Genomic DNA, 113,583 nt, shown 5'->3' with positions numbered 1-113,583 from the left:
TCTGCGGCAGCAGGATCAGAAACTCCTCGCCGCCGCTGCGCACGAACAGATCCTCTCCCCGCAGCTGGGCAGAGACGCAATCGCAGACGCGGCACAGCACCCTGTCCCCGGTTTGGTGACCGTAGCGATCGTTGATCTGCTTGAAGTGATCGAGATCCAGCATGATGAGGCCGGTGAGCGGCTGGCCCTGCACCCTCTGGTGATATTGATCGAAGAAGAAGTGGCGATTGTAGAGGCCGGTCAGCTGATCCGTCTCGCCGAGCCGCTTGAGCCGCAGTTGCAGCTCGTGCTGGCGGGTGATGTTGCGGGTCATCCAGGCCACGGCTCGCTTGCCGTCGTAGAGGGAGGGCAGCGGCGCTATCTTGCCCTCGAAGCGCTGCATCCCCTGGGGCCCCGCCTCGGCATCTATGCCCTCCACCTCGGCGGGGGAGAGATCGTACTCCACCACCTGCACCTGGCCGCCGGCCAGGGCGCGCGCCACCTGCTCCATCACCCAGAACGCCTTGTCTGCCGGCAGCACATCGAACAACCGCTTGCCGATCAGGGGGTTGCCATCCTGATATGACTGCTGCTCCACCCCGCCTATGTACTCGATGTAGTGACCATCTTCACTGAGGATGAAGACTGGGTCGGGCAACTGGGTCATCACTTCATAGAGTTGTGCCACTGAGAGAGCCATAGGTGCTCCTTTTTATCTGCGGGGAGGGCCCTGTGTCGTCTGTTATACACGACCCGTTCAGTATCGCATACGGCCAGAATGCCGTGGCAGACCGCCACCAGCCTTGACCTAGTGGATGCCGTTTGGATATTAATGGGATTTGCCTGCCCCAGGAGGCCCCTAGATGAAACTCACCCCACCCCTGCCCCCGATTGAGCGGGATCTCGACGCCCTGCGCATCGGCCTGTCAGGCTACAACCAGGCGGTTGCCGGCAGCCATCTGCGCGAGCAGGTAGCCAGCTTTATCAAGGATGAACAGGGGCTTGTGCTGGGCGGCATACTCGCCGACATCAAGTGGGGCTGGCTGCACATCGACTGGCTCTGGATAGACGAGCGCATTCGCAAGGAGGGCTGGGGCGGCCACCTGCTCGCCACCATGGAGCAGTATGCCGGGAGCAAGGGCATCATCAATGTCCACCTGGAAACCACCAGCTTCCAGGCGCTGCCCTTCTACCAGAAGCAGGGCTACGCCGTCTTCGGCGAGCTGCCGGACATGCCGCCCGGGCATATCACCTACTTCCTGAAGAAGCGGCGGGACTAGGGCACTAGGGGACGCCGAGCGCCAAGGCGCGCGCCTTGCCCTCCCCCAGCTCCCCGGTGCCTTGATACGAAAACGCCATCGAGAGAGGCTCGATGGCGTTTTCGGTGGCCGGGATGGCGGGATCAGCGGCTGGCGGAGCGGCTCCCGCTCCAGAGCAGCTCGCCGCTCTTCAGATCCATCAGGCTCATGGCGAGGCGGTAGCGACTCCCCTCGGAGAGGAGATCCCCGTAGAGCATGTAGCCGGCCCCGGTCTGGCGACCCAGGCGCACCAAAGAGGCCGGATTCATGCCCCCCTGCTGGTACTCGAGCTGACCCGTGATGGCCGCCACCTGGCCCGGATCGGCGAAGCGAAAGCCGCTGTTTGCCTGAATGCGCTGGCTCATGGCCACCGCCATGGGCTGGGTACTGAAGGGCTCCCCCGTGCCGTTCTGGGGCGCCATCAGCAGCAGCACAGGGCTGCCATCCTGGCTCAGCGCCTGCACCTCGGGGGCCTTCAGAAAGGCATCCGCCATGGCGAGCGCCAGCCCGGTCGGGGCCACGGGTTCGGGCGCAGGCACAGGCTCTGCCTTGTCGGGCTCGGCCACAGGTTTCTCTGGCTGACTCACCGGCTTGTCCGGCTCGCCGACCGGCGCCGGGGTGCCTCCATAGGGATTGACCGCACAGCCGCCCAGCAAGAGGGCACCCACCATCAACAAGGAACGCAGCTTCATCTTTTTTCTCCACCAGAAGTCCGCAGGACGGACTTCGCCAAAAGCCCGTGGGGGCGGAGCACCAGCCCCGCATCCCTCCCATGCTAGAGACAAACCGGCCCCGGGTCGATGCGCACATGGGCCGGGGGCGACAAAGGCTGGCGAACCGGGGCGTACAAAAAGGTGGCAAGGGTCCTTCCGGTTCCGTTAGGGTAGCTTGAGCCCAGACCCCAGAGGAGCACCCCATGCACGGACCCGACCCCGCCAACCCCCACCCCATGAAGGGCTTTCCCCAGGTGTGCTTTATCAAGAACACCATCAAGGGGCCCAATATCGAGGTGGGCGACTACAGCTACTACGACGACCCGGAGGATTCCGCAGGCTTTGAGCGCAACGTCCTCTACCACTTCCCCTTCATCGGCGACAAGCTCATCATCGGCAAGTTCTGTGCCATCGCCCGCGGGGTCAAGTTCATCATGAACGGTGCCAACCACCAGAACTCCGGCTTCTCCACCTACCCCTTCTTTATCTTCGGCAACGGCTGGGAGAGCGCAGCCCCCAAACCTGGCAGCCTCCCCTACAAGGGGGATACGGTGATTGGCAACGACGTCTGGATTGGCTATGAAGCGCTGATCATGCCAGGCGTGAATGTCGGCAACGGCGCCATCATAGCCGCCCACTCAGTGGTCACCACGGATGTGCCCGACTACGCCGTGGTCGGCGGCAACCCCGCCAAAGTGATCCGCCACCGCTTCGACGACGACACCATAGCCCGCCTCAACGCCCTCGCCTGGTGGGACTGGCCGGTGGAGCAGATCAGCCAGAATTTGCAACTGATTGGCGGCGGGGAGATAGCCGCGCTGGAAGCGGCGGCCCAATAGAAACAATCAATATCAAGCAGGAAGCACTATGCAAATCCCCCCCCCTGGCCAATGCCAATATAGTGATTCGCCCCTTCCAACCGGCTGATGCCGATGAGTTTGTTCGCGCAGCGCACGAATCCATCGAGACGGACGGCACCTGGATGAGCTGGTGCACCCACTCATTCAATCGGGACAAGGCGCTAGGGTGTGTTCCTAAAGTGGTTGAAAAATGGCCTCCTCACTTTATTGAGCCCAATTCTTCCAAAAATACCGCCTTCATTTACTTCAAAACCACCTAAATGAGCCTCTTTAGAGGCCCGGTTGATGGCCGAGAATTGCTCCGCATGAAATGTGAACACTTTGAGAACACAGCCTAGGGTGGTTTGCCACCTGCGATCAGGATCGTGAGGCGGGACGGGCCTATGATATGGGCCTCTTCTGCGCCGCCACCGGCCAGCTCCTGGGTGGCGCCGGCATCAATCAGCTGGCAGCTCATCATCGCTACGGCAACATCGGCTATTGGGTGCGCCAATCCCGCCAAGGCCAAGGCATAGCCTGGCAAGCAGTCGCCCTGCTGCGTGACTTTGGTTTTCAGCGGTTGGGACTATTCCGGCTGGAGATCGTGATGGGGGTTGGCAACACAGCCAGCGAAGCCGTCGCCATCGCCGCTGGAGCCACCTTTGAATGCCGGGCCAAAAATCGTATCTTCCTCCATGGCCAACCTCTGGATGCTCATGTGTACTCCCTCATCCCCGCCAAGAAAAAGATCCAAACAGAGCCGCTGCGTTGCAGTACCATAACCTTCTCTGAAAAAGGCGGCACGTTGTCCATGAAGTGATTCATTGGCTGCCGGGCCATGCCACATCCCTCACAAGTCACCTTCCCCTATGGCCAGTGATGTCACCTATTGAATCGTCCTCTCAGTGTCTGCCAGACATTAACAACATCACTGCTAGCATGATAAATATTGCACCAAATATTAAATTCAAACGTTTTAAATGAGATGGCTCGGAGAAATATCGCAATAAAACATGCGAGAAAGATGCATATGACAACATTGCGATGCAGTCCACCAAAACAATGAAAAAACCGAGTTTAGTGTATTGATGACCACTAGCTGAACCGTCGACAAACTGTGGAAGAAATGCGACCAAAAACACAATGGATTTTGGGTTTGTTAGATTGACAACAAAACCATTAACCAAGCTATTTAACTTGCCGCCTTGCGTCTCAGTATTACGCAACACGATATTCCCTGAGTTTTTTATTTTCATCACACCCAAGTAAATAAGATAGCCTCCACCTATATATTTTATGAAATCAAACGCAACTTCTGATGATGCCACAAAGGATCCTAGCCCGACACTTACAATGGTGAGGTGAACCAGCAGTGCCAGTTGCAAACCAATAATATTGTACCTGGCTTGAACTATGCCTCCCTCTATCGATCTTGACATAGTCGCAATTGCCCCCGCCCCTGGAGAAAAACTAAAGGCGACACAGCTTAAAACAAATGCCAGCATGATGCTAGATGTCATAATACCTCCTTTTAATGGCTATTTATCGACTGCCACTCCGACAAATAGCACATCGATTTAACCCATTAAGGCTAGTTTAGATGGTCAGCATATCTGCGGAGCCGAATCCAAACCGTCGATTAACAGATGATGCTATTGCATTGCGGTAAGAACATAGCATGTGGTAGCATGTTTCTCATATTTAGCATTTTGTTAATCCTCACTTAATGGCGATGTTAATGCTGGCTATAAATGATATAAAATTTTTTATTACCATTGCTGCCTGCAAAAACTTTTCCACCGCAGCAAAACAACTCAATGTTTCGGCACCTTATGTTACTCAGAAGCTCAGGTCCCTCGAGGAAAAGCTTGGACTTACTCTGATTGAACGACAGGGTCGCCAGCTAAAAGTCACCGAGCATGGCCAGATATTGATCGACATGGGGTCAGGAATTATCAGACAAATGGCCTCAATTGAAGAATCGCTAAGAGCGGCCAAGGATGACCTGTGCGGCCATATCAATATAATTGCACCTATTGGTTTCGGTGAGAAAAAACTGTCTCCCATTATTGGCCAATTCAAGCAGCAATACCCGGCAGTATCCATCGATCTTACCCTGTCTGATCGCCCTTCTTGGACAGACGCCCCTCTCCAACCTGACATCATGTTTTATATTGGTGAATTAACCCAGGCACATCTCTATAGAATGGTAATCTCGCCCACTCGTCGTGTCCTCTGTGCATCACCAGACTATATTTCCACCATGCCAGACCTGACAACACCAGAACAACTGATGACTAATCAGCATGATTGCATCGTATTGAGGGAAAATAATGAAGATGTTTCCCTCTGGCGTTTCCAGCATATCGAATCAGGCAGAGAATGTCGTCTCAGGGTGACGCCTTCACTTACCAGCAATATTGCCGACGTGGTGAAGCAGTGGGCTCTAGATGGATTGGGTATAATCAATCGTTCGGAATGGGATCTTATTACTGAGCTCAACACTGGCACTTTGGTAGAGCTACTCCCAGAATATGCTTTACCACAAGTTGACATTGTCGCACTTATGGCCACAGGTGAGAGTGCCCGCTCCCATAAAATAAGTAGGTTTCTGGAATTCGCCAAAGACAGGCTCAAAGAGATACTTTAAACCACTAATTCAATAATGAGTGGTCGCACCTGTCATTTAAACATTCCTTGTAGATAACACAGAATAACAGGATGCAATGAACAAAGTTAAATGCATCCTGTTATATCCAGCCAGAAACCTATATACGCTTGTGGTCCAGCTAACTGGCTTTATTACCTCCCCAAAAACGCCTCCCAGTCCTTGAACACCGGCTGCAACCCTGCCTGCCGCACGGCGGCGGCCACGTCTCCCAGGGCCCGGTCGTCGTGGATGGCGAACTGCTCCAGCTCCTCCTTGTCTCCCTCCGCATAGCCGCCGGGCTGGGTGCGGGATTCCGCCGACATCTGGGTGATGCCAAGGCGCAGGGCGCCGTTGCGAAACGCAGGGGATTCCCGGGTGGAGAGCGACAAGTCCAGGGTTGGCGAGAAGAGGCGCCAGGCGCAGATCAGCTGCACCAGCTGGCGATCCGACATGGTCACTTCAGGCTCCAGCCCTCCGGTGCAGGGGCGCAGGCGCGGGAAGGAGAGGGAGTAGCGGCTCTGCCAGTGATGACGCTCCAACCAGCTCAGGTGCTCGGCGACAAAATAGCTGTCGGCGCGCCAGTCCGGCGACAGGCCGATCAGCGCGCCGAGGCCAATCTTGTCGATGCCGGCGCGCCCCAGCCGATCCGGGGTGGCGAGACGCCACCCGATATCCTGCTTGTTGCCGCGCAGGTGGTGGCGAGCGTAGGCGGGGGCGTGGTAGGTCTCCTGGTAGACCATGACGGCATCCAGGCCCAGGGTTTTCAGCTCGGCGTATTCGGCCTCGGACAGCGGCTGCACCTCCATCGCCAGGGTGCTGAAGTGGCGGCGGATCCGCGGCAGGTGCTCACGAAAGTAGTCCATGCCCACCTTGGTCTCGTGCTCGCCGGTCACCAGCAGCACGCTGTCGAAGCCGCGCGCCTTGAGGGCCAGGCACTCGCGCTCAATCTCCTCGGCATTCAGGGTCTTGCGCTTCAAGCGGTTGCTCATGGAGAAGCCGCAGTAGGAGCAGTCGTTGGCGCACAGGTTCGACAGATAGAGGGGCACGTAGAAACCCACCGTATTGCCGAAACGTTGGCGGGTGAGGCGCTCCGCCAGCTCCGCCATCCGGGGCAGGAAGGGCTCGGCGGCCGGGGAGATCAGCGCCATAAAATCGCTCAGGGTGCGGCGTGGATTGGCCAGCGCCCGCTCCACGTCCAGGGCCGTCTTGGCGCGGATCTGCATGCCTACGTCGTCCCACTCCAGCTCGCGCCAGCGGTCGGCAAAATCCAACCCCCTCCCGGCCTCCCCCTTGGGAGGGGGAGGAGCGCAGGGCTCGCCCCATTCAAGAGCCGAGTCAGCCTCGCCCCTCACCCCCAGCCCCTCTCCCAAAGGAAGAGGGGGGCACAGTGCGGCAGAATCGGGGGACGCGTCGAAAGAGGGCATTGCCATTGGCTCTCGCCCTAAGCCCGTATCATGACTCATAACGCCCCCAGGAAATCGGTCAGGGGGCTGGAGGCCTGGGCCTGGCTGCCGCGCGCCCCGAGGCCCGCCTCATAGCCGCTGCGACCGGCCTCGCAGGCGAGCGCGAAGGCGCGGCCCATGGCGACCGGATCCCCACTCACGGCAATGGCCGTGTTCACCAGCACCGCATCGGCGCCGAGCTCGAAGGCCGCTGCCGCGTGGCTGGGGGCACCTATCCCTGCGTCCACCACCACGGGCACCCTGGACTGCTCGACGATGATGGAAAGGAACTCCCGGGTCACCAGCCCCTGATTGGAGCCGATGGGAGCGCCGAGCGGCATGACGGCGGCGCAGCCCACCTCTTCGAGCCGCTTGCAGAGCACGGGATCGGCGCCGCAGTAAGGCAGCACCACGAAGCCCTCTTTCACCAGCTGTTCGGCGGCTTTCAGCGTTTCTATGGGATCCGGCAGCAGGTACTTGGGATCGGGGTGGATCTCGAGCTTGAGCCAGTTGGTGCCGAGCGCCTCCCGGGCCAGGTGGGCGGCAAACACCGCCTCGGCGGCCGTCTTGGCACCGGAGGTGTTGGGCAGCAGCTTGACTCCGAGGGCCAGCAAGGGGCTCAGGATGTCATCGTGGCGCTTGCCAGGTTCGAGGCGCTTGATGGCCATGGTCACCAGCTGGGAACCGCTCGCCGCTATGGCGGCCGCCATCAGCTCGGGGTGGGCAAACTTGCCGGTGCCGGTAAAGAGGCGCGATGAGAAGGTGTGATTGGCAATGGTCAGCATCTCAGCCTCCGGCGATGGCAGTGAAAAGGTGGATCTCGTCCCCGTCATTGAGGCGGGTCTCTGGCCAGCGACTGCGGGGCAGCACGGCGCCGTTGAGGGCCACCGCCACCCCCTGGGGGGCAATCTCCTGCGCCGCCAGCAGCTCGGTCAGGCGCTGGCCGGTGGGCAGCGTCAGCTCGATATCGTTCAATCGAATTTTCATTGGTCATCCTTATGGCTGCCACACACCGGGCAAGCGGGATCGGGGGGCAGCTGCAGGCACTGCCACTCATGGGTCAGGGCATCGAAGCGGCGCAATGTGCCCGCCACCGGGCTGGGGCGCCCGAGCAGCAGTTTGAGCGCCTCCAGCGCCTGTAGGGAACCCATCACTCCTACCAGGGGGCCAGTGACGCCGCTGCTCTGGCAGCTCTCCTTTATCTCGGTGTCCGCCGGGTAGAGACAGGCGTAGCAGGCATGTTCAGGCGCGCTTCGCACCATCAGTTGCCCTTGCCAGCCGACGGCGGCGGCGGAGATCCAGGGCTTGCCCTGCCCTACGCAGGCGGCGTTGATGGCATGGCGGCTGGCCAGGTTGTCGCAGCAGTCGACAACCAGGTCCACCTCGGCCACGAAGGCTGGCAGGCTATGGGTGTCGAGACGCTGGTTGATGGCGATCAGCTCGACGTGGGGGTTGTGAGCCGCCAACCGCTCCCGGGCCAGTTCAGCCTTGGAGCGGCGCAGCCCCTCCCCGTCGAACAGGATCTGGCGCGGCAGGTTGCTGGAATCCACCACGTCACCGTCGGCCAGCCACAGGGTGCCGACCCCGGCCCCTGCGAGATAGAGGGCGAGCGGCGAGCCGAGGCCACCCAGACCGACGATCAGTACCGACTTGCCCTTGAGCCGCGCCTGCCCGGCTTCCCCTATCTCGGCCAGCATCAGTTGCCTGCCGTAGCGCAGATACTCTTCGTCACGAAGAGACGCCTCGTCAGAGCGCATGTGCCACCTCCTGCACCGCTATGGCGGAGCGCGCCGGATCCCCGGCCCCCACTGCCGTCAGCAATCGGGCCGTGGCCCCCTGCCAGTCGTCACTTCCTGTGATGGCGGAGACCAGGGCGATACTGCCTACCCCGCTCTCCTTCACCGCAGCCACACGATCCTCGCCTATGCCGCCGATGGCGACAGTGGGCCAGTCCTGCATCAGGGCGCGGTAGTGGTGCAGCCGCACCAGCCCCTGGGGGCGGGACGGCATCTGCTTGGTGTTGGTGGGGAAGATATGACCCATGGCTATATAGGAAGGCGCCAGCTCCCGGGCCCGCATCAGCTCGAAGTAGCCGTGGGTGGAGATGCCAAGACGCAGGCCGGCGGCCTGAATGGCGGCGAGATCGGCTGATCCCATATCCTCCTGCCCCAGATGCACCCCATAGGCACCGGCGGCTATGGCCTGCTGCCAATAATCGTTGATAAAGAGCCGCGCCCCGAAGCGGCGACCCAGGGCCACCGCCTCGGCAATGGCTGGTGCTACCTCGTCGGCGGACAGATCCTTGATACGCAGTTGCAGTGTCTTGACCCCGGCTTCCAGCAGCCGCTTGAGCCACGGCACCGAATCCACCACAGGATAGAGACCCAGATGCTGTTCGGTCGCGGCAAAGGGGCCCCCGGGCAGGCGAGCCTCGCTGGCAGGATAGAGACCAAAGCGGCGATCCAGGCTTGACCCTGCCAGCACGGCGCGGGGGAAGTGGGCAAGATCCGCTGGCCAGCCGAGATGGGCTATGGGGCCGGGACCTGCCCCCACCCCCTGCGCCCCTGCCAGCCCTTGCTGCAAATAAGCACGAGCCAGGGTGATGGCGTCTTCCACCGGGTAATCCAGCGCCTGGACGGCGGCGATGGCGCTGGCGTAACAGCAGCCGGTGCCGTGGCCGTGGCGGGTCGCCAGGCGCGGCGCGGCCAGCCAGAACTCCTGATACGCATCCTGGTAGTAGTCGAGGCAGTGATCCCCGCTCCACTCAAGGTGCCCCCCCTTGACCAGCACGGCGCGGGCGCCGAGTTCACGCAGTCGCACCGCTCCCGCCCGCACCAGCGCAGGGCTGGTCGCCGGAATGCCGGTCAGGGCTTCCAGCTCGGGGCCGTTGGGGGTGATGAGGGAGAGGCGCGGCAGCAGGTGCTCGCGCACCGCCGCCAGCATGTTGGGTTCGGCCATGGGGGTGCCTGTGCTGGCGATGGCCACGGGGTCATAGATCACGAAGGGGGCGCTTAACGTATCGAGCCGCCGGGCCAGCACCTCCACATGGAGCCGGGTCGGCAGCAGACCGATCTTGATGGCGGCCGGGGGCAGATCGACGCCGAGGGCGTCGATCTGGGCGCAGAAGGTCTGCATCAGCACGGGATCCACCATCTTCACCGCCACCGAATTCTGGGCCGTGATGGCGGAGATGACGGAGCAGCCGTGCACGCCGAGGGCGTGCAAGGTGTGCAGATCGGCCTGAATGCCGGCACCGCCCCCCGAGTCGGAACCGGCTATGGTCCAGACGATGGGCTTGGTGCTCATGCTTCTTCCCGCTCCTCTTTGAGGGCCGCCGCCTGATGGTAGAGCTCGCCCCCCTTCTCCTTGAAGGTCTCGGCCATACGGTTCATACCGCTTTCCACCTCGGCCACCACTCGCTCCTGCTGGCCATCCATGCCCACCAGCTTGATCTCCACCGCCTCGAGCTTGGCGGCGTAGTCGCGCACATCCTGGGTGATCTTCATTGAGCAGAACTTGGGGCCGCACATGGAGCAGAAGTGGGCCACCTTGCCGGACTCCTGGGGCAGGGTCTCGTCGTGGTAGGCACGGGCGGTTTCGGGATCCAGCGCCAGATTGAACTGATCCTCCCAGCGGAACTCGAAGCGCGCCTTGGACATGGCATTGTCGCGGATCTGGGCGCCCGGATGACCCTTGGCGAGATCCGCGGCATGGGCGGCGATCTTGTAGGTGATGAGGCCCTGCTTCACGTCCTCCTTGTTCGGCAGCCCCAGGTGCTCCTTGGGGGTGACGTAGCAGAGCATGGCGCAGCCATACCAGCCGATCATGGCGGCGCCTATGCCGGAGGTGAAGTGATCGTAGCCTGGGGCTATGTCTGTGGTGAGCGGGCCAAGCGTGTAGAAGGGCGCCTCGTGGCAGTGTTCCAGCTGCTCGGTCATGTTGCGCTCTATCATGTGCATGGGCACGTGACCCGGCCCCTCGATCATCACCTGGACGTCGTACTCCCAGGCGATCTTGGTGAGCTCCCCCAGGGTATGCAGCTCGGCGAACTGGGCCTCGTCGTTGGCGTCATAGACGGAGCCCGGACGCAGGCCGTCGCCAAGCGACAAGGCCACGTCATAGGCGGCACAGATCTCGCAGATCTCGCGGAAATGCTGGTAGAGGAAGTTCTCCTTGTGGTGCGACAGGCACCACTTGGCCATGATGCTGCCACCACGGGAGACGATGCCGGTGAGGCGCTTGGCGGTCATGGGCACATAGCGCAGCAGCACGCCGGCGTGGATGGTGAAGTAATCCACCCCCTGCTCGGCCTGCTCCAGCAGGGTGTCGCGGAACAGCTCCCAGGTGAGATCCTCGGCGATGCCGTTGGTCTTCTCCAGCGCCTGATAGATGGGCACTGTGCCTATGGGCACAGGGCTGTTGCGCAGTATCCACTCCCGGGTCTCGTGGATGTAGCGGCCGGTGGAGAGATCCATGACGGTGTCGGCGCCCCAGCGGGTGGACCAGACCAGCTTCTCCACCTCCTCCTCGATGCTGGAGGTGACCGCCGAGTTGCCTATGTTGGCGTTGATCTTCACCAGGAAGTTGCGGCCGATGATCATGGGCTCGGCTTCCGGGTGGTTGATGTTGCTCGGGATGATGGCGCGGCCGGCGGCCACCTCATCGCGCACGAATTCGGGGGTGATGCTTTCCGGCAGGCGGGCGCCGAAGCCCTGACCCGGATGCTGGCGTAGCAGCAGCTCGGAGCGCACCCGTTCGCGGCCCATGTTCTCGCGAATGGCGATGAACTCCATCTCCGGGGTGACCATCCCCTGACGGGCATAGTGCAGCTGGGTCACCCGGCGGCCCGGCTTGGCACGCAGTGGCTTGGGCAAATTATCGAAACGCAGGTGATCCAGCCCCTCGTCGGCGAGGCGCTCCTGGGTGAAGGCGGAGCTCAGACCCTCGAGCGCTTCGGTGTCGCCACGCTCCAATACCCAGTTTTCACGCAGGCGCGGCAGGCCGCGGCGCACGTCTATCTCGGCACTCTCGTCCCCATAGGCACCCGAGGTGTCGTAGACGGGCACGGGATCGTTGGGCTCGAACTGGGGGTCTTCCTTGCTGCCCCCGACCAGGGTGTCGGCCAGGACGATCTCCCGCAGCCCCACCCGGATGTCGGGACGGGAACCTTGGATGAAGATGCGTCTGGAGTTGGGATGGGCCATGCCCTTGAGGTTGTCGATAAAGGCCTGGGCACTGGAGCGCTGCTCCCGGCGGCTGGCGGGCACGGACTTGCTGTTTTCAGAAGAGGTAGACATAGCAAAACTCACATTAACTGGTTGAAGTTATGGGTGTTTGCTTGTCTGGAGTTCGAGGAGAAGTGATGAACTTGCGGTCTGGGTGCGCTCTCAGGAGGGAGCGAGCGCGGGATGGATCATCCCTGCTCTGCCGTCCCGTCCCCCTTGTCGGGGACATTCGCCGCCCTGACGGGCAAGCGGCGGGACGACCTCCCTCCTGTGCGCCAGCCCTTGCCCGGGGCTCCCCCTCAAGGCAAGGGGGAAGTGGCTACTCCCCCGGCGCGGCAACTCGCAAGTTACCCTTGTTTCCCTTCGCAGGTCTTAACCTGATCAGGTTCCACGGATCCCGAATTAACGGTCTCAGCTTTGCGTCGTTCGACGGTCAGCACTCCGACAAGATGTGCGCCAGTATATACGGCCTATCTTTTAACTCAACCATGATTTTTTCACTACAATGAACCTTGTTCATTAACATAGGGATGATGTTTATTATGAACCACAAAAAGACACTTATTCTTGGCATGTGCTGCTTCGGCTTATATGGATGTGACAGTAACAATGACAGCAGGACTCTGGCCGAGCAATCTGCTTATGACCCTGCGACACAGGTTATTGAAAATGATCAACATACGTCAGTGTTTATTTCGGCATTAAATATGAGTGGACTGGATACTGGTAAGATAAAAAGCATCTCCTTCCATATAAAAACAAAAGATGGCAATTTTGCCAAGCCTGTCTCTGCCACATATGATTGGAGCTATCTATCCAACAATGGACTATTTAACACTACAAGTAACAGTGTCCAAGTTCCGATATTTGGCCTCTACAACAACTACCTGAATGAGCTCACGATAGACATTCAGTATATTGATGACAGCATCTACTCATTTCAGAAGATGATCCCCACGGCCACCTATGTTGATAGTGCGGGTATTTATGACAACGTTGGCATCAGTATCAAGCCAACCGCCACACCAAGTTATAGTTATTTTTATCTAAAAGGGCAGCTCAAGACCCCTATTATTATGGATATAGATGGTGAAGTACGCTGGGATGCAGGTGTAAAAAGGAATTCCAACCCATCAATTTTCATCAACAATACTTTTTGGACAGGGAATTTTAAGGGGGCGGCTACCGCTATCGATACTCTTTCTCTATATGGGAAAACTGGTGTTTTGAATGTCAGTGGCACAAGGATGGGTAGCGATGCTTATTTTCATCACAATATAGATCCAGGCAAGAATGGGGTACTGATTGAACTGGACGGCACTACCGACGGGGTATTAAAAATAGAGTCATTCTTGAGTGAAATAGATAGAAATGGTACTGTAATCAAGGAATGGGATATCGGTAAAATATTCTCTGAATATATGCTGCAAGAGGGCGATGACCCCAGCAATTTTGTCAGAGATGGTGTGGACTGGTTTCACATGAATGCCGCTACCTATGACCCTGCCGATGACACCTTACTGATCTCCAGCCGCGAAAACTTCGTGGTAAAGCTGGATTACAACACGGGTAAAATCATCTGGTTGCTGGGGGATGAGACCAAGCACTGGCACTCCTATCCATCGCTACAGAAGCTGGCCTTGTCTCTCTCTACAGGTCAGACACCCATTGGACAGCACGCCCTATCGATAACCCAGAATGGGCAACTGATGCTGTTCAATAATGGGCTGAGAAGCCTCAACAACCCACTTGGTACCCCTGCCGGTATAGATCTCGCTACCAGCCAGGCCGCCATCTTCGACATTAACAGTCAGAACAGAACTGGTCAGATGGCATGGAGCTTTGATGATGGCCTCTACTCGGATATATGCTCCAGCATTTACGAGGACAAGCTGTCTACCCAAGGGGATTATTTGATCAACTATGCAGCCGTCGACAATAGAACTCGTGTCGTCATTCAGGGGATCAACAAGGATAAACAGAAACTCTTCGAGTTTAGCTATCCTAGTCCAAGGCCCTGTGACACTTCATGGAATGCGACCCAGATTCCTCTTGAGAATATCCACTTCCAATAAGTGACAAGGTAGCGCCACCCCGTGGCGCTACCTCCTTAGTCATCCTCCGGATTGGGGATCAGGATCTCGGTCAGACGGCCCTCATCCTCCCGGCTCAGCACCAGCCTGCGGCCCGGTTGCAGATCGGCGGGGCTGCCGTTCACCCAGCGGGTGCCTGCATCAAACACCAGCACACCCAGCTGCTGCATCAGCAGGCTCTCTCCTGCGGTGGCGACCAGCCTGTCATCCGCCCGCAACCACTGGCTGCTCTGGGCCGGATCCGGCCCAGTTGCGAGTACCTGGATCTGCTCTGCCACGCCGTACCGGCTCTGGATGGCGAGGTGCATGCCGGGCCTGAGATCGTCATACTGCGCCGCTCCGACCAGGGCGGCGCTGCCGAGCTCGAGCTCGGCCCCCTGAAATTGCAGGCGGATGCCGTCGTTGTGCTCCAGCTCCACCAGCCAGAGCTCGGGCTCGTCGGCAAGGGCGTGAAAGGAGAGCAGCAGGAACAATGCGGTTCTGGTCATAGCAAGCAGGCCCATGGTCAACCCAGCGAGGAGGTTTAACTATGGGCCTGGACGGGCAATTTTTCCGGTTCACTGGTGCGGCGGCTCAGTCGTCCTCCCGACACCGGCTCAGACGCATGCCGTCGAAGCGGCACTCCAGCTCCAGCCAGCGCCCCTCGAAGGGGGCCAGGCTGTCGTCCGAGGTGACATAACCCCAGATCCGCCCCTGCTCCACAGGCCCTTCCAGCTCCATCTCATGCTTTTCTTCCAACGGCTCCACCTCACGGACCAGCCGTCTGTCTCCCTCTATCACCCCTTCCAGATCGACCCAGGTGCCGCCGAGATCGTCTTCGTCCAGACCGTCCTTGAAGCGGGTCTGCTCATCGATCACGAAGGGAATGCCGTTGACCATCAACTGGCCCAGTTGCCAGCTGGTGCGGCCGGTCAGCTTGAACTCGGCCGCCTGCACCAGACCAAAGGGCAATAAAATCAATAGCCAGAGGGCGCAGAGAGACTTCTTCATCGGGGATCCTCGGGGTTACACTGGCACACAGGATGTCTCATCCGGTGTGAAATGGCCGTGAAATCTCGGCCCAAACCAGGAGATCAGAGCATGAAAATACTGGTGGTGGAAGACAGTCCCCAGGTGGCCGAGACCGTCATGGATTATCTGGAGCTGGCCGGGCACAGGGTAGACTGCGCCTATCACGGCCAGGCCGCCCTGCAGTTGCTGGCGGAGCAGCGCTTCGACGTCATCATCATGGACGTCATGATGCCGCGCCTCGACGGCCTGCGCACCGTCGAGCGGCTGCGCTCGGACGGCATCGCCACCCCTGTGCTCTTTCTCACCGCCCGCGACAGCCTGGACGACAAGCTGGCAGGTTTCAAGGCGGGGGGCGACGACTACCTGGTCAAGCCGTTCGCCATGGAGGAGCTGGAGGTGAGGTTGCAGGCCCTGGCCCTGCGCGGCCCCCGCAGCGACATGGGGGCGCTGGCATTTGGCGAGCTGGCGGTGGATCCCGGCGCGGGCCGCGCCACCCGCGCCGGGGTCGAGCTCAAACTCGGCAAGATCCCCTTCCAGATCCTCACCCTGCTGGTCAGGCGTGCCCCCCAGCTGGTAACGCGCCAGGAGGTGCTCGACACCGTCTGGGGGGATGAGGAGCCCGACTCGGACGCCCTGCGCAGCCACATCTACGCCCTGCGCAATGCCCTGGACAAGCCCTTCCCCAGCCCCATGCTGGAGACAGTGCACGGCCAGGGTTACCGGCTGGTCAAACCATGAGCACCCCGGCCTCCCCGAGCCAGCCTGCCTTGAACCTGCCAAGCCTGCGCAAGCGCCTGATCCTGGCGCTGGGCGGGGCCGGCTTGCTGCTGCTGCTGATCCTGAGCCTGCTGATGGTGGTGGCCGAGAACAAGATGGAGGAGCTCAGCCTGCGCCACTGGCTGGAGGCCGAGGTCACCCGCTACAACGATGACTGGCTGCGGCTCGGCCAGGCGGCCCCCGCCCCCAGCCCGCGCCAGTTCTCCAGCTACTGGACCCAGGCGGGACGCCTGCCGACCTGGCTGAAACCCTACCAGACCCCCGGCTTCTTCGAGCACCAGCTGGGGGAGGAGGACAAACACTTTCTGGTACGCGCCCATCCCTCGGGCCAGGGCCTGCTCTACCTGGTGTTCAACGACGACGCCGACGACTACCTGGATCCTTACGAAGACAGGCTGCACCTGGTCACCCGGCTTATCGGGCTGGCCCTGTTGCTCGGCTGCATAGCGTTCGGCATCTGGCTGGTGCGCCACATCACCCGGCCCCTGGACAGGCTGCGTCAGCGCGTCGCCCACCTCACCCCGGATCAGGTCGACTTCGTGCCGGACGCCCCCTGGCAGGAGCTGCGGGAGATCGAGCTGGCGCTGCTGGCGGGCAAGCACGAAGTGGCCGCCGTGTTCGCCCGGGAGCAGGAGTTCAGCCGCTTCGCCAGCCATGAGCTGCGCACCCCCAACATGGTGATCCAGGGCTCGGCCGCCCTGCTCGGCAAGGTGAGCGACCTGCCCGCCCCCGCCGCCCGGGCCGCCAGCCGCATTCGGGCCGCCAGCGACGAGATGGCCCTGCTCACCGAGACCTTCCTGCTGCTGGGCCGCAAGGAGGAAGTCGAGCGCCCCCCGCAATGGGTGGCACCGCTGATCCAGCGGGAGCTGGCGCGCCTAGCCCCCTTGCTGCAACGCGAGAACCTGGATATCCGCCTCAATCTGGACGAGCAGAGCGAGGTGCAGGCCCCTCTCTCCCTGCTCGCCATCGCCCTGGGCAACCTGCTGAAGAATGCCCTGAGCTACGCCGAGGGTCATATCGAGATCGCGCTTCAGGGGCAGGTGCTCACCATCAGCAATCCCACCGCGGCGGCGCCGGACCAGATCCTGGGCTACGGCTGCGGCCTCACCATCATACAGCGCATCTGCGAGAAGCTAGGCTGGCAGATAGAGACCCGGCTGGAGGATGGTGTTTTCAGCGCCAGGCTGGCGATGAACGCCCCCGACCTCACGCAGGCATAGTTTCCCCCTCATCCCCGACCCTTCTCCCGCGCGGGGAGAAGGGAGACAACAGGCACTCCCCGGCAAGCCCACAAGCCAGATAACAACAAGGCGCCCGAGGGCGCCTTGCTGTCAGAGGATAGGAGGACAGCTTATTCCGCCGGCTTGTGCTTGCGACTCGCCTTGAGCTCCAGAAAATCGATGATCTTGCCCGCCACATCCTTGCCGGAGGCGGCTTCGACCCCCTGCAGACCGGGGGAGGAGTTCACCTCCAATACCAGGGGGCCGCGGGCACTGCGCAAGATATCCACCCCGGCCACGTCCAGCCCCATGATCTTGGCGGCCTGCACCGCTGTCGCCCGCTCTTCCGGGGTGATCTTGATGGCCGACGCCTCGCCGCCACGGTGCAGGTTGGAGCGAAACTCCCCCGGCTGGGCCTGACGACGCATGGCCGCCACCACCTTGCCACCCACCACCACGCAGCGAATGTCGGCGCCGTTGGCCTCGCGGATGTACTCCTGCACCAGTATGTTGTTGTTGGTCTGGATGAAGGCCTCGATCACGCTCTCCGCCGCCTTCTGGGTCTCGCACAGCACCACGCCTATCCCCTGGGTCCCCTCCAGCAGCTTCACCACCAGCGGCGCCCCGCCGACCATGGTGATGAGGTCGGGCACGTCGTGGGTGCTGTGGGCATAGCCGGTGATGGGCAGGCCAATGCCGTGGCGGGAGAGCAGTTGCATGGCGCGCAGCTTGTCCCGGGAGCGACTGATGGCCACCGAGCTGTTGAGGGCCATGGTATTCATCATCTCGAACTGGCGCAGCACGGCGGTGCCATAGAAGGTGATGCTGGCACCGATGCGCGGGATCACGGCGTCATAGCTCTCCAGTTCCCGTCCTTCGTAGTGGATGGAGGGGCTGTGGGAGGCGATGTTCATGTAGCAGCGCAGGGTGTCGAGCACCTCGACCTGATGCCCGCGCGCCTGCGCCACCTCGACCAGACGGCGGGTGGAGTAGTTGTTGGGCTCGCGGGATAAAATGGCAATATTCATGGAAATGACAGACCTGATAATCGGACTGGAGAGTATAAGGTGCCATGAACGACTGGCAACGCCAATCCTTTCCCCTCACCATTCGGCGTTCTGCAAGAACCGCTGAATACCAGATTCAATGAGGACCACGCAACGCCTGCTGCAGGCTCAGCAGCAGCGCTACCTCCTGCAACCGGCGCGCCGTGGTCCTGGCCCAGCCGCCCACCGGCACAGGGGCCAGCAGGGTTTGGGCTATGCAGTCGCGATAGAGGGGCCCCTCATGTTGCCAGCCCCGCATACCATCGACGCCGTGAAAATGCAGCCACTCCAGATTGCCGCTGCGAAGCAGCTCTATGCGCCGCCCATCCTTGAGATGCAGGCATAACCCCTTCTTCTCGACTCCGGATCCTGCGTACTTGTCGAGCCAGAGCCTCAGGGGCACCCCGGCCGCCTCGCCGCGCAGACAGGCCCGCCCCTCGGCGGTTTCGAGATCACCACGGGGGATGGGCTGGCCCAGCCTGTCGGCCACCCCGTCAGCCACCAGCGTCAAGCTGTCATCCCCGCCGAGGGCCACCAGCAGCTCGCGGATCATCGCCAGCAGATGGGTGCCGATGTCGAGGATCACCCCGTCGGGATGACGCAGGACCCGCCGATCCGGCTCGCCGGTGGCGAAGTTGAGGGCATAGGGGTGCCCCTGCTCGTCAAGGCCGCAGGGTTCCAGCAGGAAGCCCTCCACCGAGGCCACATCGGCCAGGGTGAGGGGCGAAATGGGGCCGGTCTGCCCGGCTTGCGGCCGCCAATCATCCCCCAGCTCGCCACTCAGCAGCCGCTGGACGGCGTTGCGGGCCATCCAGTGATCCAGCGCCAGCACCCGGGGGGCGACTTCGGGATCCACCAGCAGGGCCTGCAGGCGAGCCTGCTGGGCCAGGGTAGCCACCACAGGTTTCTCCACCAGAATCAAGGGGATGGAGCTTGCCAGCGCCTGCTCCAGCACCGGCAGGTGCAGCAGGGAGGGGGTGGCGATGACCAGCCGATCCAGGGGCTGCGCCAGCAGGGCTTCCAGGGTCGGCAGCGAGCTTACTCCCGGCAGGCTGCGAGCGGGGTCGAATCCCCAGATCGCCATCTCTGGCGCCAGGGCCCGCAATGCCGGCAGATAGGCGGTCTCCACCACTGCCCCCAGGCCAACGAATCCAATCTTCATAACACCTCAGCTTGCGTGGGCCAGTTCAGCGGGATCAATTCAGGTTCGGCCCCAGCCAGCGCTCGGCCTCCACCAGCGTCATGCCTTTGCGCTGGGCATAGTCTTCCACCTGATCGGGCTGGATCTGCGCCACCGCGAAATACTTGCTCTCGGGGTGGGAGAAGTACCAGCCGGACACCGCCGCCCCCGGCCACATGGCGTAGGACTCGGTGAGCTTCATGCCGATGGCCTGCTCCACACCCAGCAGCTCCCAGATGCTGCCCTTCTCGGTGTGCTCCGGGCAGGCCGGGTAGCCGGGCGCCGGCCGTATGCCCTGATAGTTCTCGCGAATGAGCTCCTCGTTGGAGAGCGCTTCATCGGGGGCATAGCCCCAGTGCACTTTGCGCACCTGCTCGTGCAGGTACTCGGCGAAGGCCTCGGCGAGACGGTCGCACACCGCCTGGATGAGGATGGCGTTGTAGTCGTCGTGATCCGCCTTGTAGGCTTGCGCTATGGCCTCCTCGCCGATACCGCCGGTCACCGCGAAGGCGCCGATCCAGTCCGGCTTGCCGCTCTCCTTGGGGGCCACATAGTCCGCCAGACAGTAGTTCGGGAAGCCCTGCTTCTCGCTCTGCTGGCGCAGGTGGTGCAGCACCTTGATGACCTCGGTGCGGGACTCGTCGCTGTAGACCTCTATGCTGTCCCCCACCCCGTTGGCGGGGAACAGGCCTATGATGCCGGCGCAGCGCACGCTCTTGTCCTGCTCCAGCTGGTCGAGCATGGCGTTGGCATCGGCAAACAGCTTGGTCGCCTCCTCACCTATGATCTCGTCCTCCAGGATGCGCGGATACTTGCCCGCCAGCTCCCAGCTCAGGAAGAAGGGCGTCCAGTCGATGTAGGGGCGCAGCACAGAGACGGGCACGTCCTCGAAGGTCTGCACGCCCAACTCGCGGGGCTTGGGCGGCTCATAGCCGACCCAGTCCAGCTGCTGGCGGTTGGCGCGGGCGTGAGCCAGGGAAACCGGCTTGGATCTAGGCTGTTTGCGGGCATGCTGATCCCGCGCTATCTCGTACTCCTTGTCGATGCGGGCGACGAAGGCGGGCTTGAGCTCGGGGTTCAGCAGGCTCTGGGCCACCCCCACCGCGCGGGAGGCGTTCGACACATAGACCACGGGTTCGGAGTAGTTCTGCTCTATCTTCACCGCTGTGTGGGCCTTGGAGGTGGTGGCGCCGCCGATCAGCAGGGGCAGCTTGAAGCCCTGGCGCTCCATCTCTTTCGCCACGTGCACCATCTCGTCCAGGGACGGAGTGATGAGGCCGGACAGGCCTATGATGTCGGCCCCCACTTCCCGCGCCGTCTTGAGGATGGTCTCGCAGGAGACCATGACCCCGAGATCGACGATCTCGTAGTTGTTGCACTGCAGCACCACGCCGACGATGTTCTTGCCGATGTCGTGCACGTCCCCCTTGACGGTGGCCATCACTATCTTGCCGTTGCTGGAGCCGCCGGACTTCTCCGCCTCTATGTAGGGTTGCAGGTAGGCGACCGCCCGCTTCATCACCCGCGCCGACTTCACCACCTGGGGCAGGAACATCTTGCCCGCGCCGAACAGGTCGCCCACCACGTTCATGCCATCCATCAGCGGCCCCTCGATCACGTGCAGCGGCTTCTCGGCCCCGGCCCGCGCCTCTTCGGTGTCCTCTTCGATGAAGTCGGTGATCCCCTTGACCAGGGCATGCTCCAGCCGCTTGCCCACGGGCCAGCTGCGCCACTCCTGATCCCGGGGGTCTTCGGCCTGGGCGCCAGCGCCGCGATACTTCTCGGCGATGGCCAGCAGATCCTCGGTGGCGCTGTCACTCAAGTTGAGCACCACGGCCTCGACCTTGGCCTTCAGCTCCGCCGGAATGTCTTCATAGATGGCGAGCTGACCGGCGTTGACGATCCCCATGTCCATGCCGCTGCGGATGGCATGGTAGAGGAAGACGGCGTGAATGGCTTCCCGCACCGGCTCGTTGCCCCGGAAGGAGAAGGAGACGTTGGAGACGCCGCCGGAAATCATGGCGTGGGGCAGGTGCTCCTTGATGTCCTTCACCGCCTCGATGAAGTCCACCGCGTAGTTGTTGTGCTCGTCGATGCCGGTCGCCACCGCGAAGATGTTGGGGTCGAAGATGATGTCTTCCGGCGGGAAACCCACCTGATCTACCAGGATCCAGTAGGCACGCTGGCAGATCTCGAACTTGCGGGCGCGGGTATCGGCCTGGCCCACCTCGTCGAACGCCATCACGATGACGGCGGCGCCATAGCGACGCAGCAGTTTGGCCTGTTCGATGAACTTGGCCTCCCCCTCCTTCATGGAGATGGAGTTGACCACAGGCTTGCCCTGCACGCACTTGAGACCCGCCTCCAGCACCTCCCACTTGGAGGAGTCGATCATCACCGGCACCCGGGCGATATCCGGCTCGCCGGCGATGAGGTTCAAGAAGCGCACCATGGCCGCCTCGGCGTCCAGCATCCCCTCGTCCATGTTGATGTCGATGATCTGGGCGCCGCTCTCCACCTGCTGCTTGGCCACATCCAGGGCTTCGTCGTAGAGCCCCTCCTTGATGAGGCGCTTGAACTTGGCCGAGCCGGTGACGTTGGTGCGCTCCCCCACGTTCACGAACATGGACTCCGCCGTGATGATGAGGGGCTCGAGGCCGGACAGCCGGCAGGCCACCGGCAGCTCGGGCAGGGGGCGGGGCTTGATACCCGCCACGGCATCCGCCATGGCGCGAATATGGGTCGGGGTGGTGCCGCAGCAGCCCCCCACCAGGTTGAGGAAGCCGCTTTGGGCCCACTCGCGGATATGCTCTGCCATCTCACCCGCATCGAGATCGTACTCGCCGAAGGCGTTGGGCAGGCCGGCGTTGGGGTGGGCGCTCACAAAGGTCTCGCTGATGCGAGACAGCTCCTCCACATACTGGCGCAGCTCGTCCGGGCCGAGCGCACAGTTGAGGCCGAACGACACGGGTTTGACGTGACGCAGGGAGTGATAGAAGGCTTCCGTGGTCTGGCCGGAGAGGGTGCGGCCCGAGGCATCCGTGATGGTGCCTGAGATCATCACCGGCAGGCTGTAGCCCAGCTCCTCGAACACCAGATCCACCGCGAAGGCGGCCGCCTTGGCGTTGAGGGTATCGAAGATGGTCTCGATGAGGATGAGGTCGGCGCCCCCCTCGATCAGGGCGTGAGTCGATTCGGTGTAGGCGGCCACCAGCTGGTCATAGGTGACGTTGCGCTTGCCGGGGTCGTTCACATCAGGCGAGATGGAGCAGGTGCGGTTGGTGGGGCCCAGGACGCCTGCCACGAAGCGCGGCCTGGCGGGATCTTTTGCCGTCCATTCGTCCGCCACGGCGCGGGCCAGACGGGCCGCCTCACGGTTGATCTCGGCGGAGAAGGCTTCCATCTCGTAATCGGCCATGGCGATGCGAGTGGCGTTGAAGGTGTTGGTCTCGAGGATGTCGGCCCCGGCGGCACAGTATTGATCGTGGATCTCTCGGATCACCGCAGGCCGGGTCAGCACCAGCAGATCGTTGTTGCCCTTGATGTCGGTATGCCAGTCGGCGAAGCGCTCGCCGCGGTAATCCGATTCACCGAGCCTGTAACCCTGGATCATGGTGCCCATGGCACCGTCGATGATCAGGATCCGCTCCCTGAGACAGGCTTCCAGTTTCTTTGTTACGTCCGACTTCTTGCTCGACTCTATGCTCGACACCGCTTCTACCCCTTACATCCATGCAACTGCGTGAGCTCCATCCTAGCAGCAAAAAAATCAAATGGAAATCTAGCCGTCTATCTGTCCGAAATCTCGAGCATATACTCACAAATGGGTAATGAGTAAGATGTGGCCCGAGAGTACCCTATGCCCGTCCTCAACGGGGATACGTGCTTGCTGTTTACTAAAGAGAAAAATAACTATGAGCGTCTACTACACACTCTGTTTCTTGGCAGCCTTGGCGATCTTCATCGCCTTTGCCAACCAGTATGTCGTGAAGATCCAGACCACCATCGCCATCACAGCCGGATCCATGCTGATCTCCGCCCTGATGGTGCTGTTTGGTAAGTTGGGTTGGTTCAATCTGGAACCTCTGGCCGTCGAGACCATGGAAAGCATCGACTTCCAGAACTTCCTGCTGAAGGGGATCCTCGGATTCCTGCTGTTTGCCGGCGGTCTCGGCATCAATCTGAAGGCATTGCGCAGCCAGAAGTGGGAGATCACCATTCTCTCCATAGCGGCGACCCTGCTCTCCACCTTCATCATCGGCTACGGCTTCTGGTTCATCGCCAAGCTGCTGGGCTGGGAACTGCCGCTGGTCTATTGCATGCTGTTCGGTGCCCTGATCTCCCCCACAGACCCCATTGCCGTGCTCGCCATAGTCAAGAAGATGAAGGCGCCGCCCCAGATCGCCATCCAGATCGAAGGGGAGTCCCTGTTCAACGACGGGGTCGGCCTGGTGATCTTCGCCACCGTCTTCGCCGTGGCCTTCGGCGGTGTCGAGCCCACCTTCACCAGCGTGGCCGGCCTGTTCCTGCATGAAGCCCTCGGCGGCATACTGTTCGGCGCCGTGCTGGGCCTCATCGCCCACGTGATGATCAGCGCCACAGACGACGGCTCCCTGGAGCTGCTGCTGACCCTCTGCATCCCGACCGCAGGCTTCGCCTTTGCCAACATGATAGGCGTCTCCGGCGCCCTGGCCATGGTGGTCACCGGCATCATGATAGGCAACTGGACCCGCCAGTCCGGCTTCTCCGAGCAGAGCCGCCACCATCTGGATCACTTCTGGGAGTTGATGGATCAGTTCCTCAACGCCCTGCTGTTCCTGCTGATCGGCCTGGCCCTGGTGCTGCTGGATCTGGCCTGGCAAGACTGGATCCTGCTGGTCATAGCGGTGCCGCTCTGCCTGGCCGCCCGCTTCATCAGCGTCTCCCTGCCCTATGTGGCCTTCCGCAAGTTCCGCAGCTACAACCGCTTCTCGGTGCGCATCCTCACCTGGGGCGGCCTGCGGGGCGGTCTGGCCATGGCCATGGCACTGGCGCTGCCCTCGGGCGTCATGGTGCTGCCGGAGCACGGCGTCGATCTGCGGGAGGTGATCCTGGTGATGACCTACTCTGTGGTGATGTTCTCCATAGTGGTACAGGGCATGACCATCACCCCCATGATCACCGCCGCCAAGAAGGCCAGCGGCGACTACTGAGTCAGTCGCAGACCGTGACGAGCAACAGCAGAAGGGCTCCCTCGGGAGCCCTTTTCGTTGGCGGCGCGGCAGTGAAAAATGTGCCACCGTCACGACACCTCACAATTAGTGTTTGCTTTTTATTCATTTCGAGGAGAGAATGCGCGCCGGCTAGTTAATCAGCCCTGTTTATGTTCGCAATGCTTCAACGTTAGATGAATCCTGCCAGTACCCACATAACCTTCCTCTGATTTACTCGCCTTGAGAACCGTCAGGCTGTCTGCCTGCGTTGCCCGGCTCTCACGGTGCAGACCCGATCTGCCCACCCAATTTGAACTATGCATCCGCATATTCCTTGATAGTGCAGACGCCCGTGATTCGGGCTGGGTATTCCTGCGCGGATTCTGACCGCGTCTATTGACCTAACATTTGCCAAACAAGGAGCAACTATTTAATTTATATAGAGAAATACCATGATGAAAGCCGTACAGACACACAAACCCCTGCGTCGCAGCAAACCCATCAACCTGCCCGTGCAAGAGCATGACTATGATGCGTTTCTGATCCAGTTCAGCACCCGCTCCAGCGGTGGCTTCGCCATCTCCTGTGATGGTATCCCTGGCGAGTTCTCCATCGAAGAGCTCAACTGATCCTGCCCACCGGCAGCCTCAGATGCAGACAGGCCGCAACTCACGGCGGCCCCTTTGTCTCCCTCGCCTCCAGCCTTGTGATCCCCTCTTCTGATTGACGGCCCTGCCATCCCTCAGACAGTGCAGGCCTGGGTATCGGCCGCTTCCAGCAACAGACACTCGTCGGCATCCTCGCTCAGCCTGACCAGACGGCTGCGCACCAGACCCAGCTTGCCCAGCAGCGCCACAGATCGCTCGTTGCCCGGGGTGACGATGGCGATGACCCGCTCGATACCGAGCCGCTCCCGCCCATCCTGCAACGCCGCCCGTGCCGCCTCTATGCCGTAACCCTGACCGCGATAGGCAGGCAGGAAGGCGTAGCCTATGTCTTCGCACGGCAGGGTATCGCGCTTGATGAGCCCGCAGATGCCGATCCTGGCCTCGTCTTCCCGTCGCATCACCAGATAGAGACCATGCCCATGACGGGCATAGCTGACCGCCGGCCCCTGTTGTATGTACTCTTCGGCGTCACTCAGGGTGCGCACCCCGCGATCGCCTATGTAGCGGTGGAAGTCGCCGTCGTTGAGCAGTTCGAGGATAAAGGGGGCATCAGCAGTGGTTAATTCGCGCAGGGCGAGGCGCTCGGAGAGGATCATGGCAAAGGCTCGTGTGATGGGAACAACAGCCATCAAGACTGCCCCCATGACGGGCGCTTGGCAAGATCCCCGGCCAAAAGGAGGCCGTCATGGACCGCAAGCCGGCCGACCGCAGCCGACATTTAGTCCCTGCCACATGAGTCGCGCGGCGGTTCCGGCTATACTGCCCGCCCTATCCCACAGAACAACAAGCAGGACACTCCCCATGACGGACACCACCGAATTCTTTGACGAACAGACGCTGCTGGAAATGGTTGAAAACCAGCTCGCCGACGGCCATCCCCTGCAGGTGAAAGCCACCCTGATGCGGCTGGTGATGAAGGGCACCCCGCGGGACGAGGCGCTGCAATACATCGCCTGCGCCCTGGGTGCCGAGCTGATGGCCATGGAGGCGGATCAGGGCCCCTTCAACCTGACCCGCTACGCCGAGTTTCTCGACAGCCTGCCCGAGATGCCCTGGGCCGAATAACGCCCCTCATCAGGCAAGGCGGACGACCAGCCATTATCATTACTGCCACCACCAATGACGGGAGTAGGCAGATATGCGCTGGCAAAATCGCCGTGAGAGCAGCAACGTGGAAGACAGGCGCCAGGAAGGCGGTGGCAGCGGGGGCGGCGGCCTGCCCATAGGTGGCAAGGGGCGCCTCATCCTGATCGTGGTGGTGATGGTGGCGGGTTACTACGGCGTGGATCTCAGCCCCTTGCTCGACGAGCCGTCCCGGCAGAGCCAGGCGCCGCGCCAGAACCTGTCAGAGCCAGCCAAGGATCCCCTGGCCAGATTCACCTCAGTGATGCTCGCCTCCACCGAAGATACCTGGGGCGAGATCTTCTCCCAAAGCGGCAGCCAGTATCAGCCTCCCAGGCTGGTGCTCTATCGCGGCGCCACCCAGACCGGCTGCGGCCAGGGCCAGTCTGTCATGGGCCCCTTCTACTGCCCGGCGGACAGCACTGTTTATATCGATCTCTCCTTCTATCAGGACATGCGCGACAAGCTGGGGGCCGATGGCGACTTCGCCCAGGGCTATGTGGTCGCCCACGAGGTGGGCCACCACGTGCAGCACCTGCTCGGCATCTCGACCAAGGTGCGTCAGCAACAGCAAGGGCTGAGCCAGGCCGCGCAGAACAAGCTGTCGGTCAAACTCGAATTGCAGGCCGACTGCTTCGCCGGGGTCTGGGGCTACCATATGGAGCGGGAGCAGGTGCTGGAGCACGGCGATCTGGAGGAGGCGCTAAACGCCGCCCAGGCCATAGGCGACGACCGCCTGCAGCAGCGGGGTCAGGGCCGGGTGGTGCCGGACAGCTTCACCCACGGCAGCTCGGCCCAGCGCCTCGCCTGGTTCAAGCGGGGCTTTGACAGCGGCAAGCCCGCCAGCTGCGACACCTTCGCCGCCCGCTGAGCCGGGCCAGACGACAAGGCCGGATCCCCAGGGATCCGGCCTTGTCGCATTCAGCAGACGGGAGATGGGCCTGCCGCCCTCCCGGGCAACTAGCCCTAAGGGGTCTCATCCGGCAGCAGATCGGTAAAGACGAAGCCGTCCCGCACCACTGTCTCCCCCACCCGGATGGCCAGGGGCCGCTGGAACATGGGACCATCAAAGGCCAGGGTGTGGAACTCGCCGTTCTCGCCGCAGGGGTCCACCCCGGCGGGCAGGGCCGCCAGCAGGGCCGAATCGAACTCGTGCCCACCCAGGCTGGCATCCAGCTTGCCGGGATCCAGGGTGCAGACCCTGGCCTTGAGGCCGGCGGCCATCATCTGCTGCGCCAGCTCCCTCGTGTCGCTGCCCCAGAGCGGGAACAGCGGCGCTATGCCCGTGCCCGCCAGCTGTTTCTCCCTATAGGCGCGCACATCCTCGAGGAAGAGATCGCCGAATGCCATGTGGCGGATCCCCATGGCCAGCACATCCTCGATGAAGCCGGCCATGACCCGGCCATAGTCCTCGTTGCTGCAGGGCCAGGGCAGATCGATGCAGTGCAGTGGCAGCCCCACGCACGCGGCCTGCTCCGTCAGCAACTGCTTGCGCACCCCGTGCATGGCCACCCGCTCGAACGCCTGATTCAGGGTGGTGAAGAGCCCCACCACCTCGATCGCCGGATCCTGGCGCAAGCGATGCAGGGCCCAGGCGCTGTCTTTTCCGCTGCTCCAGGAGAGCAGTACCTTTTTCTTCGTCATGACCTCTCCAATCCCTTGCCGCAAGGTGCTGCAAGACAGTGTTGCGAATTGTGCGATTTACTTCCTGGGATACAAAAGCATACCCTCGTGGGTGAGCGTATCCCCGCAGAGCATGGGGGAGAATAACTAAAAAAACGATGGGAAACATAAGGATATGACTAAAGTCAGCACACATCATGACCACAATCGCCCCCTCAACCGACAGGATTACAAGACCTTAAGCCTGGCGGCGCTGGGCGGTGCCCTCGAATTCTACGACTTCATCATCTTCGTCTTCTTCGCCGTGGTGATAGGCGAGCTCTTCTTCCCGGCCGACATTCCCGAGTGGCTGCGCCAGTTCCAGACCTTCGGCATCTTCGCCGCCGGTTACCTGGCCCGCCCGCTGGGGGGCATCATCATGGCCCACTTCGGCGATCTCATCGGCCGCAAGCGGATGTTCACCCTCAGCATCATCCTGATGGCGCTGCCGACCCTGCTGATCGGCCTGCTGCCCACCTATGCCACCCTCGGCATCGCCGCCCCGCTGCTGTTGCTGCTGCTACGGATCCTGCAAGGGGCCGCCATCGGGGGTGAGGTCCCGGGGGCCTGGGTCTTCGTGGCCGAACACGTGCCCGCCCGCCGGGTCGGCGTCGCCTGCGGCACCCTCACGGCAGGGCTGACCGCCGGCATACTGCTCGGCTCCCTGGTGGCCACCGCCATCAACCGCGGCATGAGCCCGGTGGAGGTGAGCGAGTGGGGCTGGCGTCTGGCCTTCGTGCTCGGCGGTGTGTTCGGCATAGTCGCCATGTACCTGCGCCGCTGGCTGCACGAGACCCCTGTCTTCGCCGAGATGCAGGCCAACAAGGCCCTGGCCGAGGAGCTGCCCCTCAAGACGGTGCTCCGCGAGCACAAGGGCAGCGTCATCGTCTCCATGCTGCTGACCTGGCTGCTCTCCGCCGGCATAGTGGTGGTGATCCTGATGACCCCGACCTATCTGCAGAAGGTCCATGGCATCAGCCCGGCCGATGCCCTGACCGCCAACTCCCTGGCCATAGTGGCCCTCACCCTGGGCTGCATCTTCTACGGCCGCCTGATAGACAGCCTCGGCAGCGGCCCCACCTTCGTCCTGGGCTCATTGCTGCTGGCCGGTGCCACCTATGCCTTCTACCACGGCCTGGCGGCGGGCATGGATCAGCTGGTGCCGCTCTACATGCTGGCAGGCTTTGCGGTGGGGATAGTCGGCGCCGTGCCCTATGTCATGGTCAACGCCTTCCCGCCCGTGGTGCGCTTCTCCGGGCTGTCGTTCTCCTACAATGTGGCCTACGCCATCTTCGGCGGGCTCACTCCCATGCTGGTGACGCTGTGGATGAAGAACGACGTGCTGGCGCCCTCCCATTATGTGGTCAGTCTGGCCGCTCTCGGCTTCGTGCTGGGTCTCTGGCTCTGGCTGCGCCAGCGCACTCAGCGTCAGGTCACGCCACAAACCGCCTGATCAATGGGGGCCCCGGACTGTCGGGGCCCCTTCGTTCCGGCTATATTCAGCCTGGCTGCCGTAGAGTAGCCCCCCCCTTAAGGCCAGACCCGCGTCTGGCCCTGTTGTTTTCCAACCACCCCGAGGTGCAAGATGTTTTTCCAGGTCGTATTCATCGCCTTGCTCGCGCTGCTGCCCATGGTCAATCCCCCCACCACGGCTACCCTGCTGCTGGGATTGAGCAAGGGCATGTCCCGTGAGCACGTACGCCGCCAGATCAACCTGGCCGCCATCTATCTGTTCGCCACCCTCTGCGTCAGCTTCTTCATCGGCTCCTCCATCCTGGATCTGTTCGGGATCTCCATTCCCGGCCTGCGGCTGGCTGGTGGCCTCATCATCGCCTTCATCGGTTTTCGCATGCTGTTCCCCGCCCCCAGCCAGTCCGCCGGGGTCGACATCAACCAGAGCATCGCCTTCGTGCCGCTCACCATGCCCAGCATGTGCGGGCCGGGCACCATGGCCCTGGTGATCAGTGGCGCCGCCCAGATTGCCGAGCTGCCCGACGAGTACAACCGTTTCGTCATCTATGCCGCCATGGTCACCGCCTTCGCCCTGATGAGCCTGCTCAGCTGGGGCGTGCTCAAGCTGGCGGATCCGGTCTGCAAGATCCTCGGCGCCACCGGCATAGACGCCATGACCCGCATCATGGGCTTCCTGCTGGTCTGCATGGGCATGCAGTTCTGCATCAACGGCATCAAGGAGGTGGCGCAGGATCCCGTGTTCCACGGCGCGCCCGTCGTGCAGACGGCCCCGGCGCAGTCACACGCATCCGCCGCCCTCGATCATCTGCCCGCCGCGCGCCAGCCCTGACCGAAAGCGTTGTCATCTCGGATCGGGGATCGTCGCCGAACTTGCGCCTGATCATGTTGCCTGCCCACGGACGGAGTAGTGTGTTTTTTGTACAGGCAAGGTTCAGAGGGTCGCTGCTAACGTGACCCGCGCAGACCCAATCACTTGAGGAGACATGCAAATGGAAAAGATGCTGACCGAGATTGGAAGCTCCAGCCTGTTCCACGAATATCTGAACGTGGTCGGGGCCGTCAGCCCCGCCCTGACCCGGATCAAGAGCAGGTGGGAATACAAGCGAAGCGATCGGCTGGTCGCCCAGATCAGGATAGATCCCCAGGGCAACGCGCGATTCTATATCGACGCCCGTGCCATATCGGCCAACTGAGCCCCATCAACCCCCTTCACCCACCCCGGTCCACTGACCGGGGTTTTTATTTGTGCGCCCCAGAGAAAACAAAACCCCGGCTGCGGCCGGGGTTTGGTGGTGTAGGGTCATGCCGCTGCGCGGCCAAGCCAACCTAGGAAGTGCCGCCCACGGTGAGCTGATCCAGCTTGAGAGTGGGCTGACCGACGCCGACCGGCACGCTCTGCCCCTCCTTGCCACAGACCCCGACCCCGCGATCCAGCGCAAGATCGCTGCCCACCATGGAGACCTGGCTCATGGCCTCTGGGCCGTTTCCGATAAGCGTTGCGCCCTTGATGGGGGCGGTGATCTTGCCATCCTCGATGAGGTAGGCCTCGGAGGCGGAGAAGACGAACTTGCCGGAGGTGATGTCCACCTGGCCGCCACCGAAGTTGGGGGCATAGATGCCCTTCTTCACCGAGGCGATGATCTCCGCCGGATCGTGCTGACCCGCCAGCATGTAGGTGTTGGTCATGCGCGGCATCGGCAGGGCGGCGTAGGATTCGCGGCGGCCGTTGCCGGTGAGTGGCACCCCCATCAGGCGGGCGTTCTGCTTGTCCTGCAGATAGCCCTTGAGGATGCCGTTCTCGATCAGCACGTTGTAGCCCCCCGGGGTGCCCTCGTCATCTATGGAGACGGAGCCGCGTCGGCCCACCAGGGTACCGTCATCGACTATGGTGCAGTGCCTGGAGGCGACCTGCTCGCCGATGCGACCGGCGAAGGCGGACGAGCCCTTGCGGTTGAAGTCCCCCTCCAGGCCGTGGCCCACCGCCTCGTGCAGCAGCACGCCGGGCCAGCCGGCCCCCAGCACCACCGGCATGGTGCCGGCCGGCGCATCTATGGCCTCGAGGTTCACCAAGGCCTGGCGCACCGCCTCGCGCACATAGCCAAACGCCCGGCTCTCCAGCCCGTCCAGCTCCAGGAAATAGTCGTAACCGAAGCGGCCACCGCCGCCGGCGCTGCCACGCTCCCGGCGATCCCCCTTCTCGGCGATGACGGTCACCGAGAGGCGCACCAGGGGACGCACATCGGCGGCGAGGGTGCCATCGGTGGCGGCCACCAGTATCTCTTCATAGACGCCGCTTATGGAGGCCATCACCTGATTGATGGCGGGATCCAGGCTCCTGGCGAACTTGTCCATCTGCTCCAGCAGGGCAATCTTCTGCTGCTTGTCGAGGGTCTGCAGCGGGTCCATGGCCGGATAGAGCAGGTTGGCGGAGGTTCTGGCCCAGGCCTTCACCTTGCCCTGGGCGCCGGCGGCGGCTATGCCGCGGGCGGCGGTCACCGACTGTTGCAGGGCCAGCAGGCTCAGCTCGTCCGAGTAGGCGAAGCCGGTCTTCTCGCCGCTGACGGCGCGCACCCCGACCCCTTGGTCGATGTTGTAGCTGCCATCCTTGACGATGCCGTCTTCCAGCATCCAGGACTCGTGCCAGCTGCGCTGGAAATAGAGGTCGCCGAACTCCACCTGATGGCTCATCAGGCTGCCGAGCAACTGCTGCAGGCGCCCTTCGTCGAGATCGTTCGGGGCCAACAAGGAGGCACTAACCTGGCTCAATAGACTCAATCTTTCTCTCCACTCTCGCTGTGAGACGTCGTAACGGTGAATTCATCCGGTGTGGCCCGGTGACAAGTTCGTATTCGTCGGGTGCAATGAACGAAGTGAATTGCATCGCCAACCCAAAGATAGACACAGGTGCAATGCGCTTCGCTTGTTGCACCCTAGGTCAATCAATACCCCGGAAGTTCGTATTCGTAGGGTGCAATGAACAAAGTGAATTGCACCGCCAACCCCAAGATCGACACCGGTGCAATGCGCTTCGCTTGTTGCACCCGACGTCAATCAACACCCCAGCATCACAGCAAACGGGCGTGTTGCAGCACCGGCATGGTGCGTTTCAATTCATCGACCAGGGCCCCATCCAGCGGCGCCAGCACAGTGCCCTGCCCCGACGCCCGACAGGCCAGCACCCGGCCCCAGGGATCGATCACCATGCTGTGGCCCCAGGTCTGACGCCCCGTCTCGTGGTTGCCCCCCTGATTGGCGGCCACCACATAGCACTGGTTCTCGATGGCGCGGGCCCGCAGCAGCGGCTCCCAGTGCGCCTCCCCGGTCACGGCGGTGAAGGCGGCAGGCACCAGCAGCACCCGGGCACCGGCACGGGCCAGCTGGCGATAGAGCTCGGGGAAGCGCAGATCATAACAGATAGAGAGGCCGAGGGGACCAAAGGGAGAGTCCACCACCACGCACTCCTGGCCGGGGCTGAAGGTCTCGGACTCCCGGTAGCGGCCGTGGTTGTCCGCCACGTCCACGTCGAACAGGTGGATCTTGTGGTAGTGGCCCTTGAGCTCGCCGTCGGGAGAGAACACCAGTGAGCTGGTGTGGATATGGTCGGAACCGGCGATGGTGGTGGGCATGGCCCCGGCCACCAGCCAGATGCCGTGGGTTTTGGCCCAATCGGCCAGTTGCTGCTGGATTGGGCCATCTCCCAGGGGTTCGGCCCCATCCAGATAGCCCTGGCGCTCGCCGAACAGGGCGAAGTTTTCCGGCAGCAGCACCAGCAATGGCCGCTCCTTGGGCAGCGCCGCCAGCTCGGCGGCAATCTGTGCCCGGTTATCCTGCCAGTGACGGCCCGAGATCAACTGTATGGCGGCTAGCCACATGACGCGCTCCTTGTGATGGGGCAAGCCGCCGGACTCTGCATCCTCGGCTTGCGGGGGACTCCCAGCACTATGAGGGGTTCGGGCCCGGGACGAAAGGAATTTGGCACCGGACGCCGCTCCTCAGCGCTGGGCTGGCCCGCCGTGCTTGGGGGTCAGCAGGAAGGGGCTGACCTCCTCGGCGGGCAGGTTGGGCGCCACCGCATCCACCGCCTGCTTCTGCTGCTGGTTGAGCTTGATGCGGGCGCGATCCCGGCCGGCCTCGATCAGCTTGGGGGAGTCCAGCGGGCCCGAGACCCGGAAGTCGATGCGGGTCACCACATCCACCACAGGCTCCAGCAGCTTGGAGAGCGCCAGCACATAGAGTCCGGTGATCGGGGTCAGCGAGAACGCAGCCACCACCGGCAGTGTGCCGCCCAGGTTCGGGGAGAAGCTCAGATCGTAATCGAGACGCCAGCGCACCAGATCGGCGATGCCCTCGCCACGCAGGTTGCCTGCGGCCCCCTTCATGTAGAAGTCGTTGTTCTCCACCACCCCCTGCTTGATCTTGGCAGAGGCCGACATGGACTCGAAGTAGAAGCCCTTGTCGAACACATCGCGAAAATCGAGGCGCAGCTTGCGCATCAGCGAGTCGAGGCTCAGCAGGGAGAGCAGGCGCGCCCCCTTGTCGTTGACCTCCCGCAGTGTGCCCCCCTCCAGCTGGTAATCGGCACTGCCTGCCAGGGTCGGCAAGTCCAGCCGGTAGGGCACGTCACGCCAGCTCAGATCCAGTGCCAGCTTGCCCGGCGCGTCGCCTATGGGCGAGGTGAAGCCGAGTCGCTTGAGCAGCAGCTCGCTGTTCTGGGTGCTGAGGTGGGCACGGGCCCGGGTCTGCATCTGGCCGGGCTGCGCCAGCCACTCGGCGCTCCCGCTCAGGGTACTGCCGGCGAGCCGCATCTCCAGCCCCTTGAGATCGAGCCGGTTGGCACCGGGCACCAGCTCCCCTTTGAGCTCCCCGAGCGGCAGGGCGCCGAAGCGGCAATCCACGCAGCTGAAGGTGAGCCAGGGAATGGCATCCATGATGGCCTTGTCCTGCCTCGCATCGGGCTCGGGGCTGAGATCGGAGCCTTTGCCTGACCAGTGAATACGGGCGAACTTGGCGTCTATGGGCTGCCTGTCCGTCACGGGAATGCGCACTACCCCCATCACCTCGGGGCTATCGATCATCACCTCGGTGGCCAGGTTTGCCGGCCCCACGGTGAAGTGCACCGCCTTGAGGTTGGCGCTGCCGATGTCGGCTCGGGCTAGCAGACCATCGACCCACCACTCCTGGGGCAGGAAGGCGGGACCGACCACCGCATTGCCGCTGCTCCCAGCCCCCTTGCCCGGCAACCAGCGCGTGAGCCGTGCCAGCCAGCCGGCCACGTCGGCCTGGGGCTGATTGATGGCGAGCAGCATGGGCTTGTCTTGCAGCACCCTGGCCCCGGGCTGACCGACGTTGACCCGCACCCGGCTGAGGTAGGGAGCCCCCTCGCCGTACACCAGCCGGCTCTGCATATCCACATCGGCCCCCAGCACGGCGCGAATGTCGGCGCTGCCGTCGCGGCCCCGTGCCGTTACCTTGAGGGGGAGCCGGCTCCCGGGCGCCTTGGTCAGCGGCACTGGCAGATCCAGCCCCATCCCCTGCAGGTTGGAGTCCAGCGCCAGCTGGAAGCTGAAGGCCTTGTTCTCGGGCAGGGTCAACCCCAGGGTCCCCGTCCAGTTGCTGCGCCCCTTGAGCATCTCGAGGGCGGGAATGTCCTGGCGCTGGCGACTGCTGTCCCAGAGTCCCTTGAACTTGAGATCCGCCTGATAGCCGTGGGGCAACTGCTTGCCCCGGTAATCCAGGGTCAGCGGCTGGTTCCACAGGCTGGCCTTGAGGTTGCTGAAGTGCGTGTGCTCGTTGTCATATTCGAGCCGTCCCTGCACCTTCTCCAGGGGCAGATCCAGGGTGGCGATCCTGACGCTGTTGTCATGGAAGTTCGCCTCTCCACTGGCCTTGACCTCGCCCTTGCCATCCAGCGGTATGTCCAGCTTGACCGTGCCCTCCATGGGGCCGCGGATCTCGATCTCCCGCAGCGCCTGCCCCACGGAACCCGCGAGGGGAGACTCCTGCAGGTAACCGCTGATGGCCTGCCCCTCCCCCTGGACCTTGGCATCCACATAGAGGTGTGCCCCGGGGGAGAGATCCGGGATCCAGGCATGCACTGCGTCGGATCTGGCCTTGCCGAGCCGGGTGGCGCTGCTGCGCATGTCCAGACCCGCGTTCTGGAACAGGAGATCAATCTGCAGCTCGGTGAGCGGCAGCCAACCGGGGAAGAACTCGTAGGTGGCCTGCTCCAGCGGCACGGCGACCTGGAAGACCCCCTTGCCGTTGTCATAGGGGAAGTCGCGGAACTCGCCATACCAGAGCAGATCGGCCCCCTTGGCCTTGCCCCCCTTGATGGCGCCGCTCAGGTAGTCCACCAGGCCGTCGCTCATCACGGCCAGCGGATAGTAGCGATCCGCATGGGCCGCATTCTTCACGTCGATGCGACCGGTCAGGGCGAGGAAGGGGTGCTCGAACAGCTCGAGGCGGAAGCGGCTGGCGAGGGTCAAGTCCTCGTTATCCAGCGCTATATCCTGGCCGTAGAGCACCCAGCCTTGCGTCTCGCGCCACCAGTCGAGGCGCGCAAAGAGGCTGTCGACCGGGATAGGCACCTTGAAGTGACGGGCGGGATCCACCTTGCCCTTGCCCAGGGTCAGGCGGGCGCTGCCCCCGGCCGGGGTCAGCCAGAAGTCGCCGTCCAGTTTCTGCAGCCCGGGCACATCGTGCCAGGCCTTGGTCTCGAAGCCCCTGAGCTGCCCGCTCAGGGAGAGCCCCTGCCAGTCGCCATCGGCCTGCAGCACCAGCTCCTGCACCTTGCCCTTGGGCTGGGTGTGCTTGAGGGTGTTGGTCAGGCTGGGATAGAGGCCCGAGACCAGCTGGCTCAGGTTGGCCATCTGGTTGAGATCGATGGCGGGCACATAGCCCTGGATGCGGGAGCCGACCCGCTCGAGCTGCAACCGGCTCTGCAGCCAGGTCGCCCCATCGAGCTTGAAGGTCACGTCATGGCTGGCGAGCTGCCACTCCTCACCGTCGCGCCGCAGCTGGATCTTGCCCCCCTGCAGATCGAGCCGGTGCGGCTCGCCCTTGACCTCGTCCTTCCAGATCAGGTGGTTGTTGCCAAAGGCCAGCAGGGAGTTGCCGAGCCTGCCCCCCTCGAACTCGCTCCACAGCTGGAAGTCGAGCTGGCCGGTCACCTTGGGTTCACCGGCATGGATCCGCGCCAGCATGGGGCTGATGTCCAGCTCGCTGGCCCCCAGGTAGAGCTGGCCCTTGAGCCTGTCGAGGCGCACTTGCGGGGCATCCACGTCGATGATGAGATCGATGGCGCTCTCGCCCACCCCGTTGATGAGGTAGGCCTTGCCCACCCCCTGATGGCGCTTGCCGCGATTCTGCCAGCGCAGCTGGGCGATGTTGAGGGCGCGCACCTCTCCGAGCGCCGTGGTCACGCTCAGGCGGCTGTCATGAATGTCGAAGGTGGAGAGCTGGGTCAGCAGGAAGCGCAGCAGGGCCCGCTGCTGATCCGGGCTCTTCTCGCCGGTCGGGGCGGCCGGCTGCGCCAGATCCAGCGCTATGTCGCCGTCGCTCAGCAGCAGCTGGCCGAACACCGGTTTCCAGTCGTTGATGGAGCGCCAGAAGTCGAGGTGGGCCCACACCTTGCCAAGGCGCAGGGAGAAGCGCCCCGAATCGGGTGCGATGGCCAGCCCTTGCAGCTCGAGGGCCGGGCCGCGCTGGGTCCAGCTCAACCCGACGTGCTCGACGCTTACCTCCAGCTGGCTGTCGCCGAGCAGGGTGGCGATCAGTGCCTGCCTGTGCTGGTTGAGCAGGGGGCCGCCAAGGCGTACCACGCTGACCAGGATGGCCAGCAGCACGAAGAAGACCCCGAGGGCTAACCAGCCCCGACTCAGCCAGCGGTAGATCAATTACATCATCACCACATCGAATTGTTCCTGCCCACAGAGCGGCTCCGTCACCACCCTGACCTGCTTGCCGATGAAGACTTCCAGCTCGGCCAGACTGTGGGACTCCTCCCCCCGCAGGTAATCGGCCACCGAGGGGGCCGCATAGACGGTGAACTGATCCGCATCGTAGGCACGGTTGACCCGGATGATCTCCCGCAGGATCTCGAAGCAGACCGACTCCACCGTCTTGACCCGGCCACGGCCCTTGCACTCGGGGCATTCGGAGCAGAGCACGTGCTCCAGGCTCTCCCGGGTGCGCTTGCGGGTCATCTCCACCAGCCCGAGCTGGGAGAAGCCGTTGACGTTGGTCTTGGCCCTGTCTTTCGCCAGCGCCAGCTCCAGGCTGTGCAGCACCCGGCGGCGGTGATCTTCCGACTGCATGTCGATGAAGTCGATGATGATGATGCCGCCCAGGTTGCGCAACCGCAGGTGGCGGGCGATGGCGGCGGTGGCCTCGACGTTGGTGTTGAAGATGGTCTCTTCCAGGTTGCGATGGCCCACGAAGGCACCTGTGTTGATGTCCACCGTGGTCATGGCTTCGGTCTGGTCGATGATGAGATAGCCGCCGGATTTCAGCTCCACCTTGCGCTCCAGGGCGCGCTGGATCTCGTTCTCCACATCGTAGAGATCGAAGATGGGCGACTCGCCGGAGTAGTACTCCAGCTTGTTCGCGAGCTCGGGCACATACTCCCCGGTGAAGTGCGAGAGCAGCTCGAAGCTCTGGCGCGAATCGACCCGGATCTTGTCGAGCTCGGCACCGACGAAGTCGCGCACCACCCGGAAGGCCAGGCTGGGATCCTCGTAGAGGATCTTGCAGGGCGGGTACTTCTGCTTGCGCTCCAGGATCTTGCGCCACAACCGCTTGAGGAAGGCGGCGTCCTGCTCCAGCTCCTGCTCCCCCACCCCTTCGGCGGCGGTGCGGATGATGTAGCCACCCAGCTCGTCCACATAGCCCGCCACGGTGCGCTTGAGGCGTTCCCGCTCAGCTTCGGACTCGATGCGCTGGGAGACGCCGACGTGGGCACTGCCCGGCATGAAGACCAGGTAGCGGGACGGCAGTGTGATGTCGGTGGTGAGACGGGCACCCTTGGTGCCCAGGGGATCTTTCACCACCTGCACCATGATGTCCTGACCCTGGCGTACCAGCTCGGCGATGTTGCCCGCCTGGAACTGCTCCTTCTCCTTGATCGCCACGCACTCGGTGTGGGGCACTATGTCGGAGGCGTGCAGGAAGGCGGCCTTGTCCATGCCGATGTCGACGAAGGCGGCCTGCATGCCGGGCAGCACACGGCTGATCTTGCCCTTGTAGATGTTGCCCACTATGCCGCGCTTGGCCTGACGTTCTACATGCACTTCCTGCAGCAGCCCGTTCTCGACCAAGGCGACCCGGGTCTCTGAGGGGGTGACGTTCACCAGCAGTTCTACTGACATAAGTTACCTTGCCTTTCTAGTTTTGAATTCTGGCACGACGAACAACGGGTAACTCAGCAGCGAACTGCTGACGAGGGGATTACCGAGTCTGCTCGAGGTGCTGCTTGATCAACAGATCCGTCTCCAGCAGGGGCAGGCCGACCACGGCGCTGTAGCTACCCTCGATGCGGCTGACGAACTTGCCGGCTATTCCCTGGATGGCATAGGCGCCGGCCTTGTCACAGGGTTCACCCGTGCGCCAGTAGGCCTCGATCTCGGCCTCGTCCAGCTTGCGGAATGCCACATTGGTGGTCACCAGCCGCACGTCGCAGCGCTCCGGGGTGGCCAGTGCCACCGCCGTCATCACCTGATGGACCTTGCCGGAGAGCGCCTCCAGCATGTCTTTGGCATCGAGCAGGTCGGAGGGTTTCTCCAGCACCCTGTCCCCCAGCACCACTATGGTGTCGGCGCCCAGCACAGGCAATGCGGTCGGGGCCGCGGCCACACCGGCCATCGCCTTGTCACGGGCGAGCCGGCAGACGTAATCCTGGGGCTTTTCGCCCGCTTCCCGCTGCTCGGGCACATCCAGCCTGAGCACCTCGAAACGGTAGCCCAGCTGGGTCAGCAGTTCATGCCGGCGGGGCGAGCCCGAGGCGAGATAGAGTTGCAGTTCGTTGTGCTTGTTCATATTCACTCAATGAGATGAGACGCAGTTACAATCCGTTGTTTTTGCTCATGTTCACTTGATATTGAAGCGACGGCGTACCTTGCGCAAGACCATAAAAATCCAGGGCCATATTAACATCGTTGTCAACGTCGACCAAAAGTAGGCCAGGTTGAGGCTGGCACGGCTGAACAGGTGCTCGGCCCAGAACACGGTGATCTTGCCCACCAGGGAGAGCAGACCGATGATCAGCGCCTGCTGCCAGAGGGAGAAGTTGCGGATCTTCTGGAACTGGAAGGCCGCCAGATAGGTGGTGATGGCCATGGCCATGGCCCGCACGCCGAGGGTGCTGCCGAGCAGCACATCCAGCAGCAGGCCCGCCACCCAGGCGGTGCCGACGTTGGTGCGGTGCGGCAACGCCAGCGCCCAGTAGATGAGCACCATGGCGAGCCAGTCCGGCCTGAAGGGTTCGAATTGAAAGGGAAGCGGCAGGATCGAGAGGCACAGGGCCAGCAGGATCGAGATCCAGATCCAGATCCTGCCGCTGGCGGGTTGCAGCATCAGCGCGTCGCCTCCGCCGCCGAGGTGGCCGTCGCCGCAGAGGGCGCCGCCGCCGGCGTCATGGGCTCGTCGTCATGCACTTCCGGCTTCTTGTCGGTCCACAGCAGCAGCAGGTAACGCAGCCTGTCCAGCGCCACCAGGGGCCTGGCCTCGATCTGGGCGAAGGGCTTGCCCTCCACATAGTCGGAGCGGGTCACGGTCGCCACCGGATAACCTTCCGGGAAGCGGCCGCCGAGGCCCGAGGTGACCAGCAGATCGCCGACCTGGACGTCGGTGTTGCGCGGCAGGTTGCGCAGCTCCAGCTTGTCCAGCTCGCCGCTGCCGGAGGCGATGGCGCGCAGATCGTTGCGCAGCACCCGCACCGGAATGCCGTGGCTGGAGTCGGTGATGAGCAGGACGCGGCTGGTGGTGGAGCCCACGTGGAGCACCTGGCCGACCACCCCCTGATCGTTGATCACCGGCTGGCCGTTATAGACGCCGTCCAGCGCCCCCTTGTTGATCAGCACCTGATGGCTGAAGGGGTCGGAATCCACCGACAGCAGCTCGGCCACCATCTTGCGGGACTCCTTGTGCACCGGCGAACCGAGCAGCTCGCGCAGCCGCTGGTTCTCGTGCTCCAGCTGATCCAGCTTGAGCAGGCGGGAGCGCAGGGTGAACAGCTGCTGCTCCTGCTGCTTGGTCTGCTCGATCAGGCTGGATCGGGTCTGCACCTGGGTCGACATGGTGTCGAGCAGGGTACCGGGCGCATTGGCGATGTATTGCAGCGGGCTGACGAGGGAACTCAGATAGACGCGGACGTGCGTAAACACACCGAAGCGGGAATCCGCGACGATGGCAGCGACAGAGATGATGACGGCGAGAAACAACCGTAACTGAAGCGAAGGGCCTCTACCAAAGATGGGTTTCATGAGTCGTCAAAAAAGAGCCGGCGCTCGGCCGGCTTTGGGTCTTATTCGTAGTGGAACAGATCGCCACCGTGCATATCGATCAGCTCCAGCGCCTTGCCACCGCCACGGGCGACACAGGTGAGGGGATCTTCAGCCACGACGACCGGGATGCCGGTCTCTTCCATCAGCAGACGGTCGATGTCCTTGAGCAGGGCGCCACCACCGGTCAGCACCATGCCGCGCTCGGAGATGTCGGACGCCAGCTCGGGCGGGGACTGCTCCAGGGCGACCATGACGGCGGAGACGATGCCGGACAGCGGCTCTTGCAGCGCTTCCAGGATCTCGTTGGAGTTCAGAGTGAAGCTGCGGGGCACGCCCTCGGCCAGGTTGCGACCACGAACTTCGATCTCGCGCACCTCTTCGCCCGGGTAGGCGGAGCCGATCTCGTGCTTGATGCGCTCGGCGGTGGCTTCCCCGATCAGGCTGCCGTAGTTGCGGCGCACGTAGCTGATGATGGCTTCATCAAACTTGTCGCCACCGATACGCACGGACTGGGAGTAGACCACGCCGTTCAGGGAGATGATGGCCACTTCAGTGGTACCACCACCGATGTCCACCACCATGGAACCTGTTGCTTCGGAGACCGGCAAGCCGGCACCGATGGCAGCAGCCATGGGTTCGTCGATCAGGTAGACCTCGCGGGCACCGGCGCCCAGCGCGGATTCCTTGATGGCACGGCGCTCGACCTGGGTGGAGCCGCACGGTACACACACCAGCACACGGGGGCTGGGGCGGAAATAGTTGTTGTCGTGAACCTGCTTGATGAAGTGCTGCAGCATCTTCTCGGTCACGTAGAAGTCGGCGATCACGCCGTCCTTCATCGGACGAATGGCGGAGATGTTACCAGGGGTACGACCCAGCATCTGCTTGGCGGCATGACCGACGGCAGCGACCGATTTGGCGTTCCCGCGCTCTTGGCGAATGGCGACAACTGAGGGTTCGTTAAGGACGATCCCTTGATCTTTTACGTAGATCAGGGTGTTGGCAGTTCCCAAATCGATCGACAGATCGTTGGAAAAGACGCCTCTGAGCTTTTTGAACATGGCTACGGGAAATCCTAAGAATTTGGAGGTGCAGAAAACCGGCTAACTTTACCAATGCCCACCCCAATGGGCAAGCGCTCAAACTGTCGCCAGTCAATCAGGCGCGACAAAAATGCGAGTCATCACTCACCCGCTCAGGCAGACAAACACTACGAAACAAGGAGATAAGACGCAGGCCCACCCCAAAGCGCCCCTCTCCTTATCCCCATATCATTTTCAGGGCATCACTTCGCGGCGATAAATAATGCGATCATTGCCTCGAGTGGAGCCGAAAATGGCCTCCCCCGCCTGAGTGAGTGGATCCGACAGCCAGAGTGGCCGTGACGGCTGTTTCGACAATTCCACCTTGTAGGGAATTCGCACCGCGACATTTGGTGCAGAGAAATGAAACAGGATCTCACCTTTATTTACTGTCGCTACACTGGCTGGCGCAGCCAGACCGCTGAGGGTCAGGGTGCTGTTGAAAGATTGTGGCGGCGTATCTCCTGGTACCTGACCCGTAACCTCATAAGAACCGTTGTTGAAACTGATCTTGCGCGTCGGATCCAGGATGGTTGCCGGATCAAAACCATTATTGGCCAGAGATAGCTGCGTACAAACATCCGCTTGATTGACTTTCCAACCCCCCCCTTCGAAATATTGCACCTGCAACGGCAACGTAAGCGGGGCGCTGGCGACCCCCTGCCGGGTGCTGGCCAACAGCCGGCCATAGCGCATCTCCTGAGTCCCCAGCAGGACGGCGTTGCAACCCGCCCCCTGACAGCCCCCCTCGATCTCGGGGTTCATATCTGCCCCGGCCAGCACCGTCAGCCCGCCATCTCTGTCATCCACCCGCATACCGACATCGAGCAGGGAAAGCGGCCCCTCCGGGGCGGCGCCACGATCGAAGCGGGTATTGTCCAGCATGGGGGCTTGCTGATTGACACTGGCGACCCCGTCCACCCAGTCCAAGGCGGGCGTCAACGTGATACGGGCGGAGCGATCCACCCCGTCGAGGGCATTGGCCGCGACCATCTGCGCCATTCCCCTGGCGAAAGCCCCCTCATAGTTCTGCGTGGTGCCGCCCTTGCGATTGCGAGCCGTGATGACAAAACCGCTGGCGAAGGGCTGGCTCATATAAGTAAAGGGGGAACAGGCTGGTGTGATGAAGCCGCCGCTCAGGCTGTAGTCCCAGGGCACGAAGCGCCCTACCGGCACGCTGCTGGCGGGGGGGATGGTGTAGCCGAAATAGCCCGTAGATACAGTGCTTCCCTCTGGCGGCGTCGCCACCGGTGGCGTCGCCTTGATCCGGAATACCCCGACCTCGTTGAGGCTGGGGGTGGGCGAATTGAGGCTGTTACTGGCAGCAACGTGGCTGTACTTATTCGGGGTAACCTGGGCGACGATGCCCCCTTGGGGAGCCACCAGCTCGCTGGTCAGGGCGATATCGGACAACACGAAGTTTGGCGTGGTGCCATTGCCGACGCAGATATCGCCATCGTTGTCGCTCTGCCAGGCCATGGCAGTGATATTCAGCCGGAACGCCTCGCCGGTCTTCTTGAACACCGGGCAGCTGACATCCCCTGCCGCGCAGGTCCCTTGGGTGGGCGTGATGCAGAGCCCGACCGGACGGCTGACGAAGATATCCGACCCCGTCATCACCAGGCCTGCCGTGTCGCCGCTGCCATCGTGGCGGGCATTGAGCCGCATCTGGCCCGCATCCGGGTAATTCACGGTAAGAGTGGTCTCACCCTTGGCATCGAAGCTCAGATTGCTGGCGGTGGCCGTCCCCTGCGAGGTGGCGATGGCCGTACCGTTCACGGTCACCTTGCTGCCGAAGGTGTTGCTCGCTGGGCTGACATAGTCGCTCCAGAAACGGATCGGCTTGCTCACTTCGGCAAAGCTCGGCACGCACCGCTGGCTGGTATCGTCTTTCTTGACCGCCTTCATCACCACTTGCTGGGGCTTGTTAGCATAGGTATCCAGCACATGCTGGGGCTTGCTGGCATCGGTATCCAGCACATCGAACACAAAGCCGCTATCGGCAAAGTCCAGGGTACAGGCGGCGTCGCTCAGGGCACCGCTGCCCGCCCGGCAAAGCGTCGTGCTAAGCGGCTTGGTGGACGGTGTCGAGCCACTCACCCCCACCCTCATGGCGCTCGCCAGATTGTTGCGCAGCTGCAATTTGGTGGTGCCGCCGCTGAAATTCACGGTAGCTGTGCTGCCGCTGTAGCTCACCTGGCTGTCGGCCACCCAGCCGTTGCTGCCGTTTTTAAGCGGCGTCAGGGTGGCGCTTACCGGGTCCGTGAACAGCTGGCTGCAACTGTCGTTGGCGCAGGCCCGTATGGTGAGAGTCTCCGGGTTGCAGGTCAGGGCCTGACCGGAGTGATCGAACTCGAAGTGATTGATCTGGGTCCCCACCGGATTGGATTTGAGGGCGCAAATCCGGACGTTGTCGATCTGGTGGGCGTTGGTTGCATCCCCGGTCGAGCCGGTCAGAGACAACAGCAGATTCTCGGGAATGGCCGCCTGGCCACTCTGGGCGGCGGCATTGAAGCTGTCGATAAGGGTGCTGTAACCGCTCCCCGTGTTGCGCTCCACCTTGACCATGGACTGGTCCTTGGTACGCGAATCTATGGTCAGTCGATAACGATGAGGACGATTGCTGTCCGAGCCGCTGTCCACGGTCGGCGACAGGCAGTTGCCGTTGGCGTTGTCGGCGCCGTCTTTGCAAGTCCCCTTGAGGTAGTTGTAGCCGCTGGTGCCTGAGCCCGAGCCACGCACCACCACGGACTGCTTGCGCCGCCCCTTGTTGGTCGCCCCGCCTTCGCCGGAGAAGTTGCCATATTCGTCTATGCCCACCCCGAGCCAGCCACCGGCAAAGCCGTTGTTGACCCCCGTCTTGAAACCATACCCGAGGGGCCCGCCGAAGGCGCCAGGTTGGGGGGTATCCCTGGCATCCGAGAGCACCACCGCCATGCCGTCCGCCCCGTTGCCGCCGTGGGCATACTGGTCGAATTCTATGGTCACCAGGTTGTTGGCGGCGGGGAAGAGCCGCTGGTAAGTCGCCGAGGTGGATTGCTTGGGGCTGGCCCGGGTCATGCCGAGCCGGCCATTGACGATGGCGGGGGTAAAGTCGCCGCTGCTGCTTGCCACCACCCAGTTATTGCTGAGGGTACTGGCGGAGAAGTCGTCGCTGAAGCAGGTGAGCTCCTCTTCACAGATACCGGGCCAGTCACCGGTAAAGGGCTCATGGATCACCTTGCTGTTGTTCGTCATGGAGACATTCACCGCCGACACGGCACCCGTCAGCTGGGCCTGCCAGCTCATGACCAGATCGCCCGCATTCACATAGAGCATGGCATTGAGTTTGGCATTGTCGCTCATGGTGACCTTGCCGAAGTGGTAGAGCCTCAGGTCGTTGGCCTTGCCGCCGGCATTAACCTCCATCTGGTTGCTCAGGGTCAGGTCACTCTTGAGGTAGAGCTGGGCGGCGAAGCCGGTATCGAAGATCAGCTGATCGTTGCTGCCAAGCTCCAGCTTCTCGATCCAGTGGCTGCCGCCACGGAAGTAGAGCCGGATGTCGGACGTGCTCTGATGCTTGAAGGTCTTGACATAATTGGCCTGCAGATAGCCATTGATGACGCCGTTGTCGCTCACCTCCAGAGTCTGATGCAGTTTGAGGATCAGATCGCTGCGACTGCCCGCGGCCGTGATCTTGCCCTGCCCCTCCATCTTTAGCCCATAGACAGCGAGAGAGCTCTGACCCTGGAAAGTCATGACACTGTTGCGCTTCATCCCCAGGTTCTTGATGACCCAGTCTCCGGCTCCCATCAGCACGCTCTGGCCACCGGCCGAAACATCCATAGTGACGTTATCTATGTAGCGCGGCTGGAAGACAGCCGTCCCGGTATCTCCATTGCCCGAGACCTCCAGAGAGCTGTAGACGGTGACCCTGGCGTCGTTGAGCTTGCCCTGGCCCGTGACCATCAGATCGTTCACATGAAGGTTTCCCGACCCGGTGACGCCACTGTTGTAATCATTCCTGATGGTCAGCTTCTTGGCATAGACGGTCGCGCCGTTGAGGTTGAGCCTCGCCCCTTCGCTGATCGACAGGGTATCGAAACGATAGGTCTGGCCCGATTTCAGGGTCGCCACGCAACTGTTGCCCCCCCATGAGGCACTCTTGTAGTCACCGGCTGCAGGCGATATGGCGCCGTCGCAAGCGAGATCCTTTTTCCCACTATAGGACGGAAAGCCTCCCGGGTTGGCAGGAAACTCGTTGGGGTCGCTGATAAATGCCACATCCTTGAGCGGGCTGGCCAGGACGCCGCTGACGTTGCAACTGGAAACCCAGGTGCCGTTGTTCCAGAAGCCACCGTTGTTGCAGTTGGCGTTCGGCTGGATGGTTTTGCCAAGGAAGGGGTAATTGGTGTCCATGGTGGCGCTGGTGATCCGGCTCTCGCCACTCATGGCTAGCCGACCGGGAGAAGCATGGCTCTGAACCGGGTAGGCGAAGGCCGCAGTGCACTGGCTGGCGGCCTGCACCGAGGCAGAGCACCAGAGCAGCGCCAGCCACAGGCCTGAACTCAAGCGGGGCATCATGGGTGCTCACTCCTCATTGGGGATCTCACTGTGTCACTCCATCAAAGGCTTCCGCCACCAGGGTGCGGCTGACGGCAAAATCCGGGTTGGCACCCGCCTGAGCTTCTGTACCACAGGTGCCCAGGCTGGTGAGTCGGTAGGTGGTGCTGGTCTTCCCCCCCTGACTGGCCTGGGTCTCATTGCAGCTCACCGACACCCGGCACCCGCTCAGGCCAGGATCCTTGTCGAATGCCCGGGACGCCGCCACCCTGGTGCAGGCGGCGGGCGACTCGGCGCCACTGCGATTGGGAAACAGCTGATAGAGGGCGATTTCCAGCCCGCTCTGGGCCGCCATCAGGGCTCGCACCCCGCGCACCTCCACCGTGTTCTTCTCGCTGCTGTCCACCAGGAAGCGGCCCATGGCCGCCGCCAGCAGGGCCATGATGACGATGACGAAGAGGGCGACCATGATGGCGCTGCCGCGCTGGGGCGCCAGCCTGCGGGGTGGCCTAGGGAACATTGAGCGTCTCCAGCTTGTGGTTGAAGAGGACGCGCTCGCCGCGCTGCTCGAACACCAGCCGCAACCCCACCTCGCTCGGGCTGAAGGCGGCGGGGTCTCGGTAGAAATAGGATTCGGTGGGCCGAATATGTTCTGCCATCAGGGCATGCGTGGGCTCATTCTGCGTGGATTCACTGTACCGCATCAAGGTACCCTGAGCGTCGATACAATAACGCACCTGCTGATTAGCAAAATAGATGCGTTTGGCGGGGGATTCCCCATCAAACGCCGCATCCACGGTCACAGTCCCTATCCCGTTCACGGCGCTCGGTGGTGGCGCCTTCACAGTCGCCACACAGTTGCCATAGACGCATCCAGCTTCTAGCCCCCCCTTTCCTGAGATGGGATACACAACGGCCCAATCCTCATCAGCGGGAAGCTCGCTGGCGGATGAAGCCACCAGGGTTAGCTCGAAACGACCTGCTACGGGCTTATTGAGGCTCAGATAGCGGTTGACGGTGACAATGGGCCAAAAGCGCAGACAGGCGCCCGGTATCCCACTATCAGAAGCTTCCACTTGCACCGAGCCGGGGACCGCATCCCGCAGCTCGCGATTGAGCCGCTCCATGGCGAAGCGGGCATCGCTCATCAACTGCTCGCGGCGGCTGGCCTCTCCATAGATCTGGGTGCCGATGCCGATAAACTGGCTGGAGAAGGTCGCCATCACCCCAAGCAGCAGGATCACCATCACCAGCTCGACCAGGGTAAAACCCGGTGACGGCCGCATCAGTAATTCCCCCGATAGAGGGCGAAATCCACTTCACCCCCATCCGGCAGGCGCACGGTCAACTCGAGACGTTTGCCAACACAGGGAATGCCATGAGTACAGGGGGGAGGAGCCTGGCCCAGATCGTCCGCCGTCACCCGGATCCTGATCCAGAAGTTCAGATATTCACTCTCACCTGACTTCTGTCCGCTATGAGTACTGAAGTAGTTGGCGGGCACCCAGTCGCCATCACAGCTGGGCGGTTCCTTGGTGGCGGCACAGATGGCGCTGGTCTGATAGTCGTCCACGTCGTTGAACTGATAAGGGCGGGTCTCACCGCTGTCCGGGCCATAGCTGGCGCTATCGGTGCAGGCAGGATAGGTCACGGGAGGGGTTCCGGCCGTCTCGCCACAGCGAAAGCGACCGCCATTGTGATCCGAGTGTTCATCGAAGGATTTTTGCAGCACCTCGTTCAAGATGCGTTGAGCCAGTTGGGCGGCGCGCACCTGCTGCACCGGATCCACCGCCTGGGGTGCCTGATTGACAAGCAAGCCCAGGATGCCGGTCAGCGCTATCGCCAGCAGCACTATGCCGACGATCAGCTCTATCAGGGTAAAGCCGCGCTTAAGGGATCTCATGGATATACCCCTCGGATTCGATCTTGATGCGGCTGGTCTCACGGCCATCGCTCACCAGCAGAGTGCAGCCACCCGCGCAGGCGCCAAGCGGCCGCCCCATCTGATCGAAGCGCAGCACGAAGTTGTTGTTGCTGTTCAGGGAAAGAGTGATTCCGTCAGAGGCGGTCACCAGCCGACCACGGGTGCGCAGATTATCGGTCCAGCCACTGCTCAGATCATCGCTGGCAGGACACGCCGCATAAGTTCGGTGGGCAAAACGGGGAGAGGCGACCACCAGCTGGGTGCAGCGCGCCTCCCCTTCATGCATGTTCATGGTCTGCACCAGCCGCAACCGGGTCACCAGCTCGTCACGCAGGGTATGGGTTTCAAAGCCGCCTTTGCCCAGCCACTTGGGCACGGCAAAGGCGGCCAGAATCCCGAGCAACAGGATTACGATAACCAGTTCTATCAGGGTAAAGCCCTTGTTTCTCGGCATTTGGTTGCTCATTGAATAATGAAAAAGCGAGGCCGAAGCCTCGCTTGTCAACACGTATTACTTACAGTTTTGCAACTCGGTTTTGAAAGGAACAGTATCACTGGTTGCGGCTGTGTATTTTACGGTACAAGTATTGCCACTGGTATTAGCAGGGGCAAAAGTTGACTCGAGAGCAGTTGCGCCAGAAGCTGCAACCCAGCCGTCCAGGGTTACAGCAGCGGAAATGGTATCAGCGGTCGGGTAGCCATAGATAACCTTGACACCGGTCATCCCAGTCAAGTCTGTACCATCTGCCGCAGATGCCTTTTCCTGCCCATTCAGAGCTGCCTTGCTATAGACCAGATTGGCAGCGCTGGACAACGCTGCCTGCACGCCCTGCGCGGCAGACTTCTTAGCATCATCCTGCAGATTCAGGAACTTGGGCGCGGCGGTGACCGCCAGAATGCCCAGGATGATGATCACGATCACCAGTTCGATCAGGGTAAAACCCGCCTGCTTTTTCATTACATTTTCCTCTGTTTATCAATTGATATTGGTAGTCACCTGGCCGGAGGCCGGGCGGTAACTGAAACTCATGTAGGCATCGGTGCTCCCTTGCGGGTCCTGATAGCGCCCATCACTTCCCTTGCTCAGGCTGTTGACCAGATAGTAACGGCAGACCGAATCCAGTCCATTGTTGCTCACCGTGGCATAGAACTTCAGGTCATTGCCGCTACCGCGCACCTCGTCAAAGTTGGCAGTAGCCTTGGGAGGATTCTGCAACAAGCCCTCCCAAATATTGAGACAGCGGGCCGCCGTCAGATTGGCCGGATCCACATCGGGAGCACCGCTCGCCGCCGTGTCCATGGGATAGCCGGGGGAGAGCTCGCCGTTGCTGACCTGGCTGTCGGTCGGCGTGGTCAGATAGAAACGGGAACCGTCGTACAGCACCGTATTGATGCTGTCCTGCCTGGCACGCCCCTCGGCTTCCCACTGGGCCCGCACCAGGGAGACCCCGGTGGCGAAACCGCCTGACACCCCTTCCACGCTGGCCTTCTTCGCCTCGTCGGTCACGTCGAGAAAACGGGGCAAGGCGGTGACGGCCAGGATCCCCAGAATCACGATGACGATCACCAGCTCTATCAGGGAAAAACCGGCCATCTGACCTGGTCCCTGGCCGGCGCTCACTCTCTTTGCTGCCATGCTGCCTCCGTAATGTTCCGCATTATTTCATGCAGATAGAAAAAAATCATGTGGCTGAAGCACTTGAGAGATCGACTCAAGGCTTCGCCAGTACCCGGCCATCGCTGAAACGGTAGAACAGCCAGTGCCCTTCCCAACCAAACTCGCAGCCGTCCCCATGCTGGCTGGCGAGCGCCTGCCAGGACGGCAACCCCGGATCCTCGGGGCCGATCAGCGTCAGCCAGAGCTGACGGCAGTTGGCGGAGGGTGACTGCAGCGGCAGCACCGCCAGCGGCCAGCCCCGCCCATCGAACTGCCAGGCCACCCCTTCTGCATGCAGCACCTCGGGGCGCCGCTCATCGAGCCAGCGCCCGTGCAGTCGCTGGGCCCGCTCGGCAAATTGCTCCCCCAGCAGGCTCAGGCTGACCGCCAGCGCCTCCTCCCTGTGGCTGCGATAGCTCAGGGCCAGGGTGGCAAGGATGACCAGCAGCAGGAGACAGGCGACCATCCGCCTGTAGCCTCCCAGCCAGCGCTCATCCTGCTCGGACTGTCTGCTCATCCACGCCTCTCTAGCCGTAATCCCGTGCATATGGCACACATCATCTGCTGCCACACATCACTGGCCGCGAACCGCACGCATCATGTCCCACATGGGCGTAAAGATACCGAGCGCCAGCACCAGCACCATGACGGCCACTATGCCGATCAGGATGGGCTCGATGCGGGCGGTGAGGCTCTTGAGGTCATAATCCACCTCCCGCTCGTAGTATTCGGCCGCCTCGTGCAGCAGCTCGTCCACCTGGCCCGTCTCTTCCCCCACCGCGATCATCTGCATCACCAGAGGGGTGAACAGGCCGCTGGCACCGGCGGTGCGCAGCAGGCTCTCGCCCCGCTCTATGCCCGCCCGCATGTCGCGGATCTGCCCCGCCATATAGGCGTTGTCCACCGCATCGGCCACCAGGGTCAGCGCCGTGTTGAGCGGCACCCCGGCCTTGAGCATCATGGAGAAGCTGCGGGCGAAGCGGGCCAGCAGGGAGCGCTCTATGATGGTGCCGACTATGGGCAGCCTGAGCTGCCAGCGATGCCAGGTCAGCTTGCCCTGGGGGCTCGCGACCCAGCGGCGCCAGCCAAACACCATGCCCGCCAGGATGGCCAGCAGCAGCCACCAGTAGTGGACGAAGAAGTGGGAGGTGGCGAGCAGGATCCGGGTCGCGAGCGGCAGCTCGACCCCGAACTTGGCAAACATGCCGGCGAAGACAGGGATCACCATGATGTTGAGGATCACCATGGCGATGCCGATGGCAATCATCACGAAGCTGGGGTAGCGCATGGCGGTCTTGATCCGCTTGCGGGTCTCCAGCTCCAGATCGAAATAGTTGGCGAGCTGCAGGAAGGCCTCCTCCAGCTGGCCTGTGTTCTCGCCGACGTGGATGATGGCGACGAACAGGCTGTTGAACACCTTGGGGTGCGCCTGCATCGAGCTCGACAGCGGCCGCCCGTTGCCCAGATCCTCCCCCAAGGTGTGCAGTGCCCGTTTGAGGGGCTTGCTGTGGGCGCTCTCCTCCAGCCCGGCGATGGCGCGCAGTATGGGAATGCCCGCCCGGGTCAGGGCATACATCTGGCGGCTGAACACCACCAGCTCCTCCAGCTTGACGCCCCCCTCCAGCAGCAGCGACCAGTCGATGCCGGCCGCCTTGGCCTTGCCCGCTTTGAGCTCGGTGGGCATCACGCCGCGGCGCATCAGCTGCTCGGCGGCGGCCAGCTCGCTGGCGGCCTCCACCATGCCGCTGACGGCCTGGCCCTGACTGTCGCGCCCCTTGTAGTTGAAGCTGCCCATGGCTTATCCCAGATCCTCGGCCAGCCTGAGCACCTCATCCACCGAGGTGATCCCCTCCCGGGCATAATCGAGCGCCGTCAGGGCCAGAGGCCTGTAGTGCTCGTGCTCGCGCGCCGCCCGGGCAAAGCCCTCCGCATCGTTGCGGCGCAGGGCATCCATCATGGGTTGATCCAGCTCCAGCAGCTCGTAGACCCCGATCCGACCCGCATAACCGGTGAAGTTGCAGCTCTGGCAGCCACGCCCCTTGCGATAGAGGTGCTGGCCGGGTGCCTCGCCGGAGAGCATGGTGAGCCAGGTGGCCTGCCCCTGGTCCGGCGCCGTCTCGCAGGCGCAGTGTTCACACACCCGTCGCACCAGGCGCTGGGCCACCACGGCCCGCAGGGCGCTCGCCACCAGATAGCCGGGGGCCCCCATGTCGATGAGGCGCAGGGCGCTGGTGACGGCGTCATTGGTGTGCAATGTGGTCAGCACCAGGTGGCCGGTGATGGCGCCGCGCAGGCCTATCTCCACCGTCTCGTTGTCCCGCATCTCCCCCACCAGCAGGATATCGGGATCCTGACGCAGGGTGGAGCGCAGCACCTGGGAGAAGGTGAGCCCTATCTTGGGGTTGACCTGCACCTGGTTGACCCGCGGCAGCCGGTATTCCACAGGATCTTCCACCGTGATGATCTTGTGGCTGGCCTGGTTGAGCTCGGAGAGGGCGCCGTAGAGCGTCGTGGTCTTGCCGCTGCCGGTGGGGCCCGTCACCAAAATCATGCCGTGGGGGCGTTTGAGCTGGCGCCGGAAGCGGCCCAGGATGGCCGGTGGCATGCCAGTTTCCGCCAGCGACAATATGCCGGAGGATTGATCCAGCAGTCGCATCACCACGGATTCCCCGTACTGCACCGGCATGGTGGACATACGCACATCCACGTCCCGGCCGCGCACCTTCATGGCGAAACGGCCATCCTGGGGCAGCCGCTTCTCGGAGATGTCGAGCCCGGCCACCAGCTTGAGGCGCAGCACCAGCGCCTGGGCGATGCGCACCTCGTTCAGTATGTTTTCGTGCAGCACGCCGTCGATGCGCTGGCGGATGCGCAGCACCTTCTCGTCCGGCTCTATGTGGATGTCGGAGGCCCCCACCTGCACGGCGTCCTCGAACAGGGAGCGCAGCAGCTTGGCCACCGTCGCCTCCCCCTCGTCACCGGCCCCGAGATTGCTGGAGCCCAGCTCGAAACCGGCATCCTGATACTCTTCGTGCAGCTGCTCGGCAAAGCTCTCTATCTCCCGGGTGCGGCGATAGAGGCGGTCGAAATACTCCAGCAGCTGGCCTTCCCGCGCCACCGCCAGCACCATTTCGCGGGGGCTGAGCAAGGCAGCGATGGCATCCAGGGCGCTCAAGTCGGCGGGATCCGACATGGCCACAGTCACCTTGTCGTCGCTGAGGTTGACCGCCAGGGCGCGATAACGGCGGGCCTGCACCTCGGGCAATAGCGTCACTGCCGAGGCGTCTATGGTGAGGTTGTTGAGATCGAAGAAGGGCACGTCCAGCTGGCGGGCGAGGAACTGCAACAGTTGCACCTCGCTGATGAAGCCGAGATCGATGAGGGTGGTCCCCAGCTTGCGCCCGGTCTGACGCTGCTGCTGCAGGGCGAGCTGCAACTGATCATCCGAGATGATCTGCTCCTGTACCAGCAGGTCGCCGAGGCGCATTTTCAGTCTGGGTTGTGCCATGCAAACTCCGAATAGGGTAAAGATTCTCGCCCCTCAGGGCGCCAACGGGTCTATGCCTCGCCGAGGCTGATGGTCGTGCCGCTGGGCGAAGACACCGACCCCTGCCAACTATCTCAAGGCGTCAGCTCGGCGATCCGCTGTTCCAGCCAGCGGGTCGATGCCTCGCCGAGGTTCCCGTGCAACTGGGCATTGCCATAGGCGTCCAGCGCCCGCTGGCGGTGGCCCTGACCATCCTCGGCCACCCCCAGCCCCAGCCACCAGCGCCCCTGATCCGGCTGCTGGCGCAGCAGCTTGACGTAGAGCTCGGACGCCTGGGCCGGCTGACCCAGCTCCTGGGCTAGCCCCGCCCAGGTGGCGTAATAGTCCAGATTGGCGGCCAGGTCCGGCTGATAGCCGGTGAGCCAGTCCAGCGCCTTCTGGCGATCGCCGCCGCTGATGGCCACCCGGGCCAGCAGCAGCCGCAGGTCGGCCTGCGCCGGATCCAGCCTCAACCCCTCTTCCAGCACCTGGCTGGCCTCGGCCAGCCGCCCCTCGCCGTAGAGCAGGCCCGCGAGCTGCTCGCGCGCCCCCTGATTGTGCGGGTCATGGACCAGCACCTGGTAATAGTTGTCCTGGGCCTCCCGCATCTGGCCCTTGGCCATGGCGGTAGTCGCCTTGCGCTCGGCAAGGGCCGCCAGCTCGGGCTCGGAGAGATCCACCGTCTCTATCTTCAGCACGCCGGGTTTGCGGGGAGCGGCGACCACCTCCTGGGGTGCCGCCTCCTGCTCTGCGGCCAGCTCGGCATAGAGATCCGGCTGCAACTCTTCGTCGCTCAGGGTGAGCTCATCCTCCGGCGGCGTCTCGGCCTGGGCCTCGGACGCCGGGGCCTCGTCGGCGAACGCCTCGGTCGCGGAAGATCCCTCTGCCCCCCCGGCAGGCGCGCTGGCCCTTGCCATTGCGGCCACAGGGGCGAGATCCAGAGCGACCGCCCCGGAAGCGGCCCCCTGGGGCTCGGCGGGCGCGGCAACCACCTCGGTGGCAGAGGAGGCAGGCGGCGTCTGCGTGCTCGCCGGGGCGAGCTGGGTCGTCAACTGAACCGTCGGCTGCGCCGTGCGCTGGCTCTGCTGCCAGTAGATCCAGGTGCGCCAGCCGAGGATGGCCAGCGCCAGGGTGCAGAGCAGGGTCAGCACCAGCATCCACCACCCCTGCTGACGCGTCGGCGCCACATAGACGGCGGCGCCATCGGATCCTGGCTGGCGCTGCTCCAGATCTTTGAGCATCTGATTGATCACGCTCATGACCAGACTCCATAGGCCAGGGCAGTGCCCAGCAACAACAACAGGGGCCACCAGCGCACGAATGAACCACCGCGGGCGTCATCGGTATCGCGAATGGCGAGGCGCACCAGGGCGCTGTCGATCCGCCGCGTCCCGCGGCCGTAGGCCAGCATCAGACACTTCTGGGCCAGCACGTTGATGAGCCGCGGAATGCCGCGGGACGCCCGCCACAGCAGGCGCAGGGCCAGGCCGCCAAACAGCGTCGCCCCGCGATAACCCGAGACGTGCAGCCTGTGCTCCAGATAGGCCCGGGTTTCATCGCACCGCAAGGGGCGCAGGCAGTAGGAGAAGCCGATGCGCTGGCGCAGCTGGCGCAGGTGGGGTCTGGCCAGCCGGACATCCAGCTCGGGCTGGCCGAACAGCACGATTTGCAGCAGCTTGCTGGACTCGGTCTCCAGGTTGCCGAACAGCCGGATGGCCTCCAGGGTCTCGTCCGGCAGGGCCTGTGCCTCGTCGATCAGCACCACCACCCGGCTCCCCTGCTGGTGCAGGGCGATGAGGTGGCGATGGATGCGATCCGTGAGATCCAGCTCGCTATCCCCCTGCACCGCCAGCCCCAGCTCCAGGGCCAGGGCGGTGCGCAGCTCACCCGGGGTGAGGTGGGGATTGGGCAGCCAGGCCAGGCGCACCGGGCACGCCTCGGAGCCGAGCTCGCTCAGCAGCTTGCGGCAGAGCAGTGTCTTGCCGGTGCCCACCTCGCCGGTCACCTTGATGAAACCCTCCCCCTGTGCCAGCGCCCAGTTCAGCACCTGCATGGCCTCCTCGTGGGGAGGCAGGCCGTAGTAGAAGCCGGTATTCGGGGTCAGGCCAAAGGGCGCCTCCTGCAAACCGAAATGGTTCAGGTACATGAGTCGTCACCGGCCCGGGGGCCTGTCGTGGCACCGAGCCACAGGCCGTATGGAACAAGGCCAATCGCATGCTGGTTCATGGCTTAGCCCTTGGGCGGATACCATTTGTCGAGCAGCTCGGAGGAGCGTTGCAGCTCCTTCTGCCAGGTGTCTTTCTCCACCACTGTCGGCTTGAGCAGGATCACCAGCTCGACCTTCTTGGTGCTCTCCCGGCGGTTGGTAAAGGCCTCGCCGACCCAGGGAATGTCCCCCAGCAGCGGCACCTTGCTGACGATCTCCTGCTTGTCGGTCTTCATCAGGCCGCCGATGACGATGATGTCGCCGTTGTTGGCCTGCACCACGGTATCCGATTCACGAATGGAGCTCTTGGCGAGCGGCAGCACCAGGGGATCCGCAGTGCCGACGTTGATGGTCTTGCTCTGCTCCTCGGTGTCGATGACGGAGGGGTGGATGTGCAGCAGCACCCGGCCGGCCTCGTCGATCTGCGGGGTCACGTCCAGGGCTATGCCGGAGAAGAAGGGGGTCAGCTCCACGTTCGGCGTCACTATGGGCGCCGAGTTGCCCGAGGTGGTGGTGGTGGTCGAGGCGTTGGTGACGAAGTATTCGTCCGTCCCCACCTTGATCACCGCCTTCTGGTTGTTGGTGGCGGTGACGCGCGGGCTCGAGAGGGTGTTCACGTCCCCCTGGGTCTTGAGCAGGCTGACCGCCACGTTGAAGTTGCCATCGGAGATGGTGAAACCGGCGCCGCCCCCCAGGGCCCTGAAGATCTGGTTGGGGGTCGAGCCGATGGGGCTGTCTAGCAGGGAGCCGCCCCCCGTGATGCCCTTGTTGCCGTCCCAGCTGGCGGAGAGACCGCTCCAGTCCACCCCCTGTTCGTACCCCTCGTTGAGGGCCACCTCCAGGATCCGCGCCTCCAGCACCACCTGGCGCTTGAGGTGTTCACCGGACTGATCCAGGAACTCGCGCACCGCTTTCAGCTCCTTCGGATAGGCACGCACAGTGACCAGACCCGCCTGGGGGCTGGTGATGACGGCCCGGCCCTCGCCTGTGCCGATCAGGGTCTGCAGGGCGTCCCGCAGATCGCTCCAGTAGTCGTTGTTGCTGTCCGTCTCGATCCGGGTGCCGTTGCTGTTGTTGCTGTTGCCGTTGTCCCCGTTGGAGGAGCCGAGGTTGTTGTTGCCGTTGTTATTGTTGCCGCTGTTGTCGAAGTTGTTGTTGCCGTTATTGTTGTTGTCGTTGGCCGTCACCCCGCCGGTACTGACCGAGGTACGGGAGAGGCCGCGGCGGGCCATCATCAGGTAGTTGACCGGGATTGTCTCTGTGCGAAGGCCCGCCGGATAGACGTGAAACACGTTGCCCTTGCGTTGCACGTCGAAGCCATACATGTCGCCGACCGTGGCCAGCGCCTCCTGCAGGGTCACGTCTTTCAATTCCACCGAGATGGCACCGGCCACCCCGGGATGGACGGCGACGCTGTAGCGGGAGCCCTTGAACAGGGAGCCGAAGAACTCCACCGCATCGACATCATGGGCCGCGATGCGCAGCCGTTTCTCCGGAACGGCCAGGGGCTGCTGGGGGCGATTGAGCTGCAGCAGTTCGCTCTGCACCGAGGGAGGCAAAGTGGTCAGCGGCACGGTCGGGGTCTGCTCCTTCATGGCCTGCTTGAGGGCGTCTTTGGCCTGCACCGGTTCTGGGTGCTGATAGCTGGTACAAGCCGCCACCGCCAATGCTAGGGGAAGCAGACAGAAATGGTGTTTTTTCATGTTATTGGTGCACCTGACTCGCAATGAAACTCGACAAACCTGGCCCGCAGCATCCCGCGCGGAACCGACTTCACATCCGGATCTTGCTGCCAAACAGGGTCAGTGTCTGACGCTTGCCCGCCTTCTCCAGTACCACGGCATCGGCGCTGATGCCCACCAGCAGGAAACCGTCTATCCGCTGGCCCACCCGATAGCTCTGACCGTTGAGCACCGCCAGCGCCGGGCCGTTACCCAGGATGACGCTCTGCAACCTGGGCAGACCGGCCCCCTTGCTCGGGCTCGCCGCCGCGCCACTGCCGGCCAGAGGGGCGGTCGGATCCTGCAACACCTCAGCCTGAGCCAGCGGGCCCAGCAGGCAGCACAACAATGTCAGCCACTTAGCCACGAATGAACTCCTTGCTGGTGCTCAGGGTGTAGATCTCCATCTCCACCGCCGCCTTGGGGTGCTCGACCACCCTGTAGTCGAACCCTTTCCAGTAGAAGTGGCGGGGCAGTGCTTCCAGCGCCTTCAGGTACTGGTAGACATCGAAATAGCCCCCCTCCAGCTGGAGCCGGATCCCGTGCTTGAACAGGTTGGCCTTCTGCTCGCCGGCCATCAGCGGCTCGGGCTTGAGGGAAGTGAGCGCCAGCATATGCAGGTTGGCGGAGCGAGACAACAAGGCTTCCAGCACGGCCGGCATCTCGTGGGCCGGGATCAGATCCACCGTCTGGGCCTTGAGCTCGGCGTCCAGCCGACCGAGGGACGCCTCCACGCCGGCCAGTTGCTGGCGCACCTGGGCGTTGGGATCCCGCCCCAGCCGGGCCTGCTTGCCCTGATTCTCCAGGGTCAGGATCTCCAGATCCCGCTGCGCCGCCGTCAGCGCCTGCCGCTCCTGGCTCAGCCGGGTGTCGGCGGCATCCAGCCAGCCGTATATCCCGGCAGCCCCCAGCAGTATGGTGCCCGTCAGCAGGATCAAGACCCGCTCCCGCAGGCTGAGGGCGGCCACGCGCTGTGCCCAGGCCCGCCACTGTGCCGTCATCTCCATCATGGGGTCTCCCGTGCTATGCCGCTGAGCTGGAAGGCCAGCTGGCCTGCCTTGTCCCGGCTCAGGGTCAGCTCGCCAAACTGCTTGCCCGCCAGGGACGGGGTCTGCTTGAAGCGGTTCACCCAGGCAGGCACATCCTGACTGCGCTCGGCCACCCCGGAGAGGTTGATGTGCCCGTCACTTATCTCGATCCGTTGCAGGGAGAGGCGGGCATCCCGCAAACGGGCCAGATCCGCCATCACGCTGGCGTAGCCCTGGGATTTTTGCAGGGAGAGGCTGCCGAGCTGGCGTATCAGCGCCTGCTTGGCGGCCAGCTCCTCCCGCTTGTTGACCAACTGCTGTTGCAGCTGACCGTCCGCCTGATGGCGCGCCAGCGCGGCATCGAGCCGTGCTGCCTCACTGCGCTGCACATCGAGCAGCGCACGTACCTGGGCCAGCTCACGGTCGACGCCCTTCTGTTGCCAGCCATAGAAAAAGGTGGCCGCAATCAGCAGCAGCAGGCAGCCACCCCAGACCAGGGCCATCTGATTGAGGCTGGCCCACAGGCGCCTTGGCCTGAATTCGGCGCCATAGAGGTTGATATGGTGCTTCATCCTTCGCTCCTGCCAAGGGCGGCGCCGTAAGCGGAGAGATACTCGACGCCTGCGAGCCACTGGGTCTTGTTGGCCATGGCGGTGTGAAGGGTGAGGTCAGAAACCCGGCTCATCGTTCGCCTCCCAGGGCCGCACCATAGGCGCAGAGGTATTCAACACCGGCCAGCACCGCCTTGTTGGCCATGGCGGACACAGGGAAGCCGAACGCCTGCTCCAGGTGGCGCACCAGGGTGCCGATGAAGGGGGAGCCGATGGCGAGCTGCATCTGGCCCGGCTCAGGCAGCTTGAGCTGACCCGCCAGGTAGTCGAGGGAGCGCTGGATCTCCAGCGTCAGCCCGTCGAGCATCCCCTGATCGGGCTCATGGGCACCGGTGAGGCTGACAAAGCCGCGCAGCGGGCGCGAGAAGCAGAGACCTCCCCGATAAAAGACCAGCAGTTGCAACTCCTGCCCCCTGGGCTGCCAGAGCAGCATGCGCACCGTCTGGTCCGCTTCGTAGAGGGCCGTCATGGCCAGCTCGTCGCTGACGATGGCCTCCAGGGTCGCCACGCCGTTGACCGCGTCCGCCAGCTGCTGCACCCGGCTCTTGGGAACGCAGATCACGTTGATCCTGGGCCGGCCCGCTGGGGGAGTCGGCAGATCCACATAATCCATGGCGAGCTGCAACACGGGTTCGTTGACGAAATCCTTGATGGCCCAGGGCAGGGCCCCCGCCATCTCGGCATCTGGCACGGCGGGCTTGTCGATCTGGATCTGCTGATAAAGGCTGGCGGCCAGGGCCACCCGCACCTTAGACTTGGCCAGGCCATGCTGGGCAAACAGCTCCCCCATGGCCTTGGGCCAGTCGTTAGGGCCATTGATGGCGCGACTGGTAAAAATGGGGACGGGTTCCACACAAGCCAGCAGGATGCGATCGCTGGCCAGCAGGAGTCCCACCTGATGGCAGGGGGGCGAACGTCGGAAAAGTGACTTCATCGAGACCTGGACCTGACCGCATGAAACGGACTAAACCTTAACATAAACAGGCCATTAGCCTCCATATTTATGACAAACGATGCATTGACCGCCAAGAGGGCGTCCTTAGGGGATGCCATCCTGGCCCCCGCCCGGCTCCCCTCGCCCCTGCACCCTATCCACCACCCTCTGCTGGATGCCCAGGGCGTGCGGCTCTGGTGCAAGCGGGATGATCTGATCCACCCGACCCTCTCCGGCAACAAGTGGCGCAAGCTCAAGTACCACCTGCAACAGGCGCAGACGCAGGGCAAGACCCACCTGCTGTCGTTTGGGGGGGCCTACTCCAATCACATCCACGCCCTGGCGGCGGCCGGACTCAGGTCCGGGCTGCGCACCACGGGCATCATACGCGGTGAAGCCGACACCGTCAGCAACGCAACCCTGAGTGCGGCCAAAGGCTGGGGAATGGATCTCGTTTTTGTCGACCGCCAGAGCTATCGGCTGCGCCAGGATCCGGACTGGCTGGCCCAGTTCGAGGCGCCGGACACCCTGATAGTGCCGGAAGGGGGCAGCAGCCCGCTCGCCATCCCCGGGGTGGCCGAGCTGGTGGCCGAGGTGCCCTTCTCGCCGGATCTCTGGGTGCTGCCCTGCGCCAGCGGCGGCACCCTGGCAGGGCTCATCGCGGGCAAGCGGGAAAGAGAGCAGATCCTCGCCATCGCCGTGCTCAAGGGGGGCGCCTTCCTCCACGATGAGGTGTGCCGGCTCAACCCGGCGGCGGCCACCACCGGCGGCTGGCGGATAGCCCAGGAGCACCACGACGGCGGCTACGCCAGGTTCAGCCCGGCCCTGTGGCAGTGGGTGCAGGCATTCAGCGCCCACACAGGCCTGCCGCTGGAGCCCATCTACAGTGGCAAGGCGATGTGGGGACTGTTTCGGGAGCTGGCCGCGGGCCGGATCCCCCGCGGCAGCCAGGTGGTCTTCATCCACACCGGCGGCCTGCAGGGGCTGGTGGGTCTCAGGGAGCAGGGCAGGCTGTAAGCCAGGGCGATTCAGGGGCCCGGAGAGGGGCCGGGTCGGCCACTGAACCAATCGGGCCCGTCAGGCGGGCATCACCAGCCGCTCTGGTTCGGCGAACCAGGGCCCCTGGCCCGCGTGCACGCCGAGGTGGCGCAGCATCTTCCACTCGTCGCCGCTCTCCACCCCCACCGCAATCACCCGGGCCTGGGTATTGGCACAGCCCCCCACCAGGCTGCGCACCGCCATCTGGTTGACCTGACGAAGGTGGATTTCCCGCACCAGGCTGGGGTGCAGCTTGAGGAAGTGGATCTCGAACTCCTTGATGTACTGGGTGCTCACCACATCCTGGCCGGCATGATCTATGGCCAGTCGGCACCCCAGCATGCGCAGCGCCCGCAGTGGCCGCTTGAGCGCCTCGTAGTGACGGGTCACCTGGGACTCGGACAGTTGCAGTATCAACCCCTCATTGATGCTGCGCGGCAACTGGAACAGCTCGAAGAAGAGCTCCCGCTGGAACTCCCGGTTGAGCAGGTTCTGGGCGCTGAGGGACAGACTGACGGGGCAGCTCGACTCAGGTCGCTGGCGCAGCAGGCGAAGGGTCTGGGTGACCACCAGCCGGTCCAGCGGCAACAGCAGGCCGGCCTTCTCCGCCATGGGCATGAAGACCCCCGCCTGCAACTCCCGCCCCTGCTCGTCATGGAGGCGGATCAGCAGCTCCTGTTGCAGCACCACCTGATCCCGCTCCTGCTGCACAGATTGCAGATAGAAGGAGATCCCCTGCTCCTCGATGCGACGGTTGATCAGGGTGCGCCAACGCACAGTCCCCTTGTTGCTCGCCTCTTCGTCCAGGGACTTCTCGTAGAGGAACCAGCCGCTGTGGCCCTGCAGCCGCGCGCTCTTGAGGGCCAGCTCGGCCTCTTCCTGCACCTTGAGCAGGGAGTCCTCCGCCTGATAACAGACGGCGCCGAGGTAGACGGCCGTCTCCAGATTGACCGACTCGGGCCAGTGCAGCCGCTGCAGACTCTTGAGCAGCTGGCTGGCGCCGTCCACCATCTCGCTCTCGGACATGTTGGGCAGCAGCACGGCAAAGACCTGACCGGCGTAGCGGGCCTGCAGGGCGCCGCTGTGCTTGCGCACGAAGGTACCGATGGAGGCGCTCGCCTCCATCAGCAGATCCTGGCTCGGGCGTCCGTTCAGCTCGGGATCCAGCTCCTCCAGCCCCGCCAGCTCGATCAGCAGGACACCGCCGCTGATCACGCTCGCCTCCATGATGGCGTTTTCCAGCCGGTTGTCGAAGAAGAGGCGGTTGCCTATGCCGGTCGTCTTGTCGACGAAGGCGTTGCTGCGGATGAAGTTGTCGAACCGGCTGCGCTCCTTGCGGGCATCGGCCAGTTCGGCCAGCAGATGGGTGAGGGCCTGGCTGGCGGAGAGGGGCCACTCGTCGGCGGGATCATGGGCCAGCTTGGTCAGCTTGCCATCCAGGATCAGCTGGGCCCGCTCCGCCAGCAGCTCGGCACCGCGCAACTGCTGGCGCAGCCAGCGGATGGAGTACCAGAGGCCGAACACCACTATGAAGACCCCGAGGGAGATGCCGAACATGGCCTGCATGGAGTACTCGAACTCCTTGAAGGGCCTGTCCAGCTTGAACTCGGCCTGCATGCCGGCCTGATTGGGAATGGCCTTGCTGTAGGGGATCAGCAGACTCTCGTCCGTCTGCTGCTGCACATCGCGAAACCAGTAGACCCGCTGACTGTCCTGGCGGATCTCCAGCTCGACCACGTGGGAGGCCCGCAGCAGGGAGGGCAGCCAGCGGGCAAGGGCTTGCTGGTCATCGGTCACCCCTAGCTGCTTGTCGATGATCTCCACCAGGGAGTCGACCCGGTTTTGCTGCAGCTCCATCCCCATCTGGCGGAAACTGAATACCCCGCCGAGCATCACCACGGCCATGGCCGAGATCACGCACAGCGTAATAAAAGAGACGAGTTGAGTGGTCAGTTTCATGTGCCTTTCCGTAGCCGACAGCATCCATAAGGCCTCATGGTATCAGCCTTGGCCAAACCCCGCCTACGGTTGAAGATCCCGCTTCTGCAAATAAGCGTCAGGGCCCTTCATGCCCGGGGGCGGGCCGCTTGTGAGGGAAGAGACTCGGGGGAGGGGAAAATCGGGCCGCCAGCTGGGCAGCAGACAGAAAAATGGTCCCACTGCGGGGACCAAAAGAAACACTCATATCAAAACTAACACTCTGTGCTACTGACAAAAATAGATACAGGAGTATTGAACACACGGTGAGTCAAACCGCACCGCTACTCTAGCCATTTCAGATAAGCTGGACAATTGTCATTTATGACAGGTCAGCGATTGAATCTTCACCACTCGTTTTGTCATATTGTTGTTTATCAATGAATTATGAATGTTGTTCCAAGTGTGACCGATACAACTCAAATTGATGCAGCTAATGCTATGATGTTGCCATCCATTTGTATCCCATGCACCCATCAGGCAGGTACCCCTTGCGACGAGCCTCTCCCTTCTGGATCAGTCTGCTGCTGCTCTGCCTGCCCGTGCTGGCGAGCCTGCCCCTCAGCCAGCTGCTGGGCAATCCTCTGGCCCACCAGCTGCTGCAACAGAAGAAGGCGCAGATAGAGGCCGCGCTGGCGGAGCGCCACGAGGCGCTGGATCAGAGCATTCGCTCCCAGCTCTCCAGGTTCGCCTTCGATTGCGGCCCCGCAGACATGGCCCTGCTGCGGGATCCCCGTTTCTACAGTCGCCACATCCGGCTGCAGGGGCTCAAGCTCGCCTCCGGCGGCGGTTGTTCCAGTCTGGGGGAGGATTTCCCCCTTGCCACTGTCGAGCTGCCCCCCTATCCCGAGCAGGAGCAGTTTGGTCTCGCGGCCACCCAGCCCCGCTTCAACACCGAGCAGGAGGTCGTCGCCTATTACAGGAAGGGTGGCAATGTCGCCTATTGGGTGCTGAACAACAGCTGGAGCCACGATCAGCTGCAATCCCCCTGCCCGGGCTGCTTCTATCTCGAGTTTGGCCAGCAGAGTCCGGGCAAGGTCACCACCTTCTTCCCCCGTGGCGACAAGTCCATCAAGCAGGAGCCTGGCAACCAGAGCCTGAGCTTCTTCGATCCGGATCCCCAGATCAGGCAGACCCTGTGGGCGGGCAAGGCGCTGGAGGAGTATGCGAAGCGGCAGGCCCGCCACTATGGCCTCTTGTATGGCGGCGCGCTGGGACTCCTGCTGGTCGCCGCCTACTGGGTGCTGCGCAACTACCGCCGCTCCCTCAAGGGGCTGCTGCAGGCAGCCCTGGTGCGGCGCGAGTTCGTCCCCTTCTATCAACCCATAGTGGACAGTCGCAGCAAAAAGGTGGTCGGTTTCGAGGCGCTGCTGCGCTGGCAGCGGGGTCGGGAGCTGGTGCCCCCAGGCACCTTCATCGACTATGCGGAGGAGCAGGGGCTGATCCTGCCCATGACGGAGCAACTGCTGGAGAGGGTCATCGCGGACCTGCCCTGGCTGGAGCCGACCCAGTGGGTCAGCGTCAACATAGTGGCCGCCCACCTGGAGCAACCCAATCTGCGGCCCCTGTTGCAGCGCCACGACTGGCCCTCCCCGGCCAGACTCACCTTCGAGCTGACCGAGCGCAAGCCGATCACCGATATCAAGGCGGCCATGGGGGAGATAGCGCAGCTCCAGGAGAAGGGGTATCACTTCAAGCTGGATGACTTCGGCACAGGTTATGGCGGTTTCGCCTACCTGCAGCGCCTCGGCATCCGCCAGATCAAGATCGACAAGATGTTCGTCGACACCATTGGCACAGACGATCTCAAGCGCACCCTGCTGGACTCCATCATCGCCTTCGGCCACGAATCCGACATGGAGATGATAGCCGAGGGGGTCGAGACTCTGGAGCAGGTCGACTACCTGCACCGCCATGGAGTCCACCTGATCCAGGGCTATGTCTATGCCAAACCCATGGCCCTGACCAAGTTGAAGATCTGGCTGCTGGCATGGCGGCAGAGCCAGCCCGGCGGGCAGTGAGAGAGCAACATCAGGGTCCCCGCCCGGGGATCCTCATCTCTTGCAACAAAATGATTCTCCTCTGACGGGACAACTCCCTTTATCATGGACTGGCGCGCCACCCCTGTGGCGCGACCTGTTGTCTCCCTACCCGTCGGCCACGGCCGCCCCGAGATGAGAACCACTGCCTATGAAGTCCTTTATCCGGCAAGAGATTGCCCTGCCCGTTGGCCTGCTGACCCTGCTCTTCTTCAAGACCTTGGGCAGCGACCTGCTGACAGAAGCAACCCCCCTTGCGGTTTACCTGCCGGTGTCACTGGCCCTGCTCGCCATCGTCACCTGGGCCATCTTCTCCGTCGTGCGTCACTCCGACGCCCTGGCCATCAAGCTGGGTGAACCTTTCGGCACCCTGATCCTCACCCTGTCGGTCATCTCCCTCGAGGTGGTGATGATCTCCTCCGTGATGCTGACCGGCGACCCCAACCCCACCATGGCCCGCGACACCATGTTCGCCGTGGTGATGCTGGTGACCAACGGCCTGGTCGGCTTCACCCTGCTGTTTGGCGGCTGGCGCTATCACACCCAGAACTTCAATCTGGACGGGGTCAAATCCTACCTGGTCGCCATCATTCCCCTGGCCCTGCTCTGCCTGGTGCTGCCGAACTTCACCCGGGGCGGAACCCTGGGCAGCATGTCCAGCGCCATGTCCTGGATGCTGATCATCATCTCGGTGCTGCTCTACGGCGTCTTCCTGCTGATCCAGACCCGCAGCCACAGCCACTTCTTCGTCGACAGCGACCACGAGGACCACGAGGAACACCACGGCATACTACGCAGCAACGTCTATCACACCCTGCTGCTGCTCGCCTACCTGGTGGTGGTGATACTGCTGGCCAAGACGCTGGCCATCCCCATCAACTATGGGGTCCATGTGCTGGAGGCCCCGGCGGCCCTGGGCGGCTTCATCGTGGCCTGTATAGTGCTCGCGCCTGAGGCTGTCGGCGCCATCAAGGCCGCCTTCAACAACCAGTTGCAGCGCGCCATGAACCTCTACTTCGGTTCCGTGCTGGCCACCATAGCCCTGACGGTCCCCTCTGTGCTGTTCATCGGCTCCCTGCTCGGGCAGGAGGTGCGCCTCGGCCTCTCCGCCGCCGACATGGTGCTGCTCATCACCACTCTCATGGTCTGTAAAGTGACCTTCAGCAGTGGCCGCACCAATGTGCTCCATGGCGCCACCCACCTGGTGTTGTTCGTCGTTTATCTGTTCCTGATGTTCGAGCACGAATAGCCGGCGCCAGCGCCCAGCGATGCTGTTCGTGGTCTAGCTGTTACTGATGTTCGAACACGAATAACCGCATCCAACCAATGCCAGAAACGCAAAGACCGCCCATCGGGCGGTCTTTTGTTATGGGCGGATAGCAGCTTAGAGGCTCGGCAGCACCCCGGCCGGGATCAGATCGTTGTAGCTGGCTCGACCCAGCAGGGCGGCGGCGGCCTCGATGTCCGGCGAGAAGTACCTGTCCTTGTCATAGAAGCTGACCTCTTCACGCAGTCGTCCCTTGGCCAGCTCGATGAGCTCTGTGCTGCGCAGGGGGGCGCGGAAGTCCAGCCCCTGGGCGGCGGCGAGCAGCTCGACCGCCAGTATGCCGCGGGTGTTCTCCGCCATGTCCGCCAGACGGCGACCGGCGAAGGTGGCCATGGAGACGTGATCCTCCTGGTTGGCTGAGGTGGGCAGGCTGTCCACCGAGGCCGGGTGGGCCAGCGTCTTGTTCTCGGAGGCGAGCGCCGCCGAGGTGACCTGGGCGATCATGAAGCCGGAATTCACACCGCCGTTGTTGACCAGGAAGGCCGGCAGGCCCGACATCCGGGAATCGATCAGCAGCGCCATGCGTCGCTCGGACAGCGAGCCGATTTCCGCGATGGCCAGGGCCAGGTTGTCGGCGGCGAAGGCCACCGGCTCGGCGTGGAAGTTACCACCGGAGAGGATCTCCTCATCCTCGGCAAACACCAGGGGATTGTCGGAGACCGCATTGGCCTCGCACACCAGCACCTCGGCGGCGTGGCGGATCTGGGCCAGACAGGCCCCCATCACCTGGGGTTGGCAGCGCAACGAGTAGGGATCCTGCACCTTCTCGCAGTTGTGATGGGACATGCCGATCTCGCTGCCATCCACCAGCAGGTGGCGGTAGCAGGCGGCGGCCTCGATCTGGCCGCGCTGACCGCGCACCTCATGGATGCGGGCATCGAACGGACGGCGACTGCCCAGAGCCGCCTCCACACTCATGGCACCTATGGTGATGGCGCCGGCGAACAGATCCTCGGCGTGGAACAGCCCCTCCAGCGCGAACGCCGTGCTGGCCTGGGTGCCATTGAGCAGCGCCAGCCCCTCCTTGGGTGCCAGGGCGATGGGCTCCAGGCCCGCAATCTTGAGTGCAGTGGCGGCGTCGATCAGCTCGCCCTTGTGGCGGGCCTTGCCCTCTCCGATCAGCAGGCAGCTCATGTGGGCCAGGGGGGCCAGGTCGCCGGAGGCGCCGACGGAGCCCTTCTTCGGCACCACAGGATAGACTTCGGCGTTGATGAGGGTCATCAGGGCCTCGAGCACCGTCAGGCGGATGCCGGAGAAGCCCCGCGCCAGCGAGTTGACCTTGAGCACCATCATCAGCCGCACTGTGGCGTCATCCATGTACTCGCCAATCCCTGCTGCATGGGAGAGCACTATGGAGCGCTGCAGTTCATCCAGCTGTTCCACCGGGATGCGGGTGTTGGCCAGCAGACCAAAGCCGGTGTTGATGCCGTACACCACGCGGTTTTGCTCGATCACCTTTGTAACCACGGCTGCGGAGGCGTGGATCCCCGGCAGGGCGGACGAGTCCAGGCTGACATGGACAGGCTCGCGGCTGACGCGGCGCAGGGTGGCGAGGCAGAGCTTGCCCGGTTGCAGATTGAGTTCAAACATCTTATTTCACCCCTTTGCCAGCTGTGTTCAGCATCGGCAGATCCAGTTTCGCCTCTTGGGCACAGTTGATGGCAATCTCGTAGCCCGCGTCCGCGTGACGCATCACGCCGGTGGCCGGGTCGTTGCGCAGCACACGGCCGACCCGCTTGGCGGCGTCGTCGCTGCCGTCACAGACGATCACCACCCCGGAGTGCTGGGAGAAGCCCATGCCGACCCCACCACCGTGGTGCAGGGAGACCCAGGTCGCGCCACCTGCGGTGTTCAGCAGGGCGTTGAGCAGCGGCCAGTCGGAGACGGCATCGGAGCCATCCATCATGGATTCGGTCTCCCGGTTCGGGCTCGCCACCGAGCCGGAGTCCAGGTGGTCGCGGCCGATGACCACGGGCGCTTTCAGCTCGCCATTCTTCACCATCTCGTTGAAGGCCAGGCCCAGGCGCACCCGATCCTTGACCCCGACCCAGCAGATCCGCGCCGGCAGGCCCTGGAAGGCGATGCGCTCGCGGGCCATGTCGAGCCAGTTGTGCAGGTGGGGATCGTCCGGGATCAACTCTTTGACCTTCTGATCCGTCTTGTAGATGTCTTCCGGATCCCCGGACAGCGCCACCCAGCGGAAGGGACCTATGCCCTCGCAGAACAGCGGGCGTATATAGGCCGGTACGAAGCCCGGGAAGTCGAAGGCATTTTTCACCCCTTCTTCCAGCGCCATCTGGCGGATGTTGTTGCCGTAATCCAGCGTGGCCGCACCACGGGCTTGCAGGGTCAGCATGGCTTCCACCTGGCGCGCCATGGAGTGACGAGCCGCCTGGTTCACCTCCTGGGGGGCGGATTTTTGCAGCTCACGCCACTTAGGCAAGCTCCAGCCCTGGGGCAGGTAGCCGTGGATGGGATCGTGGGCCGAGGTCTGGTCGGTCACCACGTCCGGGGTGATGCCACGGGCCACCAGCTCGGCGAAGACGTCGGCGGCGTTGCCGAGCAGGCCGACGGAGACGGCAGTGCCGCTGCGTTTGGCTTCCTCGACCATGGCCAGCGCCTCATCCAGGCTGTGGGCCTTCTTGTCGACGTAGCGGGTCTTCAAGCGGAAATCGATGCGGGTCTCGTCGCACTCCACGGCGATCATGGAGAAACCGGCCATGGTGGCGGCCAGGGGCTGGGCACCGCCCATGCCACCCAGGCCGCCGGTGAGGATCCAGCGTCCTTTCGGTTCGCCGTTGAAGTGCTGATTGGCCACCGCGAAGAAGGTCTCGTAGGTGCCCTGCACTATCCCCTGGGTACCTATGTAGATCCAGGAGCCGGCGGTCATCTGGCCGTACATCATCAGGCCCTTCTTATCGAGCTCGTTGAAGTGCTCCCAGTTGGCCCAGTGGGGCACCAGGTTGGAGTTGGCGATCAGCACCCGGGGCGCGTCCTTGTGGGTCTGGAACACCCCGACCGGCTTGCCGGATTGCACCAGCAGGGTCTGGTCGTCCTCGAGACGGGTCAGCACCTCGACTATCTTGTCGTAGCAGGCCCAGTTGCGGGCGGCGCGGCCTATACCGCCATAGACCACCAGGGACTGGGGATGCTCGGCCACTTCCGGATCCAGGTTGTTCATCAGCATCCGCAGGGGCGCCTCGGTCAGCCAGCTCTTGGCGGTCAGCTCGGTGCCACGGGGGGCACGGATGACCCGGCTCGGGTCGTGACGGGGATCCTGGTGTTGCACAGACATAGACACTCCTTGTTTATCAATGCAGCCGCCATGCGGGGGCACAGTGCCCCCTGGCGAGTCGGCCGGCTACTTGGTTAGTTGATGGACCAGCCGGGCGGCCACGCGGGCGCTGCGGTTGTCCAGATCCAGACTCGGGTTGTACTCGGCCAGATCGGCAAGCCTGAGCTTGCCGCTGGCCCGGATATGGGCGATCAGGGGTTCGATGACGGCCAGCTCGACGCCGCGGGCGGCGGGGGCGCTCACCCCCGGCATCAGGTTGGCGGGCAGCACGTCCAGATCTATGGTGAGGTAGAGGTGATCGCAGCGAGCGATAAAGGCGTCCAGCCCCGCCAGCAACACCGGCAGCTCGGCCTGGGTCATCTCCTCGTCCAGCACATGCCAGACCCCCAGCGTCTCCGCGCGGGCAAAGAGCGCCGCCGTGTTGGCGGTCTCGGCCACCCCGAGGCAGGCGTAAGTAAAGGGCGTGCCCTGGGCGGCGCACTGCTCGGCTATCTGGAAGAAGGGGGTGCCCGAGCTTGCCTGCTCCTGCTTCATGCGCAGATCGAAGTGGGCATCGAAGTTGATGATGCCGACCCGGCCCTTGCCACCCAGATGGCGATTGAGGCCGCTCCAGCTGCCGAAGGCCACCTCGTGGCCACCTCCCAGCACCAGCGGGAAGTGACCCAGATCCAGCGCACGGGCAACCCGCTCGGCCAGCCTGTCGTGGGCGGCATCGAGATCGCCGTCCTCGCAGACCAGATCGCCGCCGTCATGGACGGGACGGCTCAGATGCCAGGCACTGTTGGCGAGCAGCTTGCGCACCGCCAGCGGGGCAGCGGCGGCGCCGACCCGCCCCTTGTTGCGGCGCACCCCTTCGTCACAGGCAAAACCGAGCAGCACCACGCCGGGCTCACTGTCGGCTTGCCAGGGTTGCACCTTGTTGTGCCAGCGCAGGGCCAGTTCACCATCTTCCGGATCCTGGCGCCCCTGCCAGACCGACATGTCGGCCACGTTGAACTTATCCATGGAGCGTCTCCTCCCCGTTGAGAACCCGGCTGACCAGCTGATCGACCCCGATCAGGTAGCTGATCTCCGAGGGGTGGGCACAATTCCAGACCAGAAAATCGGCCTGCATGCCCACTCTCAGCTGCCCCAGACGCTCCTGCTCGCCGAGCGCCCGGGCGGCGTGGCGGGTCACCCCGGCCATGGCCTCGACCGGGGTCAGGCCGAACAGGGTGCAGGCCATGTTCATGGCCATGCGCAGGGAGACGATGGGGGCAGTGCCCGGGTTGATGTCGGAGGAGACTGCCATGGGCACGCCCGCCTTGCGCAGGGCGGCAACCGGCGGCAGCTTGGTCTCTTTGAGGAAGTAGAAAGCGGTGGGCAGCAGGGTGGCGACCACGCCACGGTGGGCCAGCGCCTGGATCCCGTCCTGATCCAGATACTCCAGGTGATCCACCGAGAGGGCACCGAAGTTGGCGGCGAGCGTGCTGCCCCCCAGGTTGGAGAGTTGCTCCATGTGCCCCTTCACCGCGAGATTGTATTGATCCGCCGCCAGATAGACCTGCTCTGTCTGGGCCAGGGAGAAGCCGATGTGCTCGCAGAAAACATCCACCGCATCCGCCAGACCCGCCTCGGCAGCCGCCGGGATGATCTCCTGGCAGATGGTCTCGACCCAGGAGTCGGGATCGTCGCGATATTCAGGCGGCACCGCATGGGCGGCCAGCAGGGTAGTCTTGACCCGAATGGGCAGCGCCTCCCCCAGCCGGCGGGCGACCCGCAGCATCTTGAGCTCGTCCGCCAGGGTGAGGCCATAGCCGGACTTGATCTCCACAGTGGTGACCCCTTCCCGGATCAGGGACTTGATCCTCGGCACCGCCAGCTCATAGAGCTGATCCTCGCTGGCCGCGCGGGTGGCCCGTACGGTGGAGAGTATGCCACCCCCCTTGCGGGCGATGTCGCTGTAGGGCACGCCCTGCTGGCGCAGCTCGAACTCCTCGGCCCGGCTGCCGGCAAAGATGAGGTGGGTGTGGCAATCGATGAGGCCAGGAGTCACCAGCCTGCCCTTCATGTCACGCCAGTGGGCGGGATGGGGTCCCTTGAGATCCTGCATGGGGACCAGGGCGTGGATCCTGCCTTCATGCACGCCGAGGGCATGGGGTTCCAGCAGACCGTAGTCCGCCAGATCGGAGCGCAGGGTGGCGGGTGTCACGTTGAGCCAGACCCGCTCGCAGTTCAACAGTTCCTTGTTCATACCGACCTCTAAATGTATATACAATAATTTATAGCCGATCTCTGACGAGAAAGAAAGGATCAAGTTCACATCTTGATAACAGCGGTTTCATTAGAGTTTAAACACAAAAAAGCCCACCAATGGGTGGGCTCTTAAAATAAGATATGTATATACAATCAAGTCAATCGGGTCTTGGAGCTCAGCTTGTAGCGGGAGCCTGGCGAAAGCAGCCTGGCGTAGGAGACCAGGAAGCCATCCGACCAGGTGCGTCGATGCAGCAGCAGGCAGGGGGTATCAACCCTCACCTGCAGCAAGCCCGCCTCGCCGGCGCTCGGCAGCACAGCCTCCACCACGTGCTCCATCTCGGAGAGGGGGCAGACTTCCATCAGATAGCTGTTCGGCGTCTGTTTCGTGAAGTCCTGCTCCCCATAGCCGGGCAGGCGTTCGGCATCGACGAAACGCTCCTCCAGTTGCAGCGGCTCCCCATCTGCCTGATGGACGATGAGGCTGTGGAAGGTGGGCGCCCCGACCCGCAAACCCAGTCGCACCGCCACTTTCTCGTCCGCAGCCTGGCGCTGCAGGCGGATCACCCGGGCGCTGTACTGGCTGCCCCGCTCGGCGATCTCGTCGGCTATGTTGCGAATGGCCAGCAGCGGCGACTCGGCACGCCTGTCCGCCACGAAGCTGCCGGAGCCGGCGGTGCGATTGAGCCAGCCCTCGGCCACCAGTTCACGCAGCGCCTTGTTGACCGTCATCCGGCTCACGGCAAACTGCTCGCACAGGGCGGCCTCGGTCGGGATCCTGTCGCCTGCCTGATAGTGGCGTTCGCGGATCCCGTCCAGGATGTGCTGTTTGATCTGCAGATAGAGGGCGGGTGCCACCAATGGGTTCCTCAGCGACGACGGTGAGGCGGACGCATGTCCGGCCAGGCACGGTAGACGTCCGGGATCTGATCAGGGCCGCTGATGCAGAGATCGAGATCGTGCAGCAGACCGTCCTTGATGCCGTAGATCCAGCCGTGCACCGCCAGCTCCTGCCCCTTGCGCCAGGCATTCTGGATGATGGTGGTGTGGCAGACGTTGGCGACCTGCTCGGCCACGTTCAGCTCGCACAGGTAGTCGAAGCGCTCGTGCTCATCCTCGATGGCTTCGAGCTGTTCGCCGTACTTGAAATAGACATCCTTGATGTTGCGCAGCCAGTTGTCGATGAGGCCCAGCTCCTGGTTCTGCATCGCCGCCTTGACGCCGCCGCAACCGTAGTGGCCGCAGACGATGATGTGCTTCACCTTGAGCACCTCCACCGCGTATTGCAGCACCGAGAGGCAGTTGAAATCGGTGTGCACCACCAGATTGGCGACGTTGCGGTGAACGAAGACATCCCCCGGCAGCAGCCCCATCAGCTGGTTGGCGGGAACCCGGCTGTCGGAGCAGCCGATCCAGAGGTATTCGGGCGCCTGCTGGGCGGAGAGGGTAGCGAAGAAATCGGGATCTTCGGCCTTGATCCGTTCCGCCCACTCGCGGTTATTGGTAAACAGGTCGTTCAACAGTTTCACTTCTGCTCTCCCTAACTGTGGCAGTGGCGGCAACATACCATACACAAGGGTAACCAAGGCAAGGCCGACCAGATCCCGATGAAACAAAAACAGGGCCATCAGGCCCTGTTTTCTACAAGAGAATGCCCTCAGGCATCCATGGCGTCTTTCAGTTTCTTGAGCGGTTCACAGGCTCGGCGAATGCCCTCAGGCGGCCATCGCATCCTTCAGCTTCTTGAGCGCGTTCTTCTCAAGCTGACGCACACGCTCGGCGGACACACCGTAGTTGTCGGCCAGCTCCTGCAAGGTGGTCTTGCTCTCCTCATCCAGCCAGCGGGCGCGGATGATGTGCTGGCTGCGCTCGTCCAGGGTGGCCATGGCCGCACTCAGGCGACGGGTGGCGTGGCTGTCCCAGTTGTCGTTCTCTATGGTGGCGGCCAGATCGGAAGACTTGTCTTCCAGATAATGGACGGGGGCGAAGCCACCTTCATCCTCATCGTCACCGACCAGATCGAAGGCCTGATCGTAGTTGCTCATGCGCGCTTCCATCTCGGTGACGTCCGCGGCAGAAACCCCGAGATCCGCGGCAACGGCCTGCACCTCTTCGTGATTCAGCCAGCCCAGACGCTTCTTGGACTTGCGCAGGTTGAAGAACAGCTTGCGCTGGGCCTTGGTGGTGGCCACCTTGACCATGCGCCAGTTGCGCAGCACATATTCGTGGATCTCGGCCTTGATCCAGTGCACGGCGAAGGAGACCAGACGCACCCCGACGCTCGGGTCGAAGCGCTTGACCGCCTTCATCAGGCCGATATTGCCTTCCTGCACCAGATCGGCCTGAGGCAGGCCATAGCCGGAGTAGCTCTTGGCCACGTGAACGACAAAACGCAGATGCGACATGACCAGCTGACGGGCAGCCTCGAGATCGCCACCCTGCTGCAAACGCATCGCCAGTTCACGCTCTTCCTCCGCGCTCAGCACGGGGATCGAGTTGACGGCTTGGATATAGCCTTCCAGACTACCTTGCGGAATCAGAGCCATAGTGCGTTGCAATGAAGTTCCCATGTTCTACCTCTTACTTTTCAATCGAATCAGTCTAACACCCTGAGAGGGCCTGTCTACCGACCGGGGGTCATTCTGCGGCCCACATCAAACATAAGTCAAACATCGGCCCCAGCATGAACCCGGGCTATCTTAGGCTGACGGGATGAATCATAAATGAACGGTCAAAAAAAAGGGGTCACAGTGAAGGACCCCTGAAAAGTAGCATGCTAAGTCCATTGTTGCGGAGCTCGCAACCTTCACATGCTTGCCAAGTCAGACGAGCAAGGCAGAGGGGCCACACCCGTATAAATTCTGTTGCACTAGATAGACTGTTTATAAATCAAAAGGTTCACAGGATCCAAATATGATCCTTGGTGCAGGCCTCATTCAGATTACTCTGAGAAAGTGGCCCGTGCCAGAAACGGGCCACTCTTTTACTTGATCCAGTTCGCAAAATCCAGCGCTTTAAAATGCTGATAAATTAATCAGGATGGTTCTATGTCGCGAATGTGCCTGTGAACCGAGAACCAGGACGCAATCAGCCCCAGCAAGGCCCCCAACAGTATGAGATTGAAGCCGTCGAACGCCCCCATCCCCACCAGCCGGAAGTTGCTGTTGTAAAGCCCCGCCAGCTCCTTCACCACCCCCTCGCTCCAGATCACCATGACCTCGGTCAGCCACCAGGCCAGCATGCCGCCGATGACCCCGAACCAGATGCCGGTGTAGAGGAAAGGACGGTGAATGAAGGCGTCGGTCGCCCCCACCAGCTTGAGCACTTCGATCTCGGATCTCTGGTTGAGTATGTTCAGGCGAAGGGTGTTGCCGACGATCAGCAGCACGGCGGAGAGCAGCAGCACGGCGATGCCTGTGATGGTGTGGCGCAGCAGGTTCATGATCCCCTGCAGCCGGGTCAGCCACTGCAGATCCAGCTTGCCCTGTTCGATGCCGGGTTCGTTCTCAAGCTTGGCGAGCAGCTCGGCGGCCCCTTCCGGATTCTGCCAGCGAGGATCCGGGATCACGCTCAGCACAGGCGGCAGCGGGTTGCTGTCGAGATAATCGAGGGCATCGCCGAAACCGGAGATCTCGCGAAACTCCTTGAGCGCCTCGTCCCGGTTCATGTAGGTGACGGACTCCACCTCGGGATAGAGCAGGATCCGCTGCTTCATGTCGAGGATGCTCTGCTCCGGCAGATCCTTGCGCAGATAGAGGGAGATCTGGGAGCTGGTCTGCCAGCTCCCTTCCACCACTTCGGCGTTTTTCAGCAGCACGTGGAAGCAGGAGGGGAGCGCCAGACTGACCCCGAGCACCGCCAGCGTCATCAGGGAGGCGAGCGGATTGCGCCACAGCTCTCCCAGACTGGCAAAGGCCTGACGCACGTGATCCACGCCGTACATCATCAGACGGCGCAGCGGCGGCTGTTTATGACGAACAATAGCCATCAGAATTCCCTCCCCTGTCGAATATCGGCGACCTGATCCATCCGAGTGGCCATCATCAGAGGGCACAGAGGGGGCTGCTTATGACGAACTATGGCCATCAGCTCTCCTCCTGCTCTTGGGAATACATGCGCCCGGCCTTCAGGGTCAGGGTGCGATAGCGCATGCGGGCGATCAGCCCCAGATCGTGAGTGGCAATCAGCACCGAAACCCCGAAGCGATTGAACTCCTCGAACAGTCGCATGATGTCCATGGAGAGCTGGGGATCCAGGTTGCCGGTCGGCTCATCCGCCAGCAGCAGGGGCGGCTTGTTGACGATGGCACGGGCGATGCCGACCCGCTGCTGCTCACCACCGGAGAGCATGCGCGGCTGGTAACGCTCCTTGCCGAGCAGACCTACCTTGTCCAGCGCCGCCGCCACCCGCTTGTTGATGTCGGCATGACTATAGCCATCGATCACCAGGGGCAGGGCCACGTTGTCGAACACAGTGCGGTCCATCAGCAACCGGTGATCCTGAAAGATCATCCCGATCTGGCGGCGCACATAGGGGATCTGGCTGCGCTGGATCTGGCTGACGTCATCGCCATGGAAGAAGACGCGACCATCGGTCGGCCGCTCCATCACGCTGATGAGCTTGAGGAGGGTACTCTTGCCCGCCCCCGAATGGCCGGTCAGGAAGGCCATCTCCCCCTTGCGCAGGTGGAAGCTGACCTTCTGCAGCGCCTGATGGCCACCGCTGTATACCTTGCTGACCTTGTCAAAACGAATCATAACGGTTCCCTGAGATTGACCAACCCCGACCGGGATCGAAGCATGGCACGCTGACTCCTCGCGGCGACACTAGCCTTGATGAAATAGCTGATCCGCAGCAATACACCTTTCATACCCTGACAGTGACATACCCCGACCGGGATCGAAGCATGGCACACTGACTCTTCGCGGCGACATAAGCCCTCGATGAAATGGCCGATCCGCAGCCACGCACCTTGGCGGCCTGGTCGAAACGAATCATACCCTGACAGTGACAAGCCCCGACCTGAGTCGGGGCATGGAACACTTGCTCATCACGGCTGAGCTGACTCTTCGTGGCCGAACTCATTCCTCGCGGCTGAAGAGCGCCTCGATAAAGTCGTTGGCAACGAAGGGACGCAGATCGTCGATCCCCTCGCCCACCCCTATATAGCGGATCGGGATCTGGAACTTGTCGGCCACCGCGAAGATGACGCCGCCCTTGGCGGTCCCATCCAGCTTGGTGAGGGTGATGCCGGTCAGGCCCACCGCCTCGCTGAACAGCTTGGCCTGGCTCAGGGCGTTCTGGCCTGTGCCCGCATCCAGGGTCAGCATGATCTCGTGGGGCGCCTCTTCATCCAGCTTCTTCATCACCCGCACCACCTTCTTGAGCTCTTCCATCAGGTTGCTCTTGTTTTGCAGGCGACCGGCGGTATCGGCGATCAGCACGTCAGCCCCGCGGGAGCGGGCGGCCTCGATGGCGTCATAGATGACGGAGGCGGAGTCGGCACCTGTGTGCTGGGCGATCACCGGAATGTTGTTGCGCTGACCCCACACCTGAAGCTGCTCGACCGCAGCGGCACGGAAGGTATCCCCCGCCGCCAGCATGACGCTCTTGCCGTCGGCCTGGAACTGCTTGGCCAGCTTGCCGATGGTGGTGGTCTTGCCGACGCCGTTCACGCCGACCATCAGGATCACGTAAGGCTTCTTGCTGGTGTCGATCACCAGCGGCTGCTCAACCTGAGTCAGCATGGCCCCCATGTCTTGCTTGAGCAGGCCGTAGAGCGCCTCAGCATCCTTGAGCTGCTTGCGATCCGCGTGCTGCACCAAGCCTTCGATGATACGACTGGTGGTATCCACACCGAGATCGGCGGTCAACAGCTGGGTCTCCAGCTCCTCGAACAGCTCGTCATCGATCTTCTTGCCGCGGAACAGGCCGAAGAAACCGGAGCCGATATTCTCCTTGGTGCGCACCAGGCTGCGCTTGAGGCGAGCAAAGAAGCCCTCCCGCTGCGGCTTGTCCTGAGTATCGTCGTCCACCTTGGCGGCCAGGGGCAGGGCTGCCAGCGCGGCGGCCTCAGCCTCTATCTCGGCGACCAGGCGCAGATCTTCCGCTCGCTGGGCCTCTTTGGCGATACGGGCTTCCTCGGCAGCCTGTGCCTCGGCGGCAACACGAGCGGCTTCGGCAGCTTCTGCCTCGGCGGCAACACGGGCGGCTTCCGCAGCCTGTACTTCGGCAGCAACGCGGGCGGCTTCCGCAGCCTGGGCCTCGGCGGCAACACGGGCGTCTTCGGCAGCCTGGGCCTCGGCGGCAATACGGGCAGCTTCCGCAGCTTCTGCCTCGGCGGCAATGCGGGCGGCTTCGGCGGCTTGTGCCTCGGCGGCAACACGGGCGGCTTCGGCGGCTTGTGCCTCGGCGGCAACACGGGCGGCTTCCGCAGCCTGGGCCTCGGCAGCAATACGGGCAGCTTCGACGGCTTGTGCTTCGGCGGCAATACGGGCGGCTTCCGCAGCCTGGGCCTCGGCAGCAATACGGGCAGCTTCGACGGCTTGTGCTTCAGCGGCGACACGGGCGGCTTCCGCAGCTTGGGCCTCGGCTTCGGCGGCGATCAGCGCCTCATTGACGATGACGGGCTCGAGTTCGGAGGCGGGTTCCTCCACCACCAGCGGGCCTTCGTCAGGGGTCGCCAGGGGCGCCTCGTGCGGTACAGCAGGGGCCTCGGTCAGGGAAACATCAGCGACGGGAGCGGGGGCAACGGTGGCCTCGGACTCGGCGACAGCCGGGGTGGCGTCAAGGGCCTGTGATTGGACGGCCTCAGCCTCTTCTTTCTTGCGGCCGAAACCCAGCCAGGAAAACAAACCTTTTGCCATCTAAAAAATACTCACTTCGTTGGCTGACTGCTAAGATAGCCGTCCCTCGGCGGGTCGGCATAAAAATGAACCGCCTTATACTACCACTTTATTTTCTGACGACGAAACGCGATGCCCAGAGTGAAAACCAGCCGTAACAGCCCGAGCAAGAGCCCAGCCCCCCAGGGGCGAGCGGGCGTGGTAAGAATCATCAGCGGCCAGTGGAAGGGCCGCAAACTGCCGGTCAGGGATGTTGACGGACTCAGACCCACCACGGATCGCGTCAAGGAGACCATCTTCAACTGGCTGGCCCCCCATGTCCGCGGTGCCCGCTGCCTCGATCTGTTTGCCGGCAGCGGCGGCCTGGGGCTGGAGGCGCTGTCGCGCTACGCCGAGCAGGTGACCCTGGTCGAGATGGACAAGGGAGCCGCCGATCAGCTCAGGAAGAACCTGGCCGCCCTCGGCAGTCAGCAGGGCGAGGTGATCCAGGCCGATGCGGTGAGCTGGCTGCAAGGCCCGGCCACCCCCTTCGATCTGGTGTTCCTGGATCCACCGTTTCGCCGTGAACTGCTGCCCCAGGTGTGCGAGCTGCTGGAGCAGCGCGGCTGGCTGGCACCGGATGCCCTCATCTATCTTGAACGGGAAAAGGAGATGAGCGATCTCCCCCTGCCTGGCAGCTGGCAGCAACTCAAGGACAAACAAGCGGGTCAGGTCTGCTACCAGCTTTATCTGCGGGATACCAAGGAGAACACTGCGGTTTGAATACCAGGCGGGAGGGGATGATGAGCGATTGCCACTCCTGTCAACTTGGGCAACAGCTCAAGGACAATCAAGCGGGTCAGGTCTGCTACCAGCTCTATCTGCGGGACGCCAAGGATGACGCCGCGGTTTGAATGCCAGGCGGGAGGGGAAATGAACGATTGCCACTCCCTGTCAACTTGGACAACAGCTCAAGGACAATCAAGCGGGTCAGGTCTGCTACCAGCTCTATCTGCGGGACACCAAGGATGACGCCGCGGTTTGAATGCCAGGTGGGAGGAGAAATGAACGATTGCCACTCCCTGTCAACTTGGACAACAGCAACAACTCAAGGACAAGCAGGCCAGTCAGGTCTGCTATCAACTCTATGTACGGGAGATAAGCGATGAAGCGGGTGTTTAATCTATTGGCGATGGGCGTGCTGCTGTTCTTCTGGCTCGGCGTGGTGCTCGCCCTGCTCGGCACACTGCCGGGCAAACTGAACGGTTTTCTGCCGGTGTGCGGCGTCATAGTGATACTGATGCACTGGGTACAGGCCAGCATGATCAAGGCCGCCTGCAAGCCCTACTTTGCCATCACCCGCCTCGAGTTCACCCAGGTGCTGATCTTCGGCGTGTTCGGCATGATGGAGATCCGCGCCAAGCTGCAGGCCATCATAGACGCCAGGCAGAGGGGAGAAACCCCGCCCCGGGCTGACTGACCCGAGACCGCCAGATCGAACCTGAAGGAGTGACATGTCACTCCTTCACTTTTTTCCCCAGGCTGATGCCGAGCTTGATGGAGAGCACGGCGAGCAGCAGCAGCATGGCGATAAGGGAGAAGAAGTTGCTGCCAAGTTCGGGGTACTGCACCTTGAGCAGCGCAGTGTGCCCGAACGCCCCGATGAAGAAGCAGAGCAGGATGCAGCTGGGGGTGTTGCCGACTATGGGCTCGTGGCGATAGTGCTGATAGAGCTGGTAGGCCGCCAGCAGCAGGGCGATCAGGGGAAAGAAGGAGAAGGGCACGACCGACTCGGTCAACACCGACAGGAAGGCATCACCGCAGATGCCGATGAGCAGGGCCAGCAACAGGGGCTTCTTCGGGATCGCGTTCGATTCATGCATGGGACTGTCCATCCTTGACTTAAGAGAGAGATTCGCGGCGCTTGCGGTTCTGGACCTCGGCGCCCATGGCGATCATCCGCAGCTGGCTGATGGTGCGATCCGACAGGGCCCGGCACTCCTCGGGGGTCATGTCGAGGGCGTCGGCGCCGGCACTGAAGACTATGGTGACCATGGCTTCGGCCTGGATGTAGGCCTCTTCCCGTGGCGCCTGCGTGGTCGCCTCCAGATAATCGGTCAGCTCGGCGATGAAGTGCTGGATCTCGCGGGCCACAGCCTGACGGAAGGCCGCAGAGGTGCCGGAGCGCTCACGGAGCAGCAGCCGGAAGATGTTCGGGTTGTTTTCGACGAATTCCATGAAGGTCTGCACCGAGGTGCTGATGACGCTGCCACCACCGGCGATGCGCTGGCGCGCCTGGCGCATCAGCTGGCGCAGGGTCAGGCCGCCCTCGTCCACCAGGGTCAGCCCCAGCTCTTCCATGTCGCGAAAATGACGGTAGAAGGAGGTCGGCGCTATGCCCGCCTCCCTGGCCACTTCCCGCAGACTGAGGTTGGAGAAGCTGCGGTTGGCACAGAGTTGACTGAACGCCGCTTCGATCAGCGTACGCCGGGTCTTTTCTTTTTGTTGCGCGCGAATACCCACGAAAACAGTCACCTTGAGATTAGCGAGGCCAGATGATAACCCGAAGGCGGGGCCTGGATCAGGTTTGTCTCCGACTTTTTTACCATTGACCCGCATTCCGGCTCAATGGAGAATAGTGGACAGCTGTTCGCTGAATGGAGCCGAGTGAAATGGACCGCCCCCCGATCATCATGACCAACACCCTGCTGTTCGCCCTCTCCGGGCTGACGGCACTGATTGCGGTACCCTGGTACGGCCTGACCCATGGCTATGACCTCTGGCAGTGGGGCTGCTTCCTGCTGCTGTTCTGCTACTGCGGCATCTCCATCACCGCCGGTTATCACCGACTCTGGTCCCACAAGGCCTACAAGGCGCACCCAGCCCTGCAATGGATCTTCGCCATCGGCGGCGCCCTCGCCCTGCAAAACTCGGCACTCCACTGGTCGTCCGATCACCGCCGTCACCACCGCCACGTGGATGACAACCAGAAGGATCCCTACAGCGCGGGCCGCGGCTTCTGGTACTCCCACATCGGCTGGATGCTGCGGGAATACCAGCGCGAGATCTACCACGACTACAGCAATGTGCGGGATCTGCAGAACAATGCCATCGTCGCCTTCCAGCACAGGCACTATCTGGCCTTGACCCTGGCCACCAACATCGGCATCCCGCTGCTGCTCGGTCTGATCCATGGAGATCTGCTCGGCATGCTGTTGCTGGCGGGGGTGCTGCGCATGGTGATGACCCACCACACCACCTTCTTCATCAACTCCCTGGCCCACATCTGGGGCAGCCAGCCCTTCACCGATCGCAACAGTGCGCGGGACAACGGCATCCTGGCCTTCTTCACCTTCGGCGAGGGGTATCACAACTTCCATCACCTGTTCGAGAACGACTACCGCAACGGCATCCACTGGTGGCAGTTCGACCCCACCAAGTGGCTGATCCGCACCGCCGCCTGGTGCGGACTGGCCGGGGATCTCAGATCCTGTCCAGAGGAGCGGATCGAGCAGGCCAGGCTGGAGATGCAGCTCAAACGCGCCCAGGCCAGGCTGCGCAAGGCAGAGGACAGGGAGCTGTGGCAGGCGCTGCTGCAGGAGGAGTACGACAAGCTGAGCCTGCAGATCCAGCACTACTACGCCAGCCGCAAGCTGTTGCTGGAGCAGCGCAAGCGCAAGGCGCTGGCCCGCTACGACAGGCTCAAGCTGCAACTGGAGTATCGCAACCTGAGGGATGGCTTCCTCGTTGCCAAGCGCAACTGGAGTCGCCTGCTGGCCGGCATCGCCTGAGGCGGCTGACCGACAGACCTGATTGCCCAAGACCGCCCGCTGGCGGTCTTTTCATGGGCGTCTGGCGATCTTTTGGCATAAAAAAATGGGGCGACATTCGCATGTCACCCCCTCGCAAATAGCATGTTCCATATTGGGATCCGGCAATAACGGGGCTGATGCGCGTCACGGGTTTCCGCTCCCGATCCGCACTGCCAGCCAGAACACGCCGGCCGACCCACTCCCTTGTTGCCTTCACCCACACGGCAGACCAGCCGCCGTGTTTGTCCTTGCAACCGAAATACTACGCAGTTAAATAAAATAAAAAACCGTTATATGCGGCCCTGTATGCAAGCGAGGGCGCTGCATCAGGTATCGCCTATCGACATAAAGTGATTAAAAACAATACGATAAAATCTCAATCCGGCTTTGGATGGCAAACGTTATCCTCGAAGGCGCACAAGGCTTTGCGAGATCTCGCACAAGCCGGGCTCCACTCACAGCCAGCGGCGCAGCGGCAGCCAGTCGCTCAGTCGCGCCAGCAGGCGCCGCAGCGTCGAGGGAGGCGCCACCACAGGATGGACCGCCGCCCGTTGCCAACCGCAGAGCCAGTGCCGCAGCTCGGCACAGAGCGCCGGGCAGCTCAGGTGCAGCATCAGCTCGGTGTTGAGCATCAGGGAGCGGGGATCCAGGTTGAAGCTGCCGAGCAGCGCCTCCTCCTCCCCCATCAGGATCAGCTTGGCGTGCAGACTGCGCCCCTCATCCGACAGCTCGGCCAGCACTATGCCCTGCCGCTCCAGCCAGGGGCGGTGGCGCCGATAGGCGCCATACACCAGGGGCACGTCTGTACTCGCCAGGGAGTTGGTCAGGATTTCGATGCCGACCCCGGCCTGACGCAGCCGCTTGAGATGGCGGCGCAAGCTTCGGGTCAGGATCAGGTAAGGACTCACCAACCGCAGCGCCCCCTGGTTGCCAGCCAGCTTGCGCCCCAGCCGGGGCGCCGTGGTCGGCCGGGAGATGAGCCCCTTGCCGGGCCTGTCAAACCAGCACTCCCCGACCCCAGGATGCCAACGCAGGGGAAGAGGCACGTCATCAAACAGGCTGGCGGGCAGATCGTAGACCATGGCCACCGCCGGGTCGGTCAGAGTCAGCAGGAAGTCGTTCACCGCACGGATCTCGGCGGGCAGCAGGGGGCGCCGCAACAGGCGCCGGATGGGGTGGCTCCAGCGGCTGCGCCAGAACAGCTCGAAGCCCTGCTCGGCCTGGCGGCAGAGGGGGCCGCGGCAAACCAGATCCAGATCGACGAAGTGAGGGAGCGCCCCCAGCCCGAAGTAAGGATCGCCGATGTTGCGGCCACCGATCACCGCCTCGTGGCCATCCACCAGCAGCAGCTTGTTGTGCATGCGGTGGTTGATGCGCCGGAAGCTGAGCAGGCCTTCCAGCAGCAGGGTCAGGGGGCGCCAACCCCTGAGCCAGAATGGATTGAACAGCCGCACCTCGATGCCGGGCTCTGCCGCCACCACCTCGAGGAAGCGGTTGTCGCCGGCATAGAGATCGTCGATAAGCAGCTGGACCCGGACCCCGCGCCGCGCCGCATGGAGCAACTCGGACAGCAACAGCTTGCCGCTGCGGTCCTCCTCCCAGCTGTAATACTGGGCCTGGATCCGGCTGCGGGCGCCGCGGATCAGCTGGCAGCGGGCCTTGAGGGCGGCGCCGGGATCGTCGAGCAGGGCAAATTCGGCGGGGATCAAGGGTCATCTCCTTGTCATGAGACGGTGGCATAACCCAGACAACAGCCCCGATTGCAGCATGTCAAGGAGCCGATGATGGAAGTGCGCGACCACCCCTGCCTCAGCCAGAGACCCCAGGCCAGCCAGCCGGATCCCACTCCCGCCAGGCTGCTGACCCCCTGGTACCAGCAGCACAGGGATCAGGGCTGGGAAGCCCTCCCCTTTACCCCAGAGGATGGCCTGCCCGACCGGCACTGAGCACTCAGGGCTGGACCGCCTCCATGGCCTCTGTCTTGCCCTCCACCTGAGGCAGGCTGAAGCGGTAGGCCACGTAGTATTTGTAGATGGTGCCGACGTAGTTGATGGGGCCCTGGCCGACCTCGTTGGCCACCAGCTGCTCCACGTTGCCAAACCAGACGTTCGGATCCAGCCCCCTCTCCCTGGCCTTGGCCTGCAGCGCCTGCACCCGGTTCGGGCCCGCGTTGTAGGCCGCCAGGGCGAACAGGTGACGGTTGAGCCTGTCCATCCCGGGATCGTTGAAGTAGGTATCGAGAATGAGCCGCATGTAACGGCAAGCCGCTTCCACACTGCCTTCCAGGCTGGTGAGCCTGGCGCCGCGGATCCCCACCTCACCCCCCGTGCTCGGCAGCAGTTGCATGATGCCGACAGCCCCGCGGTTGGAGCGGACATTGGGATTGAGCCCCGACTCCTTGTAAGCCAGCGCCGCCAGCATCAGCCAGTCGAGCTCATATTTTTCGGCCTGGGTTTCCAGCACCTTGCGGATGGTCGACAACCGCCCCAGGGGATCCGGCGCCAATATGTTGCTCATCTTGTCACTCTGGGCCAGCAGGCGACGCAGTGTCATGTCGCTGTAGAGGGTGCGTTTGCTCGACTCCGAGATATAGGCGTTCACCGCCTTGAGCAGCTCGGGGCTGTTGTTGCGCAGTGCCCAGGCACTGCGCCCCTTGTCCCGCAGCGGGATCAGCTTGTGGGCCTTGAGGCCCCCTATCATGTCGAGCCAGATCCGCCCCTTGAAACTGTCGGTGACGGTCAGCGGTATGATGCCGGCCGCCACCATCTCCAGCAGATCCCCGTCCTGCAGGTATTCGGGCACTGTCTCTATGTAGACGGGGGGCAGCCCCAGCTCGCGGAACAGCCAGTTGAGCTGATGCAGGCTCTCGTAATAGCTGGAGCTGGCCCGCACCCAGATCCGCCGACCGGAGAGCTGAGTGATGCGGTTGAAACCCGTCAGCTCCCGCAGGCTCACCACCCACTCCTCGATGGGCGAGATGAGCGGCTGGGAGAAGGTGACCTGCTCGCGCCGGGTCGGCGTCACCGTCAGGTTGGCCGCCACCAGATCCCCCCGCCCCTCGGTGAGGTAGTCCAGCAGCTTGTCCTGACGCACCGGGATATAGATGATCTTGAGCTTGAGCTTCTCCTTGGGGAGATAGGTCTGGTTCAGCCAGCGCTCGAAGCCTTGCAGTTGATTGACCAGGATGCCGTACTGGGCCCCCTTGTCGAAGAAGAAGAAGCCCCGTTCATAGACCACCAGGGCCCTGAGCTCCTTCTTTTGCAGTATGTGTTCGAGATCCCCGGGTTGGGGCAGGAGCTTGGGCTTGACGTCCGCGGCGCGCGAAGGGGCATCACCAGGCTGGGAACCGAGATCCGCCGCCAGCAGAGGGAGAGAGCAGAGGACCAGCAGGGCCCAAATCCATCGCATCATGAGGTAGCCACCTTCTGTTGGTCGACTCGCGCCTTGAGATTCTCGGCAGGACAAGGCCCGACACGCGGGACTCATGACGGGGTGCCATCATGGCACCTTCCTGCAGCGGAACGATTGGTACCGGACTGAAACCGGATCGTCCGTGGGATAACTCACTATACAACGCAAAGAGAGGGAAAAGGCGAGGGGCAAAGCAATACGGCAGGCAGGCCTGCCGTATTCTCAGGGGGCTCAGATTGAGCGGGCACGCATCTCGAAAATCAGCTTCTCGGCGGTGCAGGTGAATTGCAGGCGGGCCTTCAGGATCACGCCGTTGGCGCCCTGGGTCAGTTCGCTGTCGATCACGGCTTCGGCGGTCACCTGCTTGGCCAGCGCCTCATAGGCTGCGAGTTTGGCGCGGGCGTCGGCTTCTGCCGCGGCCTCGATCACCAGCTCCATCACATCGTCGCCTTCACCTATGATGGTGCCGATCTCGGCGAAACAGCCGCAGCTGTCACAGGTTTCATTCAATTCCACTTTTTCGTCTACAGACATACTTCCACTCCTACTCATTTCGGATGTACTTCATCGTCACGCAAGGCTTTACGAAAATCCCTGATGGCGGTGCCCAGATCCTCACCGGCACCGGCCAGGCGTTTGCTGCCAAACACCACGACGACCACCACCAGCAGGATCAACAGATGCCAGATATGAATTCCACCAAGTCCCATAGGGCGACTCCTGACAGATAGATACCCGTTGTTTGTATCAAAAGAAGGCGCAACGATTGTTGGGCAAAATCAAGGCAGGCGCAAGTTGGCAGGAAAATCGTCAAAAAACATAAAAAGATACGGCGACCTTTGGCCGCCGTATGAGTCGGTGCTACTTGTCCCCTCAACCGCTACATCCTGTACCAGTCGCCATGAAGGCGAGAGACAGGTCGAGCATAGGGTCGCCAAGATATGAAAACAAATGGTATAAATTCATCTAAGAATTGAAGAGGATTCATATCATGTTGCTGGAACAGCTCGGGCGCATAGATCTTAATTTGTTGATTATCCTGCAAGTATTGCTGGAGGAGCGCAATGGCAGCCGGGCCGCCCGCCGTCTGCATCTGAGCCAGTCCGCCGTCAGCAAGGCCCTGGGTCGCCTGCGGGAGACCTTCGACGACCCCCTGTTCGTCCGCTCCGCCTACGGGCTGGATCCCACCCCGCGCGCCCTCGATCTGCAGTTGCAGTTGCAACCCATACTGCTGTCGCTGGACAACCTGATCCAGCCCCCCGCCTTCGATCCCGCCAGCACAGAGCGGGAATTCGTCATCGCCAGCATGGACAGCGCCTTCACCCTGTTCGCGCCGCTCTACCTGAGCGAGCTCAAGCGCCAGGCACCGGGGATCCGGCTGCGTTACGAGGAGTGGACAGAACACAGCCTGACCGAGATGAGCCAGGGTCAGGTGGACATCGCCTTCACGGTGCGGGAGAACTGCATCAACTCGGATTTCAGGCTGGACACCCTGCCCAACGCCATCTGCCAGCGACTGCTCGCCATCGATGATCTCACCTGCCTGGTGCAGCGGGATCACCCGGCCCTGTGCGAACCCGAGTGGGATCTCCCCCGCTACCTGGCCTATCCCCATGTGCAAACCTATTGCGAGGGGCGGGATCGCTGGATGCTGGATCACAAGCTGGCGGAGCAGGATCTCTACCGCCGGATCGAGGCGACTGTGCCCTCCTTCGAGGCGGCGCTGCGCATGGGCATGCACTCGGACATGATAGTGACCCTGTCCCGGCTCTATGCCCGCCACGCGACCCAGGTCTATCCGCTGGTGCCGCTGCCGCTGCCCATCGCCCTGGACAGCATCTCCCACCTGCTCATCTGGCATCAGCGCCACGAGGAGGATCCGGGACACCGCTGGCTGCGGGAGACATTGCTCACCCTCATCATGGGCAAGCTGGAGGCCCCGGCCGGCGACCCGTCCCGCCCGGACGAGGCGCTGGCCATCATGGACCCACAATAAGAAAGGGGCTGCCTGGCAGCCCCTTTCTTTTTACCCCTTGCCCGTCACCGCCAGATAGTGGTGCACACCATCCAGCAGCATCTGCACCGAGATCATCACCAGCAGCATGCCCATCAGCCGCTCCACGGCGGTGAGTCCTCGCTCACCCAGCAGCTTGTTGAACAGCTCGTAGAACATCAGGATCACAGCGCTGGCACCCCAGGCCATCAGCAGGGCCAGGGACCAGTCCACCATCCGGGTCGGCTCCTGGTTCGCCAGCAGCAGCAGGGAGGCCAGTATGGAGGGGCCCGCTATCATGGGGATGGCCATGGGTACCAGGAAGGGCTCCTCCCCCGCCGCCAGCCCGGTCACGCCCCCCGGACTCGGGAATATCATCTTGATGGCGATGAGGAACAATATGATGCCCCCGGCGATGCTGACCGCCTCCTGGCGCAGGTTCAGGAAGCTCAGGATCTGCTGACCGGCAAACAGGAAGCCCAGCATGATGCCTAAGGAGAACAGCAGCTCGCGCATCATCACCTTGCGCCGCCGCTTGGGATCGACGTGACGCAGTATGGAGAGGAAGACCGGCAGGTTGCCCAGCGGATCCATGATCAGAAACAACATGACGGCAGCGGAGAAAGTATCCATACAGGTTCCCGGGCGTTGCCCAGGCCAAGCCTTTAACAGAGGGGGGAGAGGGCGAAATATAACAAAGGAGGCGGGATTCGGCGAGCGCCTCGGTACGCTCGCCGCGGGATCAGCCGTGGTTGCAGATCTTGTCGGCCCGGGTCTGGAAGCCCTGCTCTGACTCGATGAACTTGCCGCGTTTGGCCAGCAGGCTGATCAGCGCCTCTGCATCCATCTCGCTCGCGCTGCAGGTATGGAAGCGGGCATCGGCGCCAAAGCGCGCCTCAATCGCCTCCCTGAGGCTGGCCCGGGTAAAATGGCCACCCTCTTTCAGCATCATCTCCATCACTTCGTGACCGTGTATCGACTGGGACATCTCATACCTCTTTAATCATCATGTCAGATGTCCATTAGAGCCTGAACCCCGGCCCCCGATCTTGATATAAGCCAACAAAACGCCTTTTTTAACTTCCCCGGGCTGGCCGCGAGCGTCGCTTTGTCGATAATGTGGCAACCTGATCGGGGGATGGCTACACTAGCGCCCCTTTGCCATCGCAGACAGAAAATAAGGACATTGGCGTCATGCTGTTCCATGGATTGGTCTTCAAGCCCTGGCGGATCTGGACCCGCCGCCCGCTCTGGTTGAAGACACTGCTCGGCATGCTGACCGGGATCGGGCTAGGACTCTGCTTCAGCGAGCAGGCAATGCTGCTCAAGCCCATCGGCGTCCTGTTCGTGAACACCATACAGATGCTGATGGTGCCCCTCATCTTCTGCTCCGTCATCGCCGGCCTCACCGCCCTGCTCAAGGGCAAGACCCTGGACAGGATCGGCAGCAAGGCCATAGGTCTCTACCTCTGCTCCACCGCCGTCGCCATCTGCATCGGCCTGGTGATGGGCTGGCTGCTGGAACCCGGCATGGGCGCCAACATGGGGCCCTACGAACGGACCGGCGTGATGGTGCAGCCGACCCTGGCCAGCGTGCTGAGCCATCTGGTGCCCCACAACCCGGTACAGGCCATGGTGGATGGCAAGATATTGCAGGTGATCGTCTTTGCGGTGGCCCTCGCCCTGGCCCTCAATGCCAGTGGCCGGCGCGGTCGCCCTGCCATTCTGTTCTTCACCTCCCTGGCGGAGGGGATGTTCAAGCTGACCCAGATGGTGATGGCGCTGGCCCCCTATGGCGTCTGCGCCCTGATGGCCTGGATGACGGGCAAATACGGGGTGAGCCTGCTGCTGCCCCTGCTCAAGGTGATAGGCGCCGTCTACCTCGGCTGCCTGCTGCACGTGCTCGGGGTCTACAGCAGCCTGCTGATCCTGCTGGCCCGCCTCAATCCGCTGCACTACTTCAAGAGCATCGTCGACGCCCAGGCGGTGGCCTTCACCAGCAGCTCAAGCAGCAGCACCCTGCCCATCAGCCTGGCCTGCGCCGAGCGCCGGCTGGGGGTCTCCCCCGCCATCACCGCCAAGGTGCTGCCGATTGGCGCCACCATCAACATGGATGGCACCGCCCTCTATCAGGGGGTGACGGCGCTGTTCGTGGCCCAGGCGTTCGGGGTGGATCTGCACGTGGTGGATTACCTGACCATCATCAGCATCGCCACCCTGGCCAGCATAGGCACGGCCGGCACGCCGGGCACCGGGCTCATGCTGCTGACCCTGACGCTGACCGCGGTGGGATTGCCGCTGGAAGGGGTGGCGCTGATCGCCGGGATAGACAGGATCCTCGACATGGCCCGTACCACTGTCAACGTCTCCGGCGACATCCTGGTGTCGGTGCTGATCGCCCGCAGCGAGAAGGAGCTGGATCTGGCGATCTATCACGATGCCAGCGCGGGGGAGGACATCGACTTCACCCTGCGCTGAGGGTGACGGGAGAGAAAGATCTCAGTGATCCTGGGGATCGTGATGGCAGCGCCAGCAGATATCGAAGTTGGCGCCGTTCTCCTCCCCGCACTGGCCGCACAGCCAGCCATTGCCCTGGCGCTGCTGGTAGCGCTCTATGATCCTGCCCGCCCGCCGGCGATCCTGCTCGCACACCATCAGGGTGACCTGCAGCAGATCCACGGGCAACTCCCCCAGTGCCCCCGAGAGCCCCTCCCCGCTGAGCCGCACCCGCACCCCTTCGACTTCCAGCGCTCCCTTCAAGGCATGCGCCTCCAGCGAGTGGGAGGCCCGATACAAATTAATCCACTGCTCCATATATCCTCTCCTCGCAACCCCTAGTCGATGCACCGGCGACGCCGGCCCACGGACCATCACACTTCCTCCGCATGACCCCTTGCCGCTCACAGCAGGTTGTCGATGCCGTAAGTCGGGCCATTGGCCACCAGAAAATCGATAAACACCCTCAACTTGCGCGGCATCAGCCGACGCTCGGGAAACAGCAGATAGATGGGCACCTTGGGCTGCTGCCAGTCCGGCAGCAAAGCCACCAGAGAGCCGTCGGCCAGCTCATCATGGCACAACATGGCGGGCAGGGAGGCGAGCCCCAGCCCGGCCTTCGCCGCCTCTCTGGCACAGGTGATGTTGTTGACCTGGAAACGGGACGGCGGATCCACCAGCACTTCCCGGCCATCCAGTTCAAAACACCAGTGGGAGGCGAGAAAACCGCTGCTCACCGCGACCCTTTCATGGCGCACCAGATCCTCGGGTCGGGTGATCGCCGGGCTGCGCGCCAGATAATCCGGGCTGGCGCAGAGCAGGCGCCCGGTGCTCCACAGACGCCGTGCCGCCAGGTTGGAGTCGCTCATGTCACCGATCCGCACTATGGCATCCAGCCCCTCGCTGATGGGATCCACTATGCGGTTGGTCAGCTCCAGATCCACCCGCAGCCCCGGATAGGCTTGCAGAAAGTGAGCCACCAGCCGACCCACCACCAGCTGCCCCGTCTCGATGGGAACCGCCAGCTTGAGGGTGCCGGTCACCTCCTGCTGGCTGGCACTCAGCATCAGCTCGGCCTGGGCCAGCTCCTCCACCGCCTTGCTGCAACGCAGGTAATACTGCTCTCCGGCCTCGGTCAGGGTGAGCTGGCGGGTGGAGCGATAGAGCAACCGCACGCCGAGGTGCTGCTCCAGTTCGGCGATGCGGCGGCTCACCGTCGCCTTGGTCATGCCCAGCTCCTGGGCGGCGGCGGTAAAGGAGCCCTTGTCGACGATGCGCACCAGAATCAAGGCTGCGTTCAAGTCCATTGTCTCACCAGTGAAACTGTATATCTCATGAATGGATACTAATCGAAACAGTCTGCCGATGTTAGCCTGCCCGCCACAGTTCAGGAAAAGCAAAAATCATGAGTCAACACAAGAAGATCCCTCTGCTGGCAGCCCTGCTGCTGGCCCTGCTCGGCATGCTGTTTGCCGCCTACTGGTATCTGCACGGCCGCCATTTCGAGAGCACCGACAACGCCTATCTGCAGAGCGAGGTGACCGGCATAGGCTCCAAGCTGCCCGGCTATATCAGCGAGGTGCTGGTGACCGACAACCAGGAGGTCAAGGCCGGCCAGCTCATCGCCAGACTGGACGACAGGGAGTACAGAACCCGGGTGCTCGAGGCCGAGGCCGATCTGCACCTCAATCAGGCGACTGCGGAGAACCTGGCCGCCACCCGTACCCAGCAGCTGAGCCTGATCCGTCAGGCCGAGGCCAGGGTCACCTCGGCCAATGCCGAGCAGGTGCGGGCCCAGCAGCAGGTGCGCCGGGTCAGCCAGCTCAATCAGCGCAACTACAGCTCCCAGGACAGCCTGGACGAGGTGCGCGCCGGTCTGCAGGTCAATCAGGCCCAGGAGCAGGAGGCCAGAGCCGCCCTGCAGGCCGCTCGCGAGCGCCTGCTGGTGCTGGACGCCGAAGCCAAGCAGAACCAGGCCAGGCTGGCACTGAGTGAAGCCCAGCTCGAGCAGGCCAGGCTGGAGCTCGGCTACACAGAGCTGCGGGCCCCGGCGGACGGCATCATCGGCAAGCGCAGCCTGCGGGAAGGGCTCTATGTGCAGTCCGGCATGCAGGTGGCCAGCCTGGTACCGCTGCAACAGGTATGGGTCGAGGCGAACTTCAAAGAGACCCAGCTGCAGCACATGCAACCGGGTCAGCGCGTGGAGGTGATCCTGGATGCCTATCCGGATCAGCCGGTCGAGGGGATAATCGACAGCCTGGCCCCCGCCACCGGCGCCAAGTTCGCCCTGCTGCCGCCGGAGAACGCCACCGGCAACTTCACCAAGATAGTGCAGCGGGTGCCGGTCAAGATCCGCATCCCCGAGCCGGGCGCACTGGCAGGCAAGTTGCGTCCTGGCCTTTCCAGCGAGGTGATTGTCGATACCCGCACCCCTGATCCCGTAGTCGCCGCCAACTGATGGAACCCATTCCACGTCGCAACTGGATCGCTGTCATGGGGGGCCTCATCGGCGCCTTCATGGCCATACTCGACATCCAGATCACCAACGCCTCCCTGAAGGACATTCAGGGGGCCCTCTCGGCCACCCTGAGCGAGAGCTCCTGGATTTCCACCTCCTACCTGGTGGCGGAGATGATCGCCATCCCCCTGAGCGGCTGGCTGAGCCGGGGGCTGAGCGTGCGCCGCTACCTGCTGTGGACCACGGGGGCCTTCATCGTCGCCTCCGTGCTCTGCTCGTTCAGCTGGAACCTCACCAGCATGATCGTCTTCCGGGCATTGCAGGGCTTCACCGGCGGGGCCCTGATCCCCATGGCCTTCTCCCTCATCGTCAGCCTGCTGCCGCTGCACAAGCGAGCCACCGGCATGGCGCTGTTCGGCCTCTGTGCCACCTTCGCCCCCGCCATAGGTCCGACCCTCGGGGGCTGGCTGACGGAGCAGCTCTCCTGGCACTACATCTTCTACCTGAACGTGCCCCCCGGCCTGCTGGTGATGGCCATGCTGGCCCACGGGCTGGACAGGAAGCCGGTGGACTGGGAGGTGATAAAACGGGTGGATCTGGTCGGCATCCTCACCATGGCGGTGGGGCTGGGTCTGCTGGAGGTGGTGCTGGAGGAGGGCAACAGAGAGGACTGGTTCGGTTCCAGCTTCATAGTGCGGCTCACCGTCATCTCTGTGGTGGCCCTGGTGTTCTTCGTCATCAGCCAGCTGCTGCGCCGCCATCCTCTGGTCAATCTGCGGCTGCTGCACAGCCCGCGCTTTGCCCTGGCCTGCTTCGCCTACCTGGTGCTCGGCATGGCGCTGATGGGGTCCATCTATGTGCTGCCGCTCTACATGGCGCAGATCCACAACTACAACGCGCTGGAGATTGGCGAGGTGCTGATGTGGATGGGCCTGCCCCAGTTGCTGGTGCTGCCGCTGGTGCCCAGGCTGGTCACCCGGATAGATCCGCGCTACCTGGTGAGCTTCGGCTTCCTGGTGTTTGCCATCAGCTGTTTCATGAACGTCAACATGAGCGCCGACTACGCCGGCCCCCAGCTGATCCAGTCGCTGATAGTGCGGGCCCTGGGCCAGCCCTTCATCATGGTGCCGCTCTCCCTGGTAGCCACCGCCAGCCTGACCCCGGAGGAGATCCCCTCCTCCTCCACCCTGCTCAACGTGCTGCGCAACCTGGGTGGGGCCTTCGGCATCGCCATCATAGCCACCCTGATCGACAACGACACCCGCATCCATGCCAGCCAGATAGGCAGCACCCTGGCCGCCACCAGCATAGAGGGGCAAAGCTACCTGCTGCAGCTGGCCCAGACCATGATGGCCCAGGGCTCGGATCCCGCGCTCGCCCAGCAGCAGGCCAGGGCCATGCTGTCCAATACCATCAACCGGGAGGCCGCCATCATGGCCTACAACCAGGTGTTCTACGTGATGGGTATCTTCCTGCTCATCGCCAGCGCCCTGATGCTGCTGCTCAGGCAACCGATCCCCAGGGCCGCGGACGCCGAGCCGCTGGAGGCGTAAGCCAGAAATCAGAAACGGGCCGCTAGGCCCGTTTTCTTATGGTCGACGAAGCCTGCTCATCCCGCCAGGGAGGCGGCGATCAGGAACTGGGCGGCGAAGTAGCTGCTCATGATCCAGGCCGTGGCATGGGGGAAGGGGCGGCGGAAGCGATCTAGCGCCAGCATGCTGTCGGAGAAGAGGAACATCAGCGCCCCCACCAGGGCCGCAGCAGAACCTGCGGTGAGAGAGGCGTGCCAGGCGCCGGCGGCGACCCAGGCCATGGCGATGATCACCAGCATGTAGCAGAACACAGGGATCTTCATCTCGCCGAGCCGGCCCCACAGCAGGCCGAACACCATGCCGGCCACCAGCAGCAGCAGCAGGCCATCCACCAGCTTGAGCACCAGGGGACCCTGGGCGAAACCCACTATGTAGCAGAGGTGCGCGACAAAAAATGCCGCCAGTCCCTGGATGAAGCGATCCCGTGGCAGCATCAGCAGCACGTCCCCGGCCAGCGACAGGCAGAGGCCGAGCAGGATCCAGGCATGGGAACCGTTGTGGTCATCGCTCTGGTAGCCAAAGGCCAGGGCGATGATGAACAGCATGGTCAGCGGTTTGCTGATGTAGAACTGACGGGAGTCTGAGCCATAAGCCGCGCGGATGTGCCACCAGCCAGATGCGATGATCAAGAAACTCAATAACATGCCCTGCTCCTCACCGATTGCTCGCGGTCACACGGCAACCTCTTTAGTGCCCGCAAGAGTAGCAAATTCCCCCGCCCAGTGGCAGGGGTGTGAAGCAGATGACACCCTACACCTAAAGTCTAATTGCCCCCTGCTCGCGGCTCGGGCATAAGAGACAGCTCTGGAAGATCACCATGGAAGACGCAATGACCAACTACCTGCCAGCCATCGACATCATGATGTGCCACCTGGGGATCAGCTTCGAACAAGCGTGCGAACAGCTTGGTCTGAGCCCGCAGGAACAACAGACCCTGGATCAGCTGCAAAAGCAGAAACAGACCCAGTCAAACTAGCCTGCCCGGTATTGAAAACGGCGCCATCGAGGCGCCGTTTTTATTGGTGGTGTCTATGAGCGGATGGCCCGTCGCCGTTGCAGCCAGACCACTGCCCCGAACAGCAGGAAGCCCGGGATCCACATCAGCTCCTTGTGCCAGCGCTCGGTCGGCGCCTTGACGGAGAGGATCTCCTGGTCAAACTCCATGCCGGCCGCCGCCGCCGGACTGCCGAAGGTGACGTTGTCGATCAGGGTCTTGCCGTCCTGCTCGTACAGGGCCAGCCCCAGGCTGGCCAATCGCTCTTCGCCATCGGCACCGGCCGGTACCGCCAGCAGCACTGTGGATTGACGCAGCTTGCCCACCGCATCCTCCCCCTGGATCCGCAGTCGCAGCGTGCTCTCCGCTTCCACCTCGCCCAGGGTCTGGGCCAGCTGGGCGGGAGGCGTCTCACGATAGGGATCGTGCACCATGTCCATCCAGAAACCGGGACGGAACAGGGTGAAAGCCACCAGCAACAGCAGCACGTTCTCGTACCAGCGGCTCTTCACCAGGAACCAGCCCTGGGTGGCGGCGGCGAAGATCAGCATGGCGACCGTGGCCACCACGAAGATCAGCACGCCGTGGGCGAAGTCCACATCGATCAGCAGCAGATCCGTGTTGAAGATGAACAGGAAGGGCAGCGCCGCGGTGCGCAGGCTGTAGTAGAAGGCGGTGATCCCGGTCTTGATGGGATCCCCCTTGGAGACGGCGGCCGCCGCGAACGAGGCCAGCCCCACCGGCGGGGTCACGTCCGCCATGATGCCGAAATAGAAGACGAACAGGTGCACGGCGATGAGCGGCACTATGAGGCCGTTCTGCTGCCCCAGCGTCACCACCACGGGGGCCAGCAGGCTGGAGACCACTATGTAGTTGGCTGTGGTGGGCAGCCCCATGCCGAGGATCAGACTCAGCAGGGCGGTGAGGAGCAGCATCAGCAGCAGGTTGCCCATGGAGAGCATCTCCACCAGATCCGCCAGCACCAGGCCGACCCCGGTCTGGGAGACGGCACCGACTATGATGCCGGCGGTGGCGGTGGCGATGCCGATGCCGATCATGTTGCGGGCACCGGCCACCAAGCCCTCCTTCAAGTCCACCAGACCATCGCGGGCCGAGCCGTAGTCATGCTTGCCGTCGGTGCGCAGCCAGTTGAGCAGCGGCCGCTGGGTCAGCAGGATGATCACCAGCATGACGGTGCCCCAGAAGGCCGACAGCCCGGGGGAGAGGCGCTCCACCATCAGGCACCACACCAGCACCACCACGGGCAGCAGGAAGTGCAGGCCGGAGAGCAGCACGGCGCGGGTGTTCGGCAGCTCGGTGAGGGGCTGATCCGGATCCTCGGCGGGCAGCGGCGCATTGCTGGCCGCTATCTTCAGCAGCCCCAGATAGACGGCCGCCAGCAACAGGGAGATCCCCGGCAGGGCATAGTCCCCCAGCGCCGGCTTGAGCCAGCCCAGACCATGGTAGACCACCATCGACAGACCGCTGATGAGGGTGGCACCGAAGGCGAAGCCGGTCAGACGGCGCAGCCAGGGCTTGGGTTGATGGCCGCCGATGGGCTGCATGCCGAGCTTGAGCGCTTCCAGGTGGACTATGTAGAGCAGCGCTATGTAGGAGATGGCCGCCGGCAGGAAGGCGTGCTTGATGATCTCCACGTAGGGAATGCCCACGTACTCCACCATCAGGAAGGCCGCCGCCCCCATCACGGGGGGCATGATCTGGCCGTTGACCGAGGAGGCCACCTCGACCGCCCCCGCCTTCTCCTTGGAGAAGCCGACCCGCTTCATCATGGGGATGGTGAAGGTGCCCGTGGTTACCACGTTGGCGATGGAGGAACCGGAGATGACCCCGGTCAGGGCCGAGGCCACCACGGCCGCCTTGGCCGGGCCGCCGCGCAGGTGGCCGAGCAGGCTGAAGGCGAGCTGGATGAAGTAGTGACCGGCACCGGCCCGCTCCAGCAGGGCGCCGAACAGCACGAACAGGAACACGAAGCTGGTGGAAACCCCGAGGGCGATGCCGAACACCCCCTCAGTGGTGATCCACTGGTGGTTCGCCAGGGCGGTGAAACTCACCCCGCGGTGCGCCAGCAGCCCCGGCATCCAGGGGCCGGCCAGGCTGTAGGCGAGAAACACCAGGGCGATCACCGCCAGGGCCGGGCCCAGGGCGCGGCGAGTAGCCTCCAGCAGCAGCGGTATGCCGATGCAGGCGGTGACCAGATCGGCGGTGGTGAGGTTGCCGGGGCGCTGGGCCAGGGCCTCATACATGACGAACAGATAGGCGGCGGCACCGGCGGCGATCAGGCCGAGGGCGATATCGCCGAGCGGCACCCGATCCCGGGGCGAACGCCGGAAGGCCGGGAACACCAGATAGGCCAGCAGCAGGGCGAAGCTAAGGTGAATGGCGCGGGTTTCGGTATCGTTGAGGACCCCGAAGCCCAGCATGAAGGGCAGCGGAGAGGCGATCCAGAGCTGGAACAGGGACCAGGCCAGCGCCAGCCCCGTGATGAGCCAGCCCATGAGGCCGAGCGGCAGCCGGGCGCCCACGTCCTGGGCGATCAGTTCCTCGGTAGAGAGTTGTTTTTCTTGCATAGGGTTAACTTTTGCCTGCGAGTACAACGACACGACACCCGCTGCCGGTGTGGCGGGCGGGTGTCGAAGAGAACGATGGAAGGCCGGCAGGCCTTCAATCAGAGCCAGCCACGCTCTTTGTAGTAACGTGCGGCGCCTTCATGCAGGGGCGCAGAGAGACCCACCTTGATCATGTCGGCCTCTTTCAGATCGGCGAAGGCCGGGTGCAGACGCTTGAAGCGATCCAGGTTGTCGAACACAGATTTCACCAGCTGGTAGACCACTTCAGGATCGGCCTTGGCACTGGTGGAGAGCACCGCCTTGCCACCGATGGACGGGGTCGGCTGGTCGCTGCCCTTGTAGATGCCGCCCGGGATCTCGGCCTTGGTGTAGTAGCTCTTCTCGGCCAGCAGCTTGTCGATGTCGGCGCCGGTCACCGGCACCAGCACGGCGTCCGTGGTGGTGGAGGCTTCCTGGATGGCACCGTTCGGGTGGCCGACGAAGTAGCTCATGGCGTCTATGTTGTTGTCACCCAGGGCGGAGGCCTGCTCCGCCGGTTTCAGCTCGGAGACCAGGCCGAAGTCGCCCTTCTTCCAGCCCTTGACCGCCATGATCTCTTCCATGGTGTCGCGCTGGCCGGAGCCCGGGTTGCCGATGTTGACGCGCTTGCCCTTCAGGTCGTCGAAGCTGGCGATCTTGGCGTCGCGGCGGGCGAGAATGGTGAACACCTCGCTCTGCAGGGAGAAGACGGCGCGCATGTCATCCATGGCCCCCTCGGCCTGGAAGGGGGGCAGCCCCTTCATCGCCTTGTACTGGTGGTCGGACTGCATGATGCCGAAGTTGAACTCACCGCTGCGGATGCCGTTGACGTTGGCCACGCCACCGCCACTGGCCGGCGCGTTGCACTTGATCTGGTGATCGGCGGCGCCGCGATTGAGGAAACGACAGATGGACTGGCCCGCCACGTAGTAGACGCCGGTCTGACCGCCTGTGCCTATGGTCACGAAGCGCTCCTGCGCTTGCACCGGACCACCGAAAGTAGCACCGACCAGAGCCGCCGACAGGGCGCACGCCAAGGATAATCCTTTCATGTTCTTCATCCTTTTCATTGATTTATCTCACCCGATTCCCGGGTGAATATGAGACGGACCCGCATCAAGACTGGGTCTGCCTATACAGCCTCGTACGAGGAAATGGTCGAGCGGCGAACGCCCTTCCAGAAGCCACCATCATCCTGCGGTGAGATAATCAGCGTCATGCCGACTGAGGGTGATTCGACCACAAAATAGCCGGATCAAAAGTTGTAACTCCTTGATTAGGCACATGGCGCCAACATAAATCAAACAAAATGGCAAAACGGTGGATTTAAATAGCGAGAAATTTGAACTGGATCATCAATTCATCGGTCGTGAATTAATTGGTTTTGTGTGCGCAGGCAGCGGGGAAATGGAGGGAGTGGATTCTTTTGTAGCCCTTGACTGGCAAGGGCTGCCATCTGGCTGAGGGCGGCCCGAGGCAGGGTCAGGATAGGGAGCAAGACACAGGCCGGCGGGTTGCCCTCGCCGGCCTGATCTCATCTGCGAATCGGCACCATCCCTGGCGCCCGGATCGCGGTTCAGCAACAAGCGGTTAACCCAGCCTTATGCCTTCGGCCTGGCAAGCTCCAGGATAAAGGCGAATTCCAGGGCTATGTCCTCGTAGGCCTTGCAACAGCCCGACTTGCCTGTGGCCGGTCACAACGGCTCATCCACCGCCTCATGCCTTCGGTTTGGCCAGCTCCAGGATAAAGGCGAATTCCAGAGCGATGTCCTCGTAAGCCTTGAAGCGCCCCGACTTGCCGCCGTGACCGGCATCCATGTCGGTGCTGAGCAGCAGCTGGTTGTCGTCCGTCTTCAGCTCCCTCAGCTTGGCGACCCACTTGGCGGGCTCCCAATACTGCACCTGGGAGTCGTGCAGACCCGTGGTGACCAGCAGGTTGGGGTAGGCTTGCGCCTTGACCTGATCGTAGGGGCTGTAGCTCTTCATGTAGTCGTAGTAGCGCTTCTGGTTCGGGTTGCCCCATTCGTCGTACTCCCCCGTGGTGAGAGGGATGGACTCGTCCAGCATGGTGGTGACCACGTCGACGAAGGGCACCTGGGCGACCACGCCGCGATAGAGCTCTGGCGCCTGGTTGATGACGGCCCCCATCAGCAGGCCGCCGGCGCTGCCTCCCATGGCGTAGACCTGGTCCCTGGCGCCATAGCCCTGGGCCACCAGCGCCTCGGTCACGTCGATGAAGTCGTGGAAGGTATTCTGTTTTTTCAGCAGCTTGCCATCTTCATACCAGGGGCGCCCCAGCTCCTCGCCGCCCCGGACATGGGCGATGGCGTAGACGAAGCCCCGATCCAGCAGGCTCAGGCGCGAGCTGCTGAAGTCGGGATCCATGCTGGCGCCGTAGGAGCCGTAGCCATAGACCAGCAGGGGGTTCTTGCCCTCCTTCTTGAACAGATCCTTGCGATAGACCAGGGAGACAGGCACCGCCACCCCGTCGCGGGCGGTCACCCAGACCCGCTCGCTGGCATACTTGTCGGCCTTGAAACCCGCCACCGGCTGCTGCTTGAGCAGGGTGCGCTTGCCGCTGTCCAGGTTCAGCTCATAGGTGGAGGACGGCGTGGTCATGGAGGAGTAGCCGTAGCGCAGGGCGCTGGTCTCCGGCTCCGGGTTGTAGGCGAGCCAGGTGACATAGGCGGGATCGTCGAAGGCGATCTCTTTCTGTTCGCCGCTCTGCCAGTTGAGCTGGCGCAGCCGGGTCAGCCCCTTGCTGCGCTCCTCCAGCACCAGCCAGTCCCTGAACAGGGCATAGCTCTCCAGCAGCACATCCGGATTGGGGGCTATCACCGCCTTCCAGCGATCCACCGGGCTCTCCCTGGTCTCGTAGAGGCCGAAGTTCTTGCCGTCCTTGTTGGAGCGCACATAGAAGCGGCCGCGGTAGTGATCCAGGCTGTATTCGTGATCCACCTGACGGGGCAGGAACAGGCGCGGTGCCTGGACCGGCGTGTTGGCGTCGATGAGGCGCGCCTCGCTGGTGGTGGTGCTGGAGAGGGCGATGACGATGAAGTCTTCCGAGGTGGTGGCATAGAGGCTGACGTAGAAGCTGTCATCCTTCTCTTCGTAGACCAGCTTGTCCTTGGCGGGGTCGCTGCCCAGCTCGTGGCGATAGACCTGATAGGGCAGCAGTGTCTTGGGGTGCTTGCGCACATAGAACACCGTCTTGCTGTCGTTGGCCCACACCAGGTTGCCCGAGGTGTTCTCAAGCTTGTCGGCGGCCCAGGTGCCGCTCTCCAGATCGAGGAACTGGATCTGGTACTGACGGCGGGAGAGGAAGTCTTCCGCCACCGCCAGCCAGCGGTTGTTGCGGCTCACCTCCAGGGCCCCCAGCGAATAGAATTCGTGGCCTTCGGCGCGCTGGTTGCTGTCCAGCATCAGGCTGGCGTCCTTCTCCCCCACCCTGGTGCGGGAGTAGATGGCGTACTCCTTGCCCGGCTCATAGCGGGTCTGATAGCGGTAGCCGTTCTTCACATAGGGCACCGACTCGTCCTGCTGGGGGATGCGGGCCACCATCTCCTTGTAGAGCTGGTCGCGCAGCGGCTGGACTGGCTTGAGCATGGCCTCGGTGTAGGCGTTTTCGGCCTTGAGATAATCCAGCACCTCGGGCTTCTGCCGCTCGTCGTCACGCAGCCAGTAGTAGTTGTCGATCCGGACGTCCCCGTGCTTTTTCAGGGTATGGGGGTGCTTGGGGGCCACAGGAGGCAGGATGGGAGTTTCGCTTGTCGGCATGACGGGCTCTTCATTGGCATGGGTACAGGGCACGGCGACCAGACAAGCCAGCAGCAGCAACCCTCGGGGAAAGATGAACATGTCGCATCCTTTGCGCTGTAACAGGGCAGGCAGGCTCGCGGGGAGCGCCATGAATTGACGATCAAGCCGCCGCCGCTCACTCCGCCGGTGCGGAAACAAGGCTGGCAAACCGGAACATCGCCCCTGAGAAAATAAATTGGCGATCAATCTGCCCCTTGTCGCCCTGGGTTGCAAGTGATCCCCGGACATTCGGCACCAAACCATGAAAAAGGGCCACCCTCTCACAAGGGTGGCCCTCCTGCTCTGGCCATGAGCGGCACGGATTCGCTCAGGTGTGCCTCACATGATGGAGTGGTGCCGGCTCATGACCAGTGTTCGTCAGCCGGGATAGCTCGACCAGACCTTGGTCGCGCCCTCCTCGCTGATGCTCAGCACCTGGTAGGGCTGACCCGGAATATCCATGCCCGGCGCACTCTGGGGCATGCCCGGAATGGTCAGGCCGCGGATCGCCGGTTTTTCCTTGAGCAGCTTCTGCACGTCGGCGGCGGGCACATGTCCCTCCACCACATAGCCGTTCACCACCCCGGTGTGGCAGGAAGCCAGCTGCGGGGTGATGCCGTACTGTTGCTTGACGGGTTCAAGCTGCTCGGTTTCGACGACCTTGACCGCAAAGCCGTTCTCTTCCATGTGCTTGATCCAGGTCTTGCAGCAGCCGCAATACTGGGACTTGTAGACTGTCATCTGCTCGGTTGCCAGAGCAGAAAAACTGACGGTACCGGCCAGCACGGCCAGTAACAGAGACTTGTACATGACTCACCTCGGATAAGAAGAAATGCCCAAAAAACGGGTAACTCGACTCAAGCTATCTGGCTAGGGGGCCGTTCGAGCCGCTCCAGCGGCACCTCCGGCATGAAGAGGGAGGGGGAAATGAACGCTGGCATGTCGGGCTCAAGCCAGGCCACCGTCAGGCTGTCGCCGGTGAGCACCGTCATGGCGAGCGCCGAGGTGAAGCTGCCGCAAGGCATGGCTTTTTCCAGGGTGCGTTCGCTCTGGCTGCAATGGGGAGTCAGGGTACAGAGATCGGTCGCCGCCCTGCTGCCAAACGACATCAGCACCATCAGCAGGCTCCACAGGGGGAGCCAGCGGCGGGCGCGAGCGAGTTGGCGACGGGTCAGGACCATGGGATGACTCAGTGATCGAAGAGGGCCTATGGTAACCCTTGGCCCAGGGGGAGGGTCAAGCCCTCCCCGCCGTCATGGTCATCAGGGTTGCTGGCGGGTGGCTGCCAGTACTATCTCGCGCACGCAGACGTTGGCGGGCTGGCTCCAGGCATAGAGCACAGCCTCGGCGATCACCTCGGGGGCGATGACGCCTCCCATCTCCTCTTTCCAGCCGTGGTAGCCGGCCTTGATACTCTCGTCCGTGGTGTGGCTGAGCAACTCGGTTTCCACCGCCCCCGGGGCTATGGTCACCATGCGCACGCCGACGTCTGCCACCTCTTCCCGGATGTTCTCGGTCAGGGCGTGCACAGCGAACTTGGTGGCGCAGTAGGCGGCATGGTTCGGGAAGGTCTTGCGACCGGCGATGGAGCTGATGTTGATGATGGTACCGCTGCGGCGCGCCTTCATCCCGGCCAGCACGGCATGCACTCCGTTCAGCACCCCCATCACATTGATGTTGAGCATCTGCTGCCACTCGGCGGGATCCTGCACGTCGGCCTGACCCAGCAGCATGACGCCCGCGTTGTTGACCAGGCAGCCCACAGGGCCGAATCTGGCTTCCGCCTGCTGGACGGCTGCCTTCATGGCGGCGGTGTCGGTGACGTCGACCCCGACACAGAGCGTATCGGGCAGGTTCAGCGCCTGCATGGGCTCGACCCGGCGGGCCAGCAGCAACAGAGGGTGGCCGGCGGCAGAGAAGGCACGGGCGATGGCGGCACCTATACCGGCGGAGGCACCGGTGATCACGACGAGGGACTTGGACATGGGTATTTCCTTCTAATTCATTGAGGAACTGAGTCAAACAAGGGCTGGCCAGCACGGGACTCAATCACTATAGTCGCCACATCTATCGGTGATAAATATTGTTTTCCGCTGGTTATCATCTGAAAAAACTATGGTTGGTTTTATGCTGGACCTGAGATTGCTGCGCTTCTTCATCGCCATCTATGAAGAGAAGAACATCACGGCGGCGGCGGCTCGCTGCCACGTCAGTCAACCCTCCCTCTCGGCGGGCCTGCGCCAGCTGGAGGAGGCCCTAGGTGACAGCCTCTTCATCAGAGGCAAGAAGGGGGTTGAGGCCAAGGACCCGGCCCACTATCTCTATCCCCACGCGGTCAAGCTGGTGGAGGAGGCGCGCCGCCTGCCGACCCTGTTTCGCCAGAAAGCGACGCGCGCCAGGCTCAACATCGCCATCATGCCGGACTTGAGCCGCCGCCGGCTGGCCGGGCTGCTGCAACGGGTTCAAGGCGTGCTGCCGGAGCTGGATCTCACCCTCTCCGACTACGGCACCCCTGCCGACTGCCGGCTGACCCTGGATGCCCTGCGCCGGGAGGACGAGATCTTCCTGCCGCTCTGGGAGGAGGACTATGTGCTCTGCGTCCCGGTCGGCCATCCCCTTGCCGGTCGTGAGAGGCTCGCGCTGGCAGAACTGCAACATTATGATTTTATTGAATGCCCTCCCTGCGAGGCTCATCAGCAGACCATAGGCCTGCTGGCCTGTGACCGGCTCACTCTCAATCTGGTGGCCAAGGCCGAGAGCAAGGGGCTGGTGATGGCGCTGGTGCTGGCGGGGGTGGGCATCAGCTTCCTGCCCGACGGGCTGGTGGAAGATGAGCCGGGTCTGCGCACAGTGGCGGTGAGCGGACCCCGGATGTTTCGCCGCATCGGGCTCTGTTATCCCGCCCACCAGACCCTGAATCCGGCGCTGCGCGACCTGATCCCGGAACTGGCGAGCCGGGGTGCTTCTTGGTAACGTCGCAGCTCACCGCCCTTTTTTATCGGCACCAGGCCCCTCTTCAGGCTAGGACCCCATGAAACGCATTCTGATCATCTTCTCACACCCGGCCCTGCAGAGTTCCAGGGCCAACAGGCAGCTGCTGCAGGCACTCGACGGCCTGGAGGGCATCACCCTGCACGACCTCTACCACCACTACCCTGACATGTTCATCGACGTGAAGAGGGAGCAGGCCCTGCTGTCGGAGCACGACATCGTCGTCTTCCAGCACCCCTTCTACTGGTACTCCTGCCCGGCCATCATGAAGGAGTGGATGGACCTGGTGCTGGAGTACGGCTACGCCTACGGTCCAGAGGCCCACGCCCTCAGCGGCAAGCAGTGGCTCTCTGCCATCACCACGGGGGGTGCCCCCGAGTCTTACTGCAGCGAGGGCTACAACCAGCGCCCGCTGCTCGACTTCCTGCTGCCGTTCCAGCAGACGGCGCAGCTGTGCGGCATGCAGTGGCTGCCCCCCTTCGTGCTGCACTCCTTCCACAAGCTCAAGGATCCGGAGGCGCTGCGGCGCTGTGGCCAGGAGTACCGCCAGCTGATCTGCGCCCTGCGCGATGAGCGGCTCACCCCGGCCCAGCTCGCAAGCAGCACCTATCTGCGGGATCTGCTGGGGGAGTTGTCATGACGACGGGCTGGATTTTCATCGGGCTTGCGCAGCCGGCCCTGACGAACAGAGACGAACGGAGGGCCGGCTGATGGGGCACGGATTGTTGTTTGACGCCTTGATCTATCTCTCGGCGGCGGTGATAGCGGTGCCGCTGGCCAAGCGCTGGGGGCTGGGCTCGGTGCTCGGTTACCTGCTGGCGGGCATCATCATAGGCCCCTTCCTGCTGGGGCTGGTGGGGGAGCAGAAGGATGTGATGCACTTCGCCGAGTTCGGGGTGGTGCTGATGCTGTTCCTGGTCGGCCTTGAGCTGCGTCCGGCGCTGCTGTGGCAGCTGAAGGGGCCCATACTCGGCACCGGTGGCCTGCAGGTGCTGCTCACCAGCGCCGCCCTGACCGGGGTGGGCTATCTCCTTGGCCTGCCTTGGCAGCAGGGGCTCGCCATCGGGCTTATTCTGGCGCTCTCCTCCACCGCCATAGTGCTGCAGAGCCTGCAGGAGCGCAAACTGATGCAGAGCGAGAGCGGGCGCTCCGCCTTCGCGGTGCTGCTGTTCCAGGACATCGCCGTCATTCCCATACTGGCCATACTGCCGCTGCTCGCCATAGCGCCGGTCGCCAGTAACGGCAATCCGGATCTGGCGGGCTGGCAGCACGGCCTGCTGGTGGTCGCCGCCATCGCCGGCATAGTGCTGGGCGGCCACTACCTGATGCGGCCGGTGTTCCGTGCCATAGCCCAGTCCCACATGCGGGAGATCTTCGTCGCCGCCGCCCTGCTGCTGGTGATCGCCATCGCCGTGCTGATGGAATCGGTGGGGCTCTCCCCCGCCCTTGGCTCCTTCCTCGCCGGCGTGGTGCTGGCAGACAGCGAGTATCGCCACGAGCTGGAGGCGGACATAGAGCCGTTCAAGGGGCTGCTGCTCGGCCTCTTCTTCATGTCGGTGGGGGCTGGCATCGATTTTGGCCTCTTTGCCGCCCATCCCCTGCTCATTCCATCCCTGGTGATAGGGCTGATGCTCCTGAAATGGGGGGTGCTGATGGTGCTCGGCCTGATCATTCGCATCTCGCCGAGCCAGCGCTGGACCTTCGCCCTGGCGCTGGCACAAGGGGGGGAATTCGCCTTCGTGCTGTTCTCGTTCGCCGCCCAGAACAAGGTGCTGCCCGGTGACACCATCTCGCTGCTGACCCTGGTGGTGGCGCTCTCCATGGCGCTGACGCCGCTCTTGCTGATCCTAAATGATCGGGTGATCCAGCCCTGGTTCGACTACCGCAACCAGGCCGACCAGCCCGAACACGAGCAACCCGAACTGGTCGAGCACCCCGTCATCATCGCCGGCTTCGGCCGCTTCGGTCAGATAGTGGGGCGCCTGCTGCACGGCCACGGCATAGGCACCACCATACTCGAGCAGGACGCCAGCCAGATAGAAATGCTGCGCAAGTACGGCTATCAGGTATTCTACGGCGATGCCAGCCGGCTCGACCTGCTCCATGCCGCCGGGGCCCACAAGGCCAAGCTGCTGGTGCTCTCCATCAACGATCCGGCTACCTCCCTCGAGGTGATCGAGATGGTGAAGAAACACTTCCCGCACCTCAAGATACTGGCCCGCGCCCAGGACAGGCCCCATGCCCACGAAATCCTCCGGCACGGAGTCGACAGCGTGCACCGGGAAACCCTGGGGTCGGCCGTGGATCTGGGGGTCGAGGCCCTGACCCAGCTCGGATTTCGGGCCAACCAGGCCTGGCGTGCGGGTCAGGTGTTCAAGCAGTATGACAACCGGCTGCTGCGGGAACAGGTCAACTACCTGGATGACGAGCACACCTATATCAACAAGAGCCTGCAATACCGCGAGATCCTCTCCGATCTGCTGCAAGACGACGAGGAAGGACAGGAGCGTACCCACGCTCACAACTGGAACAGCGGTCTGCCCGACAACGACAAGGAAGCAATATGATTGCCTATTACCCCATGCTCAAACACCTGCACATGACCCTGGCCATGGTCAGCCTGCTGCTCTTCATCTACCGCTGGAGCCTGGCACTGGCTGGCAGCGGGCGCTTGCAACAGAAGTGGCTCAAGGTGTTGCCCCATATCAACGACACCTTGCTGCTGCTGTTTGGCGTGCTGCTGGCGGTCACCCTGCAGATGAGCCCGGGCCAGCAACCCTGGCTGATGGCCAAGCTGATCGCACTGGTGGTTTACATAGGCCTCGGCGTCATGGCGCTCAAGCGCCCTGCCCAAGGCCAGAAGCTGGTCGCCGGGGTTGCCGCCCTCGCGGTATTTGGTTACATGATTGGCGCCGCCATCACCAAGTCAGCCTGGTCCTGGCTGGCCTGAACGTTCTCTTTGCCGGTGAGGGGCCAGCCCCTCACCTCTTTCCCCCTGCCGAACGCCCCCCTCTCCCTTGGCTCCCTACACATTTCTCCCCTGTCGTGACAACCGGGAAATATGAAGAGCACTTTATTTTGGCAAAATAAGGCTCCAAAAAGCTCCATTCATATTTTGTTTAACGATATTTATCAATTACTTATCTTGTTATGTATGAAAATGGCGACAGTTGTCGCAGCAAAACTTGCGACATAGACTGTCGCATACCATGGCTAGGATACACTCAACGCTAAACCAGTGAAGGCATGCACCATGAGTAAGAAGCTGTTACGACAACTGACCTTGGCGCGTTGCATCCCGCACCGCCCTTACAAGCTGACCGCCAGCCAACTCCAGGTAAAACTGGAAGAGGAAGGTATTCACGTCAGTCTGCGTACCGTGCAACGGGACCTGGAAGAGATGTCCGGCATGGGACTGTTCGACCTCACCTCGGATGAGCGCAGCAAACCACACGGCTGGTGCTTCGAGCGCCACGGTCTCAACGACTTTGCCAACATCATGCCGCTCTCCCTGGCGGTGGCCCTGAAAACCTGGAGTGATCAGGCGAGCCAACTGCTACCGGCGAGTGTATTGACCGAATTGAACCCCCTGGTCGACAAGGCCAGCCAGGTGATCCGCGACAGCCAAAGCGAACTGGCGGAACGCTGGCTCGAGAGCGTGCATCAGTCGCCGCGCCCCTTTGCCGGCAACCCGGAGATCCGCCGCAGCACCCTGATCCGCGACGCCCTCTGGCGTGGTCGCAAGTTCAGCGCCGAGATCCAGCGTGTCATCAAGGAGCGCACCGTGTGGCTCTGCTATGACCGCATCAATCCGCTCGGGATCCTGAACCAGCCCGATGGCCCCATCCTGCTCTGCACCCTGTCCGAGCTGGATCCCAAGGTCTATGGCATCCCGTTCGATCACATCAAGAACGTGGAACTGACCAACTTCAGCGCCACCCAGCCGAAGGATTTCAACGTCCAGAAGCTGATCCGCGACCAGGGCTATCAGGACGTCAGCGGCCCGATCCGCTTCGTCGGACGCATCGATGCAAACTGCCCCACCCTGATCGATGGGCAGATCCCGGGCCACAACCCGCGCATGACCCGCTACGACAAGCGCAGCGTGGTGGTGGAGACCGAGGTCCAGGATACGCCCGAGTTCCGCTCCTGGTTGAACAACATGAGTGGCAACCTGGAAGTATTGGCCCCGGAGTCCCTGCGCAAGGCATATCCGACACCGGGTACCCGGGTCAGCTGAGCACAATCGGATAAATGATAAGAAGCCGAGCATTAGCTCGGCTTCTGTCTGTTTTTAACACATAATTATTCAATTAATTTTTAACTCTTACATCCTTGATTGAACCTTCTGTACCATCGTTTTCCTCCCTGTTTTTGGTTGTGAGAGATCCGCCATTCCTCCTGTAAGACCCCTCAGTGTCGAGCCGTACGTGAAGCCATCCCGTGAGTCTTATGCTTTCCTGAGAAACTAAATAAAGTGCTGATAAATATCATGAAATCAGATTGGCAGTGGATGCCTATTCATCATCCGACGCTATCTGATGGCCTCTCATGCCTTGTTCCTGCCCACGATTGCCTTAGTATGGGTCTCACAAGGACGGCTGGTTCGGCAGGATGCAGAAACAGCGCATAAATAGGAAAAGCCGCAGGACGTGGCAGGACACCTCAGGATGAGGTTGATAACCCGGATGGTTATCACAAGGAATGACAGGACAACCGCAGGATGCGGTCGCAGGACACCTCGGGATGAGGCTGAGTGGCACGGATAGTCACTCTTAAGGATGACAGGAACCCCGCAGGAGCGGCAGGAACAGCTTCAGGATGAAGCGAGATGACCGGGATGGTTATCTGTCAGGATGACGAAAGGAACACCACGGGATGTGGTAATGGACACCTCCAGGATGGAGACGGTGAAGCAATCAGGAGTGATTGCCAGGCTAGGATGGCCACAGGACACCCCAATGGAATGGGAAGGGGAAATTCCAAAGGAAAGGATAGAGTCAAGGATTGCAGGGAGCATGGCAGTTCAGGGACTGGACGAGATGACTTGAGGGGACGGCAAACGCCGTCCCCTTTTCTTTATATGTACTCCAGCGAATCAGCTCATCCCAGGCGCGCACTTACCCCATGCCCCTGAGCTGTTGCCGTTCGCCTCGCCCTCAGGCACAAGAAGCCTCGCATGCACCCGTGGGCGACTCCTGGCCACCAGGACCGAAACCAACATCCATTGCACTGGCAGAAGAGCAGAGCGCCTTAGCCGCCCAGCGGGACACTACTTCATCACCTCTCTATTTGTAGTGGTCTAATCATCCCGGACACCATTTTAGGTGGTACAGTCGCCACCATGACTTGAGGTGTTCAATGACAAGATTACGTCGCTCATTTACTGCTGAATTCAAACTCGAAGCCGCACCCCTGGTACTCGACCAGGGATACTCTGTCCCCGAAGCCAGCCGTTCACTGGATGTCGGTGAAACCATACTTCGCCGATGGGTTCAGCAGCTTCAATCCGAACGAACCGGCACCACCCCAATCGGCAAAGCGCTGACCCAGGAGCAGCAGAAAATCCAGGAGTTGGAAGCCCGTATCAACCGGCTCGAGCGCGAAAAGGACATTCTAAAAAAGGCTACGGCTCTCTTGATGACGGACGAGTTCACTCGTACGCGCTGATAGACCGATTAAGAGAGCAAGCCCCCATCACTCTGGTCTGCTGCGCTTTCGATGTTCCAACATCCTGTTTTTACGACTATCTGGCCCGCAAGCGGACGATTAACCGTGAGCGGATGCAGCAACGCAGCGAGTTGCGCCGTTTGTTCAAAGAGAGCCGGAACTCAGCGGGCAGCCGTGCCTTGATGTCGATGATGCGAGCGCTGGGGCATCAGATTGGCCGATTCAAAGTGCGCAGTCTGATGAAGGAGGTCGGTCTGGTATCCAAGCAACCGGGCGCTCATCGCTATCAGGTCGCCCGGTCTGAACGACCGGATATTCCCAATCTGTTGGCCCGTGAATTTGATGTCCAACAACCCAATCAGGTGTGGTGTGGCGATATCACCTACGTCTGGGCAGGTGGTCGTTGGAATTACCTGGCGGTGGTGCTCGACCTTTATGCCCGCCGAGTCGTGGGCTGGGCGATGTCTGACAAGCCTGATGCAGAGCTGGCAATAAAAGCGCTCGAGATGGCCTATCAGCAGCGGGGTTGCCCATCAGGTGTGCTGTTTCACTCAGACCAAGGCAGCCAATATGGCAGCCGGGCATTTCGGCAGCGGCTGTGGCGCCATCGCATGACCCAGAGCATGAGTCGGCGTGGCAACTGTTGGGATAATGCACCGATGGAGCGGTTGTTCAGGAGCCTGAAGTCAGAATGGCTCCCGGCAACGGGCTATATGAACCAGCGAGAAGCGAAGCGAAGCGGGATATCAGTTACTACCTGATGGATTACTACAACTGGCGGCGTCCACATCAACACAATGACGGGATCGCGCCAGCAAAAGCCGAGGATCGGCCTAACCAAGTGTCCGGATTTAGTTGACCACTACAAACAGAGGCCATGTGGCAAGTCGGTGATGCAGTCGCACCTTTAGTGGTGACGGTGGTGTTTCGGGGGGCTTGAAACGAAAAAAAGCCCAGTCTTTCGACTGGGCTTTCTAAATAGTGGCGGAGCGGACGGGACTCGAACCCGCGACCCCCGGCGTGACAGGCCGGTATTCTAACCGACTGAACTACCGCTCCGCATTCGGTTAGCTTTCGCTAAATCTTCTGCCGCTTACTGAGGTGTCATCCTCTCGGCCAGTCATGCAATGTGTGCACAACTGTTTAATTGGGTGCCTGGCAGTGTCCTACTCTCGCATGGCGAATGCCACACTACCATCGGCGCTACCGCGTTTCACTTCTGAGTTCGGCATGGGATCAGGTGGTTCCACGGCGCTATGGCCGCCAGGCAAAATCTTCAATCTCGGAAAGCTGACGTGAATAACGACTTAGCTAGTTTGCTTTGTCATTATCACTGAATTAGGTAGTAGTTCGTTCACTTGCTACAAGGCCCAGAACACTTCTTGGGTGTTGTATGGTTAAGCCTCACGGGTAATTAGTATGGGTTAGCTCAACACGTCGCCGCGCTTACACACCCCACCTATCAACGTTGTGGTCTCCAACGGCCCTTTAGGACCCTCAAGGGGTCAGGGATGACTCATCTCAGGGCTCGCTTCCCGCTTAGATGCTTTCAGCGGTTATCGATTCCGAACTTAGCTACCGGGCAGTGCCACTGGCGTGACAACCCGAACACCAGAGGTTCGTTCACTCCGGTCCTCTCGTACTAGGAGCAACTCCCTTCAATCATCCAACGCCCACGGCAGATAGGGACCGAACTGTCTCACGACGTTCTGAACCCAGCTCGCGTACCACTTTAAATGGCGAACAGCCATACCCTTGGGACCGACTTCAGCCCCAGGATGTGATGAGCCGACATCGAGGTGCCAAACACCGCCGTCGATATGAACTCTTGGGCGGTATCAGCCTGTTATCCCCGGAGTACCTTTTATCCGTTGAGCGATGGCCCTTCCATTCAGAACCACCGGATCACTATGACCTACTTTCGTACCTGCTCGACCTGTCCGTCTCGCAGTTAAGCTGGCTTATGCCATTGCACTAACCTCCTGATGTCCGACCAGGATTAGCCAACCTTCGTGCTCCTCCGTTACTCTTTGGGAGGAGACCGCCCCAGTCAAACTACCCACCAGGCACTGTCCGCGAGCCCGATTCAGGGCCCTGCGTTAGAACATCAAACATACAAGGGTGGTATTTCAAGGACGGCTCCAGCGCAACTGGCGTCACGCCTTCAAAGCCTCCCACCTATCCTACACATGTAGGTTCAATGTTCAGTGCCAAGCTGTAGTAAAGGTTCACGGGGTCTTTCCGTCTAGCCGCGGGTACACCGCATCTTCACGGCGAATTCGATTTCACTGAGTCTCGGGTGGAGACAGCATGGCCATGGTTACACCATTCGTGCAGGTCGGAACTTACCCGACAAGGAATTTCGCTACCTTAGGACCGTTATAGTTACGGCCGCCGTTTACCGGGGCTTCGATCAAGAGCTTCGCTTGCGCTAACCCCATCAATTAACCTTCCGGCACCGGGCAGGTGTCACACCCTATACGTCCACTTTCGTGTTTGCAGAGTGCTGTGTTTTTGATAAACAGTCCCAGCCATCTGGTCACTGCGACTCCCAACTGCTCCATCCGCAAGGGACTTCACTGTCAAGAGCGAACCTTCTCCCGAAGTTACGGTTCTATTTTGCCTAGTTCCTTCACCCGAGTTCTCTCAAGCGCCTTGGTATTCTCTACCCGACCACCTGTGTCGGTTTGGGGTACGATGACTTGTAA

99 protein-coding genes, 1 tRNA gene, 2 rRNA genes, 3 pseudogenes and 1 riboswitch (2 of these 106 cut by a window edge) are annotated in these 113,583 nt (G+C 62.5%); of the genes and pseudogenes, 33 read left to right on the top strand and 72 right to left on the bottom strand.

Going from position 1 to position 113,583, the window contains the following annotated elements:
* On the bottom strand, window positions 1-679 hold the 5' portion of the coding sequence (locus tag Aeroheme_RS01800) for a sensor domain-containing diguanylate cyclase (RefSeq protein WP_139746187.1). The gene continues 212 nt to the left of window position 1, outside the view; the window shows 679 of its 891 coding nt (coding positions 1-679); it begins with the start codon at window positions 677-679; its stop codon lies beyond the left edge, outside the window.
* A gap of 163 nt (window positions 680-842) precedes the next feature.
* On the opposite strand from Aeroheme_RS01800, the gene Aeroheme_RS01795 reads away from it, so the two are divergent.
* On the top strand, window positions 843-1,259 hold the full coding sequence (locus Aeroheme_RS01795) for a GNAT family N-acetyltransferase (protein WP_411166599.1): 417 nt from the start codon (window positions 843-845) through the stop codon (window positions 1,257-1,259).
* Between the two features lie 122 nt (window positions 1,260-1,381).
* On the opposite strand, the gene Aeroheme_RS01790 is transcribed toward Aeroheme_RS01795, so the two are convergent.
* Window positions 1,382-1,969, bottom strand: coding sequence for a penicillin-binding protein activator LpoB (locus tag Aeroheme_RS01790; protein WP_163135848.1), 588 nt, complete (start codon window positions 1,967-1,969; stop codon window positions 1,382-1,384).
* Window positions 1,970-2,193: 224 nt separating this feature from the next.
* Between Aeroheme_RS01790 and Aeroheme_RS01785 the strand changes: the two genes are divergently transcribed.
* Entirely contained in the window at window positions 2,194-2,829 is a 636-nt protein-coding gene (locus Aeroheme_RS01785) for a Vat family streptogramin A O-acetyltransferase (protein ID WP_411166598.1), read from the top strand.
* A gap of 346 nt (window positions 2,830-3,175) precedes the next feature.
* Window positions 3,176-3,568, top strand: a pseudogene (locus tag Aeroheme_RS01780) (GNAT family N-acetyltransferase); the annotation flags it as partial.
* Window positions 3,569-3,731: 163 nt separating this feature from the next.
* On the opposite strand, the gene Aeroheme_RS01775 reads toward Aeroheme_RS01780, so the two are convergent.
* On the bottom strand, window positions 3,732-4,349 hold the full coding sequence (locus tag Aeroheme_RS01775; protein ID WP_411166597.1) for a LysE family transporter: 618 nt from the start codon (window positions 4,347-4,349) through the stop codon (window positions 3,732-3,734).
* A 218-nt stretch (window positions 4,350-4,567) separates the two neighbouring features.
* Between Aeroheme_RS01775 and Aeroheme_RS01770 the strand changes: the two genes are divergently transcribed.
* Window positions 4,568-5,479, top strand: a complete 912-nt coding sequence (locus tag Aeroheme_RS01770) for a LysR family transcriptional regulator (RefSeq protein ID WP_411166596.1) — start codon at window positions 4,568-4,570, stop codon at window positions 5,477-5,479.
* A 152-nt stretch (window positions 5,480-5,631) separates the two neighbouring features.
* Here the strand turns inward: Aeroheme_RS01770 and thiH are convergent, their stop codons facing one another.
* From thiH to thiC, 6 genes are read right to left on the bottom strand one after another with little or no spacing between them, the layout of a single operon-like run.
* On the bottom strand, window positions 5,632-6,909 hold the full coding sequence (gene thiH / locus Aeroheme_RS01765) for a 2-iminoacetate synthase ThiH (RefSeq protein WP_411166595.1): 1,278 nt from the start codon (window positions 6,907-6,909) through the stop codon (window positions 5,632-5,634).
* A gap of 29 nt (window positions 6,910-6,938) precedes the next feature.
* Window positions 6,939-7,706, bottom strand: a complete 768-nt coding sequence (locus Aeroheme_RS01760; RefSeq protein WP_262112935.1) for a thiazole synthase — start codon at window positions 7,704-7,706, stop codon at window positions 6,939-6,941.
* Between the two features lies 1 nt (window position 7,707).
* A complete protein-coding gene (thiS, locus tag Aeroheme_RS01755) occupies window positions 7,708-7,908 on the bottom strand; it encodes a sulfur carrier protein ThiS (protein ID WP_411166594.1) in 201 nt (66 codons plus the stop codon).
* Entirely contained in the window at window positions 7,905-8,678 is a 774-nt protein-coding gene (locus Aeroheme_RS01750) for a HesA/MoeB/ThiF family protein (protein ID WP_411166593.1), read from the bottom strand. Before Aeroheme_RS01750 ends, thiS begins: the two co-directional genes overlap by 4 nt.
* Window positions 8,668-10,227: a thiamine phosphate synthase gene (thiE, locus tag Aeroheme_RS01745; protein ID WP_411166592.1), complete on the bottom strand. Its 1,560-nt coding sequence runs from the start codon at window positions 10,225-10,227 to the stop codon at window positions 8,668-8,670. Before thiE ends, Aeroheme_RS01750 begins: the two co-directional genes overlap by 11 nt.
* Window positions 10,224-12,218, bottom strand: coding sequence for a phosphomethylpyrimidine synthase ThiC (gene thiC / locus Aeroheme_RS01740; protein ID WP_411166591.1), 1,995 nt, complete (start codon window positions 12,216-12,218; stop codon window positions 10,224-10,226). Before thiC ends, thiE begins: the two co-directional genes overlap by 4 nt.
* 268 nt (window positions 12,219-12,486) lie before the next feature.
* A riboswitch (TPP riboswitch) is annotated at window positions 12,487-12,600 on the bottom strand.
* Between the two features lie 88 nt (window positions 12,601-12,688).
* On the opposite strand from thiC, the gene Aeroheme_RS01735 reads away from it, so the two are divergent.
* Complete coding sequence (locus tag Aeroheme_RS01735; protein ID WP_411166590.1) at window positions 12,689-14,221, top strand: aryl-sulfate sulfotransferase; 1,533 nt, start codon at window positions 12,689-12,691, stop codon at window positions 14,219-14,221.
* A gap of 35 nt (window positions 14,222-14,256) precedes the next feature.
* Here Aeroheme_RS01735 and Aeroheme_RS01730 read toward each other — a convergent pair whose 3' ends face one another.
* Window positions 14,257-14,727, bottom strand: coding sequence for a hypothetical protein (locus Aeroheme_RS01730; protein WP_411166589.1), 471 nt, complete (start codon window positions 14,725-14,727; stop codon window positions 14,257-14,259).
* An 85-nt stretch (window positions 14,728-14,812) separates the two neighbouring features.
* Window positions 14,813-15,229 (bottom strand): hypothetical protein, encoded by a 417-nt coding sequence (locus Aeroheme_RS01725; RefSeq protein ID WP_163135869.1) that lies wholly within the window; start codon window positions 15,227-15,229, stop codon window positions 14,813-14,815.
* 90 nt (window positions 15,230-15,319) lie between these two features.
* Here Aeroheme_RS01725 and Aeroheme_RS01720 point away from each other — a divergent pair, with 90 nt between their 5' ends.
* Together Aeroheme_RS01720 and Aeroheme_RS01715 are read left to right on the top strand one after the other, a co-directional pair.
* Window positions 15,320-15,988, top strand: a complete 669-nt coding sequence (locus tag Aeroheme_RS01720) for a response regulator transcription factor (protein WP_106885170.1) — start codon at window positions 15,320-15,322, stop codon at window positions 15,986-15,988.
* A 29-nt stretch (window positions 15,989-16,017) separates the two neighbouring features.
* Window positions 16,018-17,247: a sensor histidine kinase gene (locus Aeroheme_RS01715; protein ID WP_408781768.1), complete on the top strand. Its 1,230-nt coding sequence runs from the start codon at window positions 16,018-16,020 to the stop codon at window positions 17,245-17,247.
* 131 nt (window positions 17,248-17,378) lie between these two features.
* Here Aeroheme_RS01715 and rimK read toward each other — a convergent pair whose 3' ends face one another.
* From rimK to metH, 3 genes are all read right to left on the bottom strand, one after another.
* Window positions 17,379-18,275 (bottom strand): 30S ribosomal protein S6--L-glutamate ligase, encoded by an 897-nt coding sequence (rimK, locus tag Aeroheme_RS01710; protein WP_025325466.1) that lies wholly within the window; start codon window positions 18,273-18,275, stop codon window positions 17,379-17,381.
* Between the two features lie 115 nt (window positions 18,276-18,390).
* Window positions 18,391-19,455 (bottom strand): Gfo/Idh/MocA family oxidoreductase, encoded by a 1,065-nt coding sequence (locus Aeroheme_RS01705; RefSeq protein ID WP_411166588.1) that lies wholly within the window; start codon window positions 19,453-19,455, stop codon window positions 18,391-18,393.
* A gap of 34 nt (window positions 19,456-19,489) precedes the next feature.
* Window positions 19,490-23,185, bottom strand: coding sequence for a methionine synthase (metH, locus tag Aeroheme_RS01700; protein ID WP_411166587.1), 3,696 nt, complete (start codon window positions 23,183-23,185; stop codon window positions 19,490-19,492).
* 202 nt (window positions 23,186-23,387) lie between these two features.
* Here metH and Aeroheme_RS01695 point away from each other — a divergent pair, with 202 nt between their 5' ends.
* Window positions 23,388-24,665, top strand: coding sequence for a cation:proton antiporter (locus tag Aeroheme_RS01695; protein WP_106885175.1), 1,278 nt, complete (start codon window positions 23,388-23,390; stop codon window positions 24,663-24,665).
* Window positions 24,666-25,117: 452 nt separating this feature from the next.
* Window positions 25,118-25,294, top strand: a complete 177-nt coding sequence (locus Aeroheme_RS01690) for a hypothetical protein (protein ID WP_005326732.1) — start codon at window positions 25,118-25,120, stop codon at window positions 25,292-25,294.
* 113 nt (window positions 25,295-25,407) lie between these two features.
* On the opposite strand, the gene Aeroheme_RS01685 is transcribed toward Aeroheme_RS01690, so the two are convergent.
* Window positions 25,408-25,929, bottom strand: coding sequence for a GNAT family N-acetyltransferase (locus Aeroheme_RS01685; protein WP_106885176.1), 522 nt, complete (start codon window positions 25,927-25,929; stop codon window positions 25,408-25,410).
* Window positions 25,930-26,134: 205 nt separating this feature from the next.
* On the opposite strand from Aeroheme_RS01685, the gene Aeroheme_RS01680 reads away from it, so the two are divergent.
* Together Aeroheme_RS01680 and Aeroheme_RS01675 are read left to right on the top strand one after the other, a co-directional pair.
* The gene (locus Aeroheme_RS01680) at window positions 26,135-26,398 is read left to right on the top strand and encodes a hypothetical protein (protein ID WP_111910749.1); all 264 of its coding nucleotides are present in this window, start codon (window positions 26,135-26,137) and stop codon (window positions 26,396-26,398) included.
* Window positions 26,399-26,471: 73 nt separating this feature from the next.
* Window positions 26,472-27,326: a neutral zinc metallopeptidase gene (locus tag Aeroheme_RS01675; protein ID WP_411166586.1), complete on the top strand. Its 855-nt coding sequence runs from the start codon at window positions 26,472-26,474 to the stop codon at window positions 27,324-27,326.
* A 95-nt stretch (window positions 27,327-27,421) separates the two neighbouring features.
* On the opposite strand, the gene Aeroheme_RS01670 is transcribed toward Aeroheme_RS01675, so the two are convergent.
* The gene (locus Aeroheme_RS01670) at window positions 27,422-28,099 is read right to left on the bottom strand and encodes an ATP-binding protein (protein ID WP_411166585.1); all 678 of its coding nucleotides are present in this window, start codon (window positions 28,097-28,099) and stop codon (window positions 27,422-27,424) included.
* A gap of 154 nt (window positions 28,100-28,253) precedes the next feature.
* On the opposite strand from Aeroheme_RS01670, the gene Aeroheme_RS01665 reads away from it, so the two are divergent.
* The 3 genes from Aeroheme_RS01665 (at window position 28,254) to Aeroheme_RS01655 (ending at window position 30,783) form a co-directional block, all read left to right on the top strand.
* The gene (locus tag Aeroheme_RS01665) at window positions 28,254-29,570 is read left to right on the top strand and encodes an MFS transporter (protein ID WP_106885180.1); all 1,317 of its coding nucleotides are present in this window, start codon (window positions 28,254-28,256) and stop codon (window positions 29,568-29,570) included.
* Between the two features lie 132 nt (window positions 29,571-29,702).
* Window positions 29,703-30,419 (top strand): MarC family NAAT transporter, encoded by a 717-nt coding sequence (locus Aeroheme_RS01660; RefSeq protein WP_411166584.1) that lies wholly within the window; start codon window positions 29,703-29,705, stop codon window positions 30,417-30,419.
* Between the two features lie 160 nt (window positions 30,420-30,579).
* Entirely contained in the window at window positions 30,580-30,783 is a 204-nt protein-coding gene (locus tag Aeroheme_RS01655; RefSeq protein WP_106885182.1) for a hypothetical protein, read from the top strand.
* A gap of 133 nt (window positions 30,784-30,916) precedes the next feature.
* On the opposite strand, the gene tldD is transcribed toward Aeroheme_RS01655, so the two are convergent.
* The 25 genes from tldD to Aeroheme_RS01530 form a co-directional block, all read right to left on the bottom strand.
* Window positions 30,917-32,365 (bottom strand): metalloprotease TldD, encoded by a 1,449-nt coding sequence (tldD, locus tag Aeroheme_RS01650; RefSeq protein WP_163148081.1) that lies wholly within the window; start codon window positions 32,363-32,365, stop codon window positions 30,917-30,919.
* 290 nt (window positions 32,366-32,655) lie between these two features.
* A complete protein-coding gene (locus Aeroheme_RS01645) occupies window positions 32,656-33,462 on the bottom strand; it encodes a carbon-nitrogen hydrolase family protein (RefSeq protein ID WP_411166583.1) in 807 nt (268 codons plus the stop codon).
* Window positions 33,463-33,582: 120 nt separating this feature from the next.
* Window positions 33,583-37,485 carry a YhdP family protein gene (locus tag Aeroheme_RS01640; protein WP_411166582.1) on the bottom strand — a complete coding sequence of 1,301 codons (3,903 nt, stop codon included), beginning with the start codon at window positions 37,483-37,485 and terminating at the stop codon, window positions 33,583-33,585.
* Window positions 37,486-38,955, bottom strand: coding sequence for a ribonuclease G (gene rng, locus Aeroheme_RS01635; RefSeq protein WP_025325452.1), 1,470 nt, complete (start codon window positions 38,953-38,955; stop codon window positions 37,486-37,488).
* Window positions 38,956-39,034: 79 nt separating this feature from the next.
* Window positions 39,035-39,622 (bottom strand): Maf family protein, encoded by a 588-nt coding sequence (locus tag Aeroheme_RS01630; RefSeq protein WP_106885186.1) that lies wholly within the window; start codon window positions 39,620-39,622, stop codon window positions 39,035-39,037.
* Window positions 39,623-39,673: 51 nt separating this feature from the next.
* A complete protein-coding gene (mreD, locus tag Aeroheme_RS01625; RefSeq protein WP_025325450.1) occupies window positions 39,674-40,159 on the bottom strand; it encodes a rod shape-determining protein MreD in 486 nt (161 codons plus the stop codon).
* Window positions 40,159-41,067, bottom strand: coding sequence for a rod shape-determining protein MreC (gene mreC, locus Aeroheme_RS01620; protein ID WP_163148085.1), 909 nt, complete (start codon window positions 41,065-41,067; stop codon window positions 40,159-40,161). The genes mreD and mreC overlap by 1 nt, the downstream gene beginning before the upstream one ends.
* A 41-nt stretch (window positions 41,068-41,108) precedes the next feature.
* Window positions 41,109-42,149: a rod shape-determining protein gene (locus Aeroheme_RS01615; RefSeq protein ID WP_005308111.1), complete on the bottom strand. Its 1,041-nt coding sequence runs from the start codon at window positions 42,147-42,149 to the stop codon at window positions 41,109-41,111.
* 216 nt (window positions 42,150-42,365) lie between these two features.
* Entirely contained in the window at window positions 42,366-46,733 is a 4,368-nt protein-coding gene (locus Aeroheme_RS01610; RefSeq protein ID WP_411166581.1) for a DUF6701 domain-containing protein, read from the bottom strand.
* Between the two features lie 25 nt (window positions 46,734-46,758).
* Window positions 46,759-47,232: an MSHA biogenesis protein MshP gene (locus tag Aeroheme_RS01605; protein WP_411166580.1), complete on the bottom strand. Its 474-nt coding sequence runs from the start codon at window positions 47,230-47,232 to the stop codon at window positions 46,759-46,761.
* Complete coding sequence (locus tag Aeroheme_RS01600) at window positions 47,222-47,998, bottom strand: PilW family protein (RefSeq protein ID WP_411166579.1); 777 nt, start codon at window positions 47,996-47,998, stop codon at window positions 47,222-47,224. Before Aeroheme_RS01600 ends, Aeroheme_RS01605 begins: the two co-directional genes overlap by 11 nt.
* The gene (locus Aeroheme_RS01595; RefSeq protein WP_111910761.1) at window positions 47,998-48,615 is read right to left on the bottom strand and encodes a prepilin-type N-terminal cleavage/methylation domain-containing protein; all 618 of its coding nucleotides are present in this window, start codon (window positions 48,613-48,615) and stop codon (window positions 47,998-48,000) included. Before Aeroheme_RS01595 ends, Aeroheme_RS01600 begins: the two co-directional genes overlap by 1 nt.
* Window positions 48,602-49,090, bottom strand: coding sequence for a type IV pilin protein (locus tag Aeroheme_RS01590; RefSeq protein WP_111910762.1), 489 nt, complete (start codon window positions 49,088-49,090; stop codon window positions 48,602-48,604). The genes Aeroheme_RS01595 and Aeroheme_RS01590 overlap by 14 nt, the downstream gene beginning before the upstream one ends.
* Window positions 49,091-49,147: 57 nt before the next feature.
* Window positions 49,148-49,594 (bottom strand): prepilin-type N-terminal cleavage/methylation domain-containing protein, encoded by a 447-nt coding sequence (locus tag Aeroheme_RS01585; RefSeq protein ID WP_111910763.1) that lies wholly within the window; start codon window positions 49,592-49,594, stop codon window positions 49,148-49,150.
* 18 nt (window positions 49,595-49,612) lie between these two features.
* Window positions 49,613-50,272 (bottom strand): type II secretion system protein, encoded by a 660-nt coding sequence (locus Aeroheme_RS01580; protein WP_411166578.1) that lies wholly within the window; start codon window positions 50,270-50,272, stop codon window positions 49,613-49,615.
* Window positions 50,273-50,348: 76 nt separating this feature from the next.
* Window positions 50,349-50,810, bottom strand: a complete 462-nt coding sequence (locus Aeroheme_RS01575; protein ID WP_106885194.1) for a hypothetical protein — start codon at window positions 50,808-50,810, stop codon at window positions 50,349-50,351.
* Window positions 50,811-50,867: 57 nt separating this feature from the next.
* Complete coding sequence (locus Aeroheme_RS01570) at window positions 50,868-52,088, bottom strand: type II secretion system F family protein (protein ID WP_139744578.1); 1,221 nt, start codon at window positions 52,086-52,088, stop codon at window positions 50,868-50,870.
* Between the two features lie 3 nt (window positions 52,089-52,091).
* Window positions 52,092-53,801 carry an MSHA fimbrial ATPase MshE gene (mshE, locus tag Aeroheme_RS01565; RefSeq protein ID WP_411166577.1) on the bottom strand — a complete coding sequence of 570 codons (1,710 nt, stop codon included), beginning with the start codon at window positions 53,799-53,801 and terminating at the stop codon, window positions 52,092-52,094.
* A gap of 113 nt (window positions 53,802-53,914) precedes the next feature.
* Window positions 53,915-55,078, bottom strand: a complete 1,164-nt coding sequence (locus Aeroheme_RS01560; protein ID WP_411166576.1) for a tetratricopeptide repeat protein — start codon at window positions 55,076-55,078, stop codon at window positions 53,915-53,917.
* Window positions 55,075-55,965, bottom strand: a complete 891-nt coding sequence (locus tag Aeroheme_RS01555) for an ExeA family protein (RefSeq protein WP_111910769.1) — start codon at window positions 55,963-55,965, stop codon at window positions 55,075-55,077. Before Aeroheme_RS01555 ends, Aeroheme_RS01560 begins: the two co-directional genes overlap by 4 nt.
* An 83-nt stretch (window positions 55,966-56,048) precedes the next feature.
* Window positions 56,049-57,728, bottom strand: a complete 1,680-nt coding sequence (mshL, locus tag Aeroheme_RS01550; RefSeq protein ID WP_411166575.1) for a pilus (MSHA type) biogenesis protein MshL — start codon at window positions 57,726-57,728, stop codon at window positions 56,049-56,051.
* Window positions 57,729-57,798: 70 nt separating this feature from the next.
* Window positions 57,799-58,113 carry an MSHA biogenesis protein MshK gene (locus Aeroheme_RS01545; RefSeq protein WP_043129479.1) on the bottom strand — a complete coding sequence of 105 codons (315 nt, stop codon included), beginning with the start codon at window positions 58,111-58,113 and terminating at the stop codon, window positions 57,799-57,801.
* Complete coding sequence (locus Aeroheme_RS01540; protein WP_106887810.1) at window positions 58,106-58,753, bottom strand: MSHA biogenesis protein MshJ; 648 nt, start codon at window positions 58,751-58,753, stop codon at window positions 58,106-58,108. Before Aeroheme_RS01540 ends, Aeroheme_RS01545 begins: the two co-directional genes overlap by 8 nt.
* A complete protein-coding gene (locus Aeroheme_RS01535; RefSeq protein ID WP_411166574.1) occupies window positions 58,753-59,346 on the bottom strand; it encodes a PilN domain-containing protein in 594 nt (197 codons plus the stop codon). The genes Aeroheme_RS01540 and Aeroheme_RS01535 overlap by 1 nt, the downstream gene beginning before the upstream one ends.
* 109 nt (window positions 59,347-59,455) lie before the next feature.
* Window positions 59,456-60,319 carry an MSHA biogenesis protein MshI gene (locus tag Aeroheme_RS01530; protein WP_411166573.1) on the bottom strand — a complete coding sequence of 288 codons (864 nt, stop codon included), beginning with the start codon at window positions 60,317-60,319 and terminating at the stop codon, window positions 59,456-59,458.
* A 69-nt stretch (window positions 60,320-60,388) separates the two neighbouring features.
* Here Aeroheme_RS01530 and Aeroheme_RS01525 point away from each other — a divergent pair, with 69 nt between their 5' ends.
* Entirely contained in the window at window positions 60,389-61,336 is a 948-nt protein-coding gene (locus Aeroheme_RS01525; protein WP_411166572.1) for a 1-aminocyclopropane-1-carboxylate deaminase/D-cysteine desulfhydrase, read from the top strand.
* A gap of 60 nt (window positions 61,337-61,396) precedes the next feature.
* On the opposite strand, the gene Aeroheme_RS01520 is transcribed toward Aeroheme_RS01525, so the two are convergent.
* Window positions 61,397-63,316 (bottom strand): EAL domain-containing protein, encoded by a 1,920-nt coding sequence (locus tag Aeroheme_RS01520; RefSeq protein ID WP_168236240.1) that lies wholly within the window; start codon window positions 63,314-63,316, stop codon window positions 61,397-61,399.
* 509 nt (window positions 63,317-63,825) lie between these two features.
* On the opposite strand from Aeroheme_RS01520, the gene Aeroheme_RS01515 reads away from it, so the two are divergent.
* Both Aeroheme_RS01515 and Aeroheme_RS01510 read left to right on the top strand, forming a co-directional pair.
* Window positions 63,826-65,355 carry an EAL domain-containing protein gene (locus Aeroheme_RS01515; protein WP_205597110.1) on the top strand — a complete coding sequence of 510 codons (1,530 nt, stop codon included), beginning with the start codon at window positions 63,826-63,828 and terminating at the stop codon, window positions 65,353-65,355.
* Between the two features lie 169 nt (window positions 65,356-65,524).
* The gene (locus Aeroheme_RS01510; RefSeq protein ID WP_163137290.1) at window positions 65,525-66,622 is read left to right on the top strand and encodes a calcium:proton antiporter; all 1,098 of its coding nucleotides are present in this window, start codon (window positions 65,525-65,527) and stop codon (window positions 66,620-66,622) included.
* 135 nt (window positions 66,623-66,757) lie between these two features.
* Here Aeroheme_RS01510 and hutH read toward each other — a convergent pair whose 3' ends face one another.
* The 10 genes from hutH to ftsY form a co-directional block, all read right to left on the bottom strand.
* Window positions 66,758-68,290: a histidine ammonia-lyase gene (gene hutH, locus Aeroheme_RS01505; protein WP_111910776.1), complete on the bottom strand. Its 1,533-nt coding sequence runs from the start codon at window positions 68,288-68,290 to the stop codon at window positions 66,758-66,760.
* 1 nt (window position 68,291) lies between these two features.
* Window positions 68,292-69,995 carry a urocanate hydratase gene (gene hutU, locus Aeroheme_RS01500; RefSeq protein WP_411166571.1) on the bottom strand — a complete coding sequence of 568 codons (1,704 nt, stop codon included), beginning with the start codon at window positions 69,993-69,995 and terminating at the stop codon, window positions 68,292-68,294.
* A gap of 66 nt (window positions 69,996-70,061) precedes the next feature.
* Window positions 70,062-71,000 (bottom strand): formimidoylglutamase, encoded by a 939-nt coding sequence (gene hutG, locus Aeroheme_RS01495; RefSeq protein WP_411166570.1) that lies wholly within the window; start codon window positions 70,998-71,000, stop codon window positions 70,062-70,064.
* The gene (gene hutI / locus Aeroheme_RS01490; protein ID WP_163137293.1) at window positions 70,993-72,228 is read right to left on the bottom strand and encodes an imidazolonepropionase; all 1,236 of its coding nucleotides are present in this window, start codon (window positions 72,226-72,228) and stop codon (window positions 70,993-70,995) included. The genes hutG and hutI overlap by 8 nt, the downstream gene beginning before the upstream one ends.
* 155 nt (window positions 72,229-72,383) lie before the next feature.
* Window positions 72,384-73,088 (bottom strand): histidine utilization repressor, encoded by a 705-nt coding sequence (gene hutC / locus Aeroheme_RS01485; protein WP_106887812.1) that lies wholly within the window; start codon window positions 73,086-73,088, stop codon window positions 72,384-72,386.
* 11 nt (window positions 73,089-73,099) lie between these two features.
* Window positions 73,100-73,759: a carbonate dehydratase gene (can, locus tag Aeroheme_RS01480; RefSeq protein WP_025325422.1), complete on the bottom strand. Its 660-nt coding sequence runs from the start codon at window positions 73,757-73,759 to the stop codon at window positions 73,100-73,102.
* 186 nt (window positions 73,760-73,945) lie between these two features.
* Window positions 73,946-74,800, bottom strand: coding sequence for an RNA polymerase sigma factor RpoH (rpoH, locus tag Aeroheme_RS01475; RefSeq protein WP_025325421.1), 855 nt, complete (start codon window positions 74,798-74,800; stop codon window positions 73,946-73,948).
* Window positions 74,801-75,264: 464 nt separating this feature from the next.
* Window positions 75,265-76,218 (bottom strand): permease-like cell division protein FtsX, encoded by a 954-nt coding sequence (ftsX, locus tag Aeroheme_RS01470; protein WP_005323432.1) that lies wholly within the window; start codon window positions 76,216-76,218, stop codon window positions 75,265-75,267.
* A gap of 97 nt (window positions 76,219-76,315) precedes the next feature.
* Window positions 76,316-76,987, bottom strand: coding sequence for a cell division ATP-binding protein FtsE (ftsE, locus tag Aeroheme_RS01465; RefSeq protein ID WP_106885210.1), 672 nt, complete (start codon window positions 76,985-76,987; stop codon window positions 76,316-76,318).
* A gap of 324 nt (window positions 76,988-77,311) precedes the next feature.
* A complete protein-coding gene (gene ftsY / locus Aeroheme_RS01460; protein ID WP_411166569.1) occupies window positions 77,312-79,096 on the bottom strand; it encodes a signal recognition particle-docking protein FtsY in 1,785 nt (594 codons plus the stop codon).
* 111 nt (window positions 79,097-79,207) lie between these two features.
* Here ftsY and rsmD point away from each other — a divergent pair, with 111 nt between their 5' ends.
* The 3 genes and pseudogenes from rsmD (at window position 79,208) to Aeroheme_RS01445 (ending at window position 80,534) form a co-directional block, all read left to right on the top strand.
* A complete protein-coding gene (gene rsmD, locus Aeroheme_RS01455) occupies window positions 79,208-79,837 on the top strand; it encodes a 16S rRNA (guanine(966)-N(2))-methyltransferase RsmD (protein ID WP_411166568.1) in 630 nt (209 codons plus the stop codon).
* 181 nt (window positions 79,838-80,018) lie between these two features.
* A pseudogene (locus tag Aeroheme_RS01450) lies at window positions 80,019-80,099 on the top strand (16S rRNA (guanine(966)-N(2))-methyltransferase RsmD); the annotation flags it as partial.
* A gap of 120 nt (window positions 80,100-80,219) precedes the next feature.
* Complete coding sequence (locus tag Aeroheme_RS01445; RefSeq protein ID WP_025325417.1) at window positions 80,220-80,534, top strand: DUF1145 domain-containing protein; 315 nt, start codon at window positions 80,220-80,222, stop codon at window positions 80,532-80,534.
* A gap of 37 nt (window positions 80,535-80,571) precedes the next feature.
* Here the strand turns inward: Aeroheme_RS01445 and Aeroheme_RS01440 are convergent, their stop codons facing one another.
* Window positions 80,572-80,937, bottom strand: a complete 366-nt coding sequence (locus tag Aeroheme_RS01440) for a YijD family membrane protein (RefSeq protein WP_111910783.1) — start codon at window positions 80,935-80,937, stop codon at window positions 80,572-80,574.
* Window positions 80,938-80,956: 19 nt separating this feature from the next.
* Complete coding sequence (gene fabR / locus Aeroheme_RS01435) at window positions 80,957-81,577, bottom strand: HTH-type transcriptional repressor FabR (RefSeq protein ID WP_139744562.1); 621 nt, start codon at window positions 81,575-81,577, stop codon at window positions 80,957-80,959.
* 149 nt (window positions 81,578-81,726) lie between these two features.
* On the opposite strand from fabR, the gene Aeroheme_RS01430 reads away from it, so the two are divergent.
* Window positions 81,727-82,845, top strand: coding sequence for a fatty acid desaturase (locus Aeroheme_RS01430; RefSeq protein ID WP_111910784.1), 1,119 nt, complete (start codon window positions 81,727-81,729; stop codon window positions 82,843-82,845).
* A gap of 476 nt (window positions 82,846-83,321) precedes the next feature.
* Here the strand turns inward: Aeroheme_RS01430 and Aeroheme_RS01425 are convergent, their stop codons facing one another.
* On the bottom strand, window positions 83,322-84,575 hold the full coding sequence (locus tag Aeroheme_RS01425) for a phospholipase D-like domain-containing protein (protein ID WP_411166567.1): 1,254 nt from the start codon (window positions 84,573-84,575) through the stop codon (window positions 83,322-83,324).
* A gap of 75 nt (window positions 84,576-84,650) precedes the next feature.
* Between Aeroheme_RS01425 and Aeroheme_RS01420 the strand changes: the two genes are divergently transcribed.
* Window positions 84,651-84,812 (top strand): hypothetical protein, encoded by a 162-nt coding sequence (locus Aeroheme_RS01420; RefSeq protein ID WP_162852243.1) that lies wholly within the window; start codon window positions 84,651-84,653, stop codon window positions 84,810-84,812.
* A gap of 4 nt (window positions 84,813-84,816) precedes the next feature.
* Here Aeroheme_RS01420 and Aeroheme_RS01415 read toward each other — a convergent pair whose 3' ends face one another.
* From Aeroheme_RS01415 to tatA, 3 genes are all read right to left on the bottom strand, one after another.
* The gene (locus tag Aeroheme_RS01415) at window positions 84,817-86,277 is read right to left on the bottom strand and encodes a transglycosylase SLT domain-containing protein (RefSeq protein ID WP_411166566.1); all 1,461 of its coding nucleotides are present in this window, start codon (window positions 86,275-86,277) and stop codon (window positions 84,817-84,819) included.
* A gap of 231 nt (window positions 86,278-86,508) precedes the next feature.
* Window positions 86,509-86,811 carry a YfcZ/YiiS family protein gene (locus Aeroheme_RS01410; RefSeq protein WP_113069474.1) on the bottom strand — a complete coding sequence of 101 codons (303 nt, stop codon included), beginning with the start codon at window positions 86,809-86,811 and terminating at the stop codon, window positions 86,509-86,511.
* 14 nt (window positions 86,812-86,825) lie between these two features.
* Window positions 86,826-86,987 carry a twin-arginine translocase TatA/TatE family subunit gene (gene tatA / locus Aeroheme_RS01405; protein WP_005323446.1) on the bottom strand — a complete coding sequence of 54 codons (162 nt, stop codon included), beginning with the start codon at window positions 86,985-86,987 and terminating at the stop codon, window positions 86,826-86,828.
* 281 nt (window positions 86,988-87,268) lie between these two features.
* On the opposite strand from tatA, the gene Aeroheme_RS01400 reads away from it, so the two are divergent.
* Complete coding sequence (locus Aeroheme_RS01400) at window positions 87,269-88,273, top strand: LysR substrate-binding domain-containing protein (RefSeq protein ID WP_411166565.1); 1,005 nt, start codon at window positions 87,269-87,271, stop codon at window positions 88,271-88,273.
* Window positions 88,274-88,303: 30 nt separating this feature from the next.
* On the opposite strand, the gene Aeroheme_RS01395 is transcribed toward Aeroheme_RS01400, so the two are convergent.
* Together Aeroheme_RS01395 and Aeroheme_RS01390 are read right to left on the bottom strand one after the other, a co-directional pair.
* Window positions 88,304-88,903 carry a YhgN family NAAT transporter gene (locus Aeroheme_RS01395; protein WP_106885219.1) on the bottom strand — a complete coding sequence of 200 codons (600 nt, stop codon included), beginning with the start codon at window positions 88,901-88,903 and terminating at the stop codon, window positions 88,304-88,306.
* Between the two features lie 109 nt (window positions 88,904-89,012).
* Window positions 89,013-89,258 (bottom strand): YecH family metal-binding protein, encoded by a 246-nt coding sequence (locus Aeroheme_RS01390; RefSeq protein WP_408837610.1) that lies wholly within the window; start codon window positions 89,256-89,258, stop codon window positions 89,013-89,015.
* A gap of 206 nt (window positions 89,259-89,464) precedes the next feature.
* On the opposite strand from Aeroheme_RS01390, the gene Aeroheme_RS01385 reads away from it, so the two are divergent.
* Complete coding sequence (locus Aeroheme_RS01385; protein WP_162520185.1) at window positions 89,465-90,748, top strand: dicarboxylate/amino acid:cation symporter; 1,284 nt, start codon at window positions 89,465-89,467, stop codon at window positions 90,746-90,748.
* A 21-nt stretch (window positions 90,749-90,769) separates the two neighbouring features.
* Here Aeroheme_RS01385 and Aeroheme_RS01380 read toward each other — a convergent pair whose 3' ends face one another.
* Together Aeroheme_RS01380 and Aeroheme_RS01375 are read right to left on the bottom strand one after the other, a co-directional pair.
* The gene (locus Aeroheme_RS01380) at window positions 90,770-91,084 is read right to left on the bottom strand and encodes a DUF2007 domain-containing protein (RefSeq protein WP_025325406.1); all 315 of its coding nucleotides are present in this window, start codon (window positions 91,082-91,084) and stop codon (window positions 90,770-90,772) included.
* 86 nt (window positions 91,085-91,170) lie between these two features.
* Window positions 91,171-92,073: a LysR family transcriptional regulator gene (locus tag Aeroheme_RS01375; protein WP_106885221.1), complete on the bottom strand. Its 903-nt coding sequence runs from the start codon at window positions 92,071-92,073 to the stop codon at window positions 91,171-91,173.
* Between the two features lie 98 nt (window positions 92,074-92,171).
* Here Aeroheme_RS01375 and Aeroheme_RS01370 point away from each other — a divergent pair, with 98 nt between their 5' ends.
* Window positions 92,172-93,224: an HlyD family secretion protein gene (locus Aeroheme_RS01370; protein WP_234568707.1), complete on the top strand. Its 1,053-nt coding sequence runs from the start codon at window positions 92,172-92,174 to the stop codon at window positions 93,222-93,224.
* Window positions 93,224-94,777 carry a DHA2 family efflux MFS transporter permease subunit gene (locus tag Aeroheme_RS01365; protein WP_411166564.1) on the top strand — a complete coding sequence of 518 codons (1,554 nt, stop codon included), beginning with the start codon at window positions 93,224-93,226 and terminating at the stop codon, window positions 94,775-94,777. The genes Aeroheme_RS01370 and Aeroheme_RS01365 overlap by 1 nt, the downstream gene beginning before the upstream one ends.
* Before the next feature lie 56 nt (window positions 94,778-94,833).
* Here the strand turns inward: Aeroheme_RS01365 and Aeroheme_RS01360 are convergent, their stop codons facing one another.
* Entirely contained in the window at window positions 94,834-95,460 is a 627-nt protein-coding gene (locus Aeroheme_RS01360) for a lysoplasmalogenase (RefSeq protein ID WP_139745806.1), read from the bottom strand.
* A 173-nt stretch (window positions 95,461-95,633) separates the two neighbouring features.
* On the opposite strand from Aeroheme_RS01360, the gene Aeroheme_RS01355 reads away from it, so the two are divergent.
* Window positions 95,634-95,792, top strand: coding sequence for a hypothetical protein (locus tag Aeroheme_RS01355; RefSeq protein ID WP_005332188.1), 159 nt, complete (start codon window positions 95,634-95,636; stop codon window positions 95,790-95,792).
* Window positions 95,793-95,845: 53 nt separating this feature from the next.
* Here the strand turns inward: Aeroheme_RS01355 and Aeroheme_RS01350 are convergent, their stop codons facing one another.
* The 6 genes from Aeroheme_RS01350 to Aeroheme_RS01325 all read right to left on the bottom strand — a co-directional run bounded on the left by Aeroheme_RS01350 (window position 95,846) and on the right by Aeroheme_RS01325 (window position 104,199).
* On the bottom strand, window positions 95,846-98,398 hold the full coding sequence (locus Aeroheme_RS01350; protein WP_411166563.1) for a TRAP transporter permease: 2,553 nt from the start codon (window positions 98,396-98,398) through the stop codon (window positions 95,846-95,848).
* Between the two features lie 98 nt (window positions 98,399-98,496).
* The gene (locus Aeroheme_RS01345) at window positions 98,497-99,468 is read right to left on the bottom strand and encodes a TAXI family TRAP transporter solute-binding subunit (RefSeq protein ID WP_106887813.1); all 972 of its coding nucleotides are present in this window, start codon (window positions 99,466-99,468) and stop codon (window positions 98,497-98,499) included.
* Between the two features lie 664 nt (window positions 99,469-100,132).
* On the bottom strand, window positions 100,133-102,274 hold the full coding sequence (locus tag Aeroheme_RS01340; protein ID WP_411166562.1) for a S9 family peptidase: 2,142 nt from the start codon (window positions 102,272-102,274) through the stop codon (window positions 100,133-100,135).
* A gap of 318 nt (window positions 102,275-102,592) precedes the next feature.
* Window positions 102,593-103,024: a DUF411 domain-containing protein gene (locus Aeroheme_RS01335; RefSeq protein ID WP_139745803.1), complete on the bottom strand. Its 432-nt coding sequence runs from the start codon at window positions 103,022-103,024 to the stop codon at window positions 102,593-102,595.
* 47 nt (window positions 103,025-103,071) lie between these two features.
* Window positions 103,072-103,395: a hypothetical protein gene (locus tag Aeroheme_RS01330; protein ID WP_411166561.1), complete on the bottom strand. Its 324-nt coding sequence runs from the start codon at window positions 103,393-103,395 to the stop codon at window positions 103,072-103,074.
* 81 nt (window positions 103,396-103,476) lie between these two features.
* On the bottom strand, window positions 103,477-104,199 hold the full coding sequence (locus tag Aeroheme_RS01325) for an SDR family oxidoreductase (protein ID WP_106885228.1): 723 nt from the start codon (window positions 104,197-104,199) through the stop codon (window positions 103,477-103,479).
* A 142-nt stretch (window positions 104,200-104,341) separates the two neighbouring features.
* Here Aeroheme_RS01325 and Aeroheme_RS01320 point away from each other — a divergent pair, with 142 nt between their 5' ends.
* From Aeroheme_RS01320 to Aeroheme_RS01295, 6 genes and pseudogenes are all read left to right on the top strand, one after another.
* Window positions 104,342-105,187 carry a LysR family transcriptional regulator gene (locus Aeroheme_RS01320; protein ID WP_408794092.1) on the top strand — a complete coding sequence of 282 codons (846 nt, stop codon included), beginning with the start codon at window positions 104,342-104,344 and terminating at the stop codon, window positions 105,185-105,187.
* Between the two features lie 58 nt (window positions 105,188-105,245).
* Window positions 105,246-105,845, top strand: coding sequence for an NAD(P)H-dependent oxidoreductase (locus Aeroheme_RS01315; protein WP_411166560.1), 600 nt, complete (start codon window positions 105,246-105,248; stop codon window positions 105,843-105,845).
* Between the two features lie 70 nt (window positions 105,846-105,915).
* The gene (kefC, locus tag Aeroheme_RS01310) at window positions 105,916-107,772 is read left to right on the top strand and encodes a glutathione-regulated potassium-efflux system protein KefC (RefSeq protein ID WP_111910800.1); all 1,857 of its coding nucleotides are present in this window, start codon (window positions 105,916-105,918) and stop codon (window positions 107,770-107,772) included.
* Entirely contained in the window at window positions 107,769-108,155 is a 387-nt protein-coding gene (locus Aeroheme_RS01305) for a SirB2 family protein (RefSeq protein WP_395949310.1), read from the top strand. Before kefC ends, Aeroheme_RS01305 begins: the two co-directional genes overlap by 4 nt.
* 303 nt (window positions 108,156-108,458) lie before the next feature.
* Window positions 108,459-109,445 (top strand): helix-turn-helix transcriptional regulator, encoded by a 987-nt coding sequence (locus Aeroheme_RS01300; protein WP_025325391.1) that lies wholly within the window; start codon window positions 108,459-108,461, stop codon window positions 109,443-109,445.
* A gap of 1,121 nt (window positions 109,446-110,566) precedes the next feature.
* Window positions 110,567-111,734: pseudogene (locus tag Aeroheme_RS01295) on the top strand (IS3 family transposase).
* Window positions 111,735-111,857: 123 nt separating this feature from the next.
* Here the strand turns inward: Aeroheme_RS01295 and Aeroheme_RS01290 are convergent.
* The 3 genes from Aeroheme_RS01290 to Aeroheme_RS01280 form a co-directional block, all read right to left on the bottom strand.
* Window positions 111,858-111,934 (bottom strand) — tRNA-Asp (locus Aeroheme_RS01290).
* Window positions 111,935-112,028: 94 nt separating this feature from the next.
* Window positions 112,029-112,143: ribosomal RNA gene (gene rrf, locus Aeroheme_RS01285) — 5S ribosomal RNA — on the bottom strand.
* 125 nt (window positions 112,144-112,268) lie between these two features.
* Window positions 112,269-113,583: ribosomal RNA gene (locus Aeroheme_RS01280) — 23S ribosomal RNA — on the bottom strand; it runs 1,575 nt beyond the window's last position.

Origin of the sequence: Aeromonas sp. DSM 116730, assembly GCF_046581335.1 — a bacterium.
GTDB classification, from domain to species: domain Bacteria; phylum Pseudomonadota; class Gammaproteobacteria; order Enterobacterales; family Aeromonadaceae; genus Aeromonas; species Aeromonas rivipollensis.
The sequence above is the reverse complement of the archived record's forward strand: the minus strand, read 5'-3'. Positions and strand labels throughout refer to the sequence as shown.

Excerpts from the sequence above, each read along its gene's own strand:
- Aeroheme_RS01305 (WP_395949310.1), top strand. The coding sequence starts at position 107,769 with ATGATTGCCTATTACCCCATGCTCAAACACCTGCACATGACCCTGGCC.
- Aeroheme_RS01790 (WP_163135848.1), bottom strand. The coding sequence starts at position 1,969 with ATGAAGCTGCGTTCCTTGTTGATGGTGGGTGCCCTCTTGCTGGGCGGC.
- mreD (WP_025325450.1), bottom strand. The coding sequence starts at position 40,159 with ATGCTGCAACCCGCCAGCGGCAGGATCTGGATCTGGATCTCGATCCTG.
- Aeroheme_RS01580 (WP_411166578.1), bottom strand. The coding sequence starts at position 50,272 with ATGGCAGCAAAGAGAGTGAGCGCCGGCCAGGGACCAGGTCAGATGGCC.
- Aeroheme_RS01530 (WP_411166573.1), bottom strand. The coding sequence starts at position 60,319 with ATGAAGTCACTTTTCCGACGTTCGCCCCCCTGCCATCAGGTGGGACTC.
- hutI (WP_163137293.1), bottom strand. The coding sequence starts at position 72,228 with ATGAACAAGGAACTGTTGAACTGCGAGCGGGTCTGGCTCAACGTGACA.
- ftsY (WP_411166569.1), bottom strand. The coding sequence starts at position 79,096 with ATGGCAAAAGGTTTGTTTTCCTGGCTGGGTTTCGGCCGCAAGAAAGAA.
- Aeroheme_RS01680 (WP_111910749.1), top strand. The coding sequence starts at position 26,135 with ATGACGGACACCACCGAATTCTTTGACGAACAGACGCTGCTGGAAATG.
- Aeroheme_RS01540 (WP_106887810.1), bottom strand. The coding sequence starts at position 58,753 with ATGGAGATGACGGCACAGTGGCGGGCCTGGGCACAGCGCGTGGCCGCC.
- rng (WP_025325452.1), bottom strand. The coding sequence starts at position 38,955 with ATGTCAGTAGAACTGCTGGTGAACGTCACCCCCTCAGAGACCCGGGTC.
- Aeroheme_RS01345 (WP_106887813.1), bottom strand. The coding sequence starts at position 99,468 with ATGAAAGGATTATCCTTGGCGTGCGCCCTGTCGGCGGCTCTGGTCGGT.
- Aeroheme_RS01395 (WP_106885219.1), bottom strand. The coding sequence starts at position 88,903 with ATGGATACTTTCTCCGCTGCCGTCATGTTGTTTCTGATCATGGATCCG.
- Aeroheme_RS01520 (WP_168236240.1), bottom strand. The coding sequence starts at position 63,316 with ATGAAACTGACCACTCAACTCGTCTCTTTTATTACGCTGTGCGTGATC.
- Aeroheme_RS01360 (WP_139745806.1), bottom strand. The coding sequence starts at position 95,460 with ATGTTATTGAGTTTCTTGATCATCGCATCTGGCTGGTGGCACATCCGC.
- Aeroheme_RS01400 (WP_411166565.1), top strand. The coding sequence starts at position 87,269 with ATGTTGCTGGAACAGCTCGGGCGCATAGATCTTAATTTGTTGATTATC.
- hutU (WP_411166571.1), bottom strand. The coding sequence starts at position 69,995 with ATGTCTGTGCAACACCAGGATCCCCGTCACGACCCGAGCCGGGTCATC.
- ftsX (WP_005323432.1), bottom strand. The coding sequence starts at position 76,218 with ATGGCTATTGTTCGTCATAAACAGCCGCCGCTGCGCCGTCTGATGATG.
- Aeroheme_RS01370 (WP_234568707.1), top strand. The coding sequence starts at position 92,172 with ATGAGTCAACACAAGAAGATCCCTCTGCTGGCAGCCCTGCTGCTGGCC.
- Aeroheme_RS01350 (WP_411166563.1), bottom strand. The coding sequence starts at position 98,398 with ATGCAAGAAAAACAACTCTCTACCGAGGAACTGATCGCCCAGGACGTG.
- rimK (WP_025325466.1), bottom strand. The coding sequence starts at position 18,275 with ATGAATATTGCCATTTTATCCCGCGAGCCCAACAACTACTCCACCCGC.
- thiS (WP_411166594.1), bottom strand. The coding sequence starts at position 7,908 with ATGAAAATTCGATTGAACGATATCGAGCTGACGCTGCCCACCGGCCAG.
- Aeroheme_RS01575 (WP_106885194.1), bottom strand. The coding sequence starts at position 50,810 with ATGAGCAGACAGTCCGAGCAGGATGAGCGCTGGCTGGGAGGCTACAGG.
- Aeroheme_RS01605 (WP_411166580.1), bottom strand. The coding sequence starts at position 47,232 with ATGTTCCCTAGGCCACCCCGCAGGCTGGCGCCCCAGCGCGGCAGCGCC.
- Aeroheme_RS01380 (WP_025325406.1), bottom strand. The coding sequence starts at position 91,084 with ATGGAGCAGTGGATTAATTTGTATCGGGCCTCCCACTCGCTGGAGGCG.
- Aeroheme_RS01555 (WP_111910769.1), bottom strand. The coding sequence starts at position 55,965 with ATGTACCTGAACCATTTCGGTTTGCAGGAGGCGCCCTTTGGCCTGACC.
- Aeroheme_RS01670 (WP_411166585.1), bottom strand. The coding sequence starts at position 28,099 with ATGACGAAGAAAAAGGTACTGCTCTCCTGGAGCAGCGGAAAAGACAGC.
- Aeroheme_RS01320 (WP_408794092.1), top strand. The coding sequence starts at position 104,342 with ATGCTGGACCTGAGATTGCTGCGCTTCTTCATCGCCATCTATGAAGAG.
- Aeroheme_RS01630 (WP_106885186.1), bottom strand. The coding sequence starts at position 39,622 with ATGAACAAGCACAACGAACTGCAACTCTATCTCGCCTCGGGCTCGCCC.
- rsmD (WP_411166568.1), top strand. The coding sequence starts at position 79,208 with ATGCCCAGAGTGAAAACCAGCCGTAACAGCCCGAGCAAGAGCCCAGCC.
- Aeroheme_RS01770 (WP_411166596.1), top strand. The coding sequence starts at position 4,568 with ATGCTGGCTATAAATGATATAAAATTTTTTATTACCATTGCTGCCTGC.
- Aeroheme_RS01365 (WP_411166564.1), top strand. The coding sequence starts at position 93,224 with ATGGAACCCATTCCACGTCGCAACTGGATCGCTGTCATGGGGGGCCTC.
- Aeroheme_RS01590 (WP_111910762.1), bottom strand. The coding sequence starts at position 49,090 with ATGCCGAGAAACAAGGGCTTTACCCTGATAGAACTGGTTATCGTAATC.
- rpoH (WP_025325421.1), bottom strand. The coding sequence starts at position 74,800 with ATGGGAACTTCATTGCAACGCACTATGGCTCTGATTCCGCAAGGTAGT.
- Aeroheme_RS01430 (WP_111910784.1), top strand. The coding sequence starts at position 81,727 with ATGGACCGCCCCCCGATCATCATGACCAACACCCTGCTGTTCGCCCTC.
- Aeroheme_RS01695 (WP_106885175.1), top strand. The coding sequence starts at position 23,388 with ATGAGCGTCTACTACACACTCTGTTTCTTGGCAGCCTTGGCGATCTTC.
- Aeroheme_RS01645 (WP_411166583.1), bottom strand. The coding sequence starts at position 33,462 with ATGTGGCTAGCCGCCATACAGTTGATCTCGGGCCGTCACTGGCAGGAT.
- Aeroheme_RS01315 (WP_411166560.1), top strand. The coding sequence starts at position 105,246 with ATGAAACGCATTCTGATCATCTTCTCACACCCGGCCCTGCAGAGTTCC.
- Aeroheme_RS01335 (WP_139745803.1), bottom strand. The coding sequence starts at position 103,024 with ATGTACAAGTCTCTGTTACTGGCCGTGCTGGCCGGTACCGTCAGTTTT.
- Aeroheme_RS01355 (WP_005332188.1), top strand. The coding sequence starts at position 95,634 with ATGGAAGACGCAATGACCAACTACCTGCCAGCCATCGACATCATGATG.
- Aeroheme_RS01675 (WP_411166586.1), top strand. The coding sequence starts at position 26,472 with ATGCGCTGGCAAAATCGCCGTGAGAGCAGCAACGTGGAAGACAGGCGC.
- Aeroheme_RS01375 (WP_106885221.1), bottom strand. The coding sequence starts at position 92,073 with ATGGACTTGAACGCAGCCTTGATTCTGGTGCGCATCGTCGACAAGGGC.
- Aeroheme_RS01665 (WP_106885180.1), top strand. The coding sequence starts at position 28,254 with ATGACTAAAGTCAGCACACATCATGACCACAATCGCCCCCTCAACCGA.
- thiC (WP_411166591.1), bottom strand. The coding sequence starts at position 12,218 with ATGTCTACCTCTTCTGAAAACAGCAAGTCCGTGCCCGCCAGCCGCCGG.
- Aeroheme_RS01330 (WP_411166561.1), bottom strand. The coding sequence starts at position 103,395 with ATGGTCCTGACCCGTCGCCAACTCGCTCGCGCCCGCCGCTGGCTCCCC.
- Aeroheme_RS01720 (WP_106885170.1), top strand. The coding sequence starts at position 15,320 with ATGAAAATACTGGTGGTGGAAGACAGTCCCCAGGTGGCCGAGACCGTC.
- Aeroheme_RS01390 (WP_408837610.1), bottom strand. The coding sequence starts at position 89,258 with ATGTCCCAGTCGATACACGGTCACGAAGTGATGGAGATGATGCTGAAA.
- Aeroheme_RS01440 (WP_111910783.1), bottom strand. The coding sequence starts at position 80,937 with ATGCATGAATCGAACGCGATCCCGAAGAAGCCCCTGTTGCTGGCCCTG.
- tatA (WP_005323446.1), bottom strand. The coding sequence starts at position 86,987 with ATGGGACTTGGTGGAATTCATATCTGGCATCTGTTGATCCTGCTGGTG.
- hutH (WP_111910776.1), bottom strand. The coding sequence starts at position 68,290 with ATGTTTGAACTCAATCTGCAACCGGGCAAGCTCTGCCTCGCCACCCTG.
- Aeroheme_RS01610 (WP_411166581.1), bottom strand. The coding sequence starts at position 46,733 with ATGATGCCCCGCTTGAGTTCAGGCCTGTGGCTGGCGCTGCTCTGGTGC.
- Aeroheme_RS01300 (WP_025325391.1), top strand. The coding sequence starts at position 108,459 with ATGAGTAAGAAGCTGTTACGACAACTGACCTTGGCGCGTTGCATCCCG.
- Aeroheme_RS01385 (WP_162520185.1), top strand. The coding sequence starts at position 89,465 with ATGCTGTTCCATGGATTGGTCTTCAAGCCCTGGCGGATCTGGACCCGC.
- Aeroheme_RS01525 (WP_411166572.1), top strand. The coding sequence starts at position 60,389 with ATGACAAACGATGCATTGACCGCCAAGAGGGCGTCCTTAGGGGATGCC.
- Aeroheme_RS01795 (WP_411166599.1), top strand. The coding sequence starts at position 843 with ATGAAACTCACCCCACCCCTGCCCCCGATTGAGCGGGATCTCGACGCC.
- Aeroheme_RS01585 (WP_111910763.1), bottom strand. The coding sequence starts at position 49,594 with ATGAAAAAGCAGGCGGGTTTTACCCTGATCGAACTGGTGATCGTGATC.
- Aeroheme_RS01615 (WP_005308111.1), bottom strand. The coding sequence starts at position 42,149 with ATGTTCAAAAAGCTCAGAGGCGTCTTTTCCAACGATCTGTCGATCGAT.
- mshE (WP_411166577.1), bottom strand. The coding sequence starts at position 53,801 with ATGGCACAACCCAGACTGAAAATGCGCCTCGGCGACCTGCTGGTACAG.
- Aeroheme_RS01600 (WP_411166579.1), bottom strand. The coding sequence starts at position 47,998 with ATGCGGCCGTCACCGGGTTTTACCCTGGTCGAGCTGGTGATGGTGATC.
- Aeroheme_RS01535 (WP_411166574.1), bottom strand. The coding sequence starts at position 59,346 with ATGAAGCACCATATCAACCTCTATGGCGCCGAATTCAGGCCAAGGCGC.
- Aeroheme_RS01705 (WP_411166588.1), bottom strand. The coding sequence starts at position 19,455 with ATGAAGATTGGATTCGTTGGCCTGGGGGCAGTGGTGGAGACCGCCTAT.
- Aeroheme_RS01415 (WP_411166566.1), bottom strand. The coding sequence starts at position 86,277 with ATGATGCGATGGATTTGGGCCCTGCTGGTCCTCTGCTCTCTCCCTCTG.
- Aeroheme_RS01690 (WP_005326732.1), top strand. The coding sequence starts at position 25,118 with ATGATGAAAGCCGTACAGACACACAAACCCCTGCGTCGCAGCAAACCC.
- Aeroheme_RS01420 (WP_162852243.1), top strand. The coding sequence starts at position 84,651 with ATGGAAGTGCGCGACCACCCCTGCCTCAGCCAGAGACCCCAGGCCAGC.
- ftsE (WP_106885210.1), bottom strand. The coding sequence starts at position 76,987 with ATGATTCGTTTTGACAAGGTCAGCAAGGTATACAGCGGTGGCCATCAG.
- Aeroheme_RS01510 (WP_163137290.1), top strand. The coding sequence starts at position 65,525 with ATGAAGTCCTTTATCCGGCAAGAGATTGCCCTGCCCGTTGGCCTGCTG.
- Aeroheme_RS01595 (WP_111910761.1), bottom strand. The coding sequence starts at position 48,615 with ATGAGATCCCTTAAGCGCGGCTTTACCCTGATAGAGCTGATCGTCGGC.
- Aeroheme_RS01570 (WP_139744578.1), bottom strand. The coding sequence starts at position 52,088 with ATGGGCAGCTTCAACTACAAGGGGCGCGACAGTCAGGGCCAGGCCGTC.
- Aeroheme_RS01445 (WP_025325417.1), top strand. The coding sequence starts at position 80,220 with ATGAAGCGGGTGTTTAATCTATTGGCGATGGGCGTGCTGCTGTTCTTC.
- Aeroheme_RS01775 (WP_411166597.1), bottom strand. The coding sequence starts at position 4,349 with ATGACATCTAGCATCATGCTGGCATTTGTTTTAAGCTGTGTCGCCTTT.
- kefC (WP_111910800.1), top strand. The coding sequence starts at position 105,916 with ATGGGGCACGGATTGTTGTTTGACGCCTTGATCTATCTCTCGGCGGCG.
- Aeroheme_RS01685 (WP_106885176.1), bottom strand. The coding sequence starts at position 25,929 with ATGATCCTCTCCGAGCGCCTCGCCCTGCGCGAATTAACCACTGCTGAT.
- Aeroheme_RS01655 (WP_106885182.1), top strand. The coding sequence starts at position 30,580 with ATGGAAAAGATGCTGACCGAGATTGGAAGCTCCAGCCTGTTCCACGAA.
- Aeroheme_RS01325 (WP_106885228.1), bottom strand. The coding sequence starts at position 104,199 with ATGTCCAAGTCCCTCGTCGTGATCACCGGTGCCTCCGCCGGTATAGGT.
- Aeroheme_RS01750 (WP_411166593.1), bottom strand. The coding sequence starts at position 8,678 with ATGCGCTCTGACGAGGCGTCTCTTCGTGACGAAGAGTATCTGCGCTAC.
- Aeroheme_RS01760 (WP_262112935.1), bottom strand. The coding sequence starts at position 7,706 with ATGCTGACCATTGCCAATCACACCTTCTCATCGCGCCTCTTTACCGGC.
- mreC (WP_163148085.1), bottom strand. The coding sequence starts at position 41,067 with ATGAAACCCATCTTTGGTAGAGGCCCTTCGCTTCAGTTACGGTTGTTT.
- Aeroheme_RS01660 (WP_411166584.1), top strand. The coding sequence starts at position 29,703 with ATGTTTTTCCAGGTCGTATTCATCGCCTTGCTCGCGCTGCTGCCCATG.
- Aeroheme_RS01785 (WP_411166598.1), top strand. The coding sequence starts at position 2,194 with ATGCACGGACCCGACCCCGCCAACCCCCACCCCATGAAGGGCTTTCCC.
- mshL (WP_411166575.1), bottom strand. The coding sequence starts at position 57,728 with ATGAAAAAACACCATTTCTGTCTGCTTCCCCTAGCATTGGCGGTGGCG.
- thiH (WP_411166595.1), bottom strand. The coding sequence starts at position 6,909 with ATGGCAATGCCCTCTTTCGACGCGTCCCCCGATTCTGCCGCACTGTGC.
- Aeroheme_RS01560 (WP_411166576.1), bottom strand. The coding sequence starts at position 55,078 with ATGAGCGTGATCAATCAGATGCTCAAAGATCTGGAGCAGCGCCAGCCA.
- Aeroheme_RS01735 (WP_411166590.1), top strand. The coding sequence starts at position 12,689 with ATGAACCACAAAAAGACACTTATTCTTGGCATGTGCTGCTTCGGCTTA.
- Aeroheme_RS01725 (WP_163135869.1), bottom strand. The coding sequence starts at position 15,229 with ATGAAGAAGTCTCTCTGCGCCCTCTGGCTATTGATTTTATTGCCCTTT.
- Aeroheme_RS01730 (WP_411166589.1), bottom strand. The coding sequence starts at position 14,727 with ATGACCAGAACCGCATTGTTCCTGCTGCTCTCCTTTCACGCCCTTGCC.
- hutG (WP_411166570.1), bottom strand. The coding sequence starts at position 71,000 with ATGGATAAGTTCAACGTGGCCGACATGTCGGTCTGGCAGGGGCGCCAG.
- Aeroheme_RS01410 (WP_113069474.1), bottom strand. The coding sequence starts at position 86,811 with ATGTCTGTAGACGAAAAAGTGGAATTGAATGAAACCTGTGACAGCTGC.
- Aeroheme_RS01340 (WP_411166562.1), bottom strand. The coding sequence starts at position 102,274 with ATGTTCATCTTTCCCCGAGGGTTGCTGCTGCTGGCTTGTCTGGTCGCC.
- thiE (WP_411166592.1), bottom strand. The coding sequence starts at position 10,227 with ATGAGCACCAAGCCCATCGTCTGGACCATAGCCGGTTCCGACTCGGGG.